The organism is Pseudomonas sp. HY2-MNA-CIBAN-0224 (assembly GCF_040310285.1).
In the GTDB taxonomy this organism is placed as follows: domain Bacteria; phylum Pseudomonadota; class Gammaproteobacteria; order Pseudomonadales; family Pseudomonadaceae; genus Aquipseudomonas; species Aquipseudomonas helleri.
The window spans coordinates 57,672-170,591 of sequence record NZ_JBEOPQ010000002.1 but is presented as its reverse complement, the minus strand read 5'-3'; the positions used below and the strand labels follow the sequence as shown (position 1 = coordinate 170,591).

The following is a 112,920-nucleotide window of genomic DNA, read 5'->3' as shown; positions in this document are numbered from 1 at the left end:
GGCGGCAACCAGTCACTTACCGTGCCGGCTGACGGTGCAAAAGACCATGGGTCTTCTGCGTTGATACGGCACTCGATTGCGTGGCCTGAAAATACAATCTGATCCTGGCTGATCGACAGCGGCAGGCCCATGGCCACTCTAATTTGCTCGGCGACGATGTCGACGCCGGTGACCATCTCGGTGACCGGGTGCTCGACTTGAACACGGGTGTTCATTTCAATGAAAAAGAACTCGCCGTTTTCGTAGAGAAACTCGAAGGTCCCGGCACCCACATAGCCAATCGCCAGGCACGCTTTCACGCACAACTGGCCAATCTCCTGGATCAAATCCCGGCCGACGCCCGGCGCCGGGGATTCTTCAATCAATTTTTGGTGTCGGCGTTGCGTGGAACAGTCTCGCTCACCCAGCCACAGCGCATTGCCATGCTGGTCGGCCAGCACCTGAATCTCGACGTGACGCGGTGTCTGAAGGAATCGCTCCATGTAGACCACCGGGTTGCCAAAGGCAGCGTTGGCCTCTTCGCGGGTCAGGCTGACCGAGCGCAGCAACTCCGATTGCGCATTGACCACTCGCATACCACGGCCGCCCCCGCCACCGGCCGCTTTGATAATCAGCGGGTAGCCGACTTTTCTGCCGCACTCAAGGATCTCTGCATCGCTATCAGGCACTGCGCCATCTGACCCCGGCACACACGGAATGCCAGCCGCAATCATTGCCTGCTTGGCGCGCACCTTATCGCCCATGCACGCAATGGCCTCGGATGACGGGCCAATGAAGGTCAGGCCTGCGTCCTCAACCGCTTTGACGAACCCGGCGTTCTCGGACAGAAAACCATACCCCGGATGAATGGCCTGAGCCCCCGTGAGTTTTGCCGCCAGCAGGATTTTTTGCTGCAACAGATAGCTTTTGGAAGCCGAAGCCGGGCCGATGCAAATGGAGGTGTCAGCCAGCTTTACATGGCGCAAGTCGCGGTCGGCTTTTGAATACACCGCCACGGTTTGCAGGCCCAGTGATTTACAGGCACGCCAGATACGCAACGCGACTTCACCCCGGTTTGCGATCAATACCTTGTCAAACATGGTTAACCTTCCTGGCTCGATAAATGGGGGTGCCGCGCTCAACGTCTTCACCATCCGCCACCAGGATCTCGACGATCTCGCAGGCAAACTCGGCCTCCAGCGGGTTGAATAATTTCATCGCTTCAATCACCGCGAGGGTGTCGCCTTCACTGACCTGACTGCCGACGCTGGTGAAGTCAGGCTTTGCCGGGGAGGGGCGCAGGTACACGATGCCCGCCATCGGGGCGGCGATCAGGTGTTCATCCAGTGGTGCGGCGGGTGCTGGCACAACCACAGTGGCTGCGGGCTTGAGAGGTGTATCGGTGGTACTGACAGGCGTTTGTTGTCGGCGACCGAGGTGGACTTTGGTGTTCCCTTGCGTGTACTTCAACTCAAGGAGAGTCGAGCGCTCGAAGCTATCAATCAATCGTTCAAGATCTTTGCTGTGCATTTTTCCTCTTCCACTTTTTTCAGATCAACTACAAAAACTTACCGCCACTGCGTCGCGGTGGTTTCAAACAAGGAATGCCGCTGGGCGCCTGCGCTGAGGGCGGCGTCGATGTCGGTAAGCTCGAACCTAAGGGTGCGCCCCGGCATCAGTTGGCCCAGTTTCCAGAGGTCGGCTTCAATCACGTTCACCAGCTTGGGGTAGCCACCGCAGGTATTGGCGTCGACCAGTTGAATGATCGGCTCGCCGCTGGTGGGTATTTGCACCGTTCCGGGGACGATTCCGTGGGAGAGCAACTCCCGATTGACGGTGCGCTTCAGCACGGCGCCAGACAGCCTGTAGCCTTGCCTGTTGGAACTGCGCCCGACGGTGTAATGGGTGTTGAAGAAACGCTCTTTGCTCTCGTCCGAGAACTCTTGCCATTCGGCCGAGGGCAAGACGCGAACTGTGGTTCCCGCTTCACTCAGCGCCCGCCAGTACGCTTGCAGTGCCGGGTCGAAGAGGCTCGATGGGGCGGCCGATGCAGCGCTGTTGCGGGGCGAACTGCGAAGCCTGTCGCCTTTCGCCAGGGCTTTGCCCTCGTGGCCTCCGAACGCGGCTTTAAGGTCGGTGGCGCAAGAGTTGAGCACCCGTTGCACCTCAATGCCGCCCTCGATTGCCAGGTAAACACAGCGGCCTGCTTGAGGCGCTTCGATGACCAGTGTTTCACCCGCATTGATCTTTAACCGTGACCACGGCGCGTGTTGTTTTTGCCCGATGCGGCTGGTGCTGAGTGCGCCGGTAATGGCAACACAGCACGCTTCGCCCATGCGCACCTTGAACGGGAAGTTGTTGATCTCAATGCTGGCCGCTTCACGTGAATTGCCCAGCATCGCGTTGCCGAGCTCGTAACTCAGGCTGTCGATGGCACCGCTGCGGCTGACACCGCTGGCAAGGAACCCGATACGACCGCGATCGACAATGATGTTGAGAGGACCGTTAGAGAGGATTTCCATCATTTCAATTGCGCCTTTGGACGAAATTCCAGGGTGTCACCGGGGCTCAACAGCGCAGGCGGCATTGCCTGGCTGTCAAAGCCATCAAAGTCGGCGTGGCCGATCACGTGCCAGCCGCACGGGCCTGGGCACGGGAAGACAGACGCCTGCTCACCGGCGATTACCACGCTGCCTTTAGGAATCAAGGTGCGCGGGACTTGGCGGCGAGGGACTTCAAGCGCCGGGGGCAACCCCACGAGATAGGGGAGTCCGGGCATCGATCCGAGCGCGGCCACGGTGTAAGTGACCGAGCTGTGCAAGGCAATGACGTCACGTGGGGTGAGGCCCGTCTGTTCGGCGACGTAGTCCAGGTCCATCCCGTGTTCGCCGCCGTAAATCATGTCGATGACGAAGTGCTTGCCATTGATGGGCGTGGGGCTGGAGTTGATCCACAGGTCGGACAACACCTGCGCCGCTGCATCTGGGGGGATCTTGCGGGGATCGTAGATGACCAACAGGTTGTTAACCCCTGGCACGGTTTCGACTAACCCTGGAAAACTTTGCGGATCACGCAGGGTGTTGTTCAACGCCCAAAGCCGTTGCTGCAGCGCCTTGTCATAAGGGCCGCAGGACACATCCAGAAGCAGGCCGTTGGTACCTGCGAGCGATATTCGCACAGAGGTATCAACGGCCTTTGAGGTTACTAATGTGGGTTCAAAAAGAATCATGGCTATTCCAAATGCAGGTGCTCACCGAACGACAGATGCCGTGCGGGAGGCGTTGCATGGAGCACGCCAACGTTTACGATTCGAATGTGTTTTGTCTTCGTTTAGTCTTTAAAGTGCTTTTTAATGGATATAACTAATTGAAAATTAATATAAAAATCAGATTTTTATTTTTGCAATTTTTTGCCGAGAATTCGGCGGAGAAAGGATTTTTCAGCTCGCGACGCTATTTTGGCAATGCTACCTAAGGGAGCAAAGTCGCTACAAAAGGTAACATCGCGTCGAGTGCTTGCGTAAAGCTTGAGGGGTCAAACCAGTGAAGAAGCTGCCCTTGCTGCCTGGTCATAGGTGCCAGACATTTCTCTCAATGTGCGGGCCGTCGAACTGAGCTTTTCGACCAGGTTTTGATCGATGCTCGGTACCAGGCATTTGGTGCGTACCGTCACATACCGCTCTACCAGCGCCAGGCCCTTTTTGGTCGGGCTGTAGAACACTTCCTTGCCAATCTTTTTGGAACTGATCAGCAGGCTCCCCGACAGCTTGCGCAGGGAGTAAGAGACGATGTGGGTGTCTGCAAAATTCAAAGTAAAGCAGATATCGGCGAGCTTCTTCTGTTTGCCACGGTGGCAAATATGGTTGAGCACCATGATGTCGACCATGCCCAGGTCAGGTGCTCCGGCCGCACTCATGCAGGAGGTGGCCCACCTTGAAAACGCGTTCCACGTCAGGATCATGCCGAACTCAAACTCCGACGCCGGCACTTGGCCTTCTACCACCAGGTGGGCAGACGCGACCAAGGGGCCGTTGAGGTCGGATTCAAGCTGAGAAAGCGTGTCGGACATATATCCTCCGTAATGACAAAGATCCCAAGTGAGAGCCATTGGTTTACGCGGCAATCTACCATAGCTGCCAGTGCACAGGGGGCGCGGGGCGGCACCTGCGGGCATTGGCGGGGGCAGTTTAAGCCGCTGCGAAATGCCCTTTTAGTGGTCTGAAGAGCCATTGATTCATCACTTTTTTCGAACATTTTTGCCTTCTTTAATTCGCTTTTTACAGGCGAAGCCTTCTCCTAAAGTGACGTCAACCCGCAGGGGATGCCAGCCGGGCCTCGGCTTGAAGGCGGCTGGCATCCACACCTGTACCCCCGGCTGGCACATTGCCGACCGCCCACTCCGTCAAGATGGAAAACAACAATGATCGGACTTCGAATCCTCCCTCGTACACGCCAAGTCAGCGCCGCACTGGTCGACAGTTTTCGCGCAGTCCCGGTTGCCAACGTCAGTGACTGCATGGGGCGAATGACTGCTGGCGGTACTCAGTTGCGTCCGTATCACAAAGGCGGTGTGTTGGCGGGGCCTGCCTTCACGGTCAAAGCCCGTCCGGGTGACAACCTGATGATCCACAAGGCTTTGCACCTGGCACAACCCGGTGACGTGATTGTGGTGGACGGCGGCGGCGACCTGACGAACGCGCTGATGGGCGAGTTGATGGTGGCAACGGCCATCAAGCGCGGCCTTGGCGGTATCGTGCTCAATGGGGCGATTCGCGACATCGATGCGATCCAGGCCGGTGACTTTCCGGTGTATGCCGCCGGGATCACCCACCGTGGCCCGTACAAGGACGGGCCTGGCGAAATCAACGTGCCAATCGCCATCAGCGGCATGGTGATCAACCCCGGTGACCTGATACTCGGTGATGCTGACGGCTTGCTGTGCGTGCCGTTTGAAGCCGCCGAGCAGATCCTCGATGCCGCGCTGGGCAAATGCGCAGCAGAGAAAGTGACGGTTAAAGAAATCGAAGAAGATCGCCTGGATATCACCTGGATTGATGCCCAGTTGGCACGCCTGGGTTACACCGCATGAAGATCGTCATTCTTGACCGGGACACGCTGTCGCCGCAGACCGTGCTGCGGGCGCCGTCCTTTGCGCATGAGATCCAGTCCTGGGGGCGCACCGCTTCCGACCAAGTGGCTGAGCGGATCGCCGATGCCGACATCGTTGTGCTCAACAAGGTAAAGCTCAGCGGTGAAGTAATCGCTGCGGCGAAAAATCTTCGCCTGGTGGCCATTGCCGCTACGGGCACCGATAACGTCGACATTGCGGCGTGCAAGGCGCGCGGCATCGTGGTCAGCAATATCCGCAACTACGCCGTCAACACGGTGCCAGAGCATACCTTTGCCCTGATCTTTGCCCTGCGCCGGAGCATTTGTGCGTACCGTGACGCGGTGAGGGCAGGTCGCTGGCAAGAGGCGCAACAGTTCTGCTTCTTCGATTACCCGATCAAGGACCTGGCCGGTTCCACCCTTGGCATCATCGGTGATGGGGTACTGGGCCAAGCGGTCGCCAACATGGCGCGCGGTCTCGGCATGCGGGTGATTTTCGCCGGGTACAAAGGCCACTCCGGGCTCGGCTCGTTGTATGTGCCGTTTGAGCAGACGTTGGCTGAAGCCGACATCCTGACCCTGCACTGCCCGCTGCTACCCGAAACCCGCAACATGATTGGCGCCGCAGAGTTTGCGCTGATGCGCCGCAAGCCTTTACTGATCAATACCGCACGCGGTGGGTTGGTGGACGAAAGCGCTGTCGGCCCGGCCCTGGAAGCGGGGCAGATCTCTGGCGCGGATTTTGATGTGGTGATGGCCGAGCCGCCAGCGCCGGATCATCCGTTCATGACGCTGGTGGATCGGCCCAACTTTATTCTCACCCCCCATGTTGCGTGGGCGAGTGATGAGGCCGTACAAGGTTTAGCCGATCAATTGGTCGACAACATTGAAGCCTTTGTCCGTGGCGAGCCAAGAAACGTCGTTTAACCCACACGCGTTAAATGCCCACATTTAATGTTAGAACCGCTACAACCTCGAACAAGCAGGTTGTGTTTGAAACGCTGGAGGGCGCCCCATGATTAAACACCTTGATCACTTAGTGTTGACCACCGTTGATGTTGAAGCCTGCAAAGACTTCTACCTGCGTGTGCTCGGTATGAAATTTGTGCCTTCGCCGGGCGGGCGGATGGCGTTCCATTTTGGCCAGCAGAAGATCAACGTTCACGTGCGCGGGTTTGAGTTCGAACCCAAAGCTCATTTGCCGGTCTCGGGGGCGCTCGACCTTTGCTTTATCGCCACCGTCACCCTGGATGAGGTCATCGCCCACCTGGAAGCCGAGAACTGGCCGATTCTGCTCGGTCCCGTGCAGCGTACGGGAGCTACCGGCCCCATTCGCTCTGTTTATCTTCGCGACCCTGACCTCAACCTGATCGAGATTTCCGAACTGCTGCCCACTGAGCAGGCGTAAACACGTCACGATTATTTGATTCGCTCCGCTGAGCGTTCGGCACGCGCTTGACCCAAGGTGTTGAAGTCTCCTGTTTCCCTTTGCACTGCACGTGGCGAGGGGGAGTTAAGAGAACACCCGGTCAAGTGTCGTGCCTTTTTTTGCGCTCACACCTGCCGTGATACCCCTGAAGACCAACACTTAATGATGCGAAAAAGGAATGAATAAGGTTTCTTATTTATCGCTTTTATCGACATCGCCGAATGCAGAACATGGCGCCTCCAATAAGCATAAAAAAAGGAATGTTCATGACCGCAATCGCCGCCACCGACGTTGCCGCTCAGGCGAGGTCAAAGTATCGCTGGGTTGTTCTGTCCGTCATCGTCGTTGTTTACATGCTGGCCGCCGCCGATCGTGCCAACATCGGTATCGCCTTGCCCTACATCCAGAAAGAGTTCGGGGCGACCAATGCTCAGGCGGGATTGCTGGTCAGCGCCTTCTTTCTGTTTTATTCCCTGGGGCAAATTCCAGCAGGCTTTTTGCTCAGCAAAGTGGGCGTGCGTGTTGTTGCGCCGGTCTCCATTGGCTTGACCTCGATCGTCACCCTGCTGATTGGCACCGCGCATAATTTCGGGTTGCTGAAAATCTATCGCTCAGCGCTGGGCATTGCCGAAGCGGCCCTGCCGTTGTCGATGCTGAGTACGATCAATCGCTGGTTCCCGGCGCGTGAAAAAGGTCTCGCCACAGGGGCTTTTCTGTCGGCGGCGAAGATGGGTGCGGTCATCGCGCCGCCCATTGGCGCAGCGCTGATCATGCTCGATGGCTGGCGGACGATGTTCTTTGCCTTCGCCATCCCCGGCGTCGTGCTGGCGCTGATCTGGTGGTGGCTGGTGCCCAACGATCCACGCGCCGGTCGCCGAGTCAACGACGCAGAAGCCACCTACATCGAAGACCAGCAGACCAGCAAAACCGACAGTGTGCGCACTCACAAAAGCTTCGGTGCGCTGGACACCCTGCTGCGTTACAAGCAAACGCCGCGACTGGCCAGCTCCCGCTCTGTGTTTGCGTCCTGGAACATATGGGGCTGCGGCCTGGGCTATTTGTTGATGACCGGCGTGGTCAACGTGCTGCTGGCCTGGCTGCCCAAGTACCTGGGGGAAGTGAAGCATTTTGAACTGATGCAGATCGGCTTGGTGGCGGCCTTGCCTTTTGCTGGCGGTGTGTTGGGCAATATCGTCGGGGGCTGGTTGTCCGACACCGTGCTGGACCGTCGCAGAAAGCCGACGATGATGATCAGCGCTGTGGCCACGTGCCTGATGATGGTTGCCTTGGTCTATGCGCCCAATGACCTGCTCTCGGTCAGCCTGCTGCTGTTTGGCACGGGCTTTCTGTTGAACATCGGTTATTCGTCATTTTCGGTGTACTCCATGGGCCTGACCACGCGCACCACTTACCCGGTGGCGGCCTCTGTGGTCAACAGCGCAGGCCAGGCCGGCGGGGCGATGGCGCCGCTGATCACCGGCTTGCTCCTGGATAGCTACAGCTGGACGGCGGTGTTCATCTTCCTGGGCGTATGCTCACTGGCGGCGCTGGTCTTTGTGCTGTCGATTAACGAGCCGGCCAACCATAACGAGTCGCTGGCGAGTGCGTAACCGGGCTGCCCATTCACAGCCTTCGGTTCACGCCGGGAAGGTGCGTTGACGACCGTCATCTGCACCTTTTCAGCTTTGCAATTGCCGCGAAAAATCACACTGCTCGACGGCCCGCATCGCCACTTCGCTCACGAACGCCGAGGGCCGATCATTTCGGTACATCGCCATGTAGGGCACGGGCGGCAAGGGCGGGTCGGTGTGTATGATCGTCAATTTGCCCTCATCCACCAGCGGGCGAAAGCACTCCAACGGCAGGTACGTGACACCCAGCCCGGCGGCGGTCAGCCCGAGCATGGCCGTCAGGCTGTCGGAGGACAACATCTTGGGCAGCTCGATGCCCATGGTCCCCAGCCATTTGTTGACAAACAAACCCGACCCCGACTTTTTGCCTTGTACCAGCAGCGGGTACTTGGCCAGTTCGGCCAGCCCGACCACCCCCGAATGCTCGACGACGCCGGGAGCTGCCATCCAGGCGTTTTCAACAATGCCCAGCGGCACCGCGGTGATCTCGGGCGCTGTGAAGGTGTCGGGGATGATAATCATGTCCACCAGATCATCCACGAGCTTTTCATGGAGGTTGCGGCTCATGTCGACTTCAGCCTCAACCGTTAGCCCCGGAAAATCCTCCACCAGTTTGGCAATCAGCCGGGGCAGCCATGTCAGCGCCGTCAGCTCGGTCACGCCCAGCCTGAGGCGTCGGGTCACCACGTGGGTGCCGTCTTTAAGTGAGGTGATGCGTTCTGCAAGGGTGAGCATTTCCCGGGCAATCACCAGCATTTCTTCGCCGATGGCCGTGAGCCGTGCACCGCGTTGCGAGCGGTCGAACAGTTGCAGCCCCGTTGAGGCCTCCAGTTCCTGTATGCGCTTGGAGATGGCTGACTGCGTGGTATTGAGGTGCTCGGCCGCACGCTCGAAAGTGCCGAGGCGTTCGATCCAGTGCAGCGCAAGGAGTTGCCGGAGGTTGATCATTAACATTCCTGTTGGGCATGTTTGGGCATACGATAATATCGCTTTTTCTATTTTTCAGGGTCTTTATCCTCAAAGCCATACGCCACCTGAGGAACACCCATGAACGCTATCGCCTCAACGTCAGACTTGCATGCGCTGCTGGCCGCTTATACCCGCACCTCGACGTCCATTATCAGTGATTGCCTGGATCGTCTGCCTGGCGCGCCACTCACGCCATTCCATCGCATTGAAGGCACCATGGTCGGTACCGCCCTGACCGTGAAAGTCCCGTGCGGTGACAATCGCGCGATCCATCAGGCGCTGGAAATCCTGAGCCCCGGGCAAGTGCTGGTGGTGGATGGCGGGGGGGATATCAGCCGGGCCTTGATGGGCGACATCATGACCGCCATCGCGCAAAAACGCGGCGCCGCAGGCATTGTGGTAGACGGCGCCATTCGTGATCTGGCGACGATTGGCAAGGGCAGCTTCCCGGTGTTTGCCCGGGCCGCCTACCATCGCGGCCCGTATAAAAACGGGCCGGGGGACATTAACGTACCGGTCAGCATTGGCGGCATGATCGTCTCGCCGGGCGACATCGTTGTCGGCGATCACGATGGCATCGTGGCGTTCCCGGCCGAGCAGGCAGAAGAACTGTTGCAACGGTGCCTGGGTACCGAACAAAAAGAAGCAGAGATGATGGCGCAAATTGCGTCCGGAACTTACAAGGGCGCCTACGGGGCCAAATAATCGGAAACCCTAACAATGAAAATCGCAATTGTCGGAGCGGGCGAAGTCGGCCTCACTTATGCGCGGCCATGGGCAGCGGCAGGGCATGACATCATCTTGTGCGACCTGAAACCCTCAGCCACTGCCCAGGCATTTGCCGCCGAGCGGGGCCTGGATATCGCCACCTCAGTTGGCGCTATCGCTGCAGACTGCGACGTTGTCGTGTCGTGCGTATTCGGCACAGTGTCGCTGGTGGTGGCCGAGCAGGCGCTGGCCCACATGCGCAAGGGCGCGCTGTACATCGACATGACGACCGCTGACCCGGCGCAGATCAGAATCGCTGCCGAACAGGCGGCGCAATCTGGCATCGTGTACGTCGACGTGGCAATCCTCGGCGCCATCGCGCTGACCCATGAGAAAACCAACTTGCTGGGCGCAGGTCCCGGCATTGAACCTGCGCAGCGCCTGTACACGGCCATCGGCGCACCGCTCAAGGCGGTTGAAGGTGGCGCGGCGGGCGATGCGGCAGCGCTCAAAATTCTGCGCAGCGTGTTTACCAAAGGGCTGGAGGCGCTGACCATCGAGTGCTTTATGGCCGCAGAAAAACAGGGCGTGACCGACAAACTGCACGACGCCTTGAGCGACATTGATCAAGCCAGCCTGCGCGATTTCCTCGGCGCTTTGATCCGCACGCACGTGCTGCATGCGCCACGTCGTCTCAAAGAGGTTGAAGAGGCTGAGCGCCAATTGCGCGCCGCCGATATGCCGGTGGCCGTGCTGCCGGGGGTAAAAGACCTGTTCCAGCGCACCGCCGAACAGATCAGTGCGAATCCATTGCAGACGCCGGCACCGACCCTGGAGCAGGCGTTTGAATGGCTCTTCAAAGCCAATGGGATCAAGCGTTAAATGAAGGCAGGGCCAGTCACCTGATCAAGGTGCTGGCCCTTGTGTTGCGGGTTCACTCAGTTGCGGTCCAGCCACGTTGAAACTGAGGCTTGCTGGCTCAATACGCCCACTTGACTGTGAGCGTGGCGTTGCGCGGATCGCCATAGAAGTTGTTGCCACCACGATGCCGGTTGGATACAGGGATGTAGTAAGTCTTGTCGGTGAGATTGTTTCCCACCAGGCTCAACGTCGTATGTTTGTCTACCCGATAGGCGATAGAGGCATTGAACAGGGTATAGCCGCCCTGATACATATCGCGGGTGGTGTCCGTGCTGCTTTGGGTCGTCAAGCCGGCGCCAATGCTCCAGCGCTCACCCGATGTGTCGAGGCGGTAGTCGGTATACATCCGTAACAGATGTTTGGGAAACCATTCGCTATAGGGATCGCCGGCCTTGATGGTGCCAGAGACATCATTCAGGTATTCGCTGCGCGTAAACGTGTAGCCAGAGTAAATTTTCCAGCGGTCGCTGAGCGCGCCCGAGGCTTCTATTTCCCAGCCCTGGCTGCGCACCTTGCCAGCAGCTTCGTAGCAGTTGTCCACGCACTCCAGGTTGCCATTATCGATGGCACGGTTTCGCTGAATGATGCGAAATACGGCCGCTGACACATTAAGGTTGCCATCGAGAAAGTCGCCTTTTATTCCCGTTTCATAGTTAGCGCCTATGATCGGTTTAAGCGGCATACGGTTTTCGTCCACCACGTTCTGCGGTTTAAAAATGCTGGTGTAGCTGGCGTACCAGGAAAGGTTTTCTGCGAAGTCCCACACCAGCCCACCATAGGGCGTGAGTTTTCCGTCCTCACGATAAGGCGAGCGTGTTTCATTGCCTGTCGCGAGGTTCTTGAAGCGTGAATTGAAATAGAAGCTGCTGTAACGGCTGCCCAAAATAAGCTTCAAGTCGTTGCTCAGGCTCAAACGTGTAGCCATGTACGTCGCGCGTTGGGTGTTGTCATAGCGATAGCGGTTACGGTAGGGCACCTGCGCGCGGGCAACCCCTGACGGATTGAAGGAGTAGACATTGACCGGTGAAGTATTGGAGAGCGTACCGACTCGATTGTCGTAATTTTCTTTCTGATAATCGGCGCCGATGACCACTTCATGGAGACGTTCCAGCAACGAAAAATTGCCGGTTACGTTAAGGTTGGCCGCGTACTGGTCGGCCATGTTGTTTCGGTGAATGTAGTTGTTAAGCCGGGCAGTCCCCTCAGGCCCGACACCTGTTACACCATTGCCGAACGTACCGATGAACTGTCCGTCCCCTTGTGTGTGGGTGTAGTTGAGAGAGCTGCTCAGCGTCCAGTCTTCCGCGAAACGGTGTTCAAGCTCGGCGAACAGATTGTTTTTCTCATAAGTCATGTTGTTCCAGCTGGCGCCCAGGAAGGTCGAACGCGACAGTCCCAGGCTGGCGTAGTCCGTCGACATGGGCACGCCATATAGGTTGGGCACGATGTTGGATTTCTGCCAAGTGTAGCCGGTGGTCAGGGTTGTGTCGGGGGTGAAGTCGTAAGCCAAGGTGCCGAAAAACACTTGCCGATCTGAGGCCACATAGTCAACGAACGATTTGCTGTCCTGGTAAACAGTGACAACCCGGCCGCGCAGTGAGCCGTCATCATTAAGCGCGCCCGATACGTCAATTTCGTTGCGGTACTTGTCCCATGAACCGGCACTGAGGCTGGCCGAGGCTTGAAAGTCATGGGTTGGAGCCTTGCGTACCAGATTGACAGTACCGCCGGGTTCGCCTGTCCCCTGGGTCAGGCCAGAAGCTCCGCGCAGCACTTCAACGTGGTCGTAGAGAGCCATGTCCGGGGAGTCGCTGGAAGCCTCAGCTGAACCCATGCCCGGAACACTTCCTTGAAATGAAGAGCTGGCACCGTTTTCCTGGACATTGTCCATGGCAAAACCACGTGAGTAAAAGCGCACCTGGTCGGCGGTTTCGTACATCACATTCACCCCGGTGACCTGAGCCAGGGCGTCCTCCAGGCGTGTCATGCCCTGGTCGTCCATCCGCTGGCGTGTGACCACGCTGACAGACTGCGGTGTTTCGCGAGTCGAGAGTGGCAAGCGGGTGGCGACCCCCATGCTGGTGGTGGTGTACGAGCCGCTGTGTTCGGTGGTGGCATCCAGGCCGCGGGTTACGCCCTGAACCTGAGTGTCTTCGAGGGTCAGCGCAGCGCGTCTACGCAACTGCAATTCTGTTCCTGTGCCGATCAGCTCCAGGCCGGTACCGCGCAACAGATGCGAAAACCCCTCATACAGGCTGTATTCACCCTGCAGGCCGGGACTCGACAAACCTTCGGTCAGACGGGTGTCGTAAATCAGTGCCACGCCCTGTGCTGCAGCGAAATTTGAAAGCACCTGGCTCAGGGACGCTGCGGCGATCTCAATACGTTGCTCGGGGCTTGCAGATGCTTTTTGCTCTGTGCTGAAAGACTCGAGAGGTAGCCCTATAACGAGGCAGGTCAGGGTAGTGCGGGTCAGTCGGGAAATATTTAACGGGGGGGTTGATTTCAGGGGAGTGACCACCACAAGTGCTCCATTAAGTGACTAGCACTGAGGAGGCCAAGCGAGAACATAAAAGTGTCAGTCCACCGCCATATATTTTTTAAACGGCCGTTGAGAGTGCATCGACACGGACCCAGTAGCGTGAAAAGTAACGCACTGATACCGGCAGAATCTCTGGCAGCCGAGCCAGAAGGCGATCGCTGTCAGCCAATTTAAAGACACCGGAAACACGCAGTGTCGCAGCACGTGAATCGCACGAAAGTATTCCGGGCCGGTATTGAGCCAACTGCTTGAGGTAAATACTTAATGGCATGCCGTCAGCAAAGATCAGGCCGTGCTCCCAAGCCGCGACCTGGGGATTCTGAGCGTAAATGAACGCGCTTTTATTGCGTTGGATAAGCATGGCCTGGCCCGCGTTCAGGCGTTGCATGGTCGCCCCATAGGGCTGAACGTCAAGTGCGCCTTCGAACAGTGAAACGTCAACTGACTGATCCCCTGTGCTCACCATAAAGCGGGTGCCCAGAGCTCGGATCAGGCCTTGCTCGGTCCGCACCAGAAACGGGCTCTGTGCCAAGGGCATGTCGTGGCCCGTCTCGATCAGAACTTCGCCTTGATAAAGCAGGATCAAGCGTTGTTGTGGCTCAAACACAACGTCTACAGCACTGCGAGCATTGAGGCTAATGCGTGTACCGTCAGCCAGGGTCCACGAGCGCACCTCACCTGTGCCGGTGCTTAAATCGGCGAACTCACGCGTCCAGGCCTGTGTATTCATGCCTGCTGCAAGAGCACCGCCGGTGACACACAGAACGCCCAATAATTTAAGTGCCGCACGGCGATCCAGTGCAGGGGTGTCCAAAGCTGTTTGCGCCACTAGCGGCGGCAACCCTTGGAAGCGTGACACTACTTTTTCGACCAGAGTCCATGCCTGTGCATGCTCCGGCGATGCATCAAGCCAAGCTTGCCATTCGTTGCGCTCCCGCTCGCTGACTTCACCCGACGATAGCACCGCGTACCACTCGGCAGCTTCCAACTGGGCGGGCGCCACGCGTGAGCATGGGGTATCAAGCATCAGAGTGTGTCCTGAGAAACAACGGTCATGCACTGCAAAAGTGCGCGAGCGATGTACTGACGTACCGAACTCAGGGATACGCCCATCTGATCAGCGATTTCTCGATGGGTAAGCCCGTCAAGCTGACAAAGCAGAAACGCCTTACGTACCTTGTGCGGCAAACCACTGAGCATGGTGTCGAGTGCGTGGAGTGTTTCCAGAAGTTGTAAGCGCTCTTCGGGCGAAGGCATCAGTGATTCAGGTAAATTCGCCAGCGCTTCGAGGTAGCTTTGCTCCAATTGGCGTCGACGCATCAGGTTGACAAACAGGCTATGAGCGATCGTTGCAAGATAGGCCCGTGGCTGCACTACCTCACTCAATGTACGCTTGTTAAATACCCGAACAAACGTATCTTGAGCCAAGTCGGCGGCCACTTCCGGGCAGCCCAGGCGTCGGTACAACCATCGGCGCAGCCACAAGTGATGCTCGCCATAGACTGCGCTAAACAATGCATCGTGCTGAGCGTCGCTCATCCAGGTTTCCATACATTTAACTGAGACACGGGCGAGGGTCGGCACCGCAACGACGGCATCAGGCTTTTCGGAGGATATCCGATGGCTGGTCGCAAATAGGAATGATTATTACATGCGCTTGTGAGATATGGAAACACTGTACTGACATCATGCTGTCAGCGGCTGGATGCCTGGGGCGTGAATCGGGTGAAGAAACGGGTTACCGGTCAGATCTGTCGATAAATGCCGGCTGGTAACCCTTGTGTAGCTGTCAGCTCAGGGCTGCGGGGTTAATCAATTGCGATCCAGCCACACGGTTTGCACGTTGCAAAATTCCCGCACGCCGAAGTGCGAGAGTTCACGGCCGAAACCGCTTTTCTTCACGCCGCCGAAAGCCACGCGGGGGTCGCTGGCCGAGTAACCGTTGATGAATACGCCGCCGGTTTCCAGCTCGCCGATCAGTTGCTGGGCCAGTTCGACATTGGCGGTGTAAATGGTCGCTGTCAGGCCGAAATCGCTGTCGTTGGCCAGGGCGACTGCGTGCGCACAGTCTTCGGCGGTAATGATCGATGCCACCGGACCAAACAGTTCCTGTTTGAACGAGGTCATTTGGTCGGTCACGTTGGCCAGAATCGTCGGCTCATAAAAGTTGCCAGCCCCTTCGGCTTTGCCGCCGCCGAGCAACAGGGTCGCGCCTTCCTCAAGGGTGTCGCGCACTTGTTGGTCCAGTTCATCACGCAGGTCATAGCGCGCCATCGGGCCGATGTAGGTGTCGCCGGACAGCGGGTTGCCCACCACCAGTTTACGGGTGGCCTCGACGAATTTTTCAGTGAATGCCTCAACCACGCCTTTTTCAATAATCAGGCGCTTGGCGGCGGCACATACTTGCCCCGAGTTCTGATAACGACCGACCACGGCGGTCTGCACGGCGGCGTCGAGGTCGGCGTCGTTGAGTACGATGAACGGGTCGGAGCCGCCCAGCTCCAGCACGCATTTCTTCAGGGCAGCGCCAGCCTGTGCGCCGATGGCGGTACCGGCGCGAACGCTACCGGTGAGGGTCACGGCGCTGATGCGTGGGTCGGCAATGGCGCGCGAGACCCCGTCCGGGGTGACGTTGACCACTTCAAACACGCCCTCGGCAAAACCGGCGCGCACAAAGGCGTCGCGAATCAAGTACGCGCTGCCCATTACATTCGGTGCGTGCTTGAGCACGTAGGTGTTGCCTGCCAGCAAGGCGGGTACCGCGCCGCGCAGCACTTGCCAGACCGGGAAGTTCCACGGCATCACCGCCAGAATCGGGCCCAGCGGACGGTATTCGATGCGTGCCTTGCCGCCTTCGACCTGGGTCGGTTCAGCGGCCAGCATGGCTGGGCCGTGTTCGGCGTACCACTCGCAGAGCTTGGCGCATTTCTCGATTTCGCCACGGGCCTGGGTGATCGGCTTGCCCATTTCCTCGGTGATCATGGTTGCCATGGCGTCAGCGTTGTCGCGCAGCGCCTGGGCCAGTGCAACCATGGCGGCAGAGCGCGCTTGCAACGGCGTGCGCTTCCAGCGGCTGAAGCCCGACGCGGCGCGGGTGAGGGCCGCGTCCAGAGCCTCGGCGGACTCAAACGCGTAGTGGCCAATCTGCTCGCCCGTGGTCGGGTTGATCGAAAGGGCGTGGGTCTGGCTGGAAATCGGGCTCATGGCATGGTCCTGCTGAGTGAGTAGATGGGCACAGAGTAGGGTGGCTAAAGATTTCTTGAAACTGAATAATAGAGATCGTTTCTTTCACGATTGGAGAATGGCTGTGGATCTGGTGCAACTGGAAATCTTCAAGGCGGTGGTGGACCACGGCAGCATCAGCGCTGCGGCGGCCCACATCCATCGTGTGCCCTCAAACCTGACGACGCGGATCAAACAGCTCGAAGAGGATCTGGGTGTCGACCTGTTCATCCGCGAGAAAAGCCGTCTGCGCCTGTCACCGGCGGGCTGGAGTTTTCTTGACTACGCGCGGCGCATTCTCGACCTGGTGCAAGAAGCGCGGGCGACGGTGGCGGGCGAAGAACCCCAGGGTGCATTCCCGTTGGGTTCGCTGGAAAGCACTGCCGCGGTGCGGATCCCCGCCTTGCTGGCGGCCTACAACCAACAACACCCCAAGGTCGACCTGGACCTCTCGACGGGGCCGTCCGGGTCCATGATTGAAGGCGTATTGTCGGGTCGACTGGTGGCTGCGTTCGTCGACGGCCCGGTGCTGCACCCGGCGCTGGAAGGTGTGCCGGTGTTCGAAGAAGAAATGGTCATTATCGCGCCGCTTCATCACGCGCCGATCCGCTGCGCAACCGACGTCAACGGCGAGAGCATCTACGCCTTTCGGGCCAATTGCTCGTACCGTCATCACTTTGAAAAGTGGTTCAACACCGACGCCGCCGTGCCCGGCAAAATCTTCGAAATGGAGTCTTACCACGGCATGCTCGCCTGCGTCAGCGCTGGCGCCGGGCTGGCGCTGATGCCCCGCAGCATGTTCAACAGCATGCCGGGGTGCGCGACGGTCAGCATCTGGCCGCTGGCCGCCGAGTTCCGCTACCTGACCACGTGGCTGGTTTGGCGGCGCGGGGCTGTGTCGCGAAACCTCAGCAGCTTTGTGCAGTTGCTGGAAGAGCAAGGGTTGAACGCTACGCCTGCTCTTGGCAATTAAGCTTCGCTGATTTTATTCACGCTGGTGATACGCCCATTCCAGATCATCTCGTAGTGGGCTGATTGAACCATCGACGACACGGCGCTTGGAGTCATAAGTGCCCAGCAGTGGTTGCCATGCAAGCGCACAGAGTTGTACCGCAGCCCTGGGCATCGGGCGTCTTTCACGGCTTTGCCCAAAGCATGCGAGTGCGTGTAATCGTCGGGGTCGTAAATGGGATTGTTCAGGGGCAGCGACGTCGCGTCCTTCATCGACGCGTCTGTGAAAGAGCAGCACAGCCCGCGGAACACAAAACGCTCGTAATTGAGCCCGTGAATATTTGCCCAGTATTTGTCCTGGTGATAATGGACCTCCGCCAGCGCCGTCTCCAGGTTGGCGGCCAGATACAACACGCCGAAACGGCCGTTGCTGAAACGCGAACCCTCGGGGTTGACGTGGGTGAACGGCGCGGTCGCATAAGAGCAACCCGGGATACCAAACGGAATCTCTGCCTGCGGTATCAGCTCAAGGCGGCCGACTTCATTTTGCAGCCGGGGATTGGTCAGCGCCTGAATCTGGTACAGCGCTTCAAAGGTGGCTGCATCCGCTACATCATCAAACAGGGCAATGGGCGGGAATTTTGAATTGACCAGTCGATAGGCCTGCAGCGACGCGCCGGGCAGATCTGCCAACTGGCTCAAGGTCACCATTGCGAACCCCGCAGTACATCAATGCGCCGATAGGTCTCGTACAGTGAAATCATGTCCCCTTGCGACATGACCTCCAGCGGCGTGCGGCCATTAAAAAAATCGTTGTCGTTCGCCATGGTCACAAAGCCATAAACGTTCTCGGGGTTGTCGAACACCAGGCGTAACGCTGCATGAATGTTCAGCACGAAACTGATGCGCTGCATTTGGTCTGAGTCCAGCCCGACAGACCACTCAGCCTCCCGCTGTTTGGCGCGGGTATAAGTGCTTCGAGAGATTCGTAAAATACGGCAGGCCTGCTCGCCCGATGCCTGCCATTTTTCGAGAATGTTCACCGCCACCCGAAGACCGGCCACGCACTGATCTTTGGTGAGGGCTTGAGCTGGATGGGCTAATGTCATTTTCGGTGCCTTATTTTTAATCTATAGACTCAAATATAGGTATTTTGAGTCTGTAGATCAATGGCGTGAAAGCCATCCCCCGCACTTTGCGTATGCCTATACCCGTGATTTTCTTCAGGTGTATGGCCCCGATGCGAAAGGCTCCCAGCTTTCAGTCACCTGTCCTGTTTGAGTCCATACGTCGTCGGTCTTCACCACCCTCAGTGCAAATGCTGCTGCTACACGTCGCACAAACTCAATTGCCGTTAATTCACCTCCCATGAGTTGTCTTTGCAATGGGCTGGTTAATTCGTCGGGGTGCGCAGCGTTGGCAGTCAATTGCGCTTCAAGTGCTGACCCTGAAGAATTTCGCTCATAACTCAATAATGCCCCTTCAGGGGCAGAAAAGTAGGCGTGAGTTTCTGGGGTCGCTTGCATCAACAGAAAATCAATCCAGACATTGTCAGGGGACATGAAATCGTTCAGCACCCTGGACTCGGTTGCAGGTGCTACAAGCTTATGGACATCCGCTGAGTGGTACACGGCAAACATTCGAAACCCTTCAGGCAGTTGTGGTAGGCCATTGCCGTCTCTGGGGAAGACATCAGGGCGATCAAACGTCTCGTAAACCGTAGGCTGTGGTCGCGTGCAAATAAATGACTCGGTCTGCAAGTGCTTGAGAATAAAGCCTGCCTGTTGAACATAAGGGCGTTGCCTGATTAGTTCATCTGCAAACAAGGCAGCAGCATCAGCAGTTAGCAGTACAGGGCCACAAATAGGGGGGACGCTGGCTTGCCAAACATAGGCTGCCTGCCATTCTCGCCAGCCTGCAGAAATTCTGCCGCGTCTGGTCCAAAATGCTCCCGGCTGAAGGACTGTCAGCGTCCCGCCACTGTAGACCAGTGTGAGCAAGTGACTGGGCAGAAAAATACTGTTCGTAGACTGTTGTTCAAGGTGACCCGGTGTGCCCGGATGTATCAGCCTTAGTAACGGTTCCAAAGCTTGTTCGGTGGGTGAGCCGCTGGCTATATAACAAATCAGGCTTTTGTCTGCGTTGGATAAATAAAAACGTGCATAGTTGTGACGAAACGAAATGGCTGTGCGCAAGTCCATCAATGAGAAAAAATTATCTTGTAACTCATTCTCGGGATCCCTTGTTGCGTCTGCGCGCTGGAACGCGGCATGAGAGTGATACAACCCTTCAATCACATAACCTGCGGGTGGCAGCATGCCACCCTCTGGTGATCGTTCAAGCACATCAGAGGGGCGGAACAAGCTCCCCTCGCTGGACACGGGAAGCGTCGCATAGTGGTAGTGATCCTTGCTCAATATGAAACCGCCGTATTCCTTGTCTCGGCGGCTGCCGATCAGATCGTGGGCATAGACAGCGGCATCATCGGGGGTTATGAAGGCAGGGCTTAATGCCGGTGATACCTGTGTTTCGGTGGAACCCGCTCTAGTGTTCATAGAGGCTCCAGGCGCAAGCAAAAATCGGTTTAGGGTCCATTTCAAGGCTCTTTGTATAAAACTGGAGCCTTAATTTTCAGAGAAATGCTTAATTCAGGTGCACTAGATAAGTACATACCTGCGCATTGGGTGTTACAGCCAGTCTTTACACCTTTACCACCCCAACAATTGGATACTGCCTGAACAGCCACAGAGATCACCATGTCACTGCGCGCCCTTCACACCTTGATCGCCATTGCTCAATACGGTTCGTTTGTGCGCGCTGCGGAGGCTGTACATCTCACGCAGTCGGCGGTGAGCCTGCACATAAAGTCCCTTGAAGAGACGTTCAATGCGACCTTGTTCGACCGCTCGCGGCGTTTGCCGGTGCTCACCGAGGCGGGACATGTAGCGGTGGAGCGGGCGCGGGAGATCGTGGCGCTGTATGACGGCATTGCGGCTGAAATTGGCGGGGATAACGAGCTGCGCGGCCGGTTGAGGATTGGCGCCATTCACACAGCGCTCGCCAGCACGTTGCCTGCGGCCCTGGCTGCTTTGGCGGCCGAGCACCCGCATGTGCGTATCAACGTGGCCTCTGGTATGTCGGCGGAACTGGCCGTGCGCGTTGAGGCGGGTGAACTGGACGTTGCAATCACCACCGAACCTGTGCGCCCGCACCCTTATGGCCTGGTCAGTACCACGCTCTATGAAGAGGGCTTCTGGATAATTGCGCCGGGTTCGCTGGCGGGGCAGGATTTTCGGCAGTTACTGCAACAGCAAACGTTCATTCGTTTTGATCGCCGGGCCTGGGCCGGGCGCACCATCGAGCAGGAGCTACGGCGGATGCGCCTGCGCGTGCACACCAGCATGGAGTTGGACAGCCAGGAGGCGATCATCCAGATGGTCAGCAGCGGGCTTGGGGTGGCGGTGATTCCGCTGTCCAGTCACAACCTCGCGCAGTTCGGCCATCTCGACATCCAGCCCTTCGGCTCGCCACAAAAGATCCGCCGCGTGGTCTTGCTAGAGCGCGAAGACCGTCCGTTGGCCAGATTGGCCGCCGCCCTCGCGCAGGCCGTTCAACGCCATGCTCCGGCCAGATGACCTATGAGCAAAACTTGTTGATGGCTGAATTTTAAGTCGATTTTATTTTAGGTCGCGAGTTCTTATCGTGGTGCTCATCCAACCGTTGCCCGGAGAGCTCCATGTCACCTGCCGCTTGCGTAAAAATGATCGAAGGCTGTAACGAGTCAATTCGCCTTGCAGGGGCACGGTAATGACCCTCGCACTGCTACTCGCCCTGGCGCCCATCGCGTTGCTTATCGCCCTCGGCGCCTGGCTCAATCACAGTCGTTTTTTGGCCGACAGTTTTTGGGCGCAGGCAGAGCGTTTGGGTTATTACGTTCTCCTGCCAGCGCTGTTTTTACATGGCTTGGCCACGGCCAGCCTGGACAACGTGCCCGTGAAGGGCATGGCTCTGGTGCTGGTGCTTTCGACCTGTGCAGTGGCTGTGGCGCTGGTCGCCAGCAGGCCGCTGCTCAAGGGCAGTGATGCGGCGTTTACCTCGGTTTTTCAGGGCGGCATACGCTTTAACAATTATGTCGGCGTGTCGATCGTCGCGGGCTTGTTCGGCGCACAAGGCATTGCTCTGGCGGCGGTCGCCAACGCGGCCATTGTGCCGACGGTGAATATTCTGTGTGTGCTGGTGTTCGCGCGGTACGGCACCGGGGCCAAGATGACGGCGGGCAAGGTGGCCCGGCAATTGGCGCTTAATCCATTGGTACTGGCCTGCTTTGGCGCGATTGCGCTTCAGGTGCTGGGGCTGGGACTGCCGGTGGTAATTGAACCGGTGCTCAAGGCGTTGGGGCAGGCGTCGTTGCCCCTCGGTTTGCTCTGCGTCGGGGCGGCCCTGGAGCTGGGGTCGGTGCGCAGTTGGGTGCGGCCGGTTGCGTACTCTTCACTGGCCAAGTGTGTGGTCATGCCGCTGGCGACGGTAGGCGCGTGCCATGTGTTTGGCCTGGACGGCAAAGCGGCGATTGCGGCAGTCTTTTTTCAAGCACTGCCCACCGCTTCGTCGTCCTACATCATGGCGCGGCAGCTGGTAGGTGATGCCCCCCTGATGGCTGGCATCGTGGCGAGTCAAACCCTGCTCGCGGCGGTGACGCTGCCTCTTGCCGCGATTGTTCTGATTCCCTGGATCTGATTGCCGCAGAGCGACTTACTGGCCCAGGTAATGCTGCACTTCGGTCGCCGAAGGGTCGATGCGTTTTTCCATTTCCGCGACAAACCCCTTCAATGGCATCAAGGCTTTGCCCGCATAACCAGGGTATTGCACCTGGTAGGGCGGTGCGTCGGACAAGCTGCGCAATTGGTCCATGCTCTGCGCCACATAGGCCACGCTGACAAACTGTACGCCGGTGTGGTCGTCGACCCAGCGTTCAAACAGAAGGGTGCCGCCCGGTGCGGCATCGTTTTCGGGGTACTCAGCGATTTTCCAGTCAAAGCCCAGCAGTGTGCGCAACTGCGCGATGTTGGTGTCGTGGCCCACGAAAGCCAGCCATTGGGTGCCGGGCGGGCTGCCCGCTGCGGTCGGTTGCAGGGCCAACAGGATTTGCCCGAGCAATTGCGAAGCACCGCGCTGGGCGATGTACGGGACGTGGTTGCTGAGTTCGTATTTAGCCGAACGCAATGCCATCAGACGCGATACCTCTTCAGCGCTGCGGCCTTGACCAAACGCGATCTGATCCAGCGGCAAACCGTCGGCATATTGCATGCGAAAGGTTTCGCTCATGCTCGCGCCCACGCCCAATGGGCTGCTGAGTTTGACCACGCCGTTTTTCTCTTTCAGCGCCCAGGGTTGTTCGCTCAGGGCGCAGGTCTTTTGCTCGCAGGTGGACGGCACGCCGACCACTTGCTGCATGGCCAGCACCGGTGCGGCATAGCGTTCGCGGGCGGCGTCGAGGCTGCCGCCCATGGCGTGCAATATTGCCGCTTTAGTCTGCGCCGGGTCCAAGGGGGCCAGGCCATTTTCGGTCGCGTGGAACAAGCGGTCCTGGCTTTTCTGTGCATGGTTTACCGGGACGTTGCAGCCCGGGAACATCCCTTGTACCAACGCCGCGCTGGTGGCTTGCGTGCGCGCGACCGGGCTCGACCACACGTAGGCCGCCTGCGCCGGCGGGCATTGCCCGGCCTTGAACAAACCGAGTGAATCGAGCAGGCCGCGTTGCCATTGGCCGAGCAGCACGATGGCTGCGCGGCCATGGTCGGTCAACTGGCCGTCGGCCACGTCAAACGCTGGCCATGGCTTGGCCGACCAGCTTTGCAGCGCCGCGGTGTCGGTTGCCGGTCGGATGCCGTGGCGCATCACCAGCACCACTTTGTCCAGGCGCAGCCCGCCGGTGTCCAGTGGGGCGGCCACAGAGGGCAACGCCAGGCAAATGCCCAGCGCCAGAACCGTGTACTTCAAAAACGTTGTTTTTATCATTGCGGGCCTAGAAGTCATAACGCGTGTTGAAGGTTAACGTACGGGGCGAACCCGGCTGCAGGTAGTTTTCCTGATAGAAGGTCCAGTACTTTTTGTTGGCCAGGTTGCTGACGTTGGCGCCAAAGGTCAGTGCATGCCCGCCGCTCAAATGCAGACGATAACCGCCACCGGCATCGAACAGGCTGTAAGCCGGCAGGGGGTGCACGTTGCCTGAGTCCACCGCCATTTCGCCGATACGCTGGGCGCCGGTGTGCAGGAACATGCCGGGCACTTGCGGGACACGGTACGTGACTTGTGTTGCAGCTTGATAATGCGCAGCACCGGCGGCGCGGTTGCCATCAACGCCATCGCCCGCATCGTGGTAGGCCGAGTCCAGTGACATGACGCTGCCGTCCACGGTCAGGTTGGGTGTGGCATCGACGCTGGCGTTCAACTCCAGGCCTTGATAGCGGATGGTGCCGCTCTGCACGAAGACGTTGGCATCGTTGGTGTACTCGGCACCCCGGTCGATGCGAAACGCCGCCGCCGTGGCGCTCCAGTTACGCTGCTGGGCTTTTACGCCCACTTCGTATTGCTTGCTGCGCAGCGGGCCCAGGGTCTGTTCGGAGTTGACCGCCGTGGTGGGCGCGGTGCCGCCGTTTTCCAGGGATTCGACGTAACTGGCATACACGGTCACGTCTTTGTTGGGTTTGTACATCAACGCCACGGTTGGTGTGGCGGGTCGGGCCTTGTACTGGACAGCAGGGGCGGTCGAGGAGGCGTGAGTCTCCTCGCGGAAGTCTTCGTTGCGCAGGCCCGCCAGCAACGACCAGTGTTCACCCAGGCCGATGGTATCGCTGGCGAATACGGCGCTTTCCTTGATGTTGTCATCGCCATAGGTGCCGCCGCTGTAATCGATGTTGTACACCGAAAAGATCGTCGGGTCGTACAGGTTGCCCTTGCCCACGGTGCCTTTGGGGCTGACCACAGATTTTTCGGAGTTCAGTTGCGAGTAACTGCTGCCCAGCACCAGGTCATGGCTGAACCAGCCGGTGGTGAATTTGCCTTCCAGGGTGCCCATGGCGTCGTTGTAGTCATAGCCGTGGTACTCGGCCGACGCTTTGTCGGAGTAGCCGCCCGCATCGCTGGAAATGATGTACTGGTCTTTCAAATAACGGCGTGTCGAATCGCTGTAGCGGTAGGCCAGCTTGCCGGTCCAGTCAGGCGAGAATTTGTACGTCGCACTGAGCGTCGACAGGCTGTAATCCACATCGGTAAAGGAGCCATTGCTGTACAGGCGTTTGCTGCCATCAATGGGTTTGGGCAAGGCATTTTTAGCGTTAACGATGATGTCGGTGCCGCCGCTGGTATCACGCGTCTGGTACAGGGTGTCGAAGTCCAGGCTCAGGTCATCGCTGAGTTGCGCGTTGAGGGCCACGCCGACGGCTGTGCGGTTGACCTTGGCGTCACCCGAAACGGCATCGCCTTCTTCGTGCACCAGGTTGACCCGGTAGCCAAAACGCGGGTCATCCAGGCGGCCGCCGACGTCCAGGTGTTCCTTGTACAGGTTGTTGGACTCGTAACCGGCGTCGACGCTGAAGGTGGTCTTGTCGGTTGGCCGTTTGGTCACATAGTTGACGATCCCGCCCGGGCTGCCGAAGCCGTACATGAAGCCCGAGAGGCCTTTGAGCACATCGATGCGGTCAAACATCTCAAGGGGCATTTCCACGCCACGGTTGATGTTGGCCATGCCATCCACCTTGTAGCCATTCAGGTCATCCAGCGGCAGGCCGCGCACCGCGACGGTGGCCGGGTGGGTGCCGTAGCTGGAGCTGATGGAGGTGACCGATGCGTCGTACTTGACCGCCTCAGACAAAATCCCCGCCTGGCGGTCCTGGATTTCGCTGCTGCCGACGCTCTTGAACGAGAACGGTGTATCGATCACCGCGCGGCTGCCCAGGGCACCGCTGTTGGTCTGCTGGTGCAGCGCCGGTTTGCGTTTGGCGGCTTTGACCGTGACTTGCGGCAAGGTGGCCAAGGCACTGTCGTCGATGGCCGCTGCAGCATCGGCGGCAAAAGACGGCGTGGCCATGGCAAGCGCTGCGAAACCGAGACCTGCACGCACATACAACGGGGATTTGCGGAACATGACTGCACCTTCGAAAACGGCCATTCACGGCCTGGTTGATTTCTGTGGCGCGCACTTCGCCGTGGTCGGCTATGAAGGCCGACCAAACGGGTAGGGCGAAGGGCGACGCTGTGGTTAAGGGGTAACGGCCTGGGTCACGAAACCGATCTTGTCCAGACCACCGGACTGCGCCGCCGCCATCACCTGCACGACCTTTTCATAGGGCGTGTTGCGCTCGGCGCGCAGGTGCAATTCCGGGACCGGCTGGCGCGCGGCGGCCTCGGCGATCAGCGCGGGCAAGTCGCTGTCGCTGATGTCGTGGTCCTCCCAATGCAGGTGGCCATCGTTGTCCAGCGCCAGGTCTACCGACGGCGGCGGTTTGTTGTCCTGTTGCGCGGCGGCCTTGGGCAGGTCGATCTTCACCGAGTGCTGAATGGCCGGGACGGTGATGATGAAAATCACCAACAGCACCAGCATCACGTCCACCAGCGGCGTGGTATTGATCTCGGGGTTGAAGCCGTCTTCTTCCTGGTCGTCGCCGCCCGACAGTCCACCGGCCATCAGAGGTACTCCGCTTGGGCATTGAAGGTGCTGTGGGCAGGCAGCCCGTTGCGTGGGGTGGCGCGGGCGCCGATCACCAGCAGGTCGTGCAGCTCGAAGGCAAACTTGCTTAGCTCTGCCAGGGTTTGCTTATTGCTGCGCACCAGCAGGTTGTAGCCCAGGGTGGCGGGGATGGCCACGGCCAGGCCCAGGGCCGTCATGATCAGGGTTTCGCCAACGGGGCCGGCGACTTTGTCGATGCTGGCGTCACCGGACAAACCGATCTTCATCAAGGCGTGGTAAATGCCCCACACGGTGCCGAGCAAACCGACAAAGGGCGCGCTGGAACCCACGGTGGCCAGAATCGCCATACCGCCTTGCAACTTGCCGCCGATGGTCGCGGTGGACTGGCGCAAGGCGCGGGTCAGCCATTCGCTGAAGGGCGGCGGGTTCATGTCGCCATCCAGCGCATCACGGTGCTGGCGCGCGGCGCTGATACCGGCATGGGTCACTTCAGCCCAAGCGCTGCCTTGGCCCAATTGCTGCACACCCTCCTTGAGCGTCGGCGCGCCCCAGAACGCCGCCAAAAGCTTGCCCGAGCGCAGCCGGAACAGCGCCAGACGCAGCAGTTTGTCGAGCATCACGTACCAGGACGCCACTGACATCACCAGCAGCATCAAGGCCACGCCTCGGGTGACCACGTCGGCCTGTTGCCACAAAACATTCAAACCCAGTGTTCCGGTTTCCATGTGTTTTTCCTTTCTTTGGGGTGAGCGCTGCCCTGACCGGGAGGCCCGTCAATAAAAAATAGGGGGGAGTGCTAGCTGTCGAGCTGAAAGCGCAGCGGCACGATCACGTACACCGACACCGCATGCCCATCCTCCAGATAAGGCTTGAACAGCGCGCCGCGCACTGCGGTCTTGCCCGCTTCATCGAGACTGCCGAAACCCGAGGAACGCACGATGTCCACGGCGCCGGGCTTGCCGTGAATATCCACCAGCACGCGCAAAATCACGGTGCCTTCGTTGCCCTCTTCACGGGCACTGTCGGGGTATTCGGGTTCGGGTTCATGCACGTACTCCACGCCTCGGGTGATCGTATTGGGCTGAGGCGGCGGAGCGGGCGTGGGCGCAACCACGGGAGCGGCCGCCGCAGGTGTGGCGGGTGCGGGATCTGACTTGACCACGGGCGTTATCGGGCGCTGCACGGCATGCGGCTTGGCCACCGGCTTGGGCCGGGCGACCGGGTGAACAGCCTCTGGCGCGGGGATGGGCGGGGCCACGGGAGGAGGGGGCTCAGAGGGCGGTGTCGGTGCAGCAGGGGCGGCGGGTGCTGGCGCGGGTTGATGAATGACCGAGGCATAAATAGTCCGCGTCACGGCTGGCGCTACCGTGACCGGCGAAGACCGGTTCACCAGGCTCAGCACCAACAGATGCAGCGCCACCACCAGCACCACCGCGCCGCCACGGCGCAGCAATCGCGAAGTACTGCCCGCAGGCAATGGCTCAAGGTGCGGCAAGGGTGTCAGCGTTGCATCCACAATAAATTCCTCCCCGGGCCAGACTGCCGGGCACAGCATGCGCATTCCTTGCGACGTTGAGTCCAAGGCCCGAGACAGGCCGTTCGTAACGTGTGACGTAGGAATATAGGAATGGAAAATGACGGGGCCGTGACATGAAAAATTGTTCATGAGGCGGATGCCACGCCGTCAGGAGGCTTGGCTTAAACGCTCTGGAGTAATCACCCGTCAAGTTGCGGCCAACCCCATCCCGGCCTATGGTCCTAGGAGGTTTCCGGTGATTGGCGCGACCTGAATCGTTGCCAGTCGCTGTCCATCCAGTGCCAAAACACGGGAAGTGACGTCATGCCAAGCAACCCTCAACCTGCCGTTCTGGAATTGATCGGCAACACGCCGCTGGTGCGTGTCAGCCGGTTCGATACCGGGCCTTGTACGCTGTTCCTCAAGCTTGAATCGCAAAACCCCGGAGGCTCGATCAAGGACCGGGTCGGCCTGGCCATGATTGATGCCGCCGAGCGCGACGGGCGTTTGCGCCCCGGCGGCACCATTGTTGAAGCAACGGCCGGTAACACTGGCCTGGGGCTGGCGCTGGTCGGTCGGGCCAAAGGCTACCGGGTGGTGCTGGTGGTGCCGGACAAGATGTCCACCGAGAAGGTGTTGCACCTCAAGGCCATGGGCGCTGAGGTGCATATCACCCGGTCTGACGTCGGCAAGGGCCACCCGGAGTATTACCAGGACGTGGCCGCGCGCTTGGCCGCCGACATCCCCGATGCTTTTTTCGCCGATCAATTCAATAATCCGGCCAACCCGCTGGCCCACGAATGCAGCACCGCCCCGGAAATCTGGTCGCAAACCCAGCACGATCTGGATGCCATTGTGGTGGGTGTCGGGTCTGCAGGTACGTTGACCGGCTTGACCCGTTTTTTTAAGCGCGTGCAACCGGATCTGGAAATGGTTCTGGCCGACCCGGTGGGCTCGGTGATGGCCGAATACAGCCGTAGCGGGGTGATCGGCAAAGCCGGTTCCTGGGCGGTGGAGGGCATTGGCGAAGACTTCATCCCGTCGATCAGCGACCTGTCCAGCGTGCGTCATGCCTACTCGATCAGCGATGAAGAAAGCTTTGATCACGCCCGCCAATTGCTGCGGGCTGAAGGTATTTTGGGCGGGTCTTCCACCGGCACTTTGCTGGCCGCCGCGTTGCGCTATTGCCGCGAGCAAACCGAGCCCAAGCGTGTGGTCAGCTTTGTGTGTGACACCGGGACGCGTTATTTGTCCAAGGTCTACAACGACCAGTGGATGAAGGACCAGGGTCTGCTGCAGTTCAAGCATTACGGCGATTTGCGTGACCTGATTGCCCGACGTTTTGAGGATGGCCGGGTGATCAGCGCCAGTCCGGACGACACCTTGCTCACCGCTTTCCAGCGCATGCGCCTGGCCGATGTGTCGCAACTGCCGGTGTTGGTGGACGGCAAGCGGTTGGTCGGGGTGATCGATGAGTCTGATATTTTGCTGGGCCTGCATGCCGATGCGTCGCACTTTAGCCGCACGGTCGCGAGCGCCATGACGGACACGTTGCACACTTTGGCGCCGCAGGCCAGTCTGACTGAACTACAGGCCGAACTCGACCGCGGGCTGGTGGCGATTATTGCTGACGCTTCAGGCTTTCATGGCCTGATTACTCGCGTCGACCTGCTCAATCACTTACGGAGATCCCTTGCATGAGTCAGCACGATGAAAACGGCGCACACCGCGCCTTTGCCACCCGCGTCATTCACGCAGGGCAGGTGCCGGACCCTTCCACCGGGGCCTTGATGCCGCCGATTTATGCCAACTCCACCTATTTGCAAGAAAGCCCCGGCGTGCACAAAGGCCTCGACTACGGGCGTTCGCACAACCCGACGCGGTTTGCCCTGGAGCGTTGCGTCGCGGACCTTGAAGGCGGCACAGATGCCTTCGCTTTTGCTTCCGGGCTGGCGGCGATTTCGACGGTGCTGGAGTTATTGGACGCCGGTTCGCACATCGTCTCGGGCAACGACTTGTACGGCGGTACGTTCCGCCTGTTCGACAAAGTCCGCCAGCGCAGCGCCGGGCACAGCTTCAGCTTCGTCGACCTGACAGACCTCAGCGCTTTTGAAGCGTCGTTGCAGGACAACACGCGGATGGTCTGGGTCGAAACCCCGAGCAACCCGCTGCTCAGCCTGACCGACCTGGCGGCCGTGGCAAGCATCTGCCGGGCACGCGGCATCATTTGCGTGGCCGATAACACCTTCGCCAGCCCTTGGGTGCAGCGCCCGCTGGAGTTGGGTTTTGATGTGGTGGTGCACTCGACCACCAAGTACCTGAACGGCCACTCGGATGTGATCGGCGGGATCGCCATCGTCAAGGACCTGGAACTGGCCGAGCGCTTGCGCTTCCTGCAAAACGCGGTCGGCGCGATTGCCGGGCCGTTTGATGCCTTCCTCACCCTGCGCGGCGTGAAAACTCTGGCACTGCGCATGGAGCGTCACTGCAGCAACGCGCTGGAGCTGGCGCAATGGCTGGAGCGCCAGCCGCACGTGTCGCGTGTGCACTATCCGGGGCTGGCATCGCACCCGCAGCATGACTTGGCGTGTCGGCAGATGCGTGGTTTTGGCGGGATGATTTCCATCGACTTGAACACCGACCTGGCGGGCGCCCGGCGCTTCCTGGAAAGCGTGCAGATTTTTGCCCTGGCCGAAAGCCTGGGTGGGGTTGAAAGCCTGATCGAACACCCGGCCATCATGACCCACGCCACCATCCCCGCCCAAACCCGTGCGCAGTTGGGTATCGGCGATGGTCTGGTGCGGCTGTCGGTGGGTGTTGAGGATGTCGAAGATTTGCGCGCTGACCTGGCGCAGGCGCTGGCGCGGATTTAAATCTGTGGGAGCGGGCTTGCTCGCGATGCAGGCAACACGGTGCGCAACTTTGACACCTTGTCGTATCCATCGCGAGCAAGCCCGCTCCCACAATGAGTCAGGTGATTTAAACGCTGACGTGCAGACGCACGTCGACATTGCCGCGAGTGGCGTTGGAGTAAGGGCACACCTGGTGCGCAGCGTCTACCAGCGCTTGAGCGTCGGCTTGCTCAAGGCCCGGCAGGCTGATGTGCAGGTCGATGTCCAGACCGAAACCGCCCGGGATCTGGCCAATACCCACGTGGGCCGTGATCGAGGCGTCGGCCGGAATACTGCGCTTGGTCTGGCTGGCGACAAACTTCAAGGCACCGATAAAGCAGGCCGAGTAACCGGCGGCAAACAGTTGCTCAGGGTTCGTGGCTTCACCGCCAGCACCGCCCAGTTCTTTTGGCGTGGTCAGCTTGACGTCGAGGATCTTGTCGCTCGAAACAGCGCGACCATCACGGCCACCGGTAGCGGTTGCAACAGCGGTATAGAGAACGTTCATGGCGGTCTTTCCTTACAAGAGAAGTGTCTGATGAGGTTTATCTTTAGCGCTAATTGTTTGCGCGCTAATCAGATGGCTAAAAATTAGCGCTCAAATAGTTTGTGCGCAAGCTATTTTTTAAAGACGCACCGAAAACAGATCTATCCTATTGATCTAAAAGACTATTTATTTTCAGGAAACAAAACTGGCCCTGTAGGAGCGAGCTTGCCTCGCGATCTCTTGATCTTTAAAAATCAAAAGATCGCGAGGCAAGCTCGCTCCTACAGACGGAATAATACTTAGAGGCTGGCGTGCAGGTTGCGGCGCAGCAGTAGCAGGTTTTTCTGGATGTCTTGCAACTGCTCCAGGCTCAGCCCGCTGGCGGCCAGGATGCACTGGGGGATGGCCTTGGCTTTTTCTTGCAGCGCTTTGCCCTGCTCGGTCAAGCGCAGGTGAACCACTCGCTGGTCTTCATGGCTGCGAACCCGGCTGAGCATGCCTTCGGCTTCCAGGCGCTTGAGCAACGGCGTCAACGACCCCGGATCTGTCAGCAGACGCGCACTGACTTCCCCTACGGTCAGACCGTCTTCTTCCCATAACACCAGCATCGCCAGGTATTGCGGGTAGGTCAGGTTCAAGGCCTGAAGCAGGGGCTTGTACACCTTGGTCATCATCAACGAGGTGGAGTGCAGTGAAAAACACAGCTGGTTTTGCAGCAGCAGGTAATCACAACTGCCAGCGTCTGCCGGGGCGGAGTGGTCGTCGACAGTCATCACAGGAACCTTGGCGTTAAAAGAGCCAACAATTTAGCGTCAATACCTTTAGCGCACAATGCAGTTTCCACGCCAGCTTGCATCAGCCTTGTGCGATCTATGAATTATTAGTTAGTTGTCGCGAAGGCCCACGGCGTCGAACATGTTCTGCAAGCAACGCCTATCAGGCCATTTCAGGGCAATTTCAGGACAAGGGAAACCGGTTTCATGCATGAGAAAAAACGTTCGTCGCGGCACACGGTCATTCACGGTCTGTGCAGCCTCAGCTTGCGGACGGCGGGTGCTGTCGCAATCACCCTCGCGACACTGAGCGGCGCTCAAGCGGCTACGTCCGCCACTGACACCATCAAGGCCTACAAACTGTGCACCGGCGCGGACGACGCCTCGCATGTTCTACAAGGGACCATCAACCAGAACATGCGCAACGACGTGACGGCCATTCACTTCAAGCAAAGCCCGGCGCATGCCTCTTTTGACTGGCATAACGACCCGGAGCCGCAGTACGTCTTGACCTTGTCCGGCACGCTGGCCTTTGAGACGCGCACCGGTGAGACGTTTACTTTGCGCCCGGGCGAAGTGCTGCTGGCAGCCGACAACACCGGCTCCGGACACCGCTGGAAAATGGTCGATGACCAACCGTGGCGCCGTGGCTACGTGGTCCTGAAACCGGGTGCCGCCGATTCATTCGTGCCTAACGACCCGGCGGCTGCGAAAGTCTGCCAGTAAGCCCCGTTCCTGTAGTCGCTGCCGAGGCCGCAATGCGCTGATCAGGGGTGCCGCATCACACCGATCAACGTCTTGTCATTGGGGCGGCGACTACCTTTTATTGCTCTTGAGCCATCACCTCAGGCGTCTTGCGGCTGCCTGCCCGCTACAAATGCCAGGCGCTCCTGCATGCCTGGACTCGCTGCCGGCCCGGCCTTGACGGTGCACTGTTCAATGGGCACCGCACGGCCTTCAACCGCGTCCATCAGCACCACCTGGAGTGGATGGCGGGTCTGTTGATCAATGATCTGCACGCTTTCGCCCTCGGGCGTGTAATGCCGATTGCCCCAGGCAATAAACGCCATGATCACGATTTTGAAATCTTCTCCCACCGCCGTCGGTACGTATTCGTACCGGGGCGGGCGCTCGCTGTAGCGTCTGCGCTCCAGTAATCCTTCTTCGACCAGGGTGTTGAGCCTGCGCGTCAGCATGTTCGGGGCAATCCCCAAGCTTTGCGAAAACTCGTCAAAGCGCCTTAACCCTTGCAGCGCATCGCGCATGATCAAGATGCTCCACCATTCTCCTACCCGTTCCAGTCCACGGGCGACAGGGCATTCGGCGTTTGTAAGCGATGTGCGTTGCATTGCGGTTCCTGAGAGACGAGAAAAGTTTTGCTCACTGATGTTACTTTCATAATGATAGTTTCGTCACTGTACCGCTACCAAGCAAAATTTATGGAGTGAGCCATCGTGAATAGACGCATTGTTGTGACAGGCATGGGCGCGGTGACCCCGCTGGGCTGTGGGGTCGAGCAAACCTGGAGCCGTTTGCTGGCAGGGCAGTCCGGGATCCGTCGACTGCCTGAAGCGCTGGTCGGTGATTTGGCCGTCAGCATAGGCGGTCAGGTGCTGGACCGTGATCAGGACCCGCACGCCGGGTTTGACCCCGACGCGCTGATCCCCGCTAAAGAACAGCGCAAGATGGACCGCTTCATTCTGTTTGCACTTGCCGCCGCTAAAGAAGCGCTGGAGCAAGCGGGCTGGGCGCCGCAAACCGAACTGCAGCAAGAGCGTACGGCGACGATTATCGCGTCCGGTGTGGGCGGGTTTCCGGCCATTGCCGAGGCGGTGCGCACCGCTGACAGCAAGGGCCCGCGCCGCTTGTCACCGTTCACCATCCCGTCGTTTCTGTGCAACTTGGCGGCCGGGCATGTGTCGATTCTGCATCACCTCAAAGGCCCGCTGGGCGCCCCGGTCACGGCGTGTGCTGCCGGTGTGCAGGCGATTGGCGATGCGGCGCGGATGATTCGTGCCGGTGAAGTGGACGTGGCCGTGTGTGGTGGCGCCGAAGCGTGCATCCATCGTGTGAGCCTGGGTGGTTTTGCGGCGGCGCGGGCGTTGTCCCACGGTTTCAACGACACCCCTGAGCGTGCCTCACGCCCGTTCGATCAAGCGCGCGACGGTTTTGTGATGGGCGAGGGCGCCGGTTTACTGGTGATCGAAGAGCTGGAGCACGCCCTGGCCCGAGGCGCCTCGCCGATTGCGGAACTGGTGGGTTATGGCACCAGTGCCGATGCCTACCACATGACCGCCGGGCCGGAAGATGGCTCAGGTGCGCGGCGGGCCATGGAGCAGGCGATTAAGCAGGCCGGTATAACCCCGGCGCAGATCCAGCATTTGAACGCCCATGCCACTTCGACCCCAGTGGGTGACAAAGGCGAGTTGGCCGCCATCAATAGTCTGTTTGGCGACAACCCCGACGTTGCCATCAGTGCCACCAAATCAGCAACCGGGCACTTGCTGGGCGCGGCAGGTGGCATCGAGGCGATCTTCACCTTGCTGGCCTTGCGCGACCAGATCGCCCCGGCAACCCTGAACCTTGAGACGCCGGACCCTGCGGCTGCCGGGCTCAACCTGGTTCGCGGGCAGGCGCAAAAGCTGGCGATTGAATACGCGATTTCAAATGGCTTCGGCTTTGGCGGGGTCAATGCGAGCGTGCTGTTCAAGCGTTGGCAGTGAGTGTTGATGTAGCTGACGGATGTCAGGGCCTCACCCATGGGTGAGGCCCTAGCGCCTTTCAGGCTTTTAATTGTCGGTCAGCGAGTGTGCCGCGTACCTTCTTGCGGCGGTCCGCGTAGCGCCATTCGTCCCCGGCTTCAAAGCTTTTGATCCGGTTCAGCACCTGCGAACCGCCTGCGATGAGCATCTCTTTTTCAAACAGCTCACGCAGACCTTTGCGTTGTTGTAAGCGCACAACCGTATTTTTCAAAAACGCCGAGTATTCATTGGCGGAGCTTTCAAACGTGTTCTGAATGGCATCGTCCACCGGTTTGACAACATGCGTGTCGGGGCGGCTGAAATCAGTAAAGGGAATGGACGCAGTTGCAGCTTTTTCCCCCCGAAGCAGTGCCTCATACATGGCGTACGCCTCCTCATATCCTCGTTTGAACGACTCGTCTTCAAGCAACTTGAGCGCGGTTTGATGGTGCTTTTCGGCCCGTGCCAGTATCGATTCGATGTGATCCTGTTCAAGCTTGCGCGAGGCCAGCATTTGGCCGGTGGCGGCCATGATTTCTTGCTGGTGATAGTCGTGGTCCAGGCTCGCGTGAGTGTGCGGCTCTTCAGCGGGTTCGTCGGGGCGCCAGTTAATTTCACCGGATTTAATGCTGTCCTGATAGGCCCTGGTCTGCGGCATCGCTTTGTTGTCGGTCAACACTGCGCTGGATCCGGATGCGGGTTGTCTGGACGTTTCGTCCTGCCGGGACTTAGCTGCATGGGCTTTCAACAGCCAGACCGTCGCCCAGATGACACTCAATTGAAGAGCGATAAGGGGGGGCCAAAAAAGAGTGAATACCGTCACCGCGGACCAGACAATACCGATGGGGATCAGCCATTTGGGGCCCAAGTAGCGGACAAGACCCAACGAAAGAATGATGACTAAGAGATGCAGCGCAATGGTCACAGCGTTTCCTCCATGGATTTTTTCGGCAGATTATAGACGCGGATTTCAACAAGGCATCCTTGCCACGTTTATTCGTCTGAATAGAACACGCATTGGAGGCTCTGACGTTTCTATGGCCCAGTCCTGAAGGCATTTTTTGGATCTGTGACCTGTGCCGTTATGTCCCTAAAGTAAGCCAACTTTTACAGAGGGCAGACGAGCATGGACTACACCTTTCAGCTTCTGGAAACCCCCGCAGACCAACACGCCAGTTTTGATCTGATGCGCGTGTTGCGTCCGCATTTATCTGACCCGGACGCTTATGCCGCGCAATTGTCGCGGCAGGCCCGGCAGGGCTACCGTTTATTGGCGATCAGCAACGGCCAAGGCATGGTCGGATTGGCCGGCTATCGCGAACTTGAAAACCTGATCTATGGCCGCTTTATCTACGTTGATGACTTGGTGATCAGCCCGCAGATGCAAGGCTCTGGCGTGGGCGCCACGTTATTGAACGCCGTACGCGAGGAAGCCGTTCGACGCGGTTGCGATCATTTTGTACTGGATACAGGGCTGCACATGGCGTTGGCCCAGCGCTTTTACTTCCGTCAGGGGCTGCTGGCCCGTGGTATGCACTTCACCGAAAAACTGAGCGAGGCCCACCCATGAAAACCGCACTGCTGATCAACGCCAGCCCTCACGGTGATTTTTCCCACGCCCGACAACTGGCGCACGAGCAACTGCAGCGCCTGCGCCAACGTTACCCGGATCTGGAACTGATCGAACGTAACCTGGCAGAACAACCTTTGCCCCCGTTGAACATTGAGTACGGCGCGGCGTTGACCAAGCCCACAGCGTTCGATGCGCCAGTGTTTGATGTGTCCGAAGCATTGATTCAGGAGCTGGAGCGCAGCGATGTCGTGTTTGTTTGCACGCCCATGCACAACCTGACGGTTCCGGCATCGCTGAAGCTGTGGATTGACTACGTGTTGCGCATCCATCGCACCTTTAGCTCGGGGCCAGACGGCAAAACCGGTTTGCTCGCCTCTCGCCCGGTTTACGTGTTGGTGGGTTCGGGTGGCTTTCATCAAGGGCCGAGGGCCAAACAGCGTGACTTCCTGACCGACTACTTGCGCGAAGTTTTCACGATGCTTGGGCTGTCTGACATCCACTTTGTTTATCTAGAAGGGCTGGTATTTGGCGAAGAGGCGGTGGCCACGGCGCTGCAAAACGCCCGGCAACATCTTGCGAGTTTTGCGCTGTTCAATGAGTCGCTTTAAAGCTCCAGCTTGTAGCCCACGCCATACAGCGACTGGATCGGGTCCTCTGCGGGGCACGCCTGCGCAAGCTTGCGCCGCAGGTTGCGGATGTGGCTGTCGACCGTGCGGTCGGTGACCACCCGGTGATCGGAATACAGTTTGTCGAGCAACTGGTCGCGGGAGAACACCCGGCCCGGAGCGCGGGCAAAGGTGTTGAGCAGGCGCAGTTCAACCGGCGTCAGGTCCAGCGGCACACCATCAAAAGCAGCGCTGTAGCGGCTTTCGTCGATCTCGATACGCGCTTGCGCCACGGTCTCCAGGTGCGGGCTGCGGCGCAGTATCGCTTTGACTCGGGCCACCATCTCCCGTGGGCTGAAGGGTTTGCAAATGTAGTCATCGGCGCCCAGATCCAGCCCCAGCAAGCGGTCCACTTCTTCAACACGTGCGGTGATCATGATGATCGGCACCGCGCTAAAACTGCGCAGTTCCCTGCAGATGTCCAGGCCATCGCGGCCCGGCAACATCAGGTCGAGCAAGATCAAGCGTGGCGAATGCGCGCGAACCCACGGCACCACCTCAAGGCCGTTGCCCAGGCAATGGACCGGGTAGCCTTCGAGCGATAAATAATCGCGCATCAGGGCGACCAGTTTGGGTTCGTCTTCGACGATCAGAATGCTCATGAATCACCCTTTGCGGGGTAGCCGCAGGTTCAGCCAGAGGCCGCCCAGCGGGGAGTGGTCGGCTGTCAGGCTGCCGCCGTGGGCTAGGGCAATGCTGTGACAGATCGCCAAACCCAGCCCGGCGCCGCCGCTGGCCCGGTTGCGCGAGGCTTCGCCACGGTAGAAGCGCTCAAACAGCCGCGGCAGTTGCTGGGGTTCAACACCGGGCGCGGAATCCATGATGCTGATGCACACGGCATCGTCCTCCTGGCTGGCACGGATTTCCACCCGGCCGCCGGGGTCGGTGTAGCGCACGGCGTTTTCCAACAGGTTGCTGAACAGTTGTTGCAGGCGCTTTGCGTCCGCTTCGAGCACCAGCGGTGGTGCAGGCAGTTCCATATCAATGTGCAATTGCGCAGCGTTGCAGCGCTCCTGAAACATCGCCAGTGATTCCTCCAGCACGTCATTGAGTACGCATTCGCTCTTGCGATAGGTCAATGCGCCCACGTCTGCCAACGAGAGTTCATACAGGTCATCTACCAATTTGCTGAGCATCCCGACTTCAGCTTGCAAAGACTTCATCGAGGCGTGATCAAGGCTGCGTACACCGTCTTCGATGGCCTCCAGCTCGCCGCGCAAGATCGACAGTGGCGTGCGTAACTCGTGGGACACATCGGCCATGAATTCGCGGCGCATGGTTTCATTGCGCTCCAGGGTGAAGGCCAGTTGGTTGAAGTCCCGGGCCAATTGGCCCACTTCATCGTTGGACGACACCGCCACCCGGTTGCTGTATTCGCCCTGGGCCAGCCGATGGGTGGCGGCGGCCACACGCTTGACCGGGTCGAGCAAGGTGCGCGCGATCCACCAGGCAATCAGCATCGCCAGCAGCAACGACAGCACCCCCACGGCCAGGCTGGTGCGCAATTGATACTGCTGAAAACGCTCGCCCCCGGCCTCGGTCACGCTTTGAAAGGGCGTCACGGCCAGCCAGCCGACGGTTTTGCCGCCCACGTCGATGGGGCGCAGCAGGGCGTCGTCACCGATCGAGGGGTAACCGGTGACCCTTTTTTTGTGCTGGTCGAGCAAGGCAATACGAAATAACGCGCCGGTGAGGTCGGACGGCAGCGGGTTTTTAAGGTCGCGGGTGCGCACTTCATCTTCTGGCTCCGGACGCATCACCTCAAACCAGCGGTCAGGTTTATTACGCAGAAACTCCCAACTGCCTTCGCGTTCATACGCGCTGGCCAACCGTGGCAACACCGGGGCCATGCGTTCCAGGGCCTGTTCGTTGAGGTAGCCGAGAAAGCCGCGGCCGAAGCTCCAACTGGTGGCCAGGCCCATGCTCAGGATGACTAAGAGCACACTGGCGAGAATCGCAATAAACAGTTTGGTGGAGATGCTCAGCTTCATGGGCTCGGGCTTGTCAGTGAATGGCCTGCTCATTTAGGCCCCCGCTGGCCGAAGATTCAAGGCGTGTGGGCAATCTTCAAATTTCCTGCACATTTGCCTCGCACGATGGCGCATGGCTTGAGCCACCCCACTTGCAGAGGCCGCTATGTCGACCAAACTTTTTGCTAAATCTCTGGTAACCGCCGCGGTGGTGGTTGCCGTGCTGGTTCTTTTTGCCTTGGGCGGCTGCTCGGCAGGCGATGCCCCACCTGTGGCGCAAACCCCGAAAGTCCAGGTGATGACGGTGCAGCCGCAACGTCAGGCGCTGACCACCGAACTGGCTGGGCGTACCCAGGCTTTTATGCTGGCTGACATTCGCCCGCAGGTAGGCGGAATTGTCCAGCAACGGCTGTTTGTCGAGGGCGCCGAGGTCAAGGCCGGGCAGGCCCTGTACCAAATCGACCCGGCGCCGTACAAGGCCGCGCTGGCCGAGGCGCAAGCGACAGCGAGCAAGGCCCGCGCCACGCTCAAGTCGGCGCAGGCCACGGCCACGCGTAATGCGGCGTTGGTAAAAATTGACGCCATCAGCCAGCAAGACAACGAAGATGCCCAAGTCAGCTTGCTCACGGCCCAGGCCGAGTTGCAGGTGGCGCAAGCCGGGGTCGACACGGCCCGGATCAATCTGGGCTATACCCGGATCACCTCGCCGCTCAGCGGCCGTATCGAAACCTCGACCGTCACCCCCGGCGCGTTGCTGGTCGCCGCGCAAACCACGGCGCTGACCACAGTGCAGCAACTGGACCCGATCTACGTCGATATCACCCAATCGACCACTGAGTTGCTGCGCCTCAAGCGCGACCTGGCCAGCGGTGCGTTGCAAGGCAATAGCGCCGAAGGCGAAGCACCGGTGTTGCTGACGCTCGATGATGGCAGCCCCTACAACCATGCCGGTACCCTCAAGTTCAGCGGTGTCGCGGTCAACCAAGGCACCGGCACCGTAACCCTGCGCGCCGTGTTCGCCAACCCTGAGCACCTGTTGTTGCCGGGCATGTATGTGCGCGCGGTGCTGGAGCTGGCCAGCGATGACAAGGCCATTTTGATACCGCAAAAAGCCGTGACCCGAAGCGCCAGTGGCGTGACCTCGGTGCTGGTGGTAGTCAACGGCAAGGTTGAGCAACGGGTACTGGCGATTGACCGGGCGGTGGGTAACCAGTGGTGGGTCAGCGCCGGGTTGAATGCGGGTGACCAAGTGATTATCGAAGGCGGGCAGAAGGTTCGGGTCGGCGCCGAGGTGCTGGCGCAAAACAGTGACGCCCGGGGCGTGCCACGCGCCGTGGCACCCACCGCGATTGCGCAGGGGAACTGAGCATGGCGCGCTTTTTTATCGACCGGCCGATTTTTGCCTGGGTGATCGCCATCGTCATCATGCTCGCGGGGGCGATGTCGATCAGTCAGTTGCCGCTGGAGCAATACCCGGACATCGCACCGCCCACCGTGCGCATTTCTGCGACCTACACCGGCGCCTCGGCCAAGACCGTTGAAGACTCGGTGACCCAGATCATCGAGCAGCAAATGACCGGGCTCGACAAGCTCACCTACATGTCGGCGTCCAGCAGTTCGGCGGGCAGCGCCAGTATCAGTTTGACCTTCGATGCCGGCACCGACCCAGACGTGGCGCAGATGCAGGTGCAGAACAAGCTGCAACAAGTGGAGTCGCGGCTACCCGCCTCGGTGCAGAGCGAAGGCCTGACCGTGACCAAGGGCGGCTCAGACTTCTTGATGATTGCAGCCCTCGCGTCCGACAACCCCAGCGTGACCGGCACGCAAATTGGCGATTACATCTCCAGCACCTTGCTTGACTCGATTGCCCGGATCGACGGGGTCGGCGAGGTGCAAACCCTCGGTTCGGGCTACGCCATGCGCATCTGGCTGGACCCGGCGCTGCTCGAAAAATACGCCTTGATGCCCTCGGATGTGATCACCGCGCTGGAGGCACAAAACACCGAAGTGTCGGCGGGCCAGCTCGGGGCGTTGCCAGCCGTGGCCAAGCAGCAACTGAATGCGACGATCAGTGCGCGCAGCAAATTGCAGACCGCCGAAGAGTTTCGCAATGTGTTGGTCAAGTCCGACAGCACGGGCGCGGTGGTGTTGCTCGGTGAGGTGGCGCGGGTTGAACTGGGCAGTGACAGCTACGACGTGAACTCAGCCCTCAATGGCAAGCCCGCCGCCGCAATGGGCGTACAGCTGGCCACGGGCGCCAATGCGCTTAAGGTCGGGGAGGCCGTCAAGGCCAGGCTCGCCGAGCTTCAGCCGTTTTACCCGAGCGAAATGCAGCTCAAAAATGTGATCGCCTATGACACGACCCCGTTCGTCAGCCTGTCCATCGAAGAGGTGGTCAAGTCGTTGGGCGAAGCCATCGTGCTGGTGGTGCTGATCATGTTTTTGTTCTTGCAAAATGTACGCGCCACGCTGATCCCGGCCATCACGGTGCCGGTAGTCTTGCTGGGCACGTTCGGGGTGCTGGCGCTGTTCGGCTATTCGATCAACACCTTGACCATGTTCGCCATGGTATTGGCCATCGGCCTGTTGGTGGACGACGCGATTGTGGTGGTAGAAAACGTCGAGCGGGTGATGAGCGAAGAGGGGCTTTCGCCGCTGGAAGCCACGCGCAAATCGATGGCCGAAATCACCAGCGCACTGGTGGGCATCGCATTGGTGCTGAGTGCGGTGTTTATCCCCATGGCGTTTTTTGGGGGTTCAACCGGGATCATTTACCGGCAGTTTTCGGTGACCATCGTTTCGGCCATGGTGCTCTCGGTGCTGGTGGCCATGACCCTGACGCCCGCGCTGTGTGCGACCTTGCTCAAGCCTTCCGATGCCACAGGGCACGCTGCTGCTAGCGGCTTCTTCGGATGGTTCAACCGCACCTTTGAGCGAAGCGCCGAGGCTTATCAAAAAGGCGTAGGAGGGATCGTACGCCGGGGTGGCCGCAGCCTGGTGGTGTACCTGTTGGTGATCGCCGCCATGGCGGCCGGTTACGCCAGCTTGCCGACCTCATTTTTGCCCGATGAAGACCAGGGCATCTTGATGGCCCAAGTGCAGTTGCCCGTGGGCGCAACGGATGACCGTACCCAGGCGGTGCTCAAGCAGTTCGAGGGCTATATGCTCGAGCAGCCGGAAGTCGAAGCGCTGATCAGCATCTCGGGCCTGGGCATGGGCGGCAACAGCCAGAACTCGGCCCGGGCCTTTATCCGGCTCAAGGACTGGAGCGAGCGCACGGGGGCAGGTCAGGACGCCGCGTCTATCGCGCAGCGGGCGACCGAGGCGTTGTCGAGCATTGGCGATGCCAACGTGTTTGTCATGCAACCGCCTGCCGTGCGCGGGTTGGGGCAAAGCTCCGGGTTCGATTTGCAGCTCAAGGACCTCGCGGGGCTGGGGCATGACGCGTTGGTGGCGGCGCGCGAGCAATTTATCGAACTGGCGCAAAAAGACCCGCGCCTGCAAGGCGTGCGCAGCAACGGCCTGGACGACACGCCGCAGCTTAAGGTCAACATTGATGATCGCAAGGCGGGCGCCTTGAGCCTGAGCACCAGCGACATCAACGCCACCTTGTCCACCGCGCTGGGCGGCACTTACGTTAACGATTTTCTTAACCAGGGCCGGGTGAAAAAGGTCTACGTGCAGGGCGAGGCGACCGCGCGCATGCAGGCCGCCGACCTGGACCACTGGTTTGTGCGTAACAGCAACGATGAAATGGTCCCGTTCTCTTCGTTTGCCAGCACTTCGTGGAGTTACGGCTCGCCATTGCTCGAGCGCTATAACGGCAGTTCGTCGCTGGAAGTGGTGGGTGACCCCGCGCCGGGCGTGAGCTCCGGGGTGGCCATGGACGCCGTGGAAAGCATCATCCAGCAGTTACCCGAAGGCATCGGCTACGAGTGGACCGGGCAGTCTTATCAACTGCGTTTGTCGGGGTCGCAGGCACCGTTGCTGTACGGGATATCGGTGCTGTTTGTGTTCCTGTGCCTGGCTGCACTCTACGAGAGCTGGTCAGTGCCTTTCTCGGTGATGCTGGTGGTGCCGCTAGGTGTCGTGGGCGCGGTGCTGGCCACGCGCTACAGCGGGTTGAGCAATGACGTGTACTTTCAAGTGGGGTTGCTAACCACCGTGGGCCTGGCGGCGAAGAACGCGATTTTGATTGTGGAATTCGCCAAGCACCTGCATGAGCAGGGCAATAGCTTGATCGAGGCCACCCTGATCGCGGTGCGTCAGCGCCTGCGACCGATTCTGATGACCTCACTGGCCTTTATGTTTGGTGTCTTGCCCCTGGCGCTGAGTACGAGCGCAGGTTCTGCCGGGCGCCGTGCCATCGGCACCGGGGTACTGGGCGGCATGTTCAGCGCCACGCTGTTGGGCATCTTCTTTGTACCGCTGTTTTTCGTGCTGATTCGCCGCCGCTTCAGTCGCGTTCGCACCCCTGACCCAAAAGGTGACGCATGAGTCGTTTTCGTTGGCCCTTGCTGGCAGCCTTGGCGCTGCTCAGCGGTTGCATCAATCTGGCGCCCACGTATGAGCGCCCTCAGGCTGCGGTCGATGAGCAATGGCTGCCGGGCACCGCCGTGCCCAACGGCCAAGCCGCGGCGGACATCAGTTGGCAGCAGTTTTTTACCGACCCGCGCCTGGCGCACCTCCAGGCGCTGGCGTTGACCAACAACCGCGACTTGCGGGTGGCGACCCTGAACATTGAAAAGGCCCAGGCGCAGTACCGCATCCAGCGCGCGGCAGGTTTACCGGCGATCGACGCAAGCGTAAGTGGCAGCCATAGTCGAACGTCCGGCACCACCAGCCACGATTACAGCGCCCAATTGGGCCTGAGCAGCTACGAGCTGGATCTGTTTGGCCGCGTGCAGAACCTCGAGGACGAGGCGCTGGAAGCGTACCTGTCGCTGGCCGAAACCCGGCGCAGCACACAGATCAGCCTGGTGGCCGAAGTCGGCATCGCTTGGTTGACCCTGGCGGCCGACAACGAACGCTTGGCGTTGGCCCGGCAAACCCTGGTCAGCCAGCAGGCCACTTACGACCTGACTCAACGCAGCCATGCACTGGGCGGGGCCGCCGGTTTGGCGGTGTCTGAAGCGCAAACCACCGTGGAGGCGGCCAAGGTCGACGTCGGTGTGTATGCCAGCCAGGTCCTGCAAGACCAGAATGCCTTGCGTCTGTTGGTCGGCAGTGCCATCCCGGCGCAATACTTGCCCGGCGACAGCTTGCAGTCGGTCGCGATGCTGGTGCAGGTGCCGGGGGAATTGCCCTCCACCCTGTTGCAGCGTCGCCCCGACGTGCTGGCGGCCGAGCACACGCTCAAGTCGGCCAACATCGATATCGGTGCGGCCCGCGCCGCGTTCTTCCCCAGTATTACCCTGACGGCGGGGGCGGGGTCGGCCAGCTCCAGCCTGTCGAGCCTGTTCAGCGGCGGTAGCGGCGCATGGAACTTTGCGCCGAGTATCAGCCTGCCGATTTTCGACGCCGGCAGCCATCGGGCTGCGCTGGACTCCGCCAAAGTCGCCCGCGACATTGAGGTGCAGACCTACCAGAAAACCCTGGAGACCGCCTTCAGCGAAGTGGCCGATGCTCTGGCTGTGCGCAGCACTCTGGATCAGCGTCTGGCTGCCCAATTGGCGCTGACCAAGGCCAGCCGCACCAGCTATGAGCTGTCGCAGGCCCTGTATCAGGGTGGCTCGCAAAGCTACCTCGAAGCCCTGGTGACCCAGCGCTCGCTGTACAGCGCCGAACAAGACCTGATCACCCTGCGGCTGGCCGAGCAGAGCAACCGGGTGACGTTGTACAAAGTGCTGGGGGGCGGCTGGAATGCCAACTGATGAATGGACAGGTGCTTTGGATGCACGGCACTAATGCCTGCAAGCGCTTGTCTATGCTCCTGACTCTGTACGTAAGCATGTCGTACAGCTCGAGGGCCGTATGGCCCGTCGTTCTGACAGGAGACAGCGATGAGCAAAAAAATACTCGTGGTACTGACCAGCGTCGAGAAGTACCCCAATCTGGATCGCGCGACGGGTTTATGGCTGGGTGAGGCCGTGCATTTTGTGCACAAGGTCGAGGCCGCCGGGTATGCCGTGGACTACGTCAGCCCGCAAGGCGGTTACACCCCGATTGATCCGCACAGCCTGGCCAAGGACATGGCCTCGGAGATTGACTGGAAGTGGTATCACGACAAGGCGTTCATGAACCGCCTGGGCGCCACACTAAAACCGGACGAGATCAATCCTGACGATTACGCGGCGATTTATTATGCCGGTGGGCATGGGGTGATTTGGGATTTCCCGGACAACACGCAGTTGCAGGCGATCAGCCGCCACATCTATGAGCACGGCGGGGTGGTGTCGTCGGTGTGCCATGGAGCGGTGGGCTTGCTCAATATCAAGCTGTCCAATGGCGAGTTACTGATCAAGGGCAAGCGGGTTACCGGCTTTTCCAATGAGGAAGAGACCCTGGCCGGTCTGGCTGATGTGGTGCCGTATCTCACCGAGACCGAATTGGGCAAACGCGGCGCTCACTATGAAAAGGCTGACGCTCCGTGGGCGCCGTTCGCTATCGCCGATGGACGTTTGATCACCGGGCAGAACCCGGCCTCGGGTGGCCCGGTGGCAGAGCACGTGCTGGCAGCGCTTAAATAAACTGACCCGCCCCCGGCCGATGCGGGTTTGCCAGCCCGCATCGGCGCCTTGCCTGCATGGGCAAAACCAACATTAAACTTTTGAATCGCAAGCTTATTCTGTAGCCTTAGCGCGCTTGATAGCTGGTCCGTGCCTGATAACACACATTCTCCCGGCGGGACTCGACAGTCCGGAGCCGGTGGTACACTCGACTTTCGCGCCTTAGCGCTTGCAGGTCTTGCGAACATGACGCAAATTTCTGAACGACTTCTGGTCCAAGCCCACCTCGATGCCAAGCAGCCAACGCCTTTGACTGCCGAGCAAGAGGCGACGCTACGTGCAGCCATTGCTGCCGAACTCAAAGCGCGTGATGCGGTACTGGTCGCGCACTTCTACTGTGACCCGGTGATCCAGGCCCTGGCCGAAGAAACCGGTGGTTGCGTGTCTGACTCCCTTGAAATGGCGCGTTTTGGCGCTGCCCACCCGGCCAAGACCATTTTGGTGGCAGGCGTGCGGTTCATGGGGGAGACGGCAAAAATCCTGACCCCTGAAAAACGCGTGCTGATGCCGACCCTTGAGGCCACGTGCTCGCTGGACCTGGGCTGCCCGGTTGAAGAGTTTTCGGCGTTTTGCGATCAACACCCCGAGCGCACCGTGGTGGTGTACGCCAACACTTCGGCGGCCGTTAAAGCACGGGCCGACTGGGTGGTGACCTCCAGTTGCGCACTGGAAATCGTCGAAACCCTGATGGACAACGGCGAGAAAATCATCTGGGGCCCGGACAAGCACTTGGGGCGTTACATCCAGCGTCAGACCGGTGCAGACATGCTGCTGTGGGACGGTGCTTGCATCGTTCACGAAGAGTTCAAGTCCAAGCAACTGGAAGACATGAAGGCGCTGTACCCGGACGCCGCGATTTTGGTGCACCCGGAGTCGCCGGAGTCGGTGATTGAACTGGCAGACGCGGTGGGTTCCACTAGCCAACTGATTGCCGCTGCGCAAAAGCTGCCGAACACAACCTTTATCGTCGCTACCGACCGCGGCATTTTTTACAAAATGCAGCAGTTGTGCCCGGACAAAGTCTTTATCGAAGCCCCGACTGCCGGTAACGGCGCGGCCTGTCGCAGTTGCGCGCATTGCCCGTGGATGGCCATGAACACCCTGGAGCGCACCCTTGAGTGCCTGCAAAAGGGCACAAACGAGATCTTTGTCGACCCGGCTCTGGTGCCCCACGCCGTTCGCCCGCTCAAACGCATGCTGGATTTCACCCAGGCCGCGCGCTTGAAACTGGCGGGTAACGCCTAAAGGTTTCACCAACCTGTGGGAGCGGGCTTGCTCGCGATGGGATCAACGCGGTCAACCTGATAGACCGAGCTGCCAGAATCGCGAGCAAGCCCGCTCCCACACGAAGGAGTGATGCGCTGTTAATCAGTTCATCATGTCTTTGATCGCCCGCTCTTGATCCATCAGCTCGCGCTGGCGTGCATCGAGGCGTGACGACAGCTGGAAGTTGTTGGTGAGCTTTTTCGCAAAGGCGATTTGCTGGATGGCCTGACGGTAGTCGCCCATCAAGGCGAAGTACTCGGCGCGGGCCTGGTGCAGGCCAATGATGTTGCCCGACAAGCCGCGTGTTTCCGCTACCTGATACCAGACGTCCGGGTCATCCGGGCGGCTTTTGAGCAAGGCGTCCAGGGCTTTTTCGGCATCGGCCGGGCGATTTTGCTTGAGCAGCAAGTCGACCCGGACCTGATTCAACGGGTAGTTGCCAGGGTACAGCGTGCGCATTCTGTCGACCCGCTGCTGGGCATCGGCCAGGCGGTTGCTGTCCATGTCCAGCTCGATTTGCGCCAGGTTGTAGGTGATGTCGTTGGGCGCCTTGTCCAGCAACGGCTTCAGGGTGGTGCGGGCTTCGTTGAACTGGCTGCCCTTGATTTGGGCAATCGCCAGGCCATAACGGGCGACGTCATTTTTTGGGTTTTCATCCAGTTGCTGGCGGAACCGCTTGGCGGCCAAGCCCGGCGTGTCTTCGTATTGCAGCTGGACCCGGGCGCGAATCAGTTGATAGCGCAGGCTGTCTTCGGTGCCGCCGATTTTGGCCTGTTCGGCGCGGTTGCGGGTGTCGGCGATACGCGACTCGGTCACCGGGTGAGTCAGCAAAAATTCAGGCGGCTTGGCGTCAAAGCGGTACTGGCGCATCAAGCGCTCAAACATGGTGGGCATGGAGCGCGGGTCGTAACCGGCCTTTTCAAGGTTGAGGATGCCGATGCGGTCAGCCTCTTGCTCGTTCTGGCGCGAGAAACGCCGTTGCTCCTGAAAGGCCGCTGCCTGGGTGCCGGCGATGGTGGCAATACCGGCGTCACCGGCGCCCGAGGCGGCGATCACAATACCGGCGAGCAGGGCCGCCATCATGGGCAGTTGCATGCGTTGCTGGGCTTCTACGCCGCGGGCAAAGTGGCGCTGCGACAAGTGAGCAAGTTCGTGGGCCAGTACCGAGGCGTATTCGCCTTCGGTCTGGGCGTTGAGAAACAACCCGCCGTTGACCCCGATAATCCCGCCGGGCGCCGCGAAGGCGTTGAGCTGCGGGCTGTTGATCAGAATGAATTCCAGACGACGGTCCTGCACCTGGCTGGTTTCGACCAGTTTGTAGACGCTGGTTTCGACGTAGTCCTTGAGTTGCGGGTCGTTGAGCTGCGACACCTGACTGCGCAGCATGCTCAACCAGGCACGGCCGAGTTGATACTCTTGCTGCGGAGAAACGATGGCCGAGCTGGCGTCACCCAAAGACGGTAAATCGTCTGCGAAACTCGGTGATGCGAGCAGGCAAGCGAGCGTCAACAGGGTCGGGCGCAGAAAATTCATGCACAAAGCTCTAATCAATAAAGCGCTTACTGTAGCTGGACACTCGGCTGGCGACCAGTGGCGGTCTGCTTGGGGTATTCTAGCGAGCTAAAAAATGCCACCCATAGGCATGCCTGAGGAAGTAAGAGATGACTGATGCGTTGGCGCATGATGCGCTAGTGGATGCCAGTGGCCTGAGTTGCCCACTGCCGTTGCTCAAGGCCAAGCTGGAGCTTAACCGTCTGGCCCAAGGGCAGACCTTGAAAGTCATCGCGACGGACGCCGGTTCGCTACGCGATTTTCGGGCTTTCGCACGTCTGGCAGGGCATGAGCTGCTGCGTGAAGAAGAAGATTCTGGCACCTATCGCTACTGGTTACGCAAGGCCTGAGGCCGGGCGTCGCTTTCTCTTAAGGAATTTCGATGTTCAACGTGTTACGAAATTGGGTGCAGCGCTACTTCTCTGATGAGGAGGCCGTGGTGCTGGCGGTGTTGTTGGTGCTGGCCTTTACGGCGGTGCTGACCTTGGGCGGCATGCTCGCACCGGTGTTGGCCGGCATGGTGCTGGCGTATCTGATGCAGGGCCTGGTAGTGGCGCTTGAGCGCTTGCGAGTGCCCGCAGGGGCGGCGGTCGGCCTGGTGTTTGCCCTGTTTATGGGGCTGCTGCTGGTGTTTATGATCGTGGTCGTGCCCTTGCTGTGGCACCAGTTGATCACCTTGTTCAATGAATTGCCGGGCATGCTGGCCAAATGGCAGTCGCTGCTGCTGTTGCTGCCTGAGCGTTACCCGCATCTGGTGTCGGACGAGCAGGTGCTGCAAGCCATCGAGGTGGCGCGCGGTGAGATCGGCAAGTTTGGCCAGTTGGCGCTGACCTTCTCGCTGTCCAGTTTGCCGATGCTGGTCAACATCATGATCTATCTGGTACTGGTGCCGATTCTGGTGTTCTTCTTCCTGAAAGACCGTGCGCTGATTGGTCGTTGGGTTCGCGGTTATTTACCTCGCGAGCGTGCGCTGATTACCCGTGTGGCCGAGGAAATGAACCGGCAGATCGCCAACTACATTCGCGACAAGGTGATCGAGATCATCATCTGCGGCGGCGTGACTTACATCGCCTTCGTGACCATGGGTCTTAACTACGCGGCCTTGCTGGCGTTGCTGGTCGGTGTGTCGGTGGTGGTGCCGTATGTGGGCGCGGTGGTGGTGACGGTGCCGGTCATGCTGATTGCGTTATTCCAGTGGGGCTGGAGCGACCAGTTTATCTACCTGATGGCGGTGTACGGGATCATTCAGACCCTGGACGGCAACGTGCTGGTGCCATTGCTGTTCTCTGAGGCGGTGAGTTTGCACCCGGTGGCCATCATTTGTGCGGTCTTGCTGTTCGGCGGATTGTGGGGCTTTTGGGGGGTGTTTTTTGCGATCCCGCTGGCCACGCTGTGCAAGGCGGTGCTGGATGCCTGGCCACGTGAACAGCAGGTGGTAGCGCCACTGCTGTAAAGCCCGAAGCGCAGGCAAGAAAAAGCCCCGGCTCTCGTAAGAGAACCGGGGCTTTTTCGTTACGGCATCAGCTTACGCTTGAATGACCGGGATGTTGGCATTGGCTGCCGACTCACGGAATTCAGCGATCTGATCAAAGCTCAGGTAACGGTACACGTCCGTTGCCATGGTGTTGATCTCTGCTGCGTAAGCCAGGTATTCCTCAACCGAAGGCAGACGACCCAGGATCGAAGCCACCGACGCCAACTCAGCCGAAGCCAGGTAAACGTTGGCACCGTCACCCAGACGGTTCGGGAAGTTACGGGTCGACGTCGACACCACGGTGGAGTTCGGCTCAACGCGTGCCTGGTTACCCATGCACAGCGAGCAGCCTGGCATTTCCATGCGTGCGCCGGCTTTGCCGTAGATGCCGTAGTAGCCTTCTTCGGTCAGTTGGTGAGCGTCCATTTTGGTCGGAGGCGACAGCCACAGACGGGTAGGCAGCTGACCTTTGACCTTGTCCAGCAACTTGCCCGCAGCGCGGAAGTGGCCGATGTTGGTCATGCACGAACCGATGAACACTTCGTCGATTTTCTCGCCAGCAACGCTGGACAGCAGACGGGCGTCATCCGGGTCGTTGGGTGCGCAGAGCACAGGCTCTTTGATGTCGGCCAGATCGATTTCGATGATGTGCGCGTATTCGGCGTCAGCATCGGCTTCCATCAGCTCAGGGTTGGCAACCCAGGCTTCCATCGCTTGAGCGCGACGCTCAAGGGTACGCACGTCGCCGTAACCTTCCGCAATCATCCAGCGCAGCAGGGTGATGTTGGAGTTCAGGTATTCGGTGATCGATTCTTTGGACAGCTTGATGGTGCAGCCAGCCGCCGAACGTTCTGCCGAGGCGTCGGACAGTTCGAACGCTTGCTCGATGCTCAGGTTGTCCAGACCTTCGATTTCCAGGATGCGACCCGAGAATTCGTTGATCTTGCCTTTCTTCTCGACCGTCAGCAGGCCTTTCTGGATAGCGACGTAAGGAATGGCGTGTACCAGGTCACGCAGGGTGATGCCCGGCTGCATTTCGCCTTTGAAGCGAACCAGAACCGATTCCGGCATGTCCAGTGGCATTACGCCAGTGGCTGCAGCGAACGCTACCAGACCCGAACCGGCAGGGAACGAGATGCCCATTGGGAAGCGAGTGTGGGAGTCGCCACCGGTGCCGACGGTGTCAGGCAGCAGCATGCGGTTCAGCCAGCTGTGGATGATGCCGTCGCCCGGACGCAGGGAAACACCGCCACGGGTCATGATGAAGTCTGGCAGGGTGTGGTGCGTGGTGACGTCGATCGGCTTTGGATAGGCCGCGGTGTGGCAGAACGACTGCATTACCAGGTCAGCGGAGAAGCCCAGGCACGCCAGGTCTTTCAGTTCGTCACGGGTCATTGGACCGGTGGTGTCCTGAGAACCTACGGTGGTCATCTTCGGCTCGCAGTAAGTGCCTGGACGAACGCCAGTCACGCCGCACGCCTTGCCAACCATTTTTTGCGCCAGGGTGTAACCCTTGGTGCTTTCAACAGGTGCTTCAGGCTTTTTGAACAGATCGGTAGGACCCAGACCCAGCTCGGCACGAGCCTTCTCGGTCAGGCCACGGCCGATGATCAGCGGGATACGGCCACCGGCGCGAACTTCGTCCAGCAGAACGGGAGTTTTCAGTTCGAAGGTGGTGATGACTTCGTCAGTACCGTGCTTGCACACTTTGCCAGCGTGCGGGTACAGGTCGATCACGTCGCCCATGTTGATGTTGCTGACGTCGAACTCGATTGGCAGTGCGCCAGCATCTTCCATGGTGTTGTAGAAGATTGGAGCGATTTTGCTGCCGAAGCAGAAGCCGCCTGCACGCTTGTTCGGAACATAAGGAACGTCGTCGCCGAAGAACCACAGTACGGAGTTGGTGGCCGACTTACGCGACGAACCGGTACCGACTACGTCACCGACGTAGGCAATAGGGAAGCCCTGACCGCGCATTTCTTCGATTTGCTTCATCGGGCCGATGGAGCCTTGAACGTCCGGCACGATACCGTCACGGGCCATTTTCAGCATGGCCAGGGCGTGCAGCGGGATGTCCGGGCGCGACCAGGCGTCTGGTGCAGGCGACAGGTCGTCGGTGTTGGTTTCGCCGGTAACCTTGAACACGCGCAGGCTGATTTTGTCTGCCAGTGTCGGGCGGTTTTTGAACCACTCGCCGTCAGCCCAGGACTCAATCACGGCTTTAGCGTGAGCATTGCCGTTTTTGGCTTTTTCAGCGACGTCGTGGAAGGCATCAAACATCAGCAGGGTGTGCTTGAGTTGCGCAGCGGCAACCGGTGCCAGCTCTGCGTCGTCCAGCAGATCAACCAGGGTCACGATGTTGTAGCCGCCTTGCATGGTGCCAAGCAGTTCAACAGCGCGTTGTTTGGTGATCAGGGGGGAGGTTGCTTCACCTTTCGCGATGGCGGCCAGGAAGCCGGCTTTTACGTAGGCAGCTTCGTCAACACCAGGTGGAATGCGGTTGGTGATCAGGTCAACGAGGAATTCTTCTTCGCCGGCAGGCGGGTTTTTCAGCAGCTCAACCAGGCCTGCAGTTTGTTCGGCGTTAAGCGGCTGGGGAACGATACCCAGGGCTGCGCGCTCTTCGATATGTTTGCGGTAGGCTTCAAGCACAGTTATTACCCTCATCATTGGTCCCAAATGGGTGTCCGGGACGCTCATCCAGGAATGCCAGGTACTCATGCGCTGCAGGGCTTTTTGAGCCGCTTAGCCAGAGTTTCAAGGATTCCCAACAGAAGCTGTTTTCAAAGTTTTACGCCATCCGAACGGCGGGATGATGAAGGTTGATGGGGGCACTTGCCGTGCAAACACCCCGCACCAACACCGTTCTTCAGGATCAACTGTGCTCGTGACGCTTTGAAAACAGCTTCCAACGGACATTGGCGCCTTAAAAGGCAGGCTGATTCTACGGCAAAAACTTGTTAAAGGTAAGTTAGGCCCTGAAGGTTGAGGGGTGATCTGCGTTAGACAAAGGGCTAACATGGCCGTCTGTTTCACTCTGCAGTGCTCTATTTCGCCATGCCCAACCAAACCATCAAGACCCCTTGTATCGGCCTGTGCTCAACGGTTTACGGAGACCTCGTGTGCCGTGGCTGCAAGCGTTTCCACCACGAAGTGATCCACTGGAACGGTTACAACGAGGACGAAAAACGCGCTGTCTGGCTGCGGCTCGAACAGCTTTTAGTGCAGGTCATGGCGGCCAAGGTCGAGGTGTTCGACCCGCCGGCGCTGCGCAATCAGTTGATTACCCGAAAAATACGTTTCGTAGAGAAGCAGTCTGAATATTGCTGGGCGTACCAGCTGATAGCCCGTGGCGCCCGGGTGATCAATCAGTTGGAGATGTACGGGATGGTGTTGTTGCCGGAGTTTCGTGACTGGGGGCTGCCGGAGTTGCGTGACGCCATTGATCGGGAATTTTTCCTCTTGTCCGAAGCGCACTACGAGCGCTACATCGCCCCGGGCTTTCTCAAGGATGCGATGGGGCAATAGGTCCCGGCCCGCTGCCTCGCGATCTTTAAACGAGCAAAAGATCGCGAGGCAAGCTCGCTCCTACACTTTTTGTTCCAGTTCCTTGACGATGTCTTCTGGCTTGAGCACCAGAACGTCGGACTCAAGCTTGTCGATCACGATTTCTGCAGTGTTGCCGATCAAGGCTGCTGACAAGCCGGTGCGCGCCACAGTACCGATTACCGTCACCACAGCGTCGAGCTTTCTGGCGACCTGCTGAATGATGATGTCTGCCGGGCCTTCTTTAATGTGCATGCGCTCGTCGCTGATTTCGAAGCGGCGCTGGAACTCCTTGCTGGCCGCCCGAAAGCTGGCTTCGTATTCGGTGTCGATCGGGTAAGCCGCATCCATCACCGCCAGGGTGGGCGCCGGGTGCGCGCTGACGACGTGCAGTTCGCCGTGGGTCAGGCTGGCAATGCGAAAACCCTGGTCGATGATGGTTTTGTGCAGCGCCATGTGGTCTTCGTCGCCGTTGCCTACGTCGACGGCGGCCAGCACCACGCCGTTGCTCCAGGGCTTGGTGGTTCTGACCAGCAAGACCGGGGTAGGGCAGTCGCGCAGCAGTTTCCAGTCTTCGGGGGTGAGCAGGATTTTTTTCAGGATGGAGTCGTCAACGTGTTGCTTGATCACCAGCCCGCAACCCTCGATTTGCTGCTCCTTGATGATGGTGGTGTGCAGGTTGTCGTGCCACGCCTGACGTGACGTCACGCTGTAGCCTTCGGTGATCAGGCTGTTGGTCAGGACATTGAGCAGAGCTGAGTGGTCGTGCTCTTTGTCGCCGATCAACAGGTGCAGATGGGCTTTGGAGGCTTTGGCGATTTCTTTGGCGCGCTTGAGGGCGAAGCTTTCCATCAGATGGGGCTCGATGACGACCAACAGGCTACGTATGGTTTGCATGACCGTTCACTCCATGTGCAATAAGGGGGGATGCGAACACTATAGTTGCTCATCGGTAATGCGGACGTTGATGCATATCAAGCTGCGCGGTTGGTGCTGTGGCACATGGCCCGTATAATCGGCGCCTTTCGCCTCGTCCAGCCTTTGTGAGCCTCATGTCAGCGATACCTCAAAACACGTTCGGCCCGTTGTGCAATCTCCACTGTTCGGGAGTGCGTGCATGAACCTTCCTGAAATCCATGAGTTCTTGGGTTGCCGTACCCCTGACGGCTGGATCGCTGCTGCATTGGCCGATCAGGAAACCCTGCTGATCGACCACAAAAACTGCGAATTTAAGGCCGCCAGTACGGCGTTGAGCCTGATCGCCAAGTACCACTCCCACGTTGACCTGATCAATATGATGTCGCGCCTGGCCCGTGAAGAGCTGGTGCACCACGAGCAGGTCATGCGCTTGATGAAAAAGCGCAAAATCGAATTGCGCCAATTGTCGGCGGGCCGTTACGCCTCGGGTTTACGCAAAGTGGTGCGTAACCATGAACCGGTAAAGCTGGTGGATACCTTGGTGGTCGGGGCGTTTATTGAAGCGCGCAGTTGCGAGCGTTTCGAAGCGCTGGTGCCGCATTTGGACGAAGAACTCGGCAAGTTCTACTACGGTCTGCTCAAAAGTGAGGCCCGCCATTTTCAGGGCTATTTGAAACTGGCTTATCAATACGGCGACGCCAAAGACATTGCTCTGGTCATCGAGCGGGTGAGGGCGGCCGAGCAAGAACTTATTGAAACCCCTGATGTTGAATTCCGCTTCCACAGCGGCGTGCCCGCTCAGTCTTAAGTCGCCAATGTGCGCCACAAGACCTGTAGGGGCGAGCTTGCTCGCGATCTTTTGATCTTGATCTAAGGACCCCCTCTCCCAAAGGAGAGGGCATCGATAGGGGGTTGCTGTCGATTCTCGGCGGTCTGCGCGCTACGCGAAGACTGATCTCCTGCAGTAGCGATAACCCATTCCTACATCTCAATAGTTAGCCTGCTATTTATAATCTTGACATTAGCTGCCTAAGCAGTAGTATTTGGTTACATTCCTGCCTAGGCAGCTTTCTGGTGTCCTGATGAAACACTTCCAGCCCGATACTTTTCAAAACTGCACCCTGGGTTTGCTTTTGGGGCGTGCAGCCTTGCTTAAAGACCGCATCATCGACACGCACATGGAGCCTTACGGCATCACTGCTGCGCAGTTCAAGGTGCTGATCATCATGGCGCAATTTGCTGTCGATACTCCGGCCGAGCTGTGCCGCCACTTGTCACTGGACAGCGGCTCGATGACGCGCATGCTCGATCGCCTTGAGCAAAAGAGTCTTTTGATTCGCCAACGCTCTGACGCCGACAGGCGCCAGGTACGTCTTGTGCTGACTGAAGACGGGCAGGCGCTGGCAGATCGGCTCCCGACGATTGGCGCTGATGCCATGAATCAATTGGCGGGTGCAATCAGCCCACAAGAACTGCAAAGCCTGGAACAGATCCTTAAAAAAATACTGCTGGCGGCCGGTGATCCGATCACTATCCAGCGCTTGGGTGAAAAATGAGCAACAGAGCATTACGAACAGGCTTAAGCCTGATGTGTGTGTCCCTTGCGTTGGCAGGTTGTGCCAGCTACAGCGGTTTGACCACCGAAGGCGCGCGCCTGGATGCGAAAAGCCTCCAGTCCGCTCAAGCCCTCAAGGGCATCAATGTGACCCCGGCAGCCTGGCCGCAAAAGGACTGGTGGAAGCGCTTGGGCGACAGCCAGTTGAATGGCTTGGTCGACGAGGCATTGCGTGACAGCCCGGACATGCAGATAGCCAGTGCCCGTGTGCATCAGGCCACTGCCGCCGCCGGCGCTGCCAATGCGGCACGCATGCCGACGCTGGACGCCGAGGCCGATGTGACGCGCTCGCGCCTGTCACGCTCCCAGGATCCAACCGGCCAGGGTGGTCGTTATGACACGGTGCGTGACATCGGTCTGGCCTTCAATTACACCTTCGACCTGTGGGGCGGCCAGCGGGATGCCTGGGAAGCGGCTTTGGGCGAAGCCCGCGCAGCCGAAGTCGACAGCCACGCTGCGAGCCTGACCCTGGCGGCCGATGTGGCAAAGGCCTACAGCAATCTGGGGCATGCCTACAGCGTGCTGGATCTGTCGAAAGATGACCTTCAGCGCACCCGCAAAATGCTCGATTTGAGCAAGCAGCGGTTGCAGGCCGGTATCGACAGCCACTATCAGTATCAGCAGACCGAAAGCCTGGAAGCCAGCTCCCAGGAGCAGGTGATCAATGCACAGAAACAGGTCAAGAGCGCTCATATCGCCCTGGCAGTGTTGCTGGGTAAAGGGCCGGACCGTGGCTTCGAAATTGCCCGTCCGCAGATTTTGACCCCCGCCGCCGTGGCCGTGCCAAGCACGTTGCCCGCCGAGTTGCTGGGCCGTCGCCCCGATATTGTGGCGGCACGCTGGCGGGTCGAGGCGGCGAGTAAAAATATTGCCGCAGCCAAAACACGTTTTTACCCCAACCTCAACTTGAGTGCCGCTGCCGGGACTCAGTCGTTGCTGGGCGATGCGCTGTTTGGTTCGGCCAGCCGCTTTATGAACATCGCCCCGGCCATTTCACTGCCGATTTTTGACGGCGGCCGTCTGCGTGCCGGGCTGGATGCCGAAGACGCCAATTACGACCTGGCCGTCGCGCAGTACAACAAGACCCTGGTGGCCGCCCTCGGTGATGTCAGCGATACCCTCGAGCAATTGAACGCCATGAGCGAGCAGGTCAGTACTCAGAAGCGTGCGGCTGATATTGTCCAGCAGTCGTATGACTCGGGATTGCAGCGCTACGAATCCGGCATCGGCAGTTACCTGGATGTCCTCAGCATCGAGCAGCAATTGCTCCAGGCACAGCGCCAGCTGGCTGACCTGAATGCCGAGCAGATCACGCTTTCGATTCAACTGATGCAAGCCCTGGGCGGTGGCTTTGAGCCCGGCAATGCGGCTGCGGCCGTTCCTGTTCAAGCCTCCCTGGCAGAATAATTTAGGTAATCGTCATGGCTACTGTGCAAACACCGAATGAAGCGCAACACAATCAGGACGCTGGTAATCAGCGCAAACGTAAACTCTGGCTGAGTGGTCTGGCCATATTGGTCATCTTGGTCGGCCTGGGTGTCTGGGGCTGGCATGAGTTGTATGGTCGCTGGAGCGAAAGCACCGACGACGCCTATGTCAACGGTAACGTGGTCGAAATCACGCCATTGGTGGCGGGGACGGTAGTGAGCATCGGCGCCGATGATGGCGATCTGGTTCATGAAGGGCAGGTGCTGCTTAACTTTGATCCGAGTGATTCGCTGGTCGGCTTGCAGAGCGCCGAAGCCAACCTGGCTCGCACTGTGCGTCAGGTTCGCGGCCTGTTCAGTAACGTAAGCGGTACCAAAGCGCAGGTGGCGGCGCAAAAAGTCGCTGTGCAAAAGGCCCAGGACAACTTCAATCGCCGGAAAAATCTGGCAGCAAGCGGGGCTATTTCCCAAGAAGAGCTGTCCCATGCGCGGGATGACCTGGCGTCTGCACAAAGTGCCTTGCGCAATAACGAGCAGCAACTCGACACCACCAGCGCGCTGGTTGACAACACGGCCATTGCTAACCATCCGGATGTGCTGGCCGCCGCTGCGCAGTTGCGTCAGGCGTATCTGGAGCACGCACGCACCACGTTGATTGCGCCGGTGACCGGCTATGTCGCCAAGCGTACCGTGCAATTGGGCCAGCGCGTTCAGCCGGGCACCGCGTTGATGGCGGTTATCCCGCTTAATCAACTGTGGATCGACGCCAACTTCAAGGAAACCCAACTGGACAAGATGCGTATTGGCCAGCCGGTTGAAATTGAATCGGACCTGTATGGGAGCAACGTCAAGTACAGCGGTACCGTCGACAGCATTGGTGCGGGCACTGGCAGCGCGTTTGCCCTGCTGCCAGCGCAAAACGCTACCGGCAACTGGATCAAAATCGTTCAGCGTGTTCCGGTGCGTATCCACATCAATGCCGATGAGCTGGCCCAGCACCCGCTACGCATCGGGCTGTCGACCACGGTTGACGTGAACCTGCATGACCAGAGCGGCCCGGTGCTGGCGCAACAACCGCCGCAGAAGGCGATGTTCACCACCAACGTGTACGAGCAACAGCTGGCTGAAGCAGACACGCTGATTTCCCGCCTGATCGAAAGCAACAGCGCTGTGGCGGGCCCTACCGCCGCCCAACGCTAATTCGCCAATCCATAAGCCCCGCTGCACTGGCGGGGCTATGCCCCTGGTTTTAAAGGATTTGCGATGAGCACAAACGCGTCTTTTACCCCGCCCAGCCTGCTGTTCGCCACCATTGGCCTGTCGCTGGCGACCTTTATGCAGGTGCTCGACACCACCATCGCCAACGTTGCTTTGCCGACCATCTCCGGCAACCTGGGGGTGAGTTCGGAGCAGGGTACGTGGGTCATTACTTCTTTTGCGGTGAGTAACGCGATTGCCTTGCCATTGACGGGCTGGTTGAGCCGGCGCTTTGGTGAAGTGAAACTGTTTTTGTGGGCCACGGTGCTGTTTGTGCTGGCTTCATTCTTGTGCGGTATTTCGACGTCCATGCCTGAACTGGTGGGTTTTCGTGTGCTGCAAGGTCTGGTGGCCGGGCCGCTGTATCCGATGACGCAAACCTTGCTGATTGCGGTGTACCCCCCGGCGAAACGGGGGATGGCATTGGCATTGCTGGCGATGGTCACGGTGGTGGCGCCGATTGCCGGGCCGATTTTGGGTGGCTGGATTACGGACAGTTACAGTTGGCCGTGGATCTTCTTTATTAACATCCCGATTGGCATCTTTGCGGTGTTGGTAGTGCGTCAGCAGCTCAAGGCGCGCCCGGTGGTGATTACTCGCCAGCCGATGGACTACGTAGGGCTTATTACGCTGATCATTGGCGTCGGCGCGCTACAGATTGTGCTCGACAAGGGTAATGACCTGGACTGGTTCGAATCCAACTTCATTCTGCTGGGCACGGCGTTGTCCGTGGTGGCGTTGGCGGCCTTTGTCATTTGGGAAATGACCGACAAACACCCGATTGTGAACCTGCGCCTGTTTGCCTACCGCAACTTCCGGATCGGCACCATCGTGTTGGTGCTGGGCTATGCCGGGTTCTTCGGTATCAACCTGATCTTGCCGCAATGGTTGCAAACCCAAATGGGTTATACAGCGACATGGGCGGGCTTGGCGGTGGCGCCGATTGGGATATTGCCGGTGTTGATGTCGCCTTTTGTGGGCAAGTACGCGAACAAGTTCGACCTGCGCCTGCTGGCCGGGCTGGCCTTTTTGGCGATCGGCCTGAGCTGCTTCATGCGTGCCGATTTCACCAATGAGGTCGACTTCCAGCACGTTGCACTGGTGCAACTGTTTATGGGGATCGGGGTGGCGCTGTTCTTTATGCCGACCTTGAGCATTCTGATGTCGGACTTGCCACCTCATCAAATTGCTGACGGCGCGGGCCTGGCCACGTTCCTGCGGACATTGGGCGGAAGTTTTGCTGCGTCCCTGACCACCTGGATCTGGATTCGTCGTGCCGATCAGCATCATGCCTACATGAGTGAAAGCTTGAGTACCTATGATCCGGTCACCCGGCATGCGCTGGACAGCTTGGGTGGGGCGAGCAACCAGGCGTATGCCCAGCTCGATCAAGTGCTGACCAGTCAGGCGTACATGCTCTCGACCGTGGACTACTTCACGCTGATGGGCTGGATGTTTATGGGCTTGATCTTGCTGGTGTGGTTGGCCAAGCCGCCATTTGCTGCCAAGCCAGGACCGGCGGCGAGCGGGCATTAACGCCTGATCGTACGCAAACCTCGTAGGAGCGAGCTTGTCTCGCGATCTTTTGATCTTTTAAAAGATCGCGAGACAAGCTCGCTCCTACAGTGGGCAGTGTTTATTGGGTGGCGTGAGGTAACGCCAGCTGCGCGCTGTCGAACTCAAACGGCGCCAGTTGCATGCCTTGTTCATCGACTTGCAAGGCCCAGCCTTGTTTGTCCCAGTCGCCGAGTACGATGCGCTTGGCGGCGTAATCGCCAAGTTGCAATTTGTGTATCGCGGGGCGGTGGGTGTGGCCATGGATCAGGGTCTTGACGCCGAAGTACTCCATGATCCGCGGTACTTCCTCGGGGGTTACGTCGACAATGTCGTTGGCTTTCATGCGGGTTTGCGCACGGCTTTCGCTGCGCAGCTTGCGCGCCAGCTTATGGCGAGTGCTCAACGGCAAGTGGCGCAAGATCCACACCGTTACCGGGTTGCGCAGGTAGCGTCGCATACGCATGTAGGCTTCGTCGCGGGTGCACAGGCTGTCGCCGTGCATCAATAAAACCGGCTCGCCGTAGAAATCGACCACGCTCGGGTCTTTAAGCAGGGTGCAGCCAGCCGCCTTGCAAAAGGCCTGGCCGAGCAGAAAATCACGATTGCCGTGCATCAGGAATACGTTCGTACCGCTGTCACTCAATTCGCGCAGCGCTTCGCAGATGGAGCGCTGGTAGGGCGTCATTGCATCATCGCCAATCCAGGCTTCAAAAAAATCTCCCAAAATGTACAGCGCCTGTGCCGAGCGCGCGCGCCCGGACAGGAAATTCAGAAACGCCCGGGTAATGTCCGGGCGCTCCTCTTCCAGATGCAAATCTGAAATCAGCAGTATCACTCAATGATCTCGGCTTTCTCGATGATCACGTCTTCTGCCGGTACGTCCTGGTGGCCCGCTTTGGAACCGGTCGAAACGCCTTTGATCTTGTCAACAACGTCTTGACCTTCGGTCACTTTGCCGAACACTGCGTAGCCCCAGCCCTGAACGTTTTTGCCGCTGTGGTTCAGGAAGCTGTTGTCAGCCACGTTGATGAAGAACTGCGCGGAAGCCGAATGCGGCTCCATGGTGCGAGCCATGGCGATGGTGTACTTGTCGTTCGACAGGCCGTTATCCGCCTCGTTCTGGATGCTTGGGCGCTTGTCTTTCTTTTCTTTCATGCCAGGTTCAAAACCGCCGCCCTGAATCATGAAGTTACCGATTACACGGTGGAAAACAGTGTTTTCGTAGTGGCCGGCTTTTACGTATTCGAGGAAGTTAGCGACAGTAATTGGCGCCTTTTCAGCGTTCAGTTCAATCACGATGTCGCCGTGGTTGGTGGTCAGTTTTACTTTTGACATGTCGTTATCGCTCTATCAGAGAATTCGTTGGGCGAGGAAATCGTATGACACCGTCAGCCCCGGTTGGGCTGGGTAGATACAGCCGCGGGCGAAGTTTAGCCTGCCCGCAGAGCATTTCGATGGTGTTTTTGCGATATGGGGGCTAAAAGCCCTATTTCAATTGCTTTGATTGGTCGCCTGCTCTGTCAGGGACTTGACAGCATCGGCTATGATAGGCGCTTTGATTTCGTCGGCCGCTCCAGGCCGCGCACCCGTTACGTTCAAGGATCCTATGAGCAAGCCCACTGTCGACCCCACTCTGAATCCAAAGGCTGGCCCAGCTGTACCGGCCAATTTTCTGCGCCCAATCGTGCAGGCGGACCTTGAATCGGGTAAATGCCAACAGATCGTGACCCGCTTCCCGCCTGAGCCTAACGGCTACTTGCACATTGGCCACGCCAAATCCATTTGCGTGAACTTTGGCCTGGCCGAGGAATTTGGCGGCGTTACGCACTTGCGTTTTGACGACACCAACCCGGCCAAGGAAGACCAGGAATACATCGACGCGATCGAAAGCGACGTGAAGTGGTTGGGCTTCCAGTGGTCTGGCGAAGTGCGCTATGCATCGCACTATTTCGATCAGTTGCATGACTGGGCGGTCGAGCTGATCAAGGCTGGCAAGGCCTATGTTGACGACCTGAGTCCTGAGCAAGCCAAGGAATACCGTGGCACCCTGACCGAGCCAGGCAAGAACAGCCCGTTCCGCGACCGTTCGGTCGAAGAGAACCTGGACTGGTTCGCCCGCATGCGCGCCGGTGAGTTTGCGGACGGCGCCCGCGTGCTGCGTGCCAAGATCGACATGGCTTCGCCGAACATGAACCTGCGCGACCCGATCATGTACCGCATCCGCCATGCCCACCACCACCAGACCGGTGACAAGTGGTGCATCTACCCGAACTACGACTTCACTCACGGTCAGTCGGACGCCATCGAAGGCATCACCCACTCCATCTGCACCCTGGAGTTCGAAAGTCATCGCCCTCTGTATGAGTGGTTCCTCGACAGCCTGCCGGTGCCGAGCAAGCCGCGTCAGTACGAGTTCTCGCGCCTGAACCTGAACTACACCATCACCAGCAAGCGCAAGCTCAAGCTGCTGGTGGATGAAAAGCACGTGAACGGTTGGGACGACCCGCGCATGTCGACGCTGTCGGGTTTCCGCCGTCGTGGTTACACGCCCAAGTCGATCCGTAACTTCTGCGACATGGTCGGCACCAACCGCTCGGACGGTGTAGTGGATTTCGGCATGCTGGAATTCAGCATCCGTGATGACCTCGATCACAGCGCTCCGCGTGCCATGTGCGTGCTGCGCCCGTTGAAAGTGATCATTACCAACTACCCTGAAGACAAGGTCGAAAACCTTGAGCTGCCTTGCCACCCTAAAGAAGACATGGGTGTGCGCGTGCTGCCATTCGCGCGTGAGATTTACATCGACCGTGACGATTTCATGGAAGAGCCGCCAAAAGGTTACAAGCGCCTTGAGCCTGCGGGCGAAGTGCGTCTGCGCGGCAGTTATGTGATCCGTGCCGATGAAGCAATTAAAGATGCTGACGGCAACATCATTGAGCTGCACTGCTCGTACGACCCAGAAACCCTGGGCAAAAACCCAGAGGGCCGTAAGGTCAAAGGTGTGGTGCATTGGGTGCCGGCAGCTGCCAGCGTCGAGTGTGAAGTGCGTCTGTATGATCGTCTGTTCCGTTCGCCGAACCCTGAAAAGGCCGAGGATGGTGCTGGCTTCCTGGAAAACATCAACCCTGACTCACTGCAAGTGCTGACCGGTTGTCGTGCAGAACCCTCGCTGGGCAATGCACAGCCGGAAGACCGTTTCCAGTTCGAGCGCGAAGGTTACTTCTGCGCAGACATCAAGGACTCGAAACCAGGTCAGCCGGTATTCAACCGTACCGTGACTCTGCGTGATTCGTGGGGCCAGTGATCAAGTTTTAAGGAAGAACTCGTGCTAACGATCTACAACACGCTCACCAAGAGCAAAGAAGTTTTCAAGCCTCTGGATGGCAACAAGGTGCGTATGTACGTGTGCGGCATGACCGTGTACGACTACTGCCACCTGGGTCACGGTCGCAGCATGGTTGCCTTCGACCTGGTGACGCGCTGGTTGCGTTTTAGCGGTTACGATTTGACGTATGTGCGCAACATCACCGATATCGATGACAAGATCATCAATCGTGCGAATGAAAACGGTGAAACGTTTGAAGCGCTGACTGAGCGCATGATCGCCGCGATGCATGAAGACGAAGCCCGGCTGAACATCAAGAAGCCGGACATGGAGCCGCGTGCCACCGACCATATCGCCGGCATGCACGCGATGATCCAGACCTTGATCGACAAGGGCTACGCCTACGCACCCGGCAATGGCGATGTGTACTACCGCGTTGCCAAGTTCATGGGTTACGGCAAGCTGTCGCGCAAGAAGATTGAAGACTTGCGCATCGGTGCTCGCATCGAAGTCGACGAGGCCAAAGACGATCCGCTGGACTTCGTGCTGTGGAAAGGCGTCAAGCCGGGCGAGCCAAGTTGGGAGTCACCGTGGGGTTCAGGGCGTCCGGGCTGGCACATTGAGTGCTCGGTGATGTCGACCTGCTGCCTGGGCGAGACCTTCGATATTCATGGCGGCGGCAGCGATCTGGAATTCCCGCACCATGAAAACGAAATCGCCCAAAGCGAGGCGGCCACGGGTAAAACCTACGCCAATGCCTGGATGCACTGCGGGATGATTCGCATCAATGGCGAGAAGATGTCCAAATCCTTGAACAACTTCTTCACCATTCGCGACGTTCTGGAGAAATATCATCCGGAAGTGGTGCGTTATCTGTTGGTTTCCAGCCACTACCGGAGTTCGATCAACTATTCCGAAGACAACCTCAAGGACGCGAAAGCGGCGCTTGAGCGGTTCTATCACGCACTCAAAGGGTTGCCGAAAGTGGCGCCGGCCGGTGGTGAGGCGTTTGTTGAGCGCTTTACGCACGTGATGAACGATGACTTCGGTACGCCAGAAGCGTGTGCGGTGTTGTTCGAGATGGTTCGCGAGATCAACCGTTTGCGTGAAGCGGACGAATTGGCGGCTGCCGGTTTGGCAGCGCGTCTTAAAGAGTTGGCCGATGTGCTGGGTGTATTGCAGCTCGAAGCCGATGACTTTTTGCAGGCGGGCGCTGAAGGGCGAGTTGATGCTGCGCAAGTTGATGCTTTGATTGCGGCTCGTTTGGCTGCACGCGCGGGCAAGGACTGGGCTGAATCGGACCGCATCCGCGACCAGCTCACGGCAATGGGCGTTGTGCTGGAAGACGGCAAGGGTGGCACTACCTGGCGTCTGGCTGACTAAAGCGCTCTTACAGGGTTGGCGACATTCCCTGTAGGAGCGAGCTTGCTCGCGATCTTTTGATCTTGATTGGGTGCAAAGAAAGCGGGCAACAAAAAACGGCACCCTCGGGTGCCGTTTTTTTTGCGAGACGCTACGGTTTAGCCGTGCAATGTCTCAGCCGCGTACAGCGTATTTTCCAGCAGGCAGGCGCGGGTCATCGGGCCAACACCGCCTGGTACCGGAGTGATCCAGCCGGCGCGGGGCAGGGCGGTCTCGTAAACCACGTCGCCGACCAGCTTGCCATCAGCCTGACGGTTGATGCCAACGTCGATCACGATGGCGCCTTCCTTGATCCACTCACCCTTGACCAGGCCAGGTTTGCCGGCAGCCACGACTACCAGGTCGGCACGACCTACGTGGCCAGCCAGATCCTTGGTGAAGCGGTGGGTCACGGTGACGGTGCAGCCCGCGAGCAGCAGTTCCATGGCCATGGGGCGACCCACAATGTTGGAAGCGCCGACAATAACGGCGTCCATTCCGTACAGGTCCTGACCGGTGCTTTCCAGCAGGGTCATGATGCCTTTAGGGGTGCACGGGCGCAGCAATGGAATGCGCTGGGCCAGACGGCCTACGTTATACGGGTGGAAACCGTCGACGTCTTTGTCGGGGCGGATGCGCTCCAGCAGGCTGGAAGCGTCCAGATGCTCTGGCAACGGCAGTTGCAACAGGATCCCGTCGATGTTTGCGTCATCATTAAGACGGTCGATCAGGTCGGTCAGCGCTTGCTGAGTGGTGTCGGACGGCAGGTCATAGGCCTGTGAGAGAAAGCCTACCTCTTCGCAGTCTTTACGCTTGTGCGAAACATAAACCTGGGAGGCAGGATCGCTGCCGACCAGAATCACTGCCAGACCAGGAGTGCGCAGGCCTTGCTCGTGACGCTCGGCGACGCGTTTGGCAATCTGCTTGCGCAGGTTGGCGGCGATCGCTTTGCCGTCGATTAGTTGTGCAGTCATTACGCGTGATTAACCATCGTAAAGGGTGGAGAAAGGACGTGCATTCTCGCATGCCGTGGCGTAAGGGCAAAGGCGCTTGGTCTGCTAATTCCCCTAACTCCTTTATATTTCTGAACTTTTTTGAAAAAACAGTTGACGACTTTCAGGGTCGTCTATAACATTCGTCGCACTTGTCGGGCACAGCCTAGCACTGGTTAAAAAGGTAGAGCGAAGTTGTTGTCCAGCTTGGTGATACTGAAAGCACTTAGTTTGTAATCGTCACAGAGTACAGATTAATAAGGCGCCCGTAGCTCAGCTGGATAGAGCATCCGCCTTCTAAGCGGATGGTCGCAGGTTCGAGTCCTGCCGGGTGCGCCATTAGGCAGCTTTGGCACAAGTAAGGCAGTAAAGGCAATATGGTGGGCGTAGCTCAGTTGGTAGAGCACGGGATTGTGACTCCCGTTGTCGAGGGTTCGATCCCCTTCGTCCACCCCATATTTAGAAGGACGCCAGATTAATAGTCTGGCGTCTTTGCTTGAAAAGTTTGAAATGCGGATGTGGTGGAATTGGTAGACACACTGGATTTAGGTTCCAGCGCCGCAAGGTGTGAGAGTTCGAGTCTCTCCGTCCGCACCAAATTAGGTTTCGCAATGTATCGCTGTGCGAAACCATTGAGAAAGCCGCCTGTGGCGGCTTTTTTATTGTGCAACAGGGGCTGTATCAGCAACTTGGCGCACAGGTAGTGAATCTTCAGTTCGCTGGTTCCACTAGTGGCCTATTGATACATTGCTGGCTCGACTGATTAAGCAAGGCTTGTTCGGTCAGGTGCAACATGTAATATGGTGGGCGTAGCTCAGTTGGTAGAGCACGGGATTGTGACTCCCGTTGTCGAGGGTTCGATCCCCTTCGTCCACCCCATATTTAAAAAAACGCCAGATTAACCATCTGGCGTTTTTGTTTTTGACGTTTAAAAAAGCGGCTGCAGTTCGACCTCGCGTGTGAAGGTCGTGTCGTCATAAGGCCTTGATGCTTAAGTCTATTGGCTGCATCCAGGCAGGCATTTTGCTCGTCAGATACTAAAAAAGCGCAGAACCTGAAAAGGCATGCGCTTTTTTTTGGTTTAAAAAGTTTAAGCGGTTCAGGGGTGGGTGCACGCGGTGTTGGGTGGCGTTTGTCAGGCGCATGTGTGTTCTCTGCTTCTATATAGAAGGCTCTGAACGGGGTCGTGTGTAAAGGTTTGTGTATTTTGAGCGGGTTAAGCAAATCATTGCTTGTGCTTAATAATGTACCGGTCGTTTCTATGTGCGATTTGGGTAGGGTGACTTCTTGAGTTTGACCCACTAGAATGCATGCCCTTGATTATGGGGTCGGAAACGGCCGGCTAATGTCTGTGCAACGAGGAATATCCATGCAAGTTTCTGTTGAAAATACTTCCGCTCTTGAGCGTCGCATGACCATTGGCGTGCCAGCTGAGCGTATTGAGGCTGAAGTCAACAAGCGTCTGCAACAGACTGCCCAAAAGGCCAAAATCCCGGGCTTCCGTCCAGGCAAAGTGCCAATGAGCGTGATCCGTCAGCGCTACGAAGCTGATGCGCGTCAAGAAGCTCTGGGCAACGTGATCCAGGCTTCCTTCTACGAAGCAGTGGTTGAGCAGAAGCTGAACCCGGCTGGCGCACCGTCGGTTGAGCCTAAAGTCTTCGAGAAAGGCAAAGATCTGGAATACATCGCGACATTCGAAGTGTTCCCTGAATTCGAAGTGACGGGTCTGGACACCATCGCCGTCGAGCGCCTGAGCGCCGAAGTGGCTGAAGCTGACCTGGACAAAATGCTGGACGTGCTGCGCAAGCAGAACACCCGCTTTGAAGTAACTGAACGTGCTGCTCAGAACGAAGACCAACTGAACATCGATTTCGTTGGCAAGGTTGATGGCGAAGTATTCGCTGGCGGTTCCGCCAAGGGTACTCAGCTGGTTCTGGGTTCGGGCCGTATGATCCCTGGCTTTGAAGAAGGTCTGGTTGGCGCTAAAGCAGGCGAAGAGCGCGTTCTGACCCTGACTTTCCCAGAGGACTACCAGAACCTGGACCTGGCAGGCAAAACTGCTGAGTTCACCGTGACCGTGAACACTGTTTCTGAGCCTAAGCTGCCAGAACTGAACGAAGAATTCTTCGCTCAATTCGGTATCAAAGAAACAGGTATTGAAGGTTTCCGCACCGAAGTTCGCAAGAACATGGAGCGTGAGCTGCGTCAGGCGATCAAATCCAAAGTTAAAAATCAGGTAATGGACGGCCTGCTGGCTGCCAACCCGATTGAAGTGCCAAAAGCACTGCTGTCCAACGAAGTTGATCGTCTGCGTGTGCAGGCTGTTCAGCAATTCGGTGGCAACATCAAGCCTGACCAACTGCCTGCCGAGCTGTTCGAAGAACAAGCCAAGCGCCGCGTTGTACTGGGTCTGATCGTTGCTGAAGTGGTTAAGCAGTTCGATCTGAAGCCTGACGAAGATCGCGTTCGCGACATGATTCAGGAAATGGCTTCCGCTTACCAGGAGCCAGAGCAGGTTGTAGCGTGGTACTACAAAAATGATCAGCAATTGAACGAGGTTCGTTCTGTTGTGCTGGAAGAACAAGTTGTGGATACTGTTCTGCAGAAGGCTAAGGTGACCGATAAAGCGGTCTCTTACGAAGAAGCTGTCAAGCCGGTGGAAGCTCCACAAGCCGACTGATTTGTGATTCGTTAGAAAACACAACCATAAGCCAGCCTCGAGCTGGCTTATGCGTATTCCAGACAAGACTTTTTGGGAGTGACTGCCGGACATGTCCCGCAATTCTTATATTCAGCAGAACTCTGACATTCAGGCCGCAGGCGGCCTGGTCCCGATGGTTGTTGAGCAATCTGCTCGTGGCGAACGCGCCTACGACATCTATTCGCGCCTCTTGAAGGAGCGGATCATCTTCCTGGTAGGCCCTGTCGAAGACTACATGGCCAACCTGGTAGCTGCGCAGTTGCTTTTCCTTGAAGCCGAAAACCCGGACAAGGACATCCATCTGTACATCAACTCCCCAGGCGGCTCGGTGACTGCAGGCATGTCGATCTACGACACCATGCAGTTCATCAAGCCAGACGTATCGACTATCTGCATTGGTCAGGCCTGCAGCATGGGTGCTTTCCTGCTGGCCGGTGGCGCACCGGGCAAGCGTCACTGCCTGCCTAACTCGCGCATGATGATTCACCAGCCACTGGGCGGTTTCCAGGGCCAGGCGTCGGATATCGACATCCATGCCAAAGAAATCCTCAACATCCGTCATCGCTTGAACTCGTTGCTGGCCCATCACACCGGTCAGTCGCTGGAAACCATCGAGCGTGACACAGAGCGTGACAACTTCATGAGCGCTGAGCGTGCAGCCGAATACGGTTTGATCGACTCTGTGTTCAGCAAGCGTCAAATGCCCGCTTAAGCAGCCCAAATGTAGGTGGTTGGATTAACCGACCACCTGCGGGCTTGAAAAAGCCCGCAGTTGCCTTCATCTTGTGTTGCAAGCCTATCGGATTTGGATCGATCGAATGACTGACACCCGCAACGGCGAGGACAACGGCAAATTGCTCTATTGCTCCTTCTGTGGCAAAAGCCAGCATGAAGTGCGCAAATTGATTGCCGGCCCCTCGGTGTTTATCTGCGACGAATGCGTCGACTTGTGCAATGACATCATCCGTGAGGAGGTGCAGGAAGCCCAAGCCGAAAGCAGCGCGCATAAATTACCTTCGCCAAAAGAAATCAGCGGCATCCTTGATCAATACGTGATTGGTCAGGAACGTGCCAAAAAGGTTTTGGCTGTAGCGGTCTACAACCACTACAAGCGCCTGAACCAGCGTGACAAAAAGAACGACGACGTCGAGCTCGGCAAGAGCAACATCCTGCTGATCGGACCTACCGGCTCGGGTAAAACCCTGCTGGCCGAAACCTTGGCTCGTCTGCTGAACGTACCTTTCACCATCGCTGATGCCACCACACTGACCGAAGCCGGTTATGTGGGTGAAGATGTTGAGAACATCATTCAGAAGTTGCTGCAGAAATGCGATTACGACGTAGAGAAAGCCCAGATGGGTATCGTCTACATCGATGAAATCGACAAGATTTCGCGCAAATCTGACAACCCTTCGATTACCCGTGATGTTTCCGGCGAAGGTGTGCAGCAAGCGTTGCTGAAACTGATCGAAGGCACCGTGGCTTCCGTACCGCCTCAAGGTGGTCGCAAGCATCCGCAGCAAGAGTTCTTGCAGGTTGATACCCGCAACATTCTGTTTATCTGCGGCGGCGCATTCTCGGGCCTTGAAAAGGTTGTGCAGGCGCGCTCGACTCGCGGCGGCATCGGCTTCAGTGCCGAAGTTCGCAGCAAGGAAGAGGGCAAGAAAGTTGGCGAATCGCTGCGTGAAGTCGAACCTGATGATCTGGTCAAGTTCGGTCTGATCCCGGAATTTGTCGGCCGTTTGCCTGTTCTGGCTACCCTGGACGAACTGGATGAAGCGGCACTGATCCAGATTCTGACTGAGCCCAAGAACGCGCTGACCAAGCAATACGGCAAGTTGTTCGAGATGGAAGGCGTTGACCTTGAGTTTCGTGCAGACGCACTGAAGGCAGTGGCCAAGCGCGCCCTTGAGCGCAAGACCGGTGCTCGTGGTCTGCGTTCGATTCTCGAAAGCGTACTGCTCGATACCATGTATGAAATCCCCTCGCAGTCCGAGGTGAGTAAAGTGGTGATCGACGAAAGCGTTATAGAAGGTAAGTCCCAACCGTTGTTTATTTACGAAAGCAACGAAGTGGCTGCCAAGGCTGCACCTGACGCGTAAATGTATTGCTGCGTATGACATATTGCGTGTTAAAGAAGGGGCCTTCGGGCCCCTTTGTTTTTCCTGTCGCTCAGTGCTTGTTTTTTTTCGAGACAGCCCCCATCTTGGCTTCAAGCTTACTTCCACCTGATTACGGCCTTATGGCCGCCGTAGAGGCGAAATCATGAAGACAACCATCGAATTGCCTCTCCTGCCATTGCGCGATGTCGTTGTTTATCCGCACATGGTTATCCCACTGTTCGTGGGACGTGAGAAATCAATCGAGGCCCTTGAGGCTGCGATGACGGGCGACAAGCAGATTCTGCTGTTGGCTCAGAAAAACCCTGCAGACGATGATCCGGGCGAAGACGCGCTCTATCGTGTAGGTACGATTGCAACTGTCCTGCAACTGCTCAAGCTGCCGGACGGTACCGTTAAAGTACTGGTTGAGGGCGAGCAGCGTGGCGCTGTGGAGCATTTCGGCCAGGCTGAAGGCTACCTGAGCGCCGAAGTCTCGCTGATTGACGAAGTGGCCGTAGCAGAGCGTGAGTCCGAAGTCTTTGTACGCAGCTTGCTCTCGCAATTCGAGCAGTACGTACAGCTGGGTAAAAAAGTGCCGGCCGAGGTGCTGTCTTCGCTCAACAGCATTGATGAGCCGAGCCGTCTGGTAGACACCATGTCTGCCCACATGGCTCTCAAAATCGAGCAAAAGCAGGAAATCCTCGAAATCATCAACCTGCAAGACCGGGTTGAGCATGTGCTGGCGTTGCTGGATGCCGAGATCGACTTGCTGCAAGTTGAAAAGCGCATTCGTGGCCGTGTCAAAAAGCAGATGGAGCGCAGCCAGCGCGAGTACTACCTGAATGAGCAAATGAAAGCCATTCAGAAAGAGCTGGGTGACGGTGACGAAGGTCACAATGAAATCGAAGAACTGAAAAAACGCATTGATGAAGCGGGCTTGCCCAAAGATGCGATGACCAAGGCCCAGGCTGAGCTGAACAAGCTCAAACAAATGTCGCCAATGTCGGCAGAAGCGACCGTCGTGCGCTCCTACATCGACTGGCTGGTGCAGGTGCCGTGGAAGGCTCAAAGTAAGGTGCGTCTGGATCTCAAACGCGCTGAAGACATTCTGGATGCCGACCACTACGGCCTGGAAGAAGTCAAAGAGCGGATCCTCGAATACCTCGCTGTGCAAAAGCGCGTGAAGAAAATTCGCGGTCCTGTGCTGTGCCTGGTTGGGCCGCCTGGCGTGGGTAAAACTTCGCTGGCAGAGTCCATTGCCCACGCGACAAACCGCAAGTTTGTACGCATGGCCTTGGGTGGCGTGCGTGATGAAGCTGAAATCCGTGGTCACCGCCGCACTTACATCGGTTCCATGCCGGGCCGATTGATTCAAAAGATGACCAAGGTTGGGGTGCGTAACCCGCTGTTCCTGCTCGATGAAATCGACAAAATGGGCAGTGACATGCGTGGCGACCCGGCGTCGGCCCTGCTGGAGGTGCTGGATCCGGAGCAAAACCACAACTTCAACGACCATTACCTTGAGGTCGATTACGACCTGTCCGACGTCATGTTCCTGTGCACCTCGAACTCCATGAACATCCCGCCAGCCTTGCTGGACCGGATGGAAGTGATTCGTCTGCCGGGCTACACCGAAGACGAAAAGATCAACATCGCGGTCAAATATCTCGCTCCGAAACAAATTGAAGCGAATGGTTTGAAGAAAGGCGAGCTGGCTTTTGATAACGCGGCCATCCGCGACATCATCCGTTATTACACCCGTGAAGCCGGTGTGCGGGGCCTTGAGCGTCAAATTGCGAAGATCTGCCGCAAGGCCGTGAAGGAACATGCACTGGAAAAACGCTTTGCCGTCACCGTGACGCCGGAGCTGTTGGAACACTTCCTCGGCGTAAGAAAATTCAGCTATGGCTTGGCTGAGCAGGAAGATCAAATCGGTCAAGTGACGGGCCTGGCCTGGACGCAAGTGGGTGGCGAATTGCTCACCATTGAGTCGGCTGTCGTGCCTGGCAAAGGCCAGTTGATCAAGACCGGTTCGCTGGGTGATGTGATGGTTGAGTCCATTACCGCAGCGTTGACGGTGGTTCGCAGCCGAGCCAAGAGCCTCGGTATCCCATTGGATTTCCACGAGAAACGTGACATCCACATTCACATGCCCGAAGGCGCCACACCTAAAGATGGCCCTAGCGCGGGTGTAGGAATGTGCACTGCATTGGTGTCGGCACTTACGCTGATTCCTGTGCGAGCTGATGTTGCAATGACCGGTGAAATTACCCTGCGTGGTCAGGTACTGGCCATCGGCGGTCTTAAGGAAAAACTCCTGGCAGCCCATCGCGGTGGAATCAAAACGGTCATTATTCCTGAAGAGAATGTCCGCGATCTGAAGGAAATTCCTGACAACATCAAGCAGGATCTTCAGATTAAACCGGTTAAATGGATTGACGAGGTCCTGCAAATTGCGCTGCAATACGCCCCGGAGCCCTTGCCAGATGTGGCTCCTGAGATTGTTGCCAAGGATGAGAAGCGCGAGTCTGACTCTAAGGAAAGAATTAGCACGCATTAATACGAATTTGCCTGAGGGGCTTTCTTGACGCTGTATAGAGCCCTTGTTATAAAGCGGCTCTATAAGTGTCCGTAATACTCAGGCAAACGTTTAGCTTTACCAAAAAACTTTAGAAACATACTCAGACAGATATAAGGGGACTTAGAGTGAACAAGTCGGAACTGATTGATGCTATCGCTGCATCTGCTGATATCCCGAAAGCTGCAGCTGGCCGTGCGCTGGACGCAGTAATCGAATCCGTCACTGGCGCTCTTAAGGCCGGCGACTCTGTGGTACTGGTTGGTTTCGGTACTTTCTCTGTGACCGATCGCCCTGCTCGCACAGGTCGTAACCCACAGACTGGTAAAACGCTGGAAATTCCTGCCGCTAAAAAACCAGGCTTCAAAGCCGGTAAAGCGCTGAAAGAAGCGGTTAACTAAGTTTCTGTAACACTTTTTACCCAACCGGGTCAGGCGCACGCCAGGCTTGGCAGCGGAGCGGTAGTACCGTCGATGGTTATGTTGACGTGTTACGCCGAGGGTCGCGGGTTCGAGCCCGGTCCGCTCCGCCAGTTACGAGAAGGCGCATCCTCGGATGCGCCTTTCTTCTATCCGGACTCTACCCACGCTCCACGGTTGCTCATTGTGCAAGACCGTTTCTGGGGGAAGCATGCTGCAAAATATCAGGGACAATTCACAAGGCTGGATTGCCAAGACCATCATCGGTGTCATCGTCGCGTTGATGGCGTTGACCGGTTTCGATGCGATTTTTCAAGCCACCTCTCACAGCAAGGATGCGGCCAAAGTAAACGGTGAAGAAATCACTCAGGTTGAGCTCAGCCAAGCTGTCGACATGCAACGTCGTCAGTTGATGCAACAACTGGGCAAGGATTTCGACCCTGCATTGCTGGACGAAAAAATGCTGCACGATGCAGCCCTCAAAGGGTTGATTGACCGCAAGCTGTTGCTGCAAGGCGCCAACCAGGCCAAGTTCTCCTTCTCGGAAGCGGCTTTGGACCAGGTAATCCTGCAAACACCAGAGTTCCAGGACAATGGCCAGTTCAGCCCTGAACGTTTCGACCAGGTGATTCGTCAACTGGGTTACGGCCGACTGCAATTTCGCGAAATGCTAGGTCAGGAAATGCTGATTGGTCAGTTGCGTGCCGGTTTGGCAGGCAGTGGTTTCGTGACCGACGAAGAAGTGAACGCGTTTGCCCGTCTTGAGAAGCAAACCCGTGATTTCGCCACCCTGAACATCAAGGCTGATCCAGCTGCGGTGAAGGTCAGCGATGACGAGGTTAAGGCTTACTACGACGAGCACGCCAAAGAGTTCATGACCCCTGATCAGGTGGTGATTGATTACATCGAATTGAAGAAGTCCGCCTTCTTCGACCAGGTGGCAGTCAAAGATGAGGAGCTGCAAGCCCTTTATCAGAAAGAAATCGCCAACCTGGCTGAACAGCGCCGCGCTGCGCACATCCTGATTGAAGTCAACGACAAGGTCAGCGACGCGCAAGCCAAAGCCAAAATTGAAGACATTCAACAGCGCTTGGCAAAAGGCGAAAGCTTCGAAGCACTGGCCAAAGAGTTCTCCCAAGACCCGGGTTCGGCTGCCAACGGCGGTGACCTTGGCTTTGCAGGCCCGGGTGTCTACGACCCAACCTTTGAGACGGCTGTCTATGCGTTGAAAAAAGATCAGGTATCGGAGCCGGTGCGTACCAGTTTTGGTTACCACTTGATAAAGCTGTTGGGCGTTGAGGCACCAGAAGTGCCGAGCTTTGCCAGCTTGAAAGACAAACTGACCCGTGATCTTAAAACCCAGCAGGTTGAGCGCCGCTTCGTCGATGCAACCAAGCAGTTGGAAGACTCGGCTTTCGAAGCATCCGATCTGGCCCAACCGGCGCAAGAGCTGAACCTGACCGTTCACACCTCGGCACCGTTTGGTCGTGAGGGTGGTGAAGGCATCGCTGCCAACCGCGCTGTGGTTCAAGCCGCATTCAGCACCGAAGTGATGGATGAAGGCGCGAACAGCACCGCACTTGAGCTTGACCCTGAGACCGTTGTGGTTCTGCGTGTCAAAGAGCACCGTAAGCCAGAGCAACTGCCTCTGGAAGCCGTTGCCTCGAGCATTCATGCACACCTGGTCAAAGAGCAGGCGGCTGGCGCTGCTAAAGCCAAGGCTGAAGGCATCATCAAAGATCTGCGCGATGGCAAGCTGGCGTTGAACCAGCCGGTTGCCGGCCAGTCGTGGAAAGTTGATGAAGCCGTCACCCGTGGTCAGGACGGTATTGATCCTGTCGTGCTGCAAGCGGTCTTCCGCATGCCTAAGCCGGCAGCCAAGGACAAGCCGACCTTTAGCACTGTTAGCCTGGCTGATGGCACCGTGGTCGTGCTACGCCTCAATGGCGTAAACGATGATGCGAAGCCAACCGACGAAGAGAAAGCTTCTTACCGTCGCTTCCTGGCGTCGCGTTCGGGTCAGCAAGACTTTGCTGCCTACCGCAAGCAGTTGGAAAACGAAGCCAAGGTTGAGCGCTACTAAGCTCTCAGCTTCGCTTCACTAAAAATGGCCGCTCACTGAGCGGCCATTTTTTTTGCGGTCCAAACGCTGACAAAACACCTTATTTGATCAGGTTCATCACAAAGCTGAGCAGGGCGCGAGTTTTGGCCGGGACGTGATGGCGTGACGGGTAGTAGGCGTAGAGCGGGAATTGCTGGTCCGACCATTCGGGGAACAGTTGCACCAACTGATTTGATGAGGTGTATTGCTCAATCCCCAGTTCGAATAGCTGGGCAATGCCCAGGCCTGCCAGGCAGGCGCTGTAGACCGTTCCTGGGTCATTGACCGTGAGTTGCCCCTGGGGCTTCACGGTCAATTGTTTACGCTGCTGGTGAAACTCCCAGGCAAACGGTTTTCCCGTCACAGGTTCCCGGAAAAGAATGCAGCGGTGAGGCGTGTGTTCCAGTTCACGTGGATCTGTCGGATGTCCAAAACGCTCTAAGTAGGCCGGGGATGCCATGGCCAAAACCCGAGTGTCGAACAGTTTTCGGGCGACAAGCGACGATGGGAGAGGGTGCCCAAAGCGCAGAGCCAGATCAAAGCCATCTGCCACCAGATCTCCCAGATCTTCCTTGCTGCGCATGTCCAGTTCCAAGTCCGGATAGCTGTCCAGAAAAGGCCCCAGTCGCGGCCCAAGGATGAAGCGTGCAAATAGCGGGTCGACATTGATGCGCAGGCGACCCTGGACCATTTGTGCGTCACCGGCGGCACTGCTGGTGACCTCGGCCAGAGCGCCGATCAAAGGCATCACCTGCTCGTAAAAATGACGACCTTCTTCGGTCAGCCTGACTGATCGTGTGGTGCGTTCGAAAATCCGGATCCCCAATCGGGTTTCCAGTCGGGCGACGGCTCTGCTGACACCGGACTGGGACATGTCCAGCACTTGGGCTGCGCCGCCAAAACTTCGTGTGTCGACCACTGCGGCCATGACATCCACGCCTTCAAGCAGTTGGGGGCTGAACGTTCGCATTAATGACTCCGGGGCATAGATGTTGTGACTCTCATGCTATCGCACTTCTGCGAAGTAAATCCCACACTGGCTCTCGCTCAGCACACCACATTCATCGGGTGTGTTGGCCTTTCCCATCGCCATTCATTCGGGATGAAATGATGCAATCGATAGTTACAGATTCAAGCCCTGATCCTTCAGCGTCGCAACACCACGGGATGAGGGTCTCTAAAGGGCGAAGTGCAAGCGCCGTGCTCGCTTTAAGCCTGGGGTGCTTTTCTTTTGTCAGCACAGAACTCATGCCGGTCGGTGTTCTACCGGCACTGGCCCAAGGGCTGCACGTCTCGCTGGGCGTTGCAGGCTACCTGGTCACGATCTTTGCTTTCATGGTGGCCCTCACTGCCGCACCTCTCACCAGCCTGTTGGGGCACATCAACCGTAAAACCCTGATGTCGGGTCTTCTGGCCGTATGTTGCATCGGTAATCTGATTACCTTTCTGGCCTCAGGTTATTTCGTTGTGTTCATCGGCCGAATTCTGGTTGCCGCTGCCATTGGTGTGTTCTGGTCGACCGCGGTTGTCACCGCCGTGCACCTGGTTGCTGCTCGCAATGCGGTGCGCGCGACGTCTATCGTGTTCGGCGGCGTTTCACTGGCCGCCGTGCTCGGCGTTCCTGCGGGGTCCATGCTGGGCGATCTCTATGGGTGGCGCGCGGTATTCGCGGCACTCTCTGTGCTGAGCCTGATCGTGTTCATGCTGATTGTCTGGTCTGTCCCGGCTGTGCGTATTTCCCGAACGGCCAAACGCGGGGCCATGTCGTCTGTGCTCAAGAGTCGTTCTTTGCTGGCGATATTTGGGATCACCGCCTTTGTCGTGACCGGTAACTTTCTGGCTTACACCTACATTGCACCGTACCTCGAGCAGGTAGCCAGGCAGTGTGCCGCGCAGATCAGCTTGCTCCTGCTGGTTTACGGCGCTGCGGGCGTGGTCACCAACTTTGCCATCGGGCCCTTTGCCGCGCGAGCGCCACGGGCCAGTCTGGGAGTAGTGACGGTGCTGCTTGGCGTGAGCCTGGCATGCCTGAATACCGCTGCGCTTAGCCACACCGCGGTCATTGTCACGCTGGCGGCCTGGGGCGCGGCCTACGGTGCGCTTCCCGTCTTGCTGCAGACCTTGGTGTTTAAAGAAACATCTAAAATCGAAGGCGCTGCAGATGCCGCCACCTCTATCAACGTCTCTGTATTCAATGCTGCTATCGGGCTGGGCTCTCTGGTTGGGGGGCTGTTGATCAATCTGGCCGGCCCGTTGCCCATACCGTTTGTATCGGCAGCTTTCGCGTTGGCCGGGCTTGCGGTGCTGTTTGTCAGCCGCGAGCGCAAAGCCCGCAGGTCTTGATGCTATTCGTTTTCTCTACACACTTATCAAGCAGGTTGTTAAAGCATGAGCAACATTACAGTACTGGGCCTGGGGGCGATGGGGTCGCGGATGGCCGCTCGACTGATCGCCGCCGGGCACAAGGTCACGGTCTGGAGCCGCACGGGCCGGGCTGCGCAACCGTTGGTTGACTTGGGCGCCACCCTGGCAGCGTCGCCAAGGGACGCCAGCCAAGGCGCCGAGTTTGTGATCGCTATGCTGCGTGACGATGAAGTGTCGCGTTTCGTATGGCTGGATCCTGAGCGTGGGGCGCTCGCGGGTATGTCACCCGGCACTGTCGCAATCGAGAGTTCAACCCTGACGTCGGGCTGGATACAGATGCTGGGTGCGCAGATGCAGCATCAACGGGTATCACTGCTGGAGGCGCCGGTCTCCGGATCCCGGTTGCAGGCCGATACAGGGCAGCTGACCTACCTGATCGGCGGGGACACACAGGTGCTTGAGCGTTGTCGTCCTGTGTTGGGTGCATTGGGTTCTGGTATCCACCATACCGGTGCATTGGGGCATGGGGCGCTCACCAAGCTCGCAACCAATGCCTTGTTAGGCATACAAGTAACCGGTTTGGCTGAGATCATCGGCATGCTTAAGCGCAGTGGCGCCGATGCTTCGCACGTGTTGGCGGCGATGGCAGGCACTTCTGTCTGGGCGCCGGTTGCCACTTACCTTGCCAATACGATGCTGGCAGAGAACTTCGCCCCGCAGTTTCCCGTAGAACTCATCGAGAAAGACTTCGGATACGTGTTGAATGAAGCCGGAATTTCCAGGGATGCACCGACCATCGCTGCGGCACATGGGGTGTTTCAGCAGGCAATGGCGCAAGGGCTAGGTGCAGAGAACATGACCAGCGTCGTGCGGCTATTTACCGCGCAGCATGCGCCTGGTGAGGCAGATAGCTGACGCGGGCTGTGAGCCAAAACAAAAAACGCCCGGTGCAGACTCTGCACCGGGCGTTTTTATTGGCGGTTGCGCCGAAGCAATTACTCTTCGAGGCTGCCCATAGCGGTGGTGTTGAAGCCGCCGTCTACGTACATGATTTCGCCGCTGATGCCCGAGGCCAGGTCGGAACACAGGAAGGCACCGGCGTTGCCGACTTCTTCGATGGTTACGTTACGGCGCAGCGGGGTTTGAGCTTCGTTGGCTGCCAGCATTTTGCGGAAGTTCTTGATGCCCGAAGCGGCCAAGGTGCGGATCGGACCGGCCGACACGCAGTTTACGCGAGTGCCTTCTGGGCCCAGGCTGCCTGCCAGGTAACGTACACCGGCTTCCAGGCTGGCTTTGGCCATGCCCATCACGTTGTAGTTAGGCATGGTGCGCTCGGCACCCAGGTAGGACAGGGTCAGCAGGCTGCCATTGCGGCCTTTCATCATTGGGCGACCAGCTTTGGCCAGGGCCACGAAGCTGTAGGCGCTGATGTCGTGAGCGATGCGGAAGCCTTCACGGGTGGTGGCGTCGGTGAAGTCACCGTCCAGTTGGTCGCCAGGGGCGAAACCTACGGAGTGGACGATGCAGTCCAGGCCGTCCCACTTCTTGCTCAGGTCTTCGAAAACCTTGGCGATTTCTTCATCGCAGGCAACGTCGCAAGGGAAGCACAGTTCCGGGCCCGAGCCCCAGCCTGCGGCGAACTCTTCAACGCGGCCTTTAAGCTTTTCGTTCTGATAAGTGAAGGCAAGTTCAGCGCCTTCACGGTGCATGGCGGCAGCAATGCCAGAAGCGATGGACAATTTGCTGGCGACACCGACGATCAGGACGCGCTTACCGGCGAGAAAACCCATGTGTTGTTCCTCTATCAGGTTAATCGACAGCCACTGGTGCCAAAAAGGCGGCTTCCAGCAGCTGTTGTGTATATGGATGTTGCGGTGAGGCAAAGATACTTTGCGCATCACCCTGTTCGACCACTTGGCCATGCTTGACCACCATCAGTTGGTGGCTCAGCGCTTTGACTACCGCCAGGTCATGGCTGATAAACAAATATGTCAGGTTGTACTTGGTTTGCAGCGAGCGTAACAACTCGACTACCTGGCGCTGTACTGTGCGGTCCAACGCTGAGGTTGGCTCGTCCAGCAGAATCAACGCCGGTTTTAATACCAGTGCCCGGGCAATGGCGATTCGTTGCCGTTGCCCGCCAGAAAACTCGTGAGGGTAGCGGTGCCGGGTTTCCGGATCCAGACCTACTTCTCGCAAGGCTTCAATAATTGCCTTTTCCTGCTCTTCAGGTGTGCCCATACGGTGAATGCGCAAGCCTTCACCGACGATCTCGCTGACGCTCATGCGTGGGCTGAGACTGCCAAACGGGTCCTGAAACACCACCTGCATTTCTCTGCGCAGGGGTCTTACTTCCTGGCGTGACATGCAGTCTAACCGTTTGCCTTCAAAACGGATCAATCCTTCGCTGCCAATCAGGCGCAAAATCGCCAGGCCCAGCGTCGATTTTCCTGATCCGCTTTCTCCCACAATCCCCAGGGTCTGCCCTTGAGGCAGGGTGAAGTTAATCCCGTCGACCGCTTTGACGTAATCCACGGTCTTGCGTAACAAGCCTTTTTTGATCGGGAACCACACTTTGAGGTCCTCGACTTCCAGCAACGGCGCCCCGGCAAGCGTGTCAGCCGGGCCTCCGCTGGGCTCTGCGCTGAGCAGTTCCCGGGTGTACGGATGCTGTGGTGAACGAAACAATTGCTCACACGATGCTTGTTCGACGATGCAACCGCGCTGCATGACACATACTCTGTGCGCAATTCGTCGAACCAGGTTCAAATCGTGACTGATCAGTAACAGCGACATGCCCAGACGCGCCTGTAATTCCTTGAGCAATTCGAGGATTTTCAACTGAACGGTGACGTCCAGTGCGGTGGTGGGTTCGTCGGCAATTAACAGTTCGGGTTCATTGGCCAGGGCCATGGCGATCATGACACGCTGGCGCTGGCCACCTGACAGCTCGTGTGGCAGCGCTTTAAGGCGTTTGTGTGGCTCGGGGATGCCCACCAGCTCAAGCAGCTCCAGCGTGCGCAGGGTGGCCTCTTTGCCGGTCAGGCCTTTGTGAATGCCCAGCACTTCATTGATTTGTTTTTCAATGCTGTGCAGCGGGTTCAGCGAGGTCATGGGCTCCTGAAAAATCATGGCAATGCGGTTGCCGCGAATATGCCGCAGCTTTTTCTCATCCAGGTGCAGCAGGTCTTGCCCGGCATACTCAATGCTGCCGTGTGGATGGCGCGCCATGGGGTAGGGCAGCAGCCGCAGAATGGAGTGTGCGGTCACCGATTTGCCGGAGCCGCTTTCGCCAACCAGTGCCAGGGTTTCGCCGCGTTTGATATCGAAATTGATGCCTTGCACAACACGGTGTGATTGCTCGCCGGTGACAAACTCAACGGCGAGATCACGCACTTCGATCAGAATGTCCTGCGTCATCTTATTTCCTCGGATCGAAGGCATCGCGAGCGGACTCGCCGATAAACACCAGCAGGCTCAGCATGATGGCCAGCACCGCAAAGGCGCTGATGCCCAGCCACGGCGCTTGCAGGTTGGATTTGCCCTGCGCGACCAGTTCGCCCAGCGACGGCGCGCCCGGCGGCAGGCCAAAGCCCAGGAAGTCCAGCGCGGTGAGCGTGCCAATGGCGCCGGTCAAAATAAACGGCATAAAGGTCATGGTCGAAACCATGGCGTTGGGCAGGATGTGCCGGTACATGATGGCCATGTCTTGCATGCCGAGTGCGCGAGCGGCGCGTACATATTCCAGGTTTCGCCCGCGCAAAAATTCGGCGCGCACCACATCCACCAGGCTCATCCATGAGAACAGCAGCATGATCCCCAGCAGCCACCAGAAGTTGGGCTGAACAAAACTCGCCAGAATAATCAGCAAGTACAGCACCGGTAGCCCGGACCAGATCTCCAGGAAGCGCTGGCCTGCCAGATCGACCCAGCCGCCATAGAAGCCCTGAAGCGCACCTGCAATAACGCCGATGATCGAGCTCAAAATGGTCAACGTCAGGGCGAACAGCACTGAAATCCTGAAGCCATAAATCACCCGTGCCAGCACATCGCGCCCTTGGTCGTCGGTGCCCAGCCAGTTTTCCAGAGACGGCGGAGCGGGGGCTGGCACTTTCAGGTCGTAGTTAATGCTCTGATAGCTGTAGGGGATCGGTGGCCACACCACCAGGGCGTCTTTCTTGGCCAGCAGTTCGCGGATATACGGGCTTTTGTAGTTGGCCTCGAGCGGGAACTCACCGCCGAAGTCGGTTTCCGGATAGCGCTTGAGCGCCGGGAAATACCATTCGCCGTCGTAGTGGACCACTAGTGGTTTGTCATTGGCGATCAGTTCAGCGCCCAGGCTCAGCCCAAACAGCACGATAAACAGCCACAAAGACCACCAGCCACGCTTGTTGGCTTTGAAACGTTCGAAACGTCGTCGATTGAGAGGGGACAGTTTCATCTCAATGCTCCCGGCTTTCAAAGTCGATACGCGGATCAACCAGGGTGTATGAGAGGTCGCCGATCAGTTTCACCACCAGCCCGACCAGCGTGAAGATAAACAGGGTGCCAAACACCACCGGGTAATCGCGATTGATCGCAGCTTCAAAGCTCATCAACCCGAGGCCGTCCAGCGAGAAGATCACTTCAACCAGCAATGAACCGGTAAAGAAGATGCCGATGAAGGCCGACGGAAAGCCGGCAATCACCAGCAGCATGGCGTTGCGAAACACGTGCCCGTAGAGCACGCGGTGATTGGTCAAGCCCTTGGCCTTGGCCGTGACCACGTATTGTTTGTTGATCTCATCCAGAAAGCTGTTTTTGGTCAGCAAGGTCATGGTGGCAAAGTTACCGATGACCAGCGCGGTGATGGGCAGCGCCAAGTGCCAGAAATAGTCGAGGATCTTGCCGCCCACGCTGAGCTCGTCGAAGTTGTTGGAGGTCAGCCCGCGCAATGGGAACCAGTCCAGATAACTGCCCCCGGCGAACACCACGATCAGCAGAATGGCAAACAAAAAGGCCGGAATCGCGTAACCGATAATGATTGCCGAACTGGTCCAGACGTCAAAGTGGCTGCCATGGCGCGTGGCCTTGGCGATGCCCAGCGGGATCGAGACCAGGTACATGATCAGCGTGCTCCACAACCCCAGCGAAATGGACACCGGCATTTTTTCTTTGATCAGGTCGATGACCTTGGCATCCCGGAAAAAACTCTCACCGAAATCCAGTTGGGCGTAGTTCTTGATCATGATCCACAGGCGTTCAGACGCTGACTTGTCGAAACCGTACATCTTCTCGATTTCTTCAAGCAGCGCCGGGTCCAGGCCTTGCGCGCCCCGGTAGCTGGAGCCAGCCACCGAGACTTCCGAGCCGCCTCCGGCGATACGGCTGGTTGCTCCGTCGAAGCCTTCAAGTTTGGCGATCATCTGGTCAACCGGGCCGCCGGGGGCGGCCTGAATAATGACGAAGTTAATCAGCAGAATGCCGAACAGCGTCGGAATGATTAGCAGCAGTCGCCTGAATATATACGCCAGCATTTACGGCTCCAGGCTTTCGCTTGTGGGTTTGGTCGGGGTTACGGGTGCTGCATCAGGTTTTGCCCACCACGTCTCGGTGCCGATGTCATACAGCGGGGTCACCGCCGGGTGGCCAATGTTGTGCGAGTACGCAACGCGCCAGGTTTTGATGTGCCAGTTGGGGATGACGTAGTAGCCCCATTGCAATACGCGGTCCAGCGCCCGGGCGTGGTTGATCAGGCTTTGCCGGGAATCGGCATGGATCAGGTCTTCGGTCAGTTGATCGATGGCCGGGTCTTTAAGGCCAATAAAATTACGGCTACCGGGTTTGTCGTAGCTCGACGATTCCCAGTATTCACGCTGCTCACTGCCCGGCGAGTTGGACTGCGGGAAGCTGCCGACAATCATGTCGAAGTCCCGTGAGCGCAGGCGATTGAGGTATTGCGAGGTGTCGACCCGACGAATTTGCAGGTCGATACCCAGATCGCTGAGGTTGCGTTTGTAAGGCAGCAGAATGCGCTCGAATTCCGATTGCGCCAGCAAGAACTCAATTTTTACCGGCTTGCCCTGGGCGTCGACCATCTTGTCATCGACGATACGCCAGCCAGCGTCTTGCAGCAGTTGATAGGCGCGGCGCTGTTGGTCGCGAATCATGCCGCTGGCGTCGGTGACGTTGGGTTTGAAGACCTCGGTGAAGACCTTGTCCGGTATCTGGCCGCGCAAGGGTTCTAAAATAGCCAGCTCTTCTGCGCTCGGAAGCTCCTTGGCGGCCATTTCCGAGTTCTCAAAATAACTGCCAGTGCGTGAATAGGCGCCGCTGAACAATTGCTTGTTGGCCCATTCGAAGTCAAATAGCAGGCTCAGAGCTTCGCGTACCCGTACATCCTGAAACATGGGTTTGCGCAGGTTGAAGATAAACCCCTGCATGCCGGTCGGGTTATGGTTGCGAATTTCTTCTTTTTTCAAGCGGCCCTGGGTGAAGGCGGGCGCGTTGTAGGCACTCGCCCAGTTCTTGGCGCTGATTTCGAACCAGTAATCAAACTGCCCGGCCTTGAGGGCTTCGAATGCCACGCTGTTGTCGCGGAAGTAGTCCACGGTAATCGCATCGAAGTTGTACAGGCCCTTGTTGATTGGCAGGTCTTTGCCCCAGTAATCCTTGTTGCGCTCGTAGCGGATGGAACGCCCGGGTTTGATATCGGTAATGGTGTAGGGGCCGCTGCCGACAGGGATTTCAAGGTTGCCTTTACCGAAGTCTCGGGTTTCCCACCAATGCTTGGGCAGGACGGGCAGTTGCCCCAGAATCAACGGCAGTTCGCGGTTTTTGTTGTGCTTGAAGGTGAACTTCACCTGCAACGGGTTCTCGGCAATGGCCTGGTCGACATCGCTGTAATAGCCCTTGTACAGCGGCGAGCCGTTCTTCATCAGTGTGTCGAAGGTAAACACCACGTCTTCGGCGCGGATCGGGTGGCCATCGTTGAACTTGGCTTCGGGGCGCAGGTAAAAACGTACCCAGCTGTTATCCGGCGCCTTTTCCATCTTTTGCGCGATTAAACCGTAGGAGGTAAACGGTTCGTCCAGCGTCTGGCGGGTCAGGGTGTCGAAGGTCATTTCAATCCCTTCGGCCGGTACGCCCTTGTTGATAAACGGGTTGAGGCTGTCAAAGCTGCCGGTGGTTGATTTGCGAAAGGTGCCGCCCTTGGGGGCATCCGGGTTCACGTAATCGACATGTTTGAAGTCAGCCGGGTATTTCGGCGGCTCATCGTAAAGCGTCAACGCATGTTGTGGAGCGGCCAATGCCGCACAGGTCGCACTGGCCAGCAACAGGCCGGCCAGCGGTTTTAGCCAGGTACGCAAAGGCATCATCGGGTTTTCTCCGTAGGCTTGAGCCACCATGCGCTAAGGCCCAGCGTGTAAGGCGGCGTCGTCACAAAGGCGAACCGGTTGCGGTACGCCAGGCGGTGATAATTCAGATACCAGTTGGGAATCATGTAGTGCTGCCAGAGTAAAACGCGATCCAGCGCCCGGCCAGCAGCCAGTTGTTCTTCGCGGTTCTGTGCGGCCAGGAGTTTTTCCAGCAATTGATCGACGATCGGGCTGGCAACCCCTGCAAAGTTCTTGCTGCCCTTGACGTTGGCCTGGCTGGAGTGGAAGTACTGCCACTGTTCAAGCCCTGGGCTCAAGGTCTGATCGAGTGTCATCAGGATCATGTCGAAATCGAATTGGTCCAGCCGCTGTTTGTATTGCGCGCGGTCGACAGTGCGCAGCCGCGCTTCGATACCGATGCTGGCGAGGTTCTCGACATAAGGTTGCAAAATGCGTTCGAGGTTCGGATTGACCAGCAATATCTCGAACGTCAGCGGTTTGCCTTCGCTATTGAGCAAGCGTTGCCCGGACAATTTCCAGCCACCTTGGGCCAACAAATCCAGAGCATGGCGCATGGTCTCGCGGGGGATGCCGCGGCCATCAGTTTTCGGCAGGCTGAAGGCCTGGCTGAACAGCTCGGGTGGCAGCTGGCTGCGCCAAGGGGAGAGCATCAGCCATTCATGGCCCTGTGGGATGCCGCTGGCCGAGAACTCACTGTTGGGGTAGTAGCTTTCGGCCCGTTGATATGAGCCATTGAATAAGGCGCGGTTGGTCCATTCGAAGTCGAACATTTGCCCCAGCGCTTCGCGAACATTAGCTTGCGCGAAAGTGCTGCGGCGGCTGTTCATAAACAGGCCTTGTGTCTGGGTCGGGATCTGATGGGTGATTTCAGCCTTGATCACATCGCCACGGCGTACAGCCGGAAACCGGTAGGCATTGGCCCAGTTCTTGGCCTGGTGTTCGATATAAATGTCGAATTCGCCCGCCTTGAACGCTTCGAAGGCAACGTTGCTGTCACGGTAAAACTCCACTTCGATCCGGTCGAAATTGTATTTACCGCGATTGACCGGCAGGTTGGCGCCCCACCAGTTTTTGACATGTTCAAACACTAACTGCCGGCCTGGCGTCACCTTGGTGATGCGATAAGGCCCGCTGCCCAGCGGTGGCTCGAACGTTGTCGCTTTAAAGTCCCGTTTCGCCCAGTAATGCTGTGGCAAAACCGGCAATTCACCCAGCCGCAGAATCAATAACGGATTGCCCGCACGTTTAAACACAAAACGGATGCGCTTGGGTCCCAAGATGTCGACGCGCTGAACTTCTTGAAGGTTGGTCCGGTATTGAGGATGGCCTTCTTTTAGCAGCAAGTTGTAAGAAAACGCTACGTCGTAAGCAGTGATAGGTTTGCCGTCATGAAAACGCGCTTCGGGTCGCAGGTTAAACACCACCCAACTGCGGTCTTCGTTGTATTCGACTGATTGTGCAATCAAGCCATAACTGGACGTAGGTTCGTCACCGGAAGGGGCATATTGGCCAGTACCGGCCATTAATGTCTCGTTGAGTTCGTTGACCCCGTATTGCAAGAAGTTTGCAGTCGAAACCGGGCTGGTGCCCTTGAAGGAATAAGGGTTGAGCGTGTCAAACGTGCCAAATGCCATGACCCGTAACGTCCCGCCTTTAGGCGCGTCGGGATTTACCCAATCGAAATGAGTAAACGTTGCCGGGTATTTGAGAGTACCGAACTGTGCATAACCGTGGCTTTCACTCAGGGTCGCACTCGCCGGAAAGCTCAAGGCCAGATTGATAAGAACTAACAGAAGGGGACGCATTAAGTCAGGTATTCGATCCGGGCATTGGGCTGAAGGTTTCCGTACAGTAACAGCTTGTATCTGTAGGAAAAAGGCCACGCCAGAAAGCACTGCGGGCAAGCAACTTCCTGCAATTTAGTAGGAGTATGCTTGCCCGCATGAACGTGCGAACCGAATCAGTGCGGCTTGTAGACCGTCAGGACTTGACCGGGCTTGAGGGCCTTGGCTGAATTTGGATTCCAGCGCTTAAGATGCTGCATTTCAACATTGAAACGCTTGGCAACAATGTATAACGAGTCGCCTTTTTTAACGGTGTAAGTTGTGGCTTTTTTAGCAGCAGGCCTGCGGGTGTCCTGCATGACCAGCGTCTGGCCCGCTTTCAGGTTATGCCCGCTGAGTTTGTTCCAGCGCTGCAAGTCTTTGACATCAACTTTATTGGCTTTGGCGATCAGTGTCAGGTTGTCACCGCGTTTAACCCGGTATTGGCGGGTTGGTCGGGCCGGTGGGTTGCTGGCAACGGTGTCGAAAACGGCCTTTTTGGGGCGCAGGCTCACCAGCTCTTCAGGCTTGAGGTTCGACAGGCTGGCGGTCAACAACTGGGCTTTGGACGTTGGCACCAGCAAGTGTTGCGGGCCATCAGTGGTGGCGCGCTGCTTGTAGGCGGGGTTCAACTGAAACATTTCGTCTTCGTCGATCTCGGCCAGGGCTGCCACGCGGGACAGGTCCATGGACTGCTTGATCTCGACCATCTCGAAGTACGGTTCGTTGGCAATCGGGTTGAGGTTGATGCCATAGGCTTCGGGGGTCAGCACCACCTGCGACAGGGCCAGCAGCTTGGGCACATAGTCTTTGGTTTCCTGCGGCAAAGGCAGGTTCCAGTAGTCGGTCGGCAAGCCGAGTTTTTCGTTGCGTTCAATTGCCCGGCTGACCGTGCCTTCACCTGCGTTATAAGCGGCCAGTGCCAGCAGCCAGTCACCGTTGAACATGTCATGCAGGCGCGTCAGGTAGTTCATGGCTGCGAGGGTCGAGGCGGTAATGTCGCGACGGCCATCGTAGGCGCGGGTTTGGCGCAGATTGAAATAACGGCCCGTGGACGGGATGAACTGCCAAAGCCCCACCGCATTGGCGTGGGAATACGCCATCGGGTTGTAGGAGCTTTCGATTACCGGCAATAAAGCCAGTTCGAGTGGCATGTTGCGTTCTTCGAGGCGTTCGACGATGTAATGAATGTACAAGCTGCCGCGTTCGCCGGCGCCTTCAAGAAAAGACGGGTTGCTGGCAAACCATAACCGCTGCTGTTCGATACGCGGGTTGACGCCCAGGCCTTCTTGTAGCTGGAAGCCTTGGCGCATGCGTTCCCAGACGTCTTTGGGGGCGGTCGGACCAGGCTTTTCCTTGAGCCAGAGCGGCTCTTGAGGAATGCGTTTGGTCAGTTTGAGAGTGGGCCGATCGACCGTTTGGGTCGAATGATCGAAGCTCTGGCATCCCGCCAAAGTGGCGGACACAACCACCGCGATCGCTTTAGCCAAGCGCGTCAATGCGTCTGAACTGATGGAGTTAGATTTAAATGACGACATTGGTTAAAGATAGTTTCGGGCAAAAATGTCGGGCGATTCTAGAAAGCAGGTGGGGCGCGGTCAACCATTCAGAATTTTAATGGCAACCGCGACGCTGATTAAAACTTGTCTTTCCAGCTACGCAAGCTGGCAAAGACCGCGCTGGGCGAGTCATTGTCACGCTTGTTCCATTCGTCAGCTTTTTCTTTAACAGATATTTCGTTAACCCGCAGAAACGGATTAGTGCGCAATTCAAGCGCAATACTTGATGGCAAACTGATTTTGCCTGCGTCACGCCAGGCCGCAACTTGTGCAACTCGGTCGGCAATATCCGGATTATTCGGCTCTACCGCTTGGGCAAAGCGCAAGTTGCTTTGTGTGTATTCGTGAGTGCAATACACCTCAGTGTGCGCTGGCAAGGCTGCCAACCGACTTAAAGAGTGATGCATTTGTTCAGGAGTACCTTCAAATAACCGGCCGCAACCAGCCGCGAACAACGTATCGCCGCTGAACAATAGTGGCTTTGAAACATCAGCGTGGTAATAAGCGATATGACCCAAGGTATGCCCAGGTACCAGAAATACTTTGAATTCAATTCCCAGTACGTTGATCACATCGTTATCGTTAAGTGGCACTTGTCGCGCGGGAATGTTTTCCAGCGCCGGGCCCCAGACTTTAGCGCCTGTGGTGGTGTGTAATTGCTCAACGCCACCCACATGGTCATGGTGATGGTGGGTGACCAGAATATCGCTGAGTACCCACTCGGGATGGTGCTTGAGCCAGTTCAGAACCGGGGCGGCGTCACCCGGATCGACCACGGCGCAGCGTTTTTGGGTCGTATCCTGTAACAACCATATGTAGTTGTCGCTGAAGGCGGGCAGGGCGTCGATCTGTAACATGGTGCAATTCCCAAGTGCGAGACAATGGCGCATCTTAGGGGCTGTTGGTGTTGCAATGCGAGCCGCGTTGCAGCACCAGCCGAACGAAGAGGCGTAACCGGTGGATGGCGAGGTGGAGGAACAATGACCGATAAACCATTGGCTCAGGCGGACCCTGAGTGGCTGGCACTGATCAGTTCGGCCCGCGAATGGCTGTCTGGTCCCCTTGGCCAGTTGCTGCTGGAAGATGAGCAGCGTGTGCTTGAGGACGAACTTGGACGCTATTTCGGTGGCTATCTGGTGCATTACGGTCCGGGTGCCGACACGCCGCCCAAGGCCCCGCAAGTGCAGCGAAATGTGCGGCTGGGCGCGCCTTTACCGGGTGTCGAAATCATTTGTGAAGAGCAATCCTGGCCTTTATGCGAGCACGCGGCCGATGTGGTGGTGTTGCAGCACGGTCTGGATTTTTGTCTGTCACCTCACGGTCTGCTGCGTGAAGCTGCCAGCAGCGTCCGCCCCGGTGGGCATTTGTTGATTGTGGGGATCAACCCCTGGAGCAGTTGGGGGCTGCGGCATGTTTTTGCCAAAGATGCCCTGCGCAAGGCGCGGTGCATTTCCCCGTCGCGGGTTGCCGACTGGCTGAATCTGCTGGGCTTTGCGCTGGAGAAACGTCGCTTCGGATGCTATCGTCCGCCGCTTGCTTCCAAGGCGTGGCAAGGCCGCTTGTCAGGTTGGGAGCGCAAGGCCGGTAGCTGGCAATTGGCCGGTGGTGGCTTCTATGTATTGGTCGCCCGCAAAATGGTGGTGGGTTTGCGGCCCGTCCAGCCACTGCGTCGAGAGCCAAAAGGCAAACTGATCCCTCTGCAGATGGCCAAGGTCAATCGACCTGATATTGAACCCTAATTTAGAATGCCGGGTCGGGTTAACCCGGCCCCAGGTGCTGCCATCACGACTTGATAGGCAGGCCGAGGCAGTTCTTTCTGGATAGTTGGCAATGAGCGATTGCGTAGAAATGTTCACCGATGGTGCCTGCAAGGGTAACCCTGGCCCGGGTGGCTGGGGGGCTTTGCTGGTCTATCAAGGCGTTGAAAAAGAACTCTGGGGCGGCGAGCCCGACACCACCAACAATCGCATGGAGTTAATGGCGGCCATTCGCGGGCTTGAAGAGCTCAAGCGCCCCTGCGAAGTCTTGCTGGTCACCGACTCGCAGTACGTGATGAAAGGCATCACCGAGTGGATGGTCAACTGGAAGAAGCGCGGGTGGAAAACCGCTGCCAAAGAGCCGGTGAAAAATGCCGACCTGTGGAAGCAGCTGGACGAACAAGTCAATCGCCACACGGTGAAGTGGCAATGGGTGCGCGGGCACATTGGCCATCATGGCAATGAACGTGCTGACCAGTTGGCCAATCGCGGGGTCGAGGAAATGAGGGGCAAAAAACATGCGTAGTGTAGTACTCGATACTGAAACCACCGGTATGCCCGTCACCGATGGTCATCGGGTGATCGAGATTGGTTGCGTGGAATTAATGGGCCGTCGCCTCACCGGCCGTCATTTTCACGTGTACCTGCAACCTGACCGTGAAAGTGACGAAGGTGCTATCGGCGTCCACGGTATTACCAATGAGTTTCTGGTCGGCAAACCGCGTTTTGGCGAAGTCGCCGACGAGTTTTTCGACTTCATCTCGGGTGCTCAGCTAATCATTCATAACGCCGCGTTTGACGTCGGCTTTCTGAATAACGAGTTTGCCTTGATCGGGCAGACCGATCGCGCTGACATCACCCAACACTGCACCATTCTAGATACCCTGATGATGGCGCGTGGCCGTCACCCTGGGCAGCGCAATAGCCTGGATGCTTTGTGCAAACGCTATGGTGTAGACAACTCGGGCCGTGAGTTGCACGGCGCCTTGCTCGACTCCGAGATTCTGGCGGATGTTTATCTAGCCATGACCGGTGGGCAAACCAGCCTGTCGCTGGCGGGTAATGCGTCTGATGGCCATGAGTCGGGTGAGAGTTCTGACAGCCAGGCCACGGAAATTCGCCGTTTGTCAGCGAGCCGTCCATCTGGCCGGATTATTCGTGCAAGTGAAAGTGACTTGGCCGAACATGCGGCGCGCCTTGAGGCGATTGCCAAGTCGGCGGGTGGTCCGTCGCTGTGGGCACAACTCATCGAAGCTCAAACCCGGCACTAGATCTATCATGGTTGTCACGCCGTCGCGGATTGCGATGGCGAGTTGCAGGGGTATTTCACCGCAAGAAAGAGGGATTTTTCATGCACCTGGTTTTAAACCCCAATGACCCCGTGGTTTCGGTTCGATTGGCGGATGAAGGGTTTGCGCCTTATGTATGGGGCAATGATTTTAGTTTTGAAGTAAACGCCTATGCCCGTGCTGACCGTCACAAGAAGGTCGAGCACTGGCCTCTGGATATGATCACGCCCTATCGCAAGTGTTACGGCATAGACCCGGATGAATTTGCCAGTTTCATCGGGGCGCCGGACAGCGCGATTTTCATGGCTTATCTGGATGATCAGCCGGTGGGGCATGTGGTCGTCAGTACAAACTGGAATGGCTTTGCCCATGTCGATGAACTGGCCGTTGCTGCCTGCGCGCGCCGTCATGGCGTGGCCAAGTCATTGCTCGATGTGGTCAAGTTCTGGAGCCACAAGAAAAAACTGCAGGGCATCATGCTCGAAACCCAAAACAACAACATCGGTGCCTGCCGCTTGTATGAGCGTTGCGGGTATCAGGTGGGCGGTATTGATTACTTGCGCTATCGCGGCATCGATCCGCAAACCTGCGAAGTGGCGATTTTTTGGTATCTGCTGTTTGAAAGCCGGGTTTAGCGGCTACCGCAGGCTGCCATCTTTGTAGGTAAGAAACTAAAGGTCGTGTTAAAGGGTGACGGCGCCCTGGTCTGACAGCAAGACCTCGGCCCGTTCACGCACAATCTCAAGCAGCGCTTTAAGCGCTGCGCCCGGCTCTGAGCATTTGCGGGTAAGGGCATACAGGGTCACGGGAACTGCGGGTGATAACGGGCACACGTCCAGCCCGCTGTTTTTGGCGCCAATGGCGGTAAACGGATCCACCAGCGCCAGGCCTTCCCCTGCTTCAACCATGCTGCGCATCATCTGATAACTGTGTACGTCAATGTGCACCACCGGCGCTGGCCGAAGTGTGTGCAGCTTGCTGTCGAGCATTCGGCTCAGCGGGTTGTGCTGACGCAGGCCAATCATGGCTTGGCCGGCCAGATCTTGCAGGGCGATGTACTTTTGCTTCGGGCCAAGCCAGCCGTGAGGCGCGAGCAATTGGACTTTTCCCTGGGCCAACTTCTGGCTATCAACGCCCGGCTGCTCGGCCGGTTGCAGAGCCAGGCCGACGTCGCATTCATCCATTAGCACACGGCGTACTATTTCAGAAAAGCACTGGCTGCTCAGGGTCGTGGGCGTGTCGGGGAAGCGTCGTCTCAACGTCGCAATGCTGTGCGGCAGCAAGGGCTGCGCCAAAGTTTCGCTACAGGCCACGCGCAAGGTCGGTTCCTGATGCTGGCGCAAGGCGTCGCCAAGTCGGCGAAGCGGGTCTGCATCCAGGTACAACTGATTCACCAGTGGTTGCAGCAGGAGGGTTTCGCGAGTGGCTTGCAGGCGTCCGCGTACGCTGGCAAACAGCATGAAGCCGAGCTGTTGCTCGGCTTCATGAAGTGTCGCGCTCAGCGTGGATACAGGCAGTTGCAACCATTCAGCCGCATGGTCGAGGTTGCCGGTCTGCAAGATCGCCTGGATCACTTCGATGTGGCGTAAACGCATGCGTGAAGTCCGTATTCAGCGGGTCAGGTGGCGCGTTAGCCTGGCCTGACCCCAGTCTCATCCTGTGACTTCAGCGTTATCCCGGTGGCTGAGGGTTACTCAGGCGTTACAACGGCTTCAGGCTTTGTCGCCACGGCGGTTTGCGAATCACGCGTTAACTGCACTTTCGACTGGATCAGTTCGAACTGGTTGTCACTAAGCTTGGTAACGCGATCTCCAATAGCCAGCTTGTAGGTGACCACAGGGTGACCCTCTACCACTGTTTCAAACTCATGCACCGAATAGACACGGCCTTCCGCGTCTCTTGCATGAAATTGCCCAACTAAAACTGCAGCCATTTGTAGAGAACCTCTGGAGATAAACACCCAATTTGCGGCTCTGTAGACCGTTGATCAGTAGGGGAAGTTTAACGACTTGGAAAAAATAGTCCGGCTACTTTACAGGCTTGGCCGCCGATAAGGTAAATCGAACTGCAAGAAAACCGCCCGATCATCTATAACTAATCTTCCTACAGCCACAGACTCGGAGTTTTCTATGAGCAAGGTCTACAACGTAGCAGTGCTAGTCGGTAGTTTGAGGAAGGATTCGCTTAATCGGAAAGTGGCTCATGCACTGGCAGAGCTGGCGCCGGCCAATTTGAAGCTGAACATTATCGAGATCGGTGACCTGGCGCTGTACAACGAGGACATTGATACCGCCACGCCACCTGCGGCCTACAGCGCTTTCCGTGATCAAGTACGCGCCGCCGATGCTGTGCTGTTTGTCACCCCTGAATACAATCGCTCGGTTCCGGCCGCCCTGAAAAACGCCCTCGACGTGGGTTCTCGCCCTTACGGTCAAAGTGTCTGGGGTGCTAAGCCGGGCGCAATCATCAGCGTGTCGCCGGGAGCCATCGGAGGTTTTGGCGCCAACCATCACTTGCGTCAATCGCTGGTCTTTCTGAATGTTCCTTGCTTGCAACAGCCAGAAGCCTACCTGGGCGGGGCCGGTAGCATCTTTGATGAGTCAGGCAAGCTGTCAGAAAAAACCCGACCATTCCTGCAAGCCTTTATCGATGCCTACAGTCAGTGGGTTGAGCAATTGAAAAAAGACTGATCGCAGATCAAGGCCTGCACGGCAGACGACTGCACCGGGCGCAGTCGTCTGTTGGCCATCACTTAACTGCTTTGCGGCATTTCGCCGTTCGCCAAGCGTTTGTTGATATCGGCAATCACCTCGGGCAAATCGCTGAGGGTGTCGATCAAGTAATGCGGACGCGACCCTTCAAACAGGCTGTGAATACGTGTGCGTTCCGAGGTCAGGGCGGTTGCGTCCAGTGCACGGTATTGCTCGTACGTCAGGCCCAGCGCGTTACCGGAACACACCAACGCCACTGTCCACATGCCCGCACGGCGGCCTTCAAGAATACCCGGCACGGTGTCGTCGACTTTTACGCAAGCGCCCACATCATCAATACCCAGCGCTATCACGTTGGCCAAAGCCTGGGCAGGCCACGGGCGGCCGTTAGGCACTTGGTCAGTAGCCACGACGTGATCGGCGGTGTAACCGCGGGTGGCCGCCAGTTCAACGACCTTGGCCATCACTTGCGCCGGATACCCTGAACATGAACCGATTTTGATCCCTTGCCCACGCAACTGGGCGATGGTTTCCAGTGCGCCGGGGATCAGCGCCGAGTGCTCGGCGATTTTTTCGATTTGCAGCGGCATAAAGCGTTGGTAAATAGCCGTGACATCGTCGTCGCTCGGTGTGCGGCCAAAAACTTTTTTGTAGCGCTCACTGATCTGGGGTTGATCGCACAGGGTACGAATGTGGTCCCACTTGCCCATGCCCATCGGGCCGCGTGCTTCCTCGATCGACACCTGCACGTCGAACTCGGCAAAGGCTTCGACAAAAATCTGAGTCGGGGCGAAGGAGCCAAAGTCGACCACGGTGCCGGCCCAGTCGAGAATCGCTGCCTGAAGTTTGCTTGGGTTGGTGTAGTTCATGTCTGTAAATCCTGTATGAGCAGCCTTGGCTGCACGAAATAAACGGGGGGTTATCAGGTCGGAGCGGTCTTAAATGTCCAGTACTTCCATTTCGCCCAGCGCTTGGGCGATGGCAGTGACCGCTGCGTGCATATCGATGGAACTGACGTGCCCGATACAGCCGACGCGGAACGTTTCGACTTGGGTCAATTTGCCGGGATACAGGATGAAACCCTTAGCCTTGACCCGTTCGTAGAACGTTTTGAAGTCATAGCGCGGGTCTTTGGGGGCATGGAAGGTCACGATGATCGGCGCCTGAATCGCTGCGGGCAGAAAGCTGCGCAACCCAAGCCGGGCCATGCCGTCGAGCAGTGTCTGGCAGTTGTTGGCGTAGCGTTTGTGCCGTGCTGGCAAGCCGCCTTCTTCGTTGTATTGCAACAAGGCTTCGTGTAACGCGGCGACGACGTGGGTGGGCGGGGTGAAGCGCCATTGTCCGGTCTTGGCCATGTAGGCGTGCTGGTCTTGCAGGTCCATTGCCAACGAATGAGCGTTGCCGGCAGCGTTGGCCAGTGCTTCTTTGCGGGCGAAGACAAAGCCCATGCCCGGTACGCCTTCCAGGCATTTGCCGGAGGCTGCGATCAACGCATCGAAGGCGATCTCCTGTGCGTCGATAGGCAGGGCCCCGAAGGAACTCATGGCGTCGATGATAAGGCGTTTACCGTGGCGGGCGATGACCGCCGCTATGTCTGACAGCGGGTTGAGGATCCCGGTGCTGGTTTCACAGTGAATCAAGGCGACGTGGCTGATACTCAAATCGGCCTTGAGCAGGCGCTCAACATCGGCGGCGGTGGTCGGTTGGTCTTCGGCGGTTTCAAAGGTGCTGAAGCGGCGGCCGATGACTTCGCAGATTTTTGCCAAACGCTTGCCGTATGCGCCATTGATCAGTACCAGGACATGGCCGTCGCGGGGCACCAGGGTACCCATCGCCGCTTCGACCGCGAACGTGCCGCTGCCCTGCAACGGTACGCAGTGGTGGGTCTCGCTGCCGTTGATGATCGCCAGCAATTGTTCGCACAAGCTGGCCGTCAACTGGTTGAAGCGGTCATCCCATGAACCCCAGTCGACCAGCATGGCCTGACGTGTGCGCAGCGAGGTCGTCAATGGGCCCGGGGTCAGCAGGATCGGCGCAGCAGGGGTCATTCTGGTTTCCTCACACACTTGGGATGGCAATTGATTACAGGGCATACGTTGCAGTTTGCGTTTCTATCAATCAAATTGTTTATTGTTATCTCAGCTATCGGCCAGACTTATACCTATGAATTTATTCCAGCTTCGTGCGTTTGATGCAGTGGCCCGTGAAGGCAGCTTTACAAGGGCTGCTGCGCGTCTGTTTATCAGCCAGCCAGCGGTCACCGGGCATATCAAGGCGCTGGAGGAGCACTACCAAATCACCTTGCTGCGACGCACGGCACGGCGTGTGGAGCTAACGGAGGAGGGCTCCCGGCTGGCGGCCATCACCCGCGCCATGTTTGGCTTGGTCGATGAGGCGCAGGTGCTGCTGGAGGCTAATCGCGAGCTTCTGACCGGGCGACTGGAGGTGGCCGCCGACGGGCCGCACATGGTGATGCCGATGCTGGCGAGCCTGCGTGCGCGGTATCCGGGGATTACCGTCAACTTGCGCCTAGGCAATGCCCAGGAAACCTTGAACGCGCTGTTGTCAGAGCACGTTGATGTGGCAGTGCTCACCGAGGTCGAACCGCGCAAAGGGCTGACTTTGCGGGCCCTGCATGAATCGCGGATTTGCGCCTTGGTGCCGGCCAGTCACCCGTGGCTGGGGCTGACCCAGGGTGTGGATATTGCGCAACTGGATCAGGTCATCATGGTGTTGCGCGAGCCGAGTTCGATTACCCGACGCACCTTTGATCAGGCCTGCGACCGTGCGGGCGTCAATCCGCGGGTGTTGCTGGAACTGGACAGTCGTGAAGCCGTGACCGAGGCGGTGGCGGCGCAATTGGGAATAGGCATTGTGTCGTCGGCAGAAGTCAGCCATGACCCGCGGGTAGGGGCTGTTCCGATCAACGGTGCAGGGCTGATCAACCGCCATATGTTGGGCTGCATGGAGCGCCGCGCCGAGCTGCGGCTGATCAAAGCGTTTATGGAGCTTGCAGCGTAAATTGGATTTTTTGGTCGATTGACGACTTTCAGCCGTATAAACTTGCCTCCATTCGACGGCCAAGCCGCCGCGACACACCCGATTGAGAGATGAGTAATGGGCGCACAGTGGAAGGTTAAACACAAAGCGGAAGCCGCAAACAGCCGCGGCAAGATTTTCGGCAAGTTGGCCAAGGAGCTGACAGTAGCAGCCCGTAACGGTGCTGACCCGGACATGAATTCGCATTTGCGGCTGGTCTATGAGCAGGCCAAAAAAGCCTCGATGCCCGCTGACACCATCAAGCGTGCCATCAACAAAGGTGCCGGTATCGGTACTGAAGCGGTGCAATACTCCCGTGTGACCTACGAAGGTTTCGCCCCGCATCAAGTGCCGTTGATTGTTGAGTGCCTGACTGACAACGTTAACCGTACTGTTGCTGAAATTCGTGTGGCATTCCGTAAGGGCCAGTTGGGCGCTTCGGGTTCGGTGGCATGGGACTTTAACCATGTAGGCCTGATCGAAGCCAAGCCGGACACAGCCGATGCTGATCCTGAGATGGCGGCTATCGAAGCTGGCGCCCAGGATTTTGAAGAAGGCGAAGAAGAAGGCACCACCTTGTTCATCACTGAAACCACTGACCTGGATGCGGTGCAGAAGGCACTGCCTGAGCAGGGTTTTACGGTGTTGTCGGCCAAGTTGGGTTACCAAGCGAAGAACCCGGTGACCAGCCTGACTGAGGAGCAAATGGCTGAAGTCCAGGAGTTCCTGGCCAAGCTTGAAGAGCAGGACGACGTGCAGGACCTGTTCGTAGCCTTGGCATAAAGCCCGGTTGCGCTCGGCTCGCGATCTTTTAAATCATCAAAAGATCGCGAGGCAAGCTCGCTCCTACAGGAGGGGGGGGCTTCAGGCCAATGCCTGGCTGATGGCAGCGAAATCCGGACGGGCCATTACGTCAGGTTGAGTGCACCGCTGCTGCAGATCCTTCCACTTCGCGTGTTGTTGATCGCTCATGTCTGAGTCGATCCGCTCCAGCAATTCCCCCAGCAAAATCCCGAATGCACGGACTTCAATGCGTTGCAGGGCACGGCTCTGCGGGCTGTTGTCGAGGGCGTGAAAACACGCCGCACCAAAGTCGCCGAGCAGGCAGTCACCTTCGTGGCTGTACAAAATATTGTGCGCGTATAAATCGCCATGACAGATGCCTTGCGCATGCAAGTGATCTGCTGCCGAGGCGATACCGCGGGCAATACGCAAGGCGCTGTCGTAGGTGAAGCGGGTGGCGGGGGCATAGACGTCGCGACTGCAGGTGTCGAAGCTGGGCAGGGCGGCCAGGTTCATGAACGACGGGTCGATCAGTTCCATGACCAGGCCAGCGGTTTGCTCGGGGTGCCCCGTCACGCGGCCCAGAACCTTGATCAGGTTGGGATGCTGGCCGGCGGCAATGCAGGCATTCATTTCATTGAGCGGCGAACCATCGCTGGTCATGCTGCCTTTGTACAGCTTGACCGCAACCGCGTGTGCCACTTGGTCAGGAGCGTTCCATTGCGCCTGGTGAATAATCCCCGACGCGCCTTCGCCCAGTTTTTGCCCCAGCTCAAGGTGCGACCACTCGATGTCAGGAGTGTTGTCGGCTTCTCGCAGGGCGCTGGCGTCTTCACGCAACGGATTCCCGGCGTAGGCCAGCCAGCTCAAGCCCGGCAAGGCCAGCACGGTCTCAGGCAGTTCGGTGAACTGGTTGGCTGCCAGACGGATCAGCTCCAGACGCTCGCACCGGGCCAGGCTGGCCGGTAACGTTTGCAGGCGGTTGCCGGCCAACATCAGCTTTTGCAGCAAGGGCCGCTGGCCCAGTTCGTCGGGCAACTGCTGGATGCGGTTATCCGTGAGGATCAGCCAACGCAATAACGGCGGCAATGCTGCGCCAGGGACGTGCTCGATTTGATTAGCCTTGAAGCCGATCATGTTCAGTTTCGTGCATTGCCCCAGGCAGGCAGGCAGTTCGGTGAACTGGTTGTCCGAGCAGAACAGAATGCGCAGATGGCTCAGGCGGTGCAGGTCCTCGGGCAAGCGGCTGAGGGCGTTGCCACTCAGATTGAGGATCTCCAGGGTGTCAGCCAACTGGAAAATTTCGGGTGGGAATTCAGTCAGCCCGCACGACAGATCCAGACGTTTAAGACCGACCAATTGGCCGGCGCGCAGTTTAGCGAGGGTATCCATAAGCAGGCGGTGTGTACTCGTGCACGTAAAAGAAAAAGTGGCTCAACGCAGCTCGCGAACCATATCTGACAAGGTGCTCAGCACGCTCTTGCCCAATTGCATGGAGCGCTTGCCAGACCAGCCGGTGATCGGGTCCGGTGCATTGTTGTTGTCCTTGAAAGGCATCTCAAGGGTCAGCGACAGACAGTCAAAACGTTGACCCACGCTGTTGCAGGCCAGGGTCATATTGGCTTGGCCGGGCTCGTCACGGGTGTAGCCATGCTCGGTCTGGAAGTCTGGCGTCAGCTTGCTCAGGTGGCTGCGAAAGCGCTCTTCAAGGTCTGCCAGGCGTTTGGTGTAGTCAGGGTTGCCTTCACACCCTGCGGTGAATACGTAGGGGATTTCTTCGTCGCCGTGAATGTCCAGAAACAGGTCGACACCGTAGTGCTGCATCTGCTCCAGGGCGAAGAATACTTCAGGGCTGACATCGCGCTCGGTATGTTGCCAGGCGCGGTTTAAATCCTGGCCATTGGCATTGGTGCGCAAGTGACCGTGAAACGCGCCGTCCGGGTTCATGTTCGGGATCAGGTACAAATCGGCAAAGTCCAGCAACTTTCGTAGCTGTGGGTCGCTGCCCTGTTCAAGCCGTTCAAGAATGCCCTGCATAAACCACTCGGCCATGTGCTCGCCGGGGTGTTGCTGGGCAATGATCCAGATCTTGCGCTTGTGGGGACCGCCGGTGCCTTTGCGCAATAGCGGTATATCGCGTCCTTCGACGCTTTTGCCGATGGCCAGTACCTCACAGCCGGACCACTGCAACGCGTTTTTGATCAACTCGTCGTGGCGTGCACGGCTGTAGGGTTCGAAGTAAGCAAACCAGACCTGTGGTTGCTCTGCTTTCAGGCTGAAGGTCAGCGCAGTGCCGTCGAACTCAGTCGGGACGCGAAACCAGCTCTCTTGATCGTAGGACGCCACCGCTTGATAGCCATCCCAGGCTTTGTTGTAGGAAGACTGGCTGGCGTTGCCTAATTCAAAACGGTGTGTCTGGCCGATTTGCAGGCCATCGACTTTGAAATGAAACCACTGGAAATGTGCGCTCCGGGTGTCGGGTTTTATCGCCAGCCGCACATGCAGCGGATTGCTGGCATCCAGCACCTGGATGTTGCCACTGTCAAAGTCACTGGTGATATGAAGTGCAGAGGGCGCCACGGTCATCGTCCACATCCTGGAATCAGATAATTGTGGTCGCTACTTTACCTTGCAACCGCAATGGGCCAATACGCAATTTTGGAAAGGGGGGGAGAGGACAACGGGGGGGGGCGTCATCCTTGACGCCGCGCGAGAATAGCGTTTTTGAGAGTGATTCTCAAGTTCAAAATCGCTATTACGGCTAAGGTCTCGGGTAATAAGCTTCCGCTGATCAATATTCTTTTGCTATCATCGCCGGCATCGTAGCGGTCACCGAAAAAAACCGGCCGCACACAAGACTTCATTAGCCTGAAGCACGCTGAGCCAGATAACTGGCCGCAAAAAAAGACCCGGCCATAAGCCGGGTCAAATAACCGTGATTAGCCTGATGAGGAGATAATTCGAAGACCGACCTAAGGTCATTTGAATTATCGACTGATCTCGCGACCAGTTGCTTGCAATAGTAATCATTATCATTTGCAAGTCAAACGTTTTTCCTCACTTTTTCGACATTTATTTTCCCTCTCTCCTGCAAAGGCTCTAGCCCGCTGGTTTTTCAATCAAGCGGCCGGGCATCTTCTGGGCTGTTTTAGCTATCGGTTGGTCAGTTTTTGCACATCCAGAGCCTTGTCCAGGAGCTGCTTGGCTGACTCGATAAAAAATGCCAGTGCCAGAAACTGATCGCGATGCGCACCCTGATGGGTGTCTGCTGCGCTATGCACCATGCTCACCCCGCATCGCAAGTATTCGCAGGCAGTGACCATGGCTTCTTCCTGGCTCACGTCATCGCTCACAACGAACACTTTCTTCTCTTGAGGCGGCTGGGAAACAGCTGGTTTCAAATAATAGTCGAGTGCGCGCTGGGTGGCGGCGTCGTCTTTTAGCGCTTCAAGCTCAATATCGAGCTCAGTTTCCGGCGTAATTTTTGTTATGGAAGTCATGATTTACCTGCGTTTCTGAGATTAATCGGATCAGCCGGAGTCAGATTAGTACAATAAGTATTTTGACTATTGGTTTAAATAATACGGAATGTGTATTGTTGCTCGGAATTCAATCCGTATTGTTCGGCCAATGGATAAATGGATCGCTTTAGTCAGAACCAAATTGCGCGAGCAAAAACTCACGCAAGAGAAACTCGCCGAACGCGTTGGCGCTTCCCAAGGGGGCGTTGGGCATTGGCTCAATAAACGCCGTCAGCCCGACCTGCTCACGATGAACAAAGTGCTGCACGCCTTGGGGCTGGAGCACCTGGAAGTCGCGTTGGTGATTCGTGGACGCAATGAGGCAGCGAATGACCCGAGCGTTGACGAACCCACCTACGACATAACGTCTGCATTCCGTTATCCCGTCAGTGACTGGGCGACGGCAGGCCAGATTAACGAGAAAGTGCTGCCGGGTTATCAGCCGGGCATCCGTTTTGAGGTCAGCGACCATTACGCCAAAGGGGCGGCATTCTGGTTGCAAGTGATGGGGGATGCGATGACAGCCCCAATGGGCGTCAGTGTTCCGCAAGGCATGATGATTCTGGTGGATCCGGATATTGAGGCAGAACCCGGCAAAATGGTGATTGCCCGTACGCCTGAGTTGACCGAGGCGACGTTCAGGCAGCTCAGCGAAGAAAGCGGCCAGCTTTACCTCAAGCCGCTGAACCCGACTTACCCGAAAGTGTTGTTTGATGAGCGTTGCTCGATTATCGGGGTGGTGGTGCAGGCCAGCACCAAATTTTGAATAACACCCGGCACAGGCCCGGAAAAAAGCGGATACCGTTGCCGGTATCCGCTTTTTTTATTCCATTTCGATCAGTGCGGTTCCCTCGCTGACCATTTCCCCTTCCTCGCAGAACAACGCCTTGATGACGCCCGCCTGGGGGGCGCGCAGGCTGTGCTCCATCTTCATCGCTTCGAGCACAACGAGTTGTGCGCCGGCTTCGACCGATTGGCCCGCTTCTACCAGCACGCGAACCACGCTGCCGTTCATGGGCGCGGTCAGGCCGCCTTGCTGGCCGTGGCTGGCGCTGACGGCGGCAATAGGGTCGTAGAGGCTGACGCTGTGGACTTCGCCTTGCCAGCGCATGTACAGCGTGTCGCCGTGACGAATGGCCAGGTGTTGACGGCGTATCCCGTCGTGTTCGATCACCAACTGTTCGTTGTGCAAGGTGGCCTTGGGTTCGCCGAGGCTGACCACGTGGCGCTCATCACCGGCGCTCAAGACCAGCAGGGTTTTGGCCGGCAGGCCGCTGCGAAAGCCCGTGTGCAGGGCCCAGGGTGAGGTCGGGTCATCGTTGCGTGGCTCAGGGGCCAGGCTTTGCTGGAATGCTTGAGCGGCGGCCTGCCAAAAGGCCTCTGGCAACGGTTGGGCAGGCGGCAGCAGTTGTGCCTGATACCGCGGGATAAACCCGGTGTCCAGTTCGGCTGCGGCAAAGGCGGGATGGCCGATGATGCGGCGCAGGAAGCTCAGGTTGGTTTTCAAGCCACCAATGGCGAACTCATCGAGCATCGCCAGCAAGCGCAAGCGGGCTTGTTCACGGTCTTCGCCCCAGGCAATCAGCTTGCCGAGCATCGGGTCATAAAACGGTGACACTTCATCGCCTTCGCTGACACCGCTGTCTACCCGGCGTCCCGTCCCGGCTGCTGACTCGCGGTACACCTGGAGGCGACCGGTTTGCGGGAGGAAGTCATTGCTCGGGTCTTCAGCATACAAACGCACTTCAATCGCGTGCCCGCGTAACGGCACTTGCGCCTGGGTGATCGGCAAGGCTTCGCCGCGTGCCACACGGATTTGCCAGTCCACCAGGTCCAGGCCGGTGATGGCCTCAGTCACCGGGTGTTCGACTTGCAGGCGAGTATTCATCTCCATAAAGAAGAATTCGCCGCGGGCATCGAGCAAGAACTCCACGGTACCTGCACCGACGTAGCCGATGGCCTGTGCGGCGCGAACCGCAGACTCGCCCATGGCGCGGCGTTGCTCTGCGCTGAGGCCGGGCGCGGGGGCTTCTTCAACGACTTTCTGGTGGCGGCGTTGAATCGAGCAGTCGCGTTCGTTGAGGTACAGGCAGTTGCCGTGCTGGTCGGCAAACACCTGGATCTCGACGTGCCGGGGTTTGAGTACATATTTCTCGACCAGCATCCGCGCATCGCCAAACGAAGACAGTGCTTCACGCTGAGCAGAAGCCAGGGCGTCGGCCAGTTGGCTGACGTCCTCGACCACTTTCATGCCCTTGCCACCGCCACCCGCCGTGGCTTTTAGCAGTACCGGGTAGCCGATACGCTCGGCGGCAACGCGGAAGGTTTCCAGGTCTTGCGCTTCGCCGTGATAGCCCGGCACCAATGGCACTCCGGCTGTTTCCATCAAGGCTTTGGCGGCGGACTTGCTGCCCATGGCATCAATGGCCGAGGCGGGCGGCCCGAGAAAAATCAGCCCAGCGGCTTCAATCGCACGGGCAAAGCCCGCGTTCTCGGACAAAAAGCCATACCCCGGATGTATCGCTTGCGCACCGCTGGCCTGGGCGGCGGCAATGATCTTGTCGATTTTCAGGTAGCTGTCGGCGGCCTTGCTGCCACCCAGATCCACGCAGATATCTGCTTCGCGACAATGCCGCGCATCGCGGTCAGTGCTGCTGTGCACGGCGACTGTGGTGAGGCCCAGCGCCTTGGCGGTGCGCATGACCCGGCAGGCGATCTCGCCGCGGTTGGCGACCAGTAACGAAGTAATCAGAGGGGCGCTCATGAACGCGGCTCCTGGGTCGATGTGTCTGTTTGCCAGCGGGGCGTGCGTTTTTGCAGAAAGGCCCGCAAGCCTTCCTGGCCTTCGGGGCTGACCCGGATCCGGGCAATTGCGTTTTCGCAGTAGCGGCGAATGGCGGGCGTCGGCGCGCCGTGGCTGACTTCGCGCAGCAAGTCCTTGCAGGCGCGCATGGCCTGCGGGCTGTTGAGTAACAGGTTGTCGGTCCAATGGGCGATCTGCTGCTCCAGCTCGGCCTGCGGGTAGCATTCTGCAAGCAGCCCCAGTTCACGGGCGCGCAGCCCGCTGAAGCGCTCGGCGGTCAGGGCAAACCGGCGGGCGGCGCGTTCGCCAATCGCTTGCACGACAAACGGGCTGATGACGGCCGGGGCCAGGCCGATGCGCACTTCAGACAAGCAGAACTGCGCATCCTCGGCACCAATCGCCATGTCGCAGGCGCTGATCAAGCCCAAAGCACCGCCATACGCGGCACCTTGCACCACCGCCAGGGTCGGGATTTTCAGTTTGGCCAGGTTGTACATCAACTCGGCCAGGTGGCGCGCGTCATCCAGGTTGGTGTTGTAGTCGAGTTCGGCCGATTGTTGCATCCAGGCCAGATCAGCCCCGGCGCTGAAATGCTTGCCGCGTCCGCGCAGCAACAGAAAGCGCAGCGTGCCATCGCTCTGAACCTTATCAAGCGCGACGATCAGTTCCTGGATCATCTCGGCGTTAAAGGCGTTGTTCTTCTGCTCGCGACTCAACCACAGGGTGGCGAAACCCCGAGGGTCGGTGTGCAGTTCAAGGGTGTTGAAGTCGTTCATGTGCGTCAGTCCTTTAATCGCATTACATGCGGAACACGCCGAAACGCGTGGCTTCGATGGGCGCGTTCAACGCTGCCGACAATCCCAGCGCCAACACTTCGCGGGTTTGCGCCGGGTCAATCACGCCGTCATCCCACAACCGGGCACTGGAGTAGTAGGGGTGGCCCTGATGCTCGTATTGATCGAGGATCGGCTGCTTGATCTCGGCTTCTTCTTCGCGGCTGAACACCAGCCCGTTGCGTTCCGCCTGCTCGCGTTTGACTTGCACCAGTACCCCGGCGGCTTGCTCGGCGCCCATTACGCCAATGCGGGCGTTTGGCCACATCCACAAAAAGCGCGGGTCGTAGGCGCGCCCGCACATGCCGTAGTTACCGGCGCCAAAGCTGCCGCCGATGATCACGGTGAACTTGGGTACTTTGGCGCAAGCCACCGCCATTACCAATTTGGCGCCGTGCTTGGCGATACCGCCCGCTTCGTATTTTTGCCCGACCATAAAACCGGTGATGTTTTGCAAAAACACCAGCGGGATGCCGCGCTGGCAGGCCAACTCAATAAAGTGCGCGCCTTTTTGTGCCGCTTCAGCAAACAAGATGCCGTTATTGGCCAGGATCGCTACCGGGTAGCCGTGCAAATGGGCAAAACCACAGACCAGCGTGGTGCCGAATAGCGCTTTGAACTCATCGAACACCGAGCCGTCCACCAGCCGCGCAATGACTTCGCGCACATCAAAAGGCTGTTTGGCATCGGCCGGGACGATGCCGTACAGATCGTCCTTGGGATACAGCGGCGCCAAAGGGCTGCGGTGGTTCAACTGGCCCAGCTTGCGCCAGTTGAGGTTGGCCACACTGCGGCGGGCCAGCGCCAGAGCATGCTCGTCACTGTCAGCGTAATGGTCGGCAACGCCGGACACCTTGCAGTGCACATCGGCACCGCCCAGGTCTTCAGCGCTGACCACTTCGCCGGTGGCCGCTTTTACCAGGGGTGGCCCGGCCAGGAAAATCGTCGCTTGCTGGCGCACCATAATCGCTTCGTCAGCCATGGCCGGGACATAGGCGCCACCTGCGGTGCACGAGCCCATTACCACAGCGATTTGCGGAATGCCGGCCGCGCTCATGTTGGCCTGATTAAAGAAGATCCGGCCAAAGTGCTCGCGATCCGGGAACACTTCATCCTGACGCGGCAGGTTGGCGCCGCCCGAGTCCACCAGATAAATGCACGGCAAGCGGTTTTGTTCGGCAATCGTCTGCGCGCGCAGGTGCTTCTTTACCGTCAGCGGGTAGTAAGAACCGCCTTTGACCGTGGCATCGTTCGCCACAATCATGCATTCAACCCCTTCGACCCTACCGATACCGGCGATGATTCCTGCGGCTGGAACGTCTTCGCCGTACACGCCATAGGCAGCCAACTGACTGAGCTCCAGAAAGGCCGAGCCCGTGTCCAGCAACCGGTCAATCCGCTCACGGGGCAGCAACTTGCCACGTGAGGTGTGGCGCTCTTGGGCCTTGGCGCCGCCGCCTTGCTGCACCTGGTCAAGCAACGCGTGCAGAGCGTCGACCTGTTTGAGCATGGCCTCGCGGTTGGTCGCGAACTCCGCAGAGCGCGGGTTGATGGTCGTATGCAAGATGGACATACGTGCGCTCCTCAGCGGGTTTCGTTAAACAGTTCGCGACCAATCAACATACGGCGGATTTCACTGGTGCCCGCGCCGATCTCATAGAGCTTGGCGTCACGCAGCAGGCGCCCGGCAGGGAATTCATTGATGTAGCCGTTACCGCCCAGAATCTGGATCGCGTCGAGGGCCATCTGCGTGGCGCGCTCGGCGCTGTACAAGATCACCCCGGCGGCGTCCTTGCGCGTGGTTTCGCCGCGTTCGCAGGCAGCCGCCACCGCGTACAGGTAAGCGCGGCTGGCATTGAGCTGGGTGTACATGTCGGCCACCTTGCCCTGGATCAGCTGGAATTCGCCGATGCTCTGGCCAAACTGTTTGCGATCGTGGATGTACGGCACCACCAGGTCCATGCACGCCTGCATGATCCCGGTCGGGCCGCCTGAGAGCACGACGCGCTCGTAATCGAGGCCACTCATCAACACTTTGACGCCAGCATTGAGGGTGCCCAGGAGGTTTTCTTCGGGGACTTCAACGTCGTCGAAAAACAGTTCGCAGGTGTTAGAACCGCGCATGCCGAGCTTGTCGAAATGGGTGCTGCGGCTGAAGCCTTTCCAGTCACGCTCAACAATAAAAGCGCTGATGCCGTGTGGGCCTTTTTCCAGGTCGGTTTTGGCGTAGATCACATACGTGTTGGCGTCCGGGCCGTTGGTGATCCAGGTTTTGCTGCCGTTAAGGACGAAATGATCACCGCGCTTGTCGGCGCGCAGCTTCATCGACACCACGTCAGACCCGGCATTGGGCTCGCTCATGGCCAGGGCGCCAATGTGTTCGCCGCTGATCAACTTGGGCAGGTATTTGAGTTTTTGCGCATGGCTGCCGTTGCGGTTGATCTGGTTGACGCACAGGTTGGAGTGCGCCCCGTACGAAAGGGCCACAGACGCCGAGCCGCGGCTGATTTCTTCCATGGCGACCACGTGGGCCAGGTAGCTCAGGCCAGTGCCGCCGTATTCTTCCGGCACGGTGATGCCCAGCAGGCCCATGTCACCGAACTTGCGCCACATGTCGGCGGGGAACAGGTTGTCTTTGTCGATTTGCGCCGCGCGGGGGCTGAGCTCGTCAGCCACAAAGGCTTGTACCTGATCGCGCAGCATGTCGATGGTTTCGCCCAGGGCGAAGTTCAAAGTCGGGTAGCTCATGGGGCACCTTGGTCATTGTTCTTATAAACGGCGTTAACAGCATCGCCATGGGTAAGCTTTACGTTAACGTAAACTTGGCAATGAATGCTGTCAATGACCTTTACGTTAACGTCAACTTGGTTCAGAGTAATTGCTATTCTGCACAGAGGGAATGCGTGAGTGCGCGTCTTCCCCATGCTCCCAAAACAATCACAAGAGGAGTTGTCATGAAGCCGCAATCTGTCCCCAGTTACAGCCAGGGCGCGCTGGACAAGCCGTTGCTGGCGATGACCATCGGTCAGGCGTTCGATCAAACCGCTGCCCGCTACTCCGACGGTGAAGCGTTGGTGGTGCGCCATCAGCAGCAGCGTTACAACTGGGCGCAGTTGGCTCAGGCCGTTGACCTTCACGCCAGGGCCTTTCTGGCGTTGGGCATGCAGGCGGGCGACCGGTTGGGCGTGTGGGCGCCTAACTGTGCCGAGTGGTTTATCTGCCAGTTTGCCAGCGCCAAAATTGGCGTGATTCTGGTCAACATCAACCCGGCCTATCGTTTGTCTGAGCTTGAATACGTGCTCAAACAATCAAAGTGCCAGTGGCTGGTGAGCGCGAGTACGTTCAAGACCTCGAACTACCACGCGATGCTCCAGGAGTTGCTGCCTGAGCTGGAAGGGCAGGCGGCCGGGCAACTCAACAGCGAGCGTTTTGAAGACTTGCGCGGGGTGATCAGCCTCGATGCACAACCGCCCGCAGGGTTCTTGCCCTGGCCGCAACTGGCCACATTGGGCAGCGGCATTGCAGTGCAGCAACTCTACGTGCGACAGGCCAGCCTTCAGCCCGACCAGCCGGTGAACATTCAGTACACCTCTGGCACCACGGGCTTTCCTAAAGGTGCGACGCTCAGCCACCGCAATATTCTCAACAACGGTTACATGGTTGGCGAAAGCCTGGGGCTGACGGCCGCTGACCGGCTGGTGATTCCGGTGCCGCTGTATCACTGCTTTGGCATGGTGATGGGCAACCTGGGGTGCGTAACCCACGGCACCACCATGATTTACCCGGGCGACGCCTTTGACCCCACGCTGACCCTGCAAGCCATCGCCGAAGAGCGGGCTACAGCGCTATACGGGGTGCCGACCATGTTTATTGCCTTGCTCGATCACCCCGAGCGCGCCGGCTTTGACGTGTCGAGCCTGCGTACCGGGATCATGGCCGGCGCCACCTGTCCGATAGAAGTGATGCGCCGCGTGATCAGCGAAATGCACATGGGTGAGGTGCAAATTGCTTATGGCATGACTGAAACCAGCCCGGTGTCCATGCAGACCGGGCCGGATGATGATCTGGAATTACGCGTGACCACCGTAGGGCGTACTCAACCGCACCTGGAGAACAAGCTGATCGACGCGCAAGGCAATATCGTCGCTCGCGGTGAGGTGGGTGAACTGTGCACCCGTGGTTACAGCGTGATGCTGGGTTACTGGAACAACCCGCAAGCGACCCGCGAAGCCTTGGACAGCGAAGGCTGGATGCACACCGGTGACCTGGCAGAGATGAATGAGCAGGGCTATGTGCGCATTGTCGGGCGTAACAAGGACATGATTATTCGGGGCGGCGAGAACATTTACCCGCGTGAGCTGGAAGAGTTCTTTTTCACCCACCCTGCGGTGGCGGACGTGCAGGTTATCGGGATCCCGGATGAAAAATACGGCGAAGAGATTGTCGCCTGGATCAAATTTCACCCTGGCCACAGTGCCAATGAACTTGAGCTGCAAACGTGGTGCAAGTCGCGCATCGCCCACTTCAAGACGCCACGACACTTCAAGTTTGTCGACGTCTTCCCGATGACCGTGACCGGCAAGATCCAAAAATTCAAAATGCGCGAAATCAGTATTTTGGAGATCAGAAAGGTCTAGGCCGCTGGTTTTATGTGGAACTCTGTTTGTCGTGGGAGCGGGCTTGCTCGCGAATGGGTCGGCTGTGTGCAACAAGCACACCGCGTTGGCTGAATCGCGAGCAAGCCCGCTCCCACAGAAACACAAACCCCAGACAGCACAAAGGGGAGCCTAGGCTCCCCTTTAACGTGTCGTTGCGTGCTCTTTTTATTATTGAAGGGTGGTCTATTGTTGTTTTTGGAACTCACCCTTTGCTGCGTTTTTTTGCGATCCCCATCCGGGATCAAGAGCAAACGTATTTTTTTGAGCGCTGATCCACTTTTATCACTGGCTATCAAACCGGTGATCCAACCTGAACGGGTGCTACCTGAAGGTAGTTTTATTGTTCTCTGCCCGGTTGCGAGGTGGTTCTTGGCTCCCCGGAAAAGTAAACCTTCTCCAAAAAAATCTGTTAGCTGCGTCTCTGCCGTGTTGTTTTTGTTATGTCAGAGTCGTTTCGTATTGTTCTTATTATGTTGCTGCGGTTTTTATTCTTGTTATGCCATAGAGATAGCAGGAGCCGTGCCAACTTTTAAAAATCCTTATAAATCAATAACTTATATTTTAGGCAATAAAAAACCGGCCTGGATCAGGGCCGGTTTGTTTCCGTGTTACTCGTTTGTGTGAGGGAGCGGTAACACTCAGCCACACTTTTTAGCACTGACGCGCCTTGGCCACCCGTGACCCGGTAACACGCCCCAGCACGTTGCAGATGTGCTGGCCTGCCAGTAACAGCTTGTCCATGTCGACCCCGGTTTCGATCCCCATGCCGTTGAGCATGTACAGCACGTCTTCGGTGGCCACGTTACCGCTGGCGCCCTTGGCGTACGGGCAGCCGCCCAGGCCTGCTACTGAGCTGTCGAACACATTGATACCTTCGAGCAAGCTGGCGTAGATGTTGACCATGGCCTGGCCATAGGTGTCATGGAAATGCCCGGCGAGTTTGTCCCGGGGGACATAAGCCCCGACGGCTTCGAACATGGCACGGGTTGCCGAAGGCGTGCCGGTGCCAATGGTGTCGCCCAGCGACACTTCGTAACAGCCCATGGCGTACAGCTCTTTGGCCACGGCGGCAACTTGTTGCGCCGACACCTGGCCTTCGTACGGGCAGCCCAGCACACAAGACACATAGCCGCGCACGCTGATGCCGTGTTGCCTGGCTGATTCCATGATGGGCACAAAGCGTTCCAGGCTTTCATTGATTGAGCAGTTGATGTTGCGCTGCGAAAACGCTTCGGAGGCGGCGGCGAACACCGCCACTTCTTTAACCCCGGCGGCGACGGCGTCTTCGAAGCCGCGCATATTCGGCGTCAACGCCCCATAAACCACACCCGGCTTGTGCTGGATCTGCGCGAAGACCTCGGCGGAACCGGCCATTTGCGGCACCCATTTAGGCGACACAAAACTGCCGACTTCGATATAGCCCAGCCCGGCGTCGGTCAGGGCGTTCACCAACTGCACCTTGTCGGCCACGCTGATGGGCTGGGCTTCATTTTGCAAACCGTCGCGCGGGCCGACTTCAATCAGGCGCACATGGGTGGGAAATGTCATGGGGGGATCACCAGGGTTGTTATGTTTTAGGAGGCCGTCTGACTTTTTATCGTGTGTTCAAGCGCCTGGATACAGCGTTCTTCGGCCGTATCCAGTTCAAGTTGCATCTGCTGTATATCCAGCAACTGTTGCTCCAGCTGTTCACGGCGCTCGGCTATTTTGGCCAGCATGCTGTTCAACTGTTTCTGGTTGCCGCTGGTAGGGTCGTAAAGCTCAATCAGCTCGCGACATTCGGCCAGCGAAAAACCGATGCGCTTGCCGCGCAAAATCAGCTTCAGGCTGACTTTGTCCCGCGCCGAATAGATCCGCTCCTGACCGCGACGTTCGGGGGCGAGCATGCCTTGTTCTTCGTAAAAACGAATGGCACGGGTGGTGATATCAAGTTCGCGGGCAAGGTCGGAAATACTGTACGTCTGGCTGCTCATGGGCGGGCTCTGGAAGGATCATGCCGTTAAGCTAAAGGTTGGTTGACGTTTACGTCAAGCAAGCGCTGCGCCTCGGCTTTCTTTTCCAGTGCCAATTGCTGCTGGCACACCTCGATCAACTGCTCACGCATCCAGCGGTTGGCGGGGTCTTGCTCGGTGCTTTCGTGCCAGTACAAATGTGTTTCCACGCTCGGCAATTCGCTGATGGGCAGCGGCACAAAATGCAGGCCATGGCGACGGGCAAAACGCTCGGGCACGGTCATGACCATGTCGGTTTGCTGCAAGACATTGGAGGCCATCAAGTAGTGCTGGGAGCGTAAGGTGATTTTGCGTTGCAGGCCGATTTTGCCCAGTGCCAGGTCCACCTGGCCGAGGCCGTTGCGGCGCGTCGAGATATGGATATGGGTGAGCGCCAGGTACTCGTCGAGGCTGATACTGGCCTTGCCCGCCAACGGGTGGCCTTGGCGCATGGCGCACACGTAGCGATCTTCCATCAACTTGATATGGCGCACCTGAGCGTCGGTATTGAGCGGCGCATCGACGGCGAAATCCAGTCGTCCTGCCGCCAGGTCGCTGGTGGTCTCGCGGCGGTGGGCTAAAAAGCTTTCGATTACGACGGCCGGGGCATGTCGACGCAAGCGCTGGAACAAGGGCGGCAAAATCACCGCTTCTGTCAGGTCGGTCATGCTGATACGGAACGTCTTGTTG

General features: G+C 58.0%; 100 protein-coding genes and 4 tRNA genes (2 of these 104 running past the window's edge). 51 read left to right on the top strand and 53 right to left on the bottom strand.

Annotated elements, in window-relative coordinates; all coding sequences use genetic code 11:
• The 5 genes from accC to AAEZ03_RS02650 all read right to left on the bottom strand — a co-directional run.
• A protein-coding gene (gene accC, locus AAEZ03_RS02670; RefSeq protein WP_153434757.1) for an acetyl-CoA carboxylase biotin carboxylase subunit crosses the window boundary here: on the bottom strand, positions 1-1,079 show its 5' portion. The gene continues 283 nt to the left of window position 1, outside the view; the window shows 1,079 of its 1,362 coding nt (coding positions 1-1,079); it begins with the start codon at positions 1,077-1,079; its stop codon lies off the left edge, out of view.
• Positions 1,072-1,509: an acetyl-CoA carboxylase biotin carboxyl carrier protein gene (locus AAEZ03_RS02665; protein WP_262126538.1), complete on the bottom strand. Its 438-nt coding sequence runs from the start codon at positions 1,507-1,509 to the stop codon at positions 1,072-1,074. Before AAEZ03_RS02665 ends, accC begins: the two co-directional genes overlap by 8 nt.
• 38 nt (positions 1,510-1,547) lie before the next feature.
• Entirely contained in the window at positions 1,548-2,504 is a 957-nt protein-coding gene (locus tag AAEZ03_RS02660; protein WP_350575804.1) for a 5-oxoprolinase subunit C family protein, read from the bottom strand.
• On the bottom strand, positions 2,501-3,208 hold the full coding sequence (gene pxpB, locus AAEZ03_RS02655; protein WP_350575801.1) for a 5-oxoprolinase subunit PxpB: 708 nt from the start codon (positions 3,206-3,208) through the stop codon (positions 2,501-2,503). The genes AAEZ03_RS02660 and pxpB overlap by 4 nt, the downstream gene beginning before the upstream one ends.
• Before the next feature lie 305 nt (positions 3,209-3,513).
• A complete protein-coding gene (locus AAEZ03_RS02650; protein WP_048370499.1) occupies positions 3,514-4,047 on the bottom strand; it encodes a winged helix DNA-binding protein in 534 nt (177 codons plus the stop codon).
• Between the two features lie 351 nt (positions 4,048-4,398).
• Between AAEZ03_RS02650 and AAEZ03_RS02645 the strand changes: the two genes are divergently transcribed.
• From AAEZ03_RS02645 to AAEZ03_RS02630, 4 genes are all read left to right on the top strand, one after another.
• The gene (locus AAEZ03_RS02645; protein ID WP_153434753.1) at positions 4,399-5,067 is read left to right on the top strand and encodes an RraA family protein; all 669 of its coding nucleotides are present in this window, start codon (positions 4,399-4,401) and stop codon (positions 5,065-5,067) included.
• Positions 5,064-6,014 (top strand): D-2-hydroxyacid dehydrogenase, encoded by a 951-nt coding sequence (locus tag AAEZ03_RS02640; RefSeq protein ID WP_350575799.1) that lies wholly within the window; start codon positions 5,064-5,066, stop codon positions 6,012-6,014. The genes AAEZ03_RS02645 and AAEZ03_RS02640 overlap by 4 nt, the downstream gene beginning before the upstream one ends.
• A gap of 88 nt (positions 6,015-6,102) precedes the next feature.
• Positions 6,103-6,495 (top strand): VOC family protein, encoded by a 393-nt coding sequence (locus AAEZ03_RS02635; RefSeq protein ID WP_123750035.1) that lies wholly within the window; start codon positions 6,103-6,105, stop codon positions 6,493-6,495.
• A 287-nt stretch (positions 6,496-6,782) separates the two neighbouring features.
• A complete protein-coding gene (locus tag AAEZ03_RS02630) occupies positions 6,783-8,126 on the top strand; it encodes an MFS transporter (protein WP_350575795.1) in 1,344 nt (447 codons plus the stop codon).
• Between the two features lie 69 nt (positions 8,127-8,195).
• Here the strand turns inward: AAEZ03_RS02630 and AAEZ03_RS02625 are convergent, their stop codons facing one another.
• Entirely contained in the window at positions 8,196-9,095 is a 900-nt protein-coding gene (locus AAEZ03_RS02625; RefSeq protein ID WP_153330145.1) for a LysR family transcriptional regulator, read from the bottom strand.
• 99 nt (positions 9,096-9,194) lie between these two features.
• On the opposite strand from AAEZ03_RS02625, the gene AAEZ03_RS02620 reads away from it, so the two are divergent.
• Both AAEZ03_RS02620 and AAEZ03_RS02615 read left to right on the top strand, forming a co-directional pair.
• A complete protein-coding gene (locus AAEZ03_RS02620) occupies positions 9,195-9,821 on the top strand; it encodes an RraA family protein (protein ID WP_350575792.1) in 627 nt (208 codons plus the stop codon).
• A 15-nt stretch (positions 9,822-9,836) separates the two neighbouring features.
• A complete protein-coding gene (locus tag AAEZ03_RS02615; protein ID WP_350575789.1) occupies positions 9,837-10,706 on the top strand; it encodes an NAD(P)-dependent oxidoreductase in 870 nt (289 codons plus the stop codon).
• A 97-nt stretch (positions 10,707-10,803) separates the two neighbouring features.
• Here AAEZ03_RS02615 and AAEZ03_RS02610 read toward each other — a convergent pair whose 3' ends face one another.
• The 4 genes from AAEZ03_RS02610 to AAEZ03_RS02595 all read right to left on the bottom strand — a co-directional run bounded on the left by AAEZ03_RS02610 (position 10,804) and on the right by AAEZ03_RS02595 (position 16,491).
• Positions 10,804-13,068: a TonB-dependent siderophore receptor gene (locus AAEZ03_RS02610; RefSeq protein WP_350575786.1), complete on the bottom strand. Its 2,265-nt coding sequence runs from the start codon at positions 13,066-13,068 to the stop codon at positions 10,804-10,806.
• Positions 13,069-13,345: 277 nt separating this feature from the next.
• Positions 13,346-14,314: a FecR domain-containing protein gene (locus AAEZ03_RS02605; RefSeq protein ID WP_350575783.1), complete on the bottom strand. Its 969-nt coding sequence runs from the start codon at positions 14,312-14,314 to the stop codon at positions 13,346-13,348.
• Entirely contained in the window at positions 14,314-14,826 is a 513-nt protein-coding gene (locus tag AAEZ03_RS02600) for a sigma-70 family RNA polymerase sigma factor (protein WP_350575780.1), read from the bottom strand. The genes AAEZ03_RS02605 and AAEZ03_RS02600 overlap by 1 nt, the downstream gene beginning before the upstream one ends.
• A 273-nt stretch (positions 14,827-15,099) precedes the next feature.
• On the bottom strand, positions 15,100-16,491 hold the full coding sequence (locus AAEZ03_RS02595) for an aldehyde dehydrogenase family protein (protein WP_350575777.1): 1,392 nt from the start codon (positions 16,489-16,491) through the stop codon (positions 15,100-15,102).
• Positions 16,492-16,594: 103 nt separating this feature from the next.
• On the opposite strand from AAEZ03_RS02595, the gene ptrR reads away from it, so the two are divergent.
• Positions 16,595-17,482 (top strand): putrescine utilization regulator PtrR, encoded by an 888-nt coding sequence (gene ptrR / locus AAEZ03_RS02590; protein WP_350575961.1) that lies wholly within the window; start codon positions 16,595-16,597, stop codon positions 17,480-17,482.
• Here the strand turns inward: ptrR and AAEZ03_RS02585 are convergent.
• The 3 genes from AAEZ03_RS02585 to AAEZ03_RS02575 form a co-directional block, all read right to left on the bottom strand.
• Positions 17,479-18,171 carry an RES family NAD+ phosphorylase gene (locus tag AAEZ03_RS02585; protein ID WP_123750042.1) on the bottom strand — a complete coding sequence of 231 codons (693 nt, stop codon included), beginning with the start codon at positions 18,169-18,171 and terminating at the stop codon, positions 17,479-17,481. The two genes, ptrR and AAEZ03_RS02585, sit on opposite strands and share 4 nt — an antisense overlap.
• The gene (locus AAEZ03_RS02580) at positions 18,165-18,569 is read right to left on the bottom strand and encodes an antitoxin Xre-like helix-turn-helix domain-containing protein (RefSeq protein WP_350575774.1); all 405 of its coding nucleotides are present in this window, start codon (positions 18,567-18,569) and stop codon (positions 18,165-18,167) included. Before AAEZ03_RS02580 ends, AAEZ03_RS02585 begins: the two co-directional genes overlap by 7 nt.
• Before the next feature lie 114 nt (positions 18,570-18,683).
• Positions 18,684-20,015 (bottom strand): hypothetical protein, encoded by a 1,332-nt coding sequence (locus AAEZ03_RS02575; RefSeq protein WP_123750044.1) that lies wholly within the window; start codon positions 20,013-20,015, stop codon positions 18,684-18,686.
• 201 nt (positions 20,016-20,216) lie between these two features.
• On the opposite strand from AAEZ03_RS02575, the gene AAEZ03_RS02570 reads away from it, so the two are divergent.
• Positions 20,217-21,095 (top strand): LysR family transcriptional regulator, encoded by an 879-nt coding sequence (locus AAEZ03_RS02570; RefSeq protein WP_350575771.1) that lies wholly within the window; start codon positions 20,217-20,219, stop codon positions 21,093-21,095.
• Between the two features lie 172 nt (positions 21,096-21,267).
• Complete coding sequence (locus AAEZ03_RS02565) at positions 21,268-22,194, top strand: AEC family transporter (protein ID WP_350575768.1); 927 nt, start codon at positions 21,268-21,270, stop codon at positions 22,192-22,194.
• A 15-nt stretch (positions 22,195-22,209) separates the two neighbouring features.
• Here AAEZ03_RS02565 and AAEZ03_RS02560 read toward each other — a convergent pair whose 3' ends face one another.
• The 5 genes from AAEZ03_RS02560 to AAEZ03_RS02540 form a co-directional block, all read right to left on the bottom strand.
• Positions 22,210-23,475, bottom strand: coding sequence for a histidine-type phosphatase (locus AAEZ03_RS02560; RefSeq protein ID WP_350575765.1), 1,266 nt, complete (start codon positions 23,473-23,475; stop codon positions 22,210-22,212).
• Positions 23,476-23,482: 7 nt separating this feature from the next.
• Positions 23,483-25,603, bottom strand: a complete 2,121-nt coding sequence (locus tag AAEZ03_RS02555) for a TonB-dependent siderophore receptor (protein WP_350575762.1) — start codon at positions 25,601-25,603, stop codon at positions 23,483-23,485.
• 114 nt (positions 25,604-25,717) lie between these two features.
• Complete coding sequence (locus AAEZ03_RS02550; RefSeq protein ID WP_153374224.1) at positions 25,718-26,143, bottom strand: ExbD/TolR family protein; 426 nt, start codon at positions 26,141-26,143, stop codon at positions 25,718-25,720.
• Positions 26,143-26,871 (bottom strand): MotA/TolQ/ExbB proton channel family protein, encoded by a 729-nt coding sequence (locus AAEZ03_RS02545; protein WP_350575759.1) that lies wholly within the window; start codon positions 26,869-26,871, stop codon positions 26,143-26,145. The genes AAEZ03_RS02550 and AAEZ03_RS02545 overlap by 1 nt, the downstream gene beginning before the upstream one ends.
• Positions 26,872-26,942: 71 nt before the next feature.
• Positions 26,943-27,662 (bottom strand): energy transducer TonB, encoded by a 720-nt coding sequence (locus AAEZ03_RS02540; protein WP_350575756.1) that lies wholly within the window; start codon positions 27,660-27,662, stop codon positions 26,943-26,945.
• A 324-nt stretch (positions 27,663-27,986) separates the two neighbouring features.
• Here AAEZ03_RS02540 and AAEZ03_RS02535 point away from each other — a divergent pair, with 324 nt between their 5' ends.
• Positions 27,987-29,363, top strand: coding sequence for a pyridoxal-phosphate dependent enzyme (locus AAEZ03_RS02535; protein WP_350575753.1), 1,377 nt, complete (start codon positions 27,987-27,989; stop codon positions 29,361-29,363).
• Complete coding sequence (locus AAEZ03_RS02530) at positions 29,360-30,535, top strand: cystathionine gamma-synthase (RefSeq protein ID WP_350575750.1); 1,176 nt, start codon at positions 29,360-29,362, stop codon at positions 30,533-30,535. Before AAEZ03_RS02535 ends, AAEZ03_RS02530 begins: the two co-directional genes overlap by 4 nt.
• 106 nt (positions 30,536-30,641) lie before the next feature.
• Here the strand turns inward: AAEZ03_RS02530 and AAEZ03_RS02525 are convergent, their stop codons facing one another.
• Together AAEZ03_RS02525 and AAEZ03_RS02520 are read right to left on the bottom strand one after the other, a co-directional pair.
• On the bottom strand, positions 30,642-31,061 hold the full coding sequence (locus AAEZ03_RS02525) for an organic hydroperoxide resistance protein (protein WP_123750048.1): 420 nt from the start codon (positions 31,059-31,061) through the stop codon (positions 30,642-30,644).
• 278 nt (positions 31,062-31,339) lie between these two features.
• Positions 31,340-31,813: a MarR family winged helix-turn-helix transcriptional regulator gene (locus AAEZ03_RS02520; RefSeq protein WP_048370463.1), complete on the bottom strand. Its 474-nt coding sequence runs from the start codon at positions 31,811-31,813 to the stop codon at positions 31,340-31,342.
• A gap of 207 nt (positions 31,814-32,020) precedes the next feature.
• On the opposite strand from AAEZ03_RS02520, the gene AAEZ03_RS02515 reads away from it, so the two are divergent.
• Positions 32,021-32,539 carry a cupin domain-containing protein gene (locus AAEZ03_RS02515; RefSeq protein WP_350575746.1) on the top strand — a complete coding sequence of 173 codons (519 nt, stop codon included), beginning with the start codon at positions 32,021-32,023 and terminating at the stop codon, positions 32,537-32,539.
• 119 nt (positions 32,540-32,658) lie between these two features.
• Here AAEZ03_RS02515 and AAEZ03_RS02510 read toward each other — a convergent pair whose 3' ends face one another.
• Complete coding sequence (locus AAEZ03_RS02510; RefSeq protein ID WP_048370459.1) at positions 32,659-33,162, bottom strand: winged helix-turn-helix transcriptional regulator; 504 nt, start codon at positions 33,160-33,162, stop codon at positions 32,659-32,661.
• A gap of 105 nt (positions 33,163-33,267) precedes the next feature.
• Here AAEZ03_RS02510 and fabF point away from each other — a divergent pair, with 105 nt between their 5' ends.
• Entirely contained in the window at positions 33,268-34,536 is a 1,269-nt protein-coding gene (gene fabF / locus AAEZ03_RS02505) for a beta-ketoacyl-ACP synthase II (RefSeq protein ID WP_278939570.1), read from the top strand.
• 58 nt (positions 34,537-34,594) lie between these two features.
• Here fabF and AAEZ03_RS02500 read toward each other — a convergent pair whose 3' ends face one another.
• Positions 34,595-35,479 (bottom strand): hypothetical protein, encoded by an 885-nt coding sequence (locus AAEZ03_RS02500; RefSeq protein WP_350575741.1) that lies wholly within the window; start codon positions 35,477-35,479, stop codon positions 34,595-34,597.
• A gap of 201 nt (positions 35,480-35,680) precedes the next feature.
• On the opposite strand from AAEZ03_RS02500, the gene AAEZ03_RS02495 reads away from it, so the two are divergent.
• Both AAEZ03_RS02495 and AAEZ03_RS02490 read left to right on the top strand, forming a co-directional pair.
• Positions 35,681-36,124, top strand: a complete 444-nt coding sequence (locus AAEZ03_RS02495; protein WP_350575738.1) for a GNAT family N-acetyltransferase — start codon at positions 35,681-35,683, stop codon at positions 36,122-36,124.
• Positions 36,121-36,735, top strand: a complete 615-nt coding sequence (locus tag AAEZ03_RS02490) for an FMN-dependent NADH-azoreductase (RefSeq protein ID WP_048387259.1) — start codon at positions 36,121-36,123, stop codon at positions 36,733-36,735. The genes AAEZ03_RS02495 and AAEZ03_RS02490 overlap by 4 nt, the downstream gene beginning before the upstream one ends.
• Here the strand turns inward: AAEZ03_RS02490 and AAEZ03_RS02485 are convergent.
• Both AAEZ03_RS02485 and baeS read right to left on the bottom strand, forming a co-directional pair.
• Positions 36,732-37,394, bottom strand: a complete 663-nt coding sequence (locus tag AAEZ03_RS02485; protein WP_350575734.1) for a response regulator — start codon at positions 37,392-37,394, stop codon at positions 36,732-36,734. The two genes, AAEZ03_RS02490 and AAEZ03_RS02485, sit on opposite strands and share 4 nt — an antisense overlap.
• A gap of 3 nt (positions 37,395-37,397) precedes the next feature.
• Positions 37,398-38,816, bottom strand: coding sequence for a sensor histidine kinase efflux regulator BaeS (gene baeS, locus AAEZ03_RS02480; protein WP_350575731.1), 1,419 nt, complete (start codon positions 38,814-38,816; stop codon positions 37,398-37,400).
• A gap of 112 nt (positions 38,817-38,928) precedes the next feature.
• Between baeS and AAEZ03_RS02475 the strand changes: the two genes are divergently transcribed.
• The 5 genes from AAEZ03_RS02475 (at position 38,929) to nadA (ending at position 46,735) form a co-directional block, all read left to right on the top strand.
• Positions 38,929-40,128, top strand: coding sequence for an efflux RND transporter periplasmic adaptor subunit (locus tag AAEZ03_RS02475; RefSeq protein WP_350575728.1), 1,200 nt, complete (start codon positions 38,929-38,931; stop codon positions 40,126-40,128).
• Between the two features lie 2 nt (positions 40,129-40,130).
• Positions 40,131-43,259 carry an efflux RND transporter permease subunit gene (locus tag AAEZ03_RS02470; protein ID WP_350575726.1) on the top strand — a complete coding sequence of 1,043 codons (3,129 nt, stop codon included), beginning with the start codon at positions 40,131-40,133 and terminating at the stop codon, positions 43,257-43,259.
• Positions 43,256-44,635 carry an efflux transporter outer membrane subunit gene (locus AAEZ03_RS02465; RefSeq protein ID WP_123750059.1) on the top strand — a complete coding sequence of 460 codons (1,380 nt, stop codon included), beginning with the start codon at positions 43,256-43,258 and terminating at the stop codon, positions 44,633-44,635. Before AAEZ03_RS02470 ends, AAEZ03_RS02465 begins: the two co-directional genes overlap by 4 nt.
• A 129-nt stretch (positions 44,636-44,764) precedes the next feature.
• The gene (locus AAEZ03_RS02460; RefSeq protein WP_123750060.1) at positions 44,765-45,451 is read left to right on the top strand and encodes a type 1 glutamine amidotransferase domain-containing protein; all 687 of its coding nucleotides are present in this window, start codon (positions 44,765-44,767) and stop codon (positions 45,449-45,451) included.
• 225 nt (positions 45,452-45,676) lie between these two features.
• A complete protein-coding gene (gene nadA / locus AAEZ03_RS02455) occupies positions 45,677-46,735 on the top strand; it encodes a quinolinate synthase NadA (RefSeq protein WP_123750061.1) in 1,059 nt (352 codons plus the stop codon).
• Between the two features lie 123 nt (positions 46,736-46,858).
• Here nadA and AAEZ03_RS02450 read toward each other — a convergent pair whose 3' ends face one another.
• Positions 46,859-48,289: a M48 family metalloprotease gene (locus AAEZ03_RS02450; protein ID WP_048387271.1), complete on the bottom strand. Its 1,431-nt coding sequence runs from the start codon at positions 48,287-48,289 to the stop codon at positions 46,859-46,861.
• A 128-nt stretch (positions 48,290-48,417) separates the two neighbouring features.
• On the opposite strand from AAEZ03_RS02450, the gene AAEZ03_RS02445 reads away from it, so the two are divergent.
• Positions 48,418-48,657 (top strand): sulfurtransferase TusA family protein, encoded by a 240-nt coding sequence (locus AAEZ03_RS02445; RefSeq protein ID WP_048370433.1) that lies wholly within the window; start codon positions 48,418-48,420, stop codon positions 48,655-48,657.
• A 32-nt stretch (positions 48,658-48,689) separates the two neighbouring features.
• On the top strand, positions 48,690-49,760 hold the full coding sequence (locus tag AAEZ03_RS02440; RefSeq protein WP_350575719.1) for an AI-2E family transporter: 1,071 nt from the start codon (positions 48,690-48,692) through the stop codon (positions 49,758-49,760).
• Positions 49,761-49,832: 72 nt separating this feature from the next.
• Here AAEZ03_RS02440 and acnB read toward each other — a convergent pair whose 3' ends face one another.
• Positions 49,833-52,433: a bifunctional aconitate hydratase 2/2-methylisocitrate dehydratase gene (gene acnB, locus AAEZ03_RS02435; RefSeq protein WP_178110150.1), complete on the bottom strand. Its 2,601-nt coding sequence runs from the start codon at positions 52,431-52,433 to the stop codon at positions 49,833-49,835.
• Positions 52,434-52,838: 405 nt separating this feature from the next.
• Here acnB and AAEZ03_RS02430 point away from each other — a divergent pair, with 405 nt between their 5' ends.
• Positions 52,839-53,309 (top strand): DUF1289 domain-containing protein, encoded by a 471-nt coding sequence (locus tag AAEZ03_RS02430; protein WP_048370428.1) that lies wholly within the window; start codon positions 52,839-52,841, stop codon positions 53,307-53,309.
• Positions 53,310-53,369: 60 nt separating this feature from the next.
• Here the strand turns inward: AAEZ03_RS02430 and AAEZ03_RS02425 are convergent, their stop codons facing one another.
• On the bottom strand, positions 53,370-54,224 hold the full coding sequence (locus AAEZ03_RS02425) for a universal stress protein (protein WP_048370426.1): 855 nt from the start codon (positions 54,222-54,224) through the stop codon (positions 53,370-53,372).
• A gap of 220 nt (positions 54,225-54,444) precedes the next feature.
• Here AAEZ03_RS02425 and AAEZ03_RS02420 point away from each other — a divergent pair, with 220 nt between their 5' ends.
• From AAEZ03_RS02420 to AAEZ03_RS02400, 5 genes are all read left to right on the top strand, one after another.
• Positions 54,445-55,053: a MiaE family protein gene (locus AAEZ03_RS02420; RefSeq protein ID WP_123750069.1), complete on the top strand. Its 609-nt coding sequence runs from the start codon at positions 54,445-54,447 to the stop codon at positions 55,051-55,053.
• Positions 55,054-55,327: 274 nt separating this feature from the next.
• Complete coding sequence (locus AAEZ03_RS02415; RefSeq protein ID WP_048387277.1) at positions 55,328-55,801, top strand: MarR family winged helix-turn-helix transcriptional regulator; 474 nt, start codon at positions 55,328-55,330, stop codon at positions 55,799-55,801.
• Positions 55,798-57,267 carry an efflux transporter outer membrane subunit gene (locus AAEZ03_RS02410; RefSeq protein WP_350575714.1) on the top strand — a complete coding sequence of 490 codons (1,470 nt, stop codon included), beginning with the start codon at positions 55,798-55,800 and terminating at the stop codon, positions 57,265-57,267. The genes AAEZ03_RS02415 and AAEZ03_RS02410 overlap by 4 nt, the downstream gene beginning before the upstream one ends.
• Positions 57,268-57,281: 14 nt before the next feature.
• Positions 57,282-58,487, top strand: a complete 1,206-nt coding sequence (locus AAEZ03_RS02405) for an HlyD family secretion protein (protein ID WP_153333554.1) — start codon at positions 57,282-57,284, stop codon at positions 58,485-58,487.
• 63 nt (positions 58,488-58,550) lie between these two features.
• Positions 58,551-60,080 carry a DHA2 family efflux MFS transporter permease subunit gene (locus AAEZ03_RS02400; protein ID WP_048387284.1) on the top strand — a complete coding sequence of 510 codons (1,530 nt, stop codon included), beginning with the start codon at positions 58,551-58,553 and terminating at the stop codon, positions 60,078-60,080.
• Positions 60,081-60,180: 100 nt separating this feature from the next.
• On the opposite strand, the gene lpxH is transcribed toward AAEZ03_RS02400, so the two are convergent.
• Together lpxH and AAEZ03_RS02390 are read right to left on the bottom strand one after the other, a co-directional pair.
• On the bottom strand, positions 60,181-60,936 hold the full coding sequence (gene lpxH, locus AAEZ03_RS02395; RefSeq protein WP_350575710.1) for a UDP-2,3-diacylglucosamine diphosphatase: 756 nt from the start codon (positions 60,934-60,936) through the stop codon (positions 60,181-60,183).
• Positions 60,933-61,436, bottom strand: a complete 504-nt coding sequence (locus AAEZ03_RS02390) for a peptidylprolyl isomerase (RefSeq protein ID WP_048387287.1) — start codon at positions 61,434-61,436, stop codon at positions 60,933-60,935. The genes lpxH and AAEZ03_RS02390 overlap by 4 nt, the downstream gene beginning before the upstream one ends.
• A gap of 271 nt (positions 61,437-61,707) precedes the next feature.
• Here AAEZ03_RS02390 and AAEZ03_RS02385 point away from each other — a divergent pair, with 271 nt between their 5' ends.
• The gene (locus AAEZ03_RS02385; RefSeq protein ID WP_048387289.1) at positions 61,708-63,405 is read left to right on the top strand and encodes a glutamine--tRNA ligase/YqeY domain fusion protein; all 1,698 of its coding nucleotides are present in this window, start codon (positions 61,708-61,710) and stop codon (positions 63,403-63,405) included.
• A gap of 21 nt (positions 63,406-63,426) precedes the next feature.
• The gene (gene cysS, locus AAEZ03_RS02380; RefSeq protein WP_350575705.1) at positions 63,427-64,809 is read left to right on the top strand and encodes a cysteine--tRNA ligase; all 1,383 of its coding nucleotides are present in this window, start codon (positions 63,427-63,429) and stop codon (positions 64,807-64,809) included.
• Positions 64,810-64,946: 137 nt separating this feature from the next.
• On the opposite strand, the gene folD is transcribed toward cysS, so the two are convergent.
• On the bottom strand, positions 64,947-65,801 hold the full coding sequence (folD, locus tag AAEZ03_RS02375) for a bifunctional methylenetetrahydrofolate dehydrogenase/methenyltetrahydrofolate cyclohydrolase FolD (RefSeq protein WP_048373029.1): 855 nt from the start codon (positions 65,799-65,801) through the stop codon (positions 64,947-64,949).
• 280 nt (positions 65,802-66,081) lie between these two features.
• Between folD and AAEZ03_RS02370 the strand changes: the two genes are divergently transcribed.
• The 10 genes from AAEZ03_RS02370 (at position 66,082) to AAEZ03_RS02325 (ending at position 75,702) form a co-directional block, all read left to right on the top strand.
• Positions 66,082-66,158: transfer RNA gene (locus AAEZ03_RS02370), tRNA-Arg, on the top strand.
• A gap of 41 nt (positions 66,159-66,199) precedes the next feature.
• Positions 66,200-66,275, top strand: a tRNA-His gene (locus AAEZ03_RS02365).
• A gap of 56 nt (positions 66,276-66,331) precedes the next feature.
• Positions 66,332-66,416 (top strand) — tRNA-Leu (locus tag AAEZ03_RS02360).
• Positions 66,417-66,622: 206 nt separating this feature from the next.
• Positions 66,623-66,698, top strand: a tRNA-His gene (locus tag AAEZ03_RS02355).
• A 490-nt stretch (positions 66,699-67,188) separates the two neighbouring features.
• Positions 67,189-68,499: a trigger factor gene (tig, locus tag AAEZ03_RS02350; protein WP_048373030.1), complete on the top strand. Its 1,311-nt coding sequence runs from the start codon at positions 67,189-67,191 to the stop codon at positions 68,497-68,499.
• A gap of 91 nt (positions 68,500-68,590) precedes the next feature.
• Complete coding sequence (clpP, locus tag AAEZ03_RS02345; RefSeq protein ID WP_048373031.1) at positions 68,591-69,232, top strand: ATP-dependent Clp endopeptidase proteolytic subunit ClpP; 642 nt, start codon at positions 68,591-68,593, stop codon at positions 69,230-69,232.
• Positions 69,233-69,338: 106 nt separating this feature from the next.
• Positions 69,339-70,622 (top strand): ATP-dependent Clp protease ATP-binding subunit ClpX, encoded by a 1,284-nt coding sequence (clpX, locus tag AAEZ03_RS02340; RefSeq protein ID WP_048373032.1) that lies wholly within the window; start codon positions 69,339-69,341, stop codon positions 70,620-70,622.
• 163 nt (positions 70,623-70,785) lie between these two features.
• The gene (gene lon / locus AAEZ03_RS02335; protein ID WP_350575702.1) at positions 70,786-73,182 is read left to right on the top strand and encodes an endopeptidase La; all 2,397 of its coding nucleotides are present in this window, start codon (positions 70,786-70,788) and stop codon (positions 73,180-73,182) included.
• Positions 73,183-73,328: 146 nt separating this feature from the next.
• The gene (locus tag AAEZ03_RS02330; protein WP_003183171.1) at positions 73,329-73,601 is read left to right on the top strand and encodes an HU family DNA-binding protein; all 273 of its coding nucleotides are present in this window, start codon (positions 73,329-73,331) and stop codon (positions 73,599-73,601) included.
• A gap of 229 nt (positions 73,602-73,830) precedes the next feature.
• A complete protein-coding gene (locus AAEZ03_RS02325; RefSeq protein WP_262126584.1) occupies positions 73,831-75,702 on the top strand; it encodes a SurA N-terminal domain-containing protein in 1,872 nt (623 codons plus the stop codon).
• Between the two features lie 79 nt (positions 75,703-75,781).
• Here the strand turns inward: AAEZ03_RS02325 and AAEZ03_RS02320 are convergent, their stop codons facing one another.
• Complete coding sequence (locus AAEZ03_RS02320; protein WP_350575697.1) at positions 75,782-76,690, bottom strand: LysR family transcriptional regulator; 909 nt, start codon at positions 76,688-76,690, stop codon at positions 75,782-75,784.
• Between the two features lie 230 nt (positions 76,691-76,920).
• Between AAEZ03_RS02320 and AAEZ03_RS02315 the strand changes: the two genes are divergently transcribed.
• The gene (locus AAEZ03_RS02315) at positions 76,921-78,063 is read left to right on the top strand and encodes an MFS transporter (protein ID WP_350575695.1); all 1,143 of its coding nucleotides are present in this window, start codon (positions 76,921-76,923) and stop codon (positions 78,061-78,063) included.
• 45 nt (positions 78,064-78,108) lie between these two features.
• Entirely contained in the window at positions 78,109-78,999 is an 891-nt protein-coding gene (locus AAEZ03_RS02310) for an NAD(P)-dependent oxidoreductase (protein ID WP_350575693.1), read from the top strand.
• Between the two features lie 80 nt (positions 79,000-79,079).
• Here the strand turns inward: AAEZ03_RS02310 and fabI are convergent, their stop codons facing one another.
• The 8 genes from fabI to gloB all read right to left on the bottom strand — a co-directional run bounded on the left by fabI (position 79,080) and on the right by gloB (position 89,702).
• Positions 79,080-79,874, bottom strand: a complete 795-nt coding sequence (gene fabI / locus AAEZ03_RS02305) for an enoyl-ACP reductase FabI (RefSeq protein ID WP_350575691.1) — start codon at positions 79,872-79,874, stop codon at positions 79,080-79,082.
• 19 nt (positions 79,875-79,893) lie between these two features.
• A complete protein-coding gene (locus tag AAEZ03_RS02300; protein WP_350575688.1) occupies positions 79,894-81,504 on the bottom strand; it encodes an ABC transporter ATP-binding protein in 1,611 nt (536 codons plus the stop codon).
• Between the two features lies 1 nt (position 81,505).
• Positions 81,506-82,525 (bottom strand): ABC transporter permease, encoded by a 1,020-nt coding sequence (locus tag AAEZ03_RS02295; RefSeq protein WP_048373045.1) that lies wholly within the window; start codon positions 82,523-82,525, stop codon positions 81,506-81,508.
• A 1-nt stretch (position 82,526) separates the two neighbouring features.
• The gene (locus AAEZ03_RS02290; RefSeq protein ID WP_350575685.1) at positions 82,527-83,600 is read right to left on the bottom strand and encodes a microcin C ABC transporter permease YejB; all 1,074 of its coding nucleotides are present in this window, start codon (positions 83,598-83,600) and stop codon (positions 82,527-82,529) included.
• Positions 83,601-85,442: an extracellular solute-binding protein gene (locus tag AAEZ03_RS02285; protein WP_278940047.1), complete on the bottom strand. Its 1,842-nt coding sequence runs from the start codon at positions 85,440-85,442 to the stop codon at positions 83,601-83,603.
• Positions 85,439-87,268, bottom strand: coding sequence for an extracellular solute-binding protein (locus AAEZ03_RS02280; RefSeq protein WP_350575683.1), 1,830 nt, complete (start codon positions 87,266-87,268; stop codon positions 85,439-85,441). The genes AAEZ03_RS02285 and AAEZ03_RS02280 overlap by 4 nt, the downstream gene beginning before the upstream one ends.
• A gap of 155 nt (positions 87,269-87,423) precedes the next feature.
• Entirely contained in the window at positions 87,424-88,824 is a 1,401-nt protein-coding gene (locus AAEZ03_RS02275; protein WP_350575681.1) for a LysM peptidoglycan-binding domain-containing protein, read from the bottom strand.
• A 98-nt stretch (positions 88,825-88,922) separates the two neighbouring features.
• Positions 88,923-89,702 carry a hydroxyacylglutathione hydrolase gene (gene gloB, locus AAEZ03_RS02270; RefSeq protein WP_153390515.1) on the bottom strand — a complete coding sequence of 260 codons (780 nt, stop codon included), beginning with the start codon at positions 89,700-89,702 and terminating at the stop codon, positions 88,923-88,925.
• A gap of 123 nt (positions 89,703-89,825) precedes the next feature.
• On the opposite strand from gloB, the gene AAEZ03_RS02265 reads away from it, so the two are divergent.
• From AAEZ03_RS02265 to AAEZ03_RS02250, 4 genes are all read left to right on the top strand, one after another.
• Positions 89,826-90,584, top strand: a complete 759-nt coding sequence (locus tag AAEZ03_RS02265) for a methyltransferase domain-containing protein (RefSeq protein WP_048373059.1) — start codon at positions 89,826-89,828, stop codon at positions 90,582-90,584.
• A gap of 91 nt (positions 90,585-90,675) precedes the next feature.
• Positions 90,676-91,128 carry a ribonuclease HI gene (gene rnhA / locus AAEZ03_RS02260; protein ID WP_048373061.1) on the top strand — a complete coding sequence of 151 codons (453 nt, stop codon included), beginning with the start codon at positions 90,676-90,678 and terminating at the stop codon, positions 91,126-91,128.
• Positions 91,121-91,873 carry a DNA polymerase III subunit epsilon gene (dnaQ, locus tag AAEZ03_RS02255; protein WP_123750087.1) on the top strand — a complete coding sequence of 251 codons (753 nt, stop codon included), beginning with the start codon at positions 91,121-91,123 and terminating at the stop codon, positions 91,871-91,873. Before rnhA ends, dnaQ begins: the two co-directional genes overlap by 8 nt.
• A gap of 80 nt (positions 91,874-91,953) precedes the next feature.
• Positions 91,954-92,526, top strand: coding sequence for a GNAT family N-acetyltransferase (locus tag AAEZ03_RS02250; RefSeq protein WP_153333583.1), 573 nt, complete (start codon positions 91,954-91,956; stop codon positions 92,524-92,526).
• A 48-nt stretch (positions 92,527-92,574) separates the two neighbouring features.
• On the opposite strand, the gene AAEZ03_RS02245 is transcribed toward AAEZ03_RS02250, so the two are convergent.
• Both AAEZ03_RS02245 and AAEZ03_RS02240 read right to left on the bottom strand, forming a co-directional pair.
• Positions 92,575-93,486, bottom strand: coding sequence for a LysR family transcriptional regulator (locus AAEZ03_RS02245; RefSeq protein ID WP_350575676.1), 912 nt, complete (start codon positions 93,484-93,486; stop codon positions 92,575-92,577).
• A gap of 95 nt (positions 93,487-93,581) precedes the next feature.
• Positions 93,582-93,824 carry a hypothetical protein gene (locus tag AAEZ03_RS02240; protein WP_278940039.1) on the bottom strand — a complete coding sequence of 81 codons (243 nt, stop codon included), beginning with the start codon at positions 93,822-93,824 and terminating at the stop codon, positions 93,582-93,584.
• A gap of 196 nt (positions 93,825-94,020) precedes the next feature.
• On the opposite strand from AAEZ03_RS02240, the gene AAEZ03_RS02235 reads away from it, so the two are divergent.
• Positions 94,021-94,581: an NADPH-dependent FMN reductase gene (locus tag AAEZ03_RS02235; RefSeq protein ID WP_273220388.1), complete on the top strand. Its 561-nt coding sequence runs from the start codon at positions 94,021-94,023 to the stop codon at positions 94,579-94,581.
• A gap of 62 nt (positions 94,582-94,643) precedes the next feature.
• Here AAEZ03_RS02235 and phnX read toward each other — a convergent pair whose 3' ends face one another.
• Both phnX and AAEZ03_RS02225 read right to left on the bottom strand, forming a co-directional pair.
• Positions 94,644-95,471 carry a phosphonoacetaldehyde hydrolase gene (gene phnX / locus AAEZ03_RS02230; protein WP_350575672.1) on the bottom strand — a complete coding sequence of 276 codons (828 nt, stop codon included), beginning with the start codon at positions 95,469-95,471 and terminating at the stop codon, positions 94,644-94,646.
• A gap of 69 nt (positions 95,472-95,540) precedes the next feature.
• Complete coding sequence (locus AAEZ03_RS02225) at positions 95,541-96,650, bottom strand: 2-aminoethylphosphonate--pyruvate transaminase (RefSeq protein ID WP_350575669.1); 1,110 nt, start codon at positions 96,648-96,650, stop codon at positions 95,541-95,543.
• Between the two features lie 115 nt (positions 96,651-96,765).
• Between AAEZ03_RS02225 and AAEZ03_RS02220 the strand changes: the two genes are divergently transcribed.
• Positions 96,766-97,623, top strand: coding sequence for a LysR substrate-binding domain-containing protein (locus AAEZ03_RS02220; protein ID WP_350575666.1), 858 nt, complete (start codon positions 96,766-96,768; stop codon positions 97,621-97,623).
• 96 nt (positions 97,624-97,719) lie between these two features.
• Positions 97,720-98,424, top strand: coding sequence for a YebC/PmpR family DNA-binding transcriptional regulator (locus AAEZ03_RS02215; RefSeq protein ID WP_350575663.1), 705 nt, complete (start codon positions 97,720-97,722; stop codon positions 98,422-98,424).
• Positions 98,425-98,505: 81 nt separating this feature from the next.
• On the opposite strand, the gene AAEZ03_RS02210 is transcribed toward AAEZ03_RS02215, so the two are convergent.
• The 3 genes from AAEZ03_RS02210 to AAEZ03_RS02200 form a co-directional block, all read right to left on the bottom strand.
• Positions 98,506-99,816: a protein kinase gene (locus AAEZ03_RS02210; RefSeq protein ID WP_350575660.1), complete on the bottom strand. Its 1,311-nt coding sequence runs from the start codon at positions 99,814-99,816 to the stop codon at positions 98,506-98,508.
• Positions 99,817-99,858: 42 nt separating this feature from the next.
• Positions 99,859-101,010 (bottom strand): M14 family metallopeptidase, encoded by a 1,152-nt coding sequence (locus tag AAEZ03_RS02205; RefSeq protein ID WP_278940031.1) that lies wholly within the window; start codon positions 101,008-101,010, stop codon positions 99,859-99,861.
• 566 nt (positions 101,011-101,576) lie between these two features.
• Entirely contained in the window at positions 101,577-101,924 is a 348-nt protein-coding gene (locus AAEZ03_RS02200; RefSeq protein ID WP_048373084.1) for a DUF6124 family protein, read from the bottom strand.
• A gap of 130 nt (positions 101,925-102,054) precedes the next feature.
• Between AAEZ03_RS02200 and AAEZ03_RS02195 the strand changes: the two genes are divergently transcribed.
• Complete coding sequence (locus AAEZ03_RS02195; protein ID WP_048373087.1) at positions 102,055-102,711, top strand: LexA family protein; 657 nt, start codon at positions 102,055-102,057, stop codon at positions 102,709-102,711.
• Between the two features lie 57 nt (positions 102,712-102,768).
• Here the strand turns inward: AAEZ03_RS02195 and AAEZ03_RS02190 are convergent, their stop codons facing one another.
• Genes AAEZ03_RS02190 through AAEZ03_RS02175 form a run of 4 tightly spaced genes read right to left on the bottom strand, consistent with a single transcriptional unit; the run spans position 102,769 to position 108,329 of the window.
• Positions 102,769-104,709 carry an acetyl-CoA carboxylase biotin carboxylase subunit gene (locus AAEZ03_RS02190; RefSeq protein ID WP_350575656.1) on the bottom strand — a complete coding sequence of 647 codons (1,941 nt, stop codon included), beginning with the start codon at positions 104,707-104,709 and terminating at the stop codon, positions 102,769-102,771.
• Positions 104,706-105,524: a gamma-carboxygeranoyl-CoA hydratase gene (locus tag AAEZ03_RS02185; RefSeq protein ID WP_350575654.1), complete on the bottom strand. Its 819-nt coding sequence runs from the start codon at positions 105,522-105,524 to the stop codon at positions 104,706-104,708. The genes AAEZ03_RS02190 and AAEZ03_RS02185 overlap by 4 nt, the downstream gene beginning before the upstream one ends.
• A 22-nt stretch (positions 105,525-105,546) precedes the next feature.
• A complete protein-coding gene (locus tag AAEZ03_RS02180; protein ID WP_350575651.1) occupies positions 105,547-107,154 on the bottom strand; it encodes a carboxyl transferase domain-containing protein in 1,608 nt (535 codons plus the stop codon).
• A gap of 11 nt (positions 107,155-107,165) precedes the next feature.
• The gene (locus AAEZ03_RS02175; protein ID WP_048373095.1) at positions 107,166-108,329 is read right to left on the bottom strand and encodes an isovaleryl-CoA dehydrogenase; all 1,164 of its coding nucleotides are present in this window, start codon (positions 108,327-108,329) and stop codon (positions 107,166-107,168) included.
• 206 nt (positions 108,330-108,535) lie between these two features.
• Here AAEZ03_RS02175 and AAEZ03_RS02170 point away from each other — a divergent pair, with 206 nt between their 5' ends.
• On the top strand, positions 108,536-110,218 hold the full coding sequence (locus tag AAEZ03_RS02170) for an AMP-binding protein (RefSeq protein WP_350575647.1): 1,683 nt from the start codon (positions 108,536-108,538) through the stop codon (positions 110,216-110,218).
• Between the two features lie 672 nt (positions 110,219-110,890).
• On the opposite strand, the gene AAEZ03_RS02165 is transcribed toward AAEZ03_RS02170, so the two are convergent.
• The 3 genes in view from AAEZ03_RS02165 to AAEZ03_RS02155 are tightly spaced (at most 26 nt apart) and all read right to left on the bottom strand, a layout consistent with a single transcriptional unit that may run on beyond the window.
• Entirely contained in the window at positions 110,891-111,787 is an 897-nt protein-coding gene (locus tag AAEZ03_RS02165) for a hydroxymethylglutaryl-CoA lyase (RefSeq protein ID WP_123750102.1), read from the bottom strand.
• A gap of 26 nt (positions 111,788-111,813) precedes the next feature.
• Positions 111,814-112,212 carry a MerR family transcriptional regulator gene (locus tag AAEZ03_RS02160; protein ID WP_048373101.1) on the bottom strand — a complete coding sequence of 133 codons (399 nt, stop codon included), beginning with the start codon at positions 112,210-112,212 and terminating at the stop codon, positions 111,814-111,816.
• A gap of 26 nt (positions 112,213-112,238) precedes the next feature.
• Positions 112,239-112,920 carry the 3' portion of a LysR family transcriptional regulator gene (locus AAEZ03_RS02155; RefSeq protein WP_048387343.1) on the bottom strand. 284 nt of this gene lie beyond the right edge of the window, so the window shows 682 of its 966 coding nt (coding positions 285-966); the start codon falls outside the window, past its right edge; the stop codon is at positions 112,239-112,241.

What these genes read in the sequence shown, in the direction of transcription:
- AAEZ03_RS02665 (WP_262126538.1), bottom strand. Translation starts at nt 1,509, where the DNA reads ATGCACAGCAAAGATCTTGAACGATTGATTGATAGCTTCGAGCGCTCG.
- AAEZ03_RS02660 (WP_350575804.1), bottom strand. Translation starts at nt 2,504, where the DNA reads ATGATGGAAATCCTCTCTAACGGTCCTCTCAACATCATTGTCGATCGC.
- pxpB (WP_350575801.1), bottom strand. Translation starts at nt 3,208, where the DNA reads ATGATTCTTTTTGAACCCACATTAGTAACCTCAAAGGCCGTTGATACC.
- AAEZ03_RS02650 (WP_048370499.1), bottom strand. Translation starts at nt 4,047, where the DNA reads ATGTCCGACACGCTTTCTCAGCTTGAATCCGACCTCAACGGCCCCTTG.
- AAEZ03_RS02645 (WP_153434753.1), top strand. Translation starts at nt 4,399, where the DNA reads ATGATCGGACTTCGAATCCTCCCTCGTACACGCCAAGTCAGCGCCGCA.
- AAEZ03_RS02640 (WP_350575799.1), top strand. Translation starts at nt 5,064, where the DNA reads ATGAAGATCGTCATTCTTGACCGGGACACGCTGTCGCCGCAGACCGTG.
- AAEZ03_RS02635 (WP_123750035.1), top strand. Translation starts at nt 6,103, where the DNA reads ATGATTAAACACCTTGATCACTTAGTGTTGACCACCGTTGATGTTGAA.
- AAEZ03_RS02630 (WP_350575795.1), top strand. Translation starts at nt 6,783, where the DNA reads ATGACCGCAATCGCCGCCACCGACGTTGCCGCTCAGGCGAGGTCAAAG.
- AAEZ03_RS02625 (WP_153330145.1), bottom strand. Translation starts at nt 9,095, where the DNA reads ATGATCAACCTCCGGCAACTCCTTGCGCTGCACTGGATCGAACGCCTC.
- AAEZ03_RS02620 (WP_350575792.1), top strand. Translation starts at nt 9,195, where the DNA reads ATGAACGCTATCGCCTCAACGTCAGACTTGCATGCGCTGCTGGCCGCT.
- AAEZ03_RS02615 (WP_350575789.1), top strand. Translation starts at nt 9,837, where the DNA reads ATGAAAATCGCAATTGTCGGAGCGGGCGAAGTCGGCCTCACTTATGCG.
- AAEZ03_RS02605 (WP_350575783.1), bottom strand. Translation starts at nt 14,314, where the DNA reads ATGCTTGATACCCCATGCTCACGCGTGGCGCCCGCCCAGTTGGAAGCT.
- AAEZ03_RS02600 (WP_350575780.1), bottom strand. Translation starts at nt 14,826, where the DNA reads ATGAGCGACGCTCAGCACGATGCATTGTTTAGCGCAGTCTATGGCGAG.
- AAEZ03_RS02595 (WP_350575777.1), bottom strand. Translation starts at nt 16,491, where the DNA reads ATGAGCCCGATTTCCAGCCAGACCCACGCCCTTTCGATCAACCCGACC.
- AAEZ03_RS02585 (WP_123750042.1), bottom strand. Translation starts at nt 18,171, where the DNA reads ATGGTGACCTTGAGCCAGTTGGCAGATCTGCCCGGCGCGTCGCTGCAG.
- AAEZ03_RS02580 (WP_350575774.1), bottom strand. Translation starts at nt 18,569, where the DNA reads ATGACATTAGCCCATCCAGCTCAAGCCCTCACCAAAGATCAGTGCGTG.
- AAEZ03_RS02575 (WP_123750044.1), bottom strand. Translation starts at nt 20,015, where the DNA reads ATGAACACTAGAGCGGGTTCCACCGAAACACAGGTATCACCGGCATTA.
- AAEZ03_RS02570 (WP_350575771.1), top strand. Translation starts at nt 20,217, where the DNA reads ATGTCACTGCGCGCCCTTCACACCTTGATCGCCATTGCTCAATACGGT.
- AAEZ03_RS02565 (WP_350575768.1), top strand. Translation starts at nt 21,268, where the DNA reads ATGACCCTCGCACTGCTACTCGCCCTGGCGCCCATCGCGTTGCTTATC.
- AAEZ03_RS02560 (WP_350575765.1), bottom strand. Translation starts at nt 23,475, where the DNA reads ATGATAAAAACAACGTTTTTGAAGTACACGGTTCTGGCGCTGGGCATT.
- AAEZ03_RS02555 (WP_350575762.1), bottom strand. Translation starts at nt 25,603, where the DNA reads ATGTTCCGCAAATCCCCGTTGTATGTGCGTGCAGGTCTCGGTTTCGCA.
- AAEZ03_RS02550 (WP_153374224.1), bottom strand. Translation starts at nt 26,143, where the DNA reads ATGGCCGGTGGACTGTCGGGCGGCGACGACCAGGAAGAAGACGGCTTC.
- AAEZ03_RS02545 (WP_350575759.1), bottom strand. Translation starts at nt 26,871, where the DNA reads ATGGAAACCGGAACACTGGGTTTGAATGTTTTGTGGCAACAGGCCGAC.
- AAEZ03_RS02535 (WP_350575753.1), top strand. Translation starts at nt 27,987, where the DNA reads ATGCCAAGCAACCCTCAACCTGCCGTTCTGGAATTGATCGGCAACACG.
- AAEZ03_RS02530 (WP_350575750.1), top strand. Translation starts at nt 29,360, where the DNA reads ATGAGTCAGCACGATGAAAACGGCGCACACCGCGCCTTTGCCACCCGC.
- AAEZ03_RS02525 (WP_123750048.1), bottom strand. Translation starts at nt 31,061, where the DNA reads ATGAACGTTCTCTATACCGCTGTTGCAACCGCTACCGGTGGCCGTGAT.
- AAEZ03_RS02520 (WP_048370463.1), bottom strand. Translation starts at nt 31,813, where the DNA reads ATGACTGTCGACGACCACTCCGCCCCGGCAGACGCTGGCAGTTGTGAT.
- AAEZ03_RS02515 (WP_350575746.1), top strand. Translation starts at nt 32,021, where the DNA reads ATGCATGAGAAAAAACGTTCGTCGCGGCACACGGTCATTCACGGTCTG.
- AAEZ03_RS02510 (WP_048370459.1), bottom strand. Translation starts at nt 33,162, where the DNA reads ATGCAACGCACATCGCTTACAAACGCCGAATGCCCTGTCGCCCGTGGA.
- AAEZ03_RS02495 (WP_350575738.1), top strand. Translation starts at nt 35,681, where the DNA reads ATGGACTACACCTTTCAGCTTCTGGAAACCCCCGCAGACCAACACGCC.
- AAEZ03_RS02490 (WP_048387259.1), top strand. Translation starts at nt 36,121, where the DNA reads ATGAAAACCGCACTGCTGATCAACGCCAGCCCTCACGGTGATTTTTCC.
- AAEZ03_RS02485 (WP_350575734.1), bottom strand. Translation starts at nt 37,394, where the DNA reads ATGAGCATTCTGATCGTCGAAGACGAACCCAAACTGGTCGCCCTGATG.
- baeS (WP_350575731.1), bottom strand. Translation starts at nt 38,816, where the DNA reads ATGAGCAGGCCATTCACTGACAAGCCCGAGCCCATGAAGCTGAGCATC.
- AAEZ03_RS02475 (WP_350575728.1), top strand. Translation starts at nt 38,929, where the DNA reads ATGTCGACCAAACTTTTTGCTAAATCTCTGGTAACCGCCGCGGTGGTG.
- AAEZ03_RS02470 (WP_350575726.1), top strand. Translation starts at nt 40,131, where the DNA reads ATGGCGCGCTTTTTTATCGACCGGCCGATTTTTGCCTGGGTGATCGCC.
- AAEZ03_RS02465 (WP_123750059.1), top strand. Translation starts at nt 43,256, where the DNA reads ATGAGTCGTTTTCGTTGGCCCTTGCTGGCAGCCTTGGCGCTGCTCAGC.
- AAEZ03_RS02460 (WP_123750060.1), top strand. Translation starts at nt 44,765, where the DNA reads ATGAGCAAAAAAATACTCGTGGTACTGACCAGCGTCGAGAAGTACCCC.
- nadA (WP_123750061.1), top strand. Translation starts at nt 45,677, where the DNA reads ATGACGCAAATTTCTGAACGACTTCTGGTCCAAGCCCACCTCGATGCC.
- AAEZ03_RS02450 (WP_048387271.1), bottom strand. Translation starts at nt 48,289, where the DNA reads ATGAATTTTCTGCGCCCGACCCTGTTGACGCTCGCTTGCCTGCTCGCA.
- AAEZ03_RS02445 (WP_048370433.1), top strand. Translation starts at nt 48,418, where the DNA reads ATGACTGATGCGTTGGCGCATGATGCGCTAGTGGATGCCAGTGGCCTG.
- AAEZ03_RS02440 (WP_350575719.1), top strand. Translation starts at nt 48,690, where the DNA reads ATGTTCAACGTGTTACGAAATTGGGTGCAGCGCTACTTCTCTGATGAG.
- AAEZ03_RS02430 (WP_048370428.1), top strand. Translation starts at nt 52,839, where the DNA reads ATGCCCAACCAAACCATCAAGACCCCTTGTATCGGCCTGTGCTCAACG.
- AAEZ03_RS02425 (WP_048370426.1), bottom strand. Translation starts at nt 54,224, where the DNA reads ATGCAAACCATACGTAGCCTGTTGGTCGTCATCGAGCCCCATCTGATG.
- AAEZ03_RS02420 (WP_123750069.1), top strand. Translation starts at nt 54,445, where the DNA reads ATGAACCTTCCTGAAATCCATGAGTTCTTGGGTTGCCGTACCCCTGAC.
- AAEZ03_RS02415 (WP_048387277.1), top strand. Translation starts at nt 55,328, where the DNA reads ATGAAACACTTCCAGCCCGATACTTTTCAAAACTGCACCCTGGGTTTG.
- AAEZ03_RS02410 (WP_350575714.1), top strand. Translation starts at nt 55,798, where the DNA reads ATGAGCAACAGAGCATTACGAACAGGCTTAAGCCTGATGTGTGTGTCC.
- AAEZ03_RS02405 (WP_153333554.1), top strand. Translation starts at nt 57,282, where the DNA reads ATGGCTACTGTGCAAACACCGAATGAAGCGCAACACAATCAGGACGCT.
- AAEZ03_RS02400 (WP_048387284.1), top strand. Translation starts at nt 58,551, where the DNA reads ATGAGCACAAACGCGTCTTTTACCCCGCCCAGCCTGCTGTTCGCCACC.
- AAEZ03_RS02390 (WP_048387287.1), bottom strand. Translation starts at nt 61,436, where the DNA reads ATGTCAAAAGTAAAACTGACCACCAACCACGGCGACATCGTGATTGAA.
- AAEZ03_RS02385 (WP_048387289.1), top strand. Translation starts at nt 61,708, where the DNA reads ATGAGCAAGCCCACTGTCGACCCCACTCTGAATCCAAAGGCTGGCCCA.
- folD (WP_048373029.1), bottom strand. Translation starts at nt 65,801, where the DNA reads ATGACTGCACAACTAATCGACGGCAAAGCGATCGCCGCCAACCTGCGC.
- tig (WP_048373030.1), top strand. Translation starts at nt 67,189, where the DNA reads ATGCAAGTTTCTGTTGAAAATACTTCCGCTCTTGAGCGTCGCATGACC.
- clpP (WP_048373031.1), top strand. Translation starts at nt 68,591, where the DNA reads ATGTCCCGCAATTCTTATATTCAGCAGAACTCTGACATTCAGGCCGCA.
- clpX (WP_048373032.1), top strand. Translation starts at nt 69,339, where the DNA reads ATGACTGACACCCGCAACGGCGAGGACAACGGCAAATTGCTCTATTGC.
- lon (WP_350575702.1), top strand. Translation starts at nt 70,786, where the DNA reads ATGAAGACAACCATCGAATTGCCTCTCCTGCCATTGCGCGATGTCGTT.
- AAEZ03_RS02325 (WP_262126584.1), top strand. Translation starts at nt 73,831, where the DNA reads ATGCTGCAAAATATCAGGGACAATTCACAAGGCTGGATTGCCAAGACC.
- AAEZ03_RS02320 (WP_350575697.1), bottom strand. Translation starts at nt 76,690, where the DNA reads ATGCGAACGTTCAGCCCCCAACTGCTTGAAGGCGTGGATGTCATGGCC.
- AAEZ03_RS02310 (WP_350575693.1), top strand. Translation starts at nt 78,109, where the DNA reads ATGAGCAACATTACAGTACTGGGCCTGGGGGCGATGGGGTCGCGGATG.
- fabI (WP_350575691.1), bottom strand. Translation starts at nt 79,874, where the DNA reads ATGGGTTTTCTCGCCGGTAAGCGCGTCCTGATCGTCGGTGTCGCCAGC.
- AAEZ03_RS02300 (WP_350575688.1), bottom strand. Translation starts at nt 81,504, where the DNA reads ATGACGCAGGACATTCTGATCGAAGTGCGTGATCTCGCCGTTGAGTTT.
- AAEZ03_RS02295 (WP_048373045.1), bottom strand. Translation starts at nt 82,525, where the DNA reads ATGAAACTGTCCCCTCTCAATCGACGACGTTTCGAACGTTTCAAAGCC.
- AAEZ03_RS02290 (WP_350575685.1), bottom strand. Translation starts at nt 83,600, where the DNA reads ATGCTGGCGTATATATTCAGGCGACTGCTGCTAATCATTCCGACGCTG.
- AAEZ03_RS02285 (WP_278940047.1), bottom strand. Translation starts at nt 85,442, where the DNA reads ATGATGCCTTTGCGTACCTGGCTAAAACCGCTGGCCGGCCTGTTGCTG.
- AAEZ03_RS02280 (WP_350575683.1), bottom strand. Translation starts at nt 87,268, where the DNA reads ATGCGTCCCCTTCTGTTAGTTCTTATCAATCTGGCCTTGAGCTTTCCG.
- AAEZ03_RS02275 (WP_350575681.1), bottom strand. Translation starts at nt 88,824, where the DNA reads ATGTCGTCATTTAAATCTAACTCCATCAGTTCAGACGCATTGACGCGC.
- gloB (WP_153390515.1), bottom strand. Translation starts at nt 89,702, where the DNA reads ATGTTACAGATCGACGCCCTGCCCGCCTTCAGCGACAACTACATATGG.
- AAEZ03_RS02265 (WP_048373059.1), top strand. Translation starts at nt 89,826, where the DNA reads ATGACCGATAAACCATTGGCTCAGGCGGACCCTGAGTGGCTGGCACTG.
- rnhA (WP_048373061.1), top strand. Translation starts at nt 90,676, where the DNA reads ATGAGCGATTGCGTAGAAATGTTCACCGATGGTGCCTGCAAGGGTAAC.
- dnaQ (WP_123750087.1), top strand. Translation starts at nt 91,121, where the DNA reads ATGCGTAGTGTAGTACTCGATACTGAAACCACCGGTATGCCCGTCACC.
- AAEZ03_RS02250 (WP_153333583.1), top strand. Translation starts at nt 91,954, where the DNA reads ATGCACCTGGTTTTAAACCCCAATGACCCCGTGGTTTCGGTTCGATTG.
- AAEZ03_RS02245 (WP_350575676.1), bottom strand. Translation starts at nt 93,486, where the DNA reads ATGCGTTTACGCCACATCGAAGTGATCCAGGCGATCTTGCAGACCGGC.
- AAEZ03_RS02240 (WP_278940039.1), bottom strand. Translation starts at nt 93,824, where the DNA reads ATGGCTGCAGTTTTAGTTGGGCAATTTCATGCAAGAGACGCGGAAGGC.
- AAEZ03_RS02235 (WP_273220388.1), top strand. Translation starts at nt 94,021, where the DNA reads ATGAGCAAGGTCTACAACGTAGCAGTGCTAGTCGGTAGTTTGAGGAAG.
- phnX (WP_350575672.1), bottom strand. Translation starts at nt 95,471, where the DNA reads ATGAACTACACCAACCCAAGCAAACTTCAGGCAGCGATTCTCGACTGG.
- AAEZ03_RS02225 (WP_350575669.1), bottom strand. Translation starts at nt 96,650, where the DNA reads ATGACCCCTGCTGCGCCGATCCTGCTGACCCCGGGCCCATTGACGACC.
- AAEZ03_RS02220 (WP_350575666.1), top strand. Translation starts at nt 96,766, where the DNA reads ATGAATTTATTCCAGCTTCGTGCGTTTGATGCAGTGGCCCGTGAAGGC.
- AAEZ03_RS02215 (WP_350575663.1), top strand. Translation starts at nt 97,720, where the DNA reads ATGGGCGCACAGTGGAAGGTTAAACACAAAGCGGAAGCCGCAAACAGC.
- AAEZ03_RS02210 (WP_350575660.1), bottom strand. Translation starts at nt 99,816, where the DNA reads ATGGATACCCTCGCTAAACTGCGCGCCGGCCAATTGGTCGGTCTTAAA.
- AAEZ03_RS02205 (WP_278940031.1), bottom strand. Translation starts at nt 101,010, where the DNA reads ATGACCGTGGCGCCCTCTGCACTTCATATCACCAGTGACTTTGACAGT.
- AAEZ03_RS02200 (WP_048373084.1), bottom strand. Translation starts at nt 101,924, where the DNA reads ATGACTTCCATAACAAAAATTACGCCGGAAACTGAGCTCGATATTGAG.
- AAEZ03_RS02195 (WP_048373087.1), top strand. Translation starts at nt 102,055, where the DNA reads ATGGATAAATGGATCGCTTTAGTCAGAACCAAATTGCGCGAGCAAAAA.
- AAEZ03_RS02190 (WP_350575656.1), bottom strand. Translation starts at nt 104,709, where the DNA reads ATGAGCGCCCCTCTGATTACTTCGTTACTGGTCGCCAACCGCGGCGAG.
- AAEZ03_RS02185 (WP_350575654.1), bottom strand. Translation starts at nt 105,524, where the DNA reads ATGAACGACTTCAACACCCTTGAACTGCACACCGACCCTCGGGGTTTC.
- AAEZ03_RS02180 (WP_350575651.1), bottom strand. Translation starts at nt 107,154, where the DNA reads ATGTCCATCTTGCATACGACCATCAACCCGCGCTCTGCGGAGTTCGCG.
- AAEZ03_RS02175 (WP_048373095.1), bottom strand. Translation starts at nt 108,329, where the DNA reads ATGAGCTACCCGACTTTGAACTTCGCCCTGGGCGAAACCATCGACATG.
- AAEZ03_RS02170 (WP_350575647.1), top strand. Translation starts at nt 108,536, where the DNA reads ATGAAGCCGCAATCTGTCCCCAGTTACAGCCAGGGCGCGCTGGACAAG.
- AAEZ03_RS02165 (WP_123750102.1), bottom strand. Translation starts at nt 111,787, where the DNA reads ATGACATTTCCCACCCATGTGCGCCTGATTGAAGTCGGCCCGCGCGAC.
- AAEZ03_RS02160 (WP_048373101.1), bottom strand. Translation starts at nt 112,212, where the DNA reads ATGAGCAGCCAGACGTACAGTATTTCCGACCTTGCCCGCGAACTTGAT.